The 113499-nt window shown below is 69.2% G+C and carries 105 protein-coding genes and 1 tRNA gene (2 of these 106 cut by a window edge); 73 read left to right on the top strand and 33 right to left on the bottom strand.

Annotated features, from left to right (window positions below):
• On the top strand, window positions 1-124 hold the 3' end of the coding sequence (locus tag BLT19_RS16640; RefSeq protein WP_091492620.1) for a methyltransferase family protein. Its footprint begins 392 nt before the window's first position; the window shows 124 of its 516 coding nt (coding positions 393-516); its start codon lies off the left edge, out of view; the stop codon is at window positions 122-124.
• Window positions 125-581: 457 nt separating this feature from the next.
• On the opposite strand, the gene BLT19_RS16635 is transcribed toward BLT19_RS16640, so the two are convergent.
• Window positions 582-1523 (bottom strand): diacylglycerol/lipid kinase family protein, encoded by a 942-nt coding sequence (locus BLT19_RS16635; protein WP_091492617.1) that lies wholly within the window; start codon window positions 1521-1523, stop codon window positions 582-584.
• A 179-nt stretch (window positions 1524-1702) separates the two neighbouring features.
• Here BLT19_RS16635 and BLT19_RS16630 point away from each other — a divergent pair, with 179 nt between their 5' ends.
• Window positions 1703-2506, top strand: coding sequence for a class I SAM-dependent methyltransferase (locus BLT19_RS16630; protein ID WP_091492614.1), 804 nt, complete (start codon window positions 1703-1705; stop codon window positions 2504-2506).
• A 35-nt stretch (window positions 2507-2541) separates the two neighbouring features.
• Window positions 2542-5286 carry a hypothetical protein gene (locus BLT19_RS16625; RefSeq protein WP_091492612.1) on the top strand — a complete coding sequence of 915 codons (2745 nt, stop codon included), beginning with the start codon at window positions 2542-2544 and terminating at the stop codon, window positions 5284-5286.
• 62 nt (window positions 5287-5348) lie between these two features.
• Here BLT19_RS16625 and BLT19_RS16620 read toward each other — a convergent pair whose 3' ends face one another.
• Window positions 5349-6014, bottom strand: a complete 666-nt coding sequence (locus BLT19_RS16620) for an arsenate reductase/protein-tyrosine-phosphatase family protein (protein WP_231917700.1) — start codon at window positions 6012-6014, stop codon at window positions 5349-5351.
• Window positions 6015-6129: 115 nt separating this feature from the next.
• Here BLT19_RS16620 and BLT19_RS16615 point away from each other — a divergent pair, with 115 nt between their 5' ends.
• From BLT19_RS16615 to BLT19_RS16590, 6 genes are all read left to right on the top strand, one after another.
• On the top strand, window positions 6130-6390 hold the full coding sequence (locus tag BLT19_RS16615; protein ID WP_091492608.1) for a DUF6458 family protein: 261 nt from the start codon (window positions 6130-6132) through the stop codon (window positions 6388-6390).
• Entirely contained in the window at window positions 6374-7534 is a 1161-nt protein-coding gene (locus BLT19_RS16610; protein ID WP_091492606.1) for a serine/threonine-protein kinase, read from the top strand. The genes BLT19_RS16615 and BLT19_RS16610 overlap by 17 nt, the downstream gene beginning before the upstream one ends.
• A complete protein-coding gene (locus tag BLT19_RS17815; RefSeq protein ID WP_091492604.1) occupies window positions 7531-8058 on the top strand; it encodes a hypothetical protein in 528 nt (175 codons plus the stop codon). Before BLT19_RS16610 ends, BLT19_RS17815 begins: the two co-directional genes overlap by 4 nt.
• Window positions 8051-8758, top strand: coding sequence for a phosphatase PAP2 family protein (locus BLT19_RS16600; protein ID WP_091492602.1), 708 nt, complete (start codon window positions 8051-8053; stop codon window positions 8756-8758). Before BLT19_RS17815 ends, BLT19_RS16600 begins: the two co-directional genes overlap by 8 nt.
• Before the next feature lie 17 nt (window positions 8759-8775).
• A complete protein-coding gene (locus BLT19_RS16595) occupies window positions 8776-9594 on the top strand; it encodes a DUF1206 domain-containing protein (RefSeq protein ID WP_091492600.1) in 819 nt (272 codons plus the stop codon).
• 67 nt (window positions 9595-9661) lie between these two features.
• Window positions 9662-10387 carry a Pr6Pr family membrane protein gene (locus tag BLT19_RS16590; RefSeq protein ID WP_231917699.1) on the top strand — a complete coding sequence of 242 codons (726 nt, stop codon included), beginning with the start codon at window positions 9662-9664 and terminating at the stop codon, window positions 10385-10387.
• A 6-nt stretch (window positions 10388-10393) separates the two neighbouring features.
• Here BLT19_RS16590 and BLT19_RS16585 read toward each other — a convergent pair whose 3' ends face one another.
• The 3 genes from BLT19_RS16585 to BLT19_RS16575 form a co-directional block, all read right to left on the bottom strand.
• Window positions 10394-10765, bottom strand: a complete 372-nt coding sequence (locus BLT19_RS16585; RefSeq protein ID WP_091492595.1) for a DUF7882 family protein — start codon at window positions 10763-10765, stop codon at window positions 10394-10396.
• Between the two features lie 109 nt (window positions 10766-10874).
• Window positions 10875-11594, bottom strand: coding sequence for a TetR/AcrR family transcriptional regulator C-terminal domain-containing protein (locus BLT19_RS16580; RefSeq protein WP_091492593.1), 720 nt, complete (start codon window positions 11592-11594; stop codon window positions 10875-10877).
• A gap of 105 nt (window positions 11595-11699) precedes the next feature.
• Window positions 11700-12539, bottom strand: coding sequence for an SDR family oxidoreductase (locus tag BLT19_RS16575; RefSeq protein WP_091492591.1), 840 nt, complete (start codon window positions 12537-12539; stop codon window positions 11700-11702).
• A gap of 159 nt (window positions 12540-12698) precedes the next feature.
• On the opposite strand from BLT19_RS16575, the gene BLT19_RS16570 reads away from it, so the two are divergent.
• Genes BLT19_RS16570 through BLT19_RS16560 form a run of 3 tightly spaced genes read left to right on the top strand, consistent with a single transcriptional unit; the run spans window position 12699 to window position 15071 of the window.
• A complete protein-coding gene (locus tag BLT19_RS16570) occupies window positions 12699-12938 on the top strand; it encodes a DUF3072 domain-containing protein (protein ID WP_091492588.1) in 240 nt (79 codons plus the stop codon).
• Window positions 12939-12960: 22 nt separating this feature from the next.
• Window positions 12961-13857: an ATP-grasp fold amidoligase family protein gene (locus BLT19_RS16565; protein ID WP_091492585.1), complete on the top strand. Its 897-nt coding sequence runs from the start codon at window positions 12961-12963 to the stop codon at window positions 13855-13857.
• The gene (locus BLT19_RS16560; RefSeq protein ID WP_172825659.1) at window positions 13854-15071 is read left to right on the top strand and encodes a glycosyltransferase family 4 protein; all 1218 of its coding nucleotides are present in this window, start codon (window positions 13854-13856) and stop codon (window positions 15069-15071) included. Before BLT19_RS16565 ends, BLT19_RS16560 begins: the two co-directional genes overlap by 4 nt.
• Here the strand turns inward: BLT19_RS16560 and BLT19_RS16555 are convergent.
• The 4 genes from BLT19_RS16555 to BLT19_RS16540 are packed head-to-tail and all read right to left on the bottom strand — an operon-like array spanning window position 15068 to window position 19189.
• A complete protein-coding gene (locus tag BLT19_RS16555; RefSeq protein WP_091494316.1) occupies window positions 15068-15919 on the bottom strand; it encodes a glycosyltransferase family 2 protein in 852 nt (283 codons plus the stop codon). The two genes, BLT19_RS16560 and BLT19_RS16555, sit on opposite strands and share 4 nt — an antisense overlap.
• On the bottom strand, window positions 15910-16935 hold the full coding sequence (locus BLT19_RS16550; RefSeq protein WP_091492579.1) for a glycosyltransferase: 1026 nt from the start codon (window positions 16933-16935) through the stop codon (window positions 15910-15912). Before BLT19_RS16550 ends, BLT19_RS16555 begins: the two co-directional genes overlap by 10 nt.
• Window positions 16932-18062 (bottom strand): glycosyltransferase, encoded by a 1131-nt coding sequence (locus BLT19_RS16545; RefSeq protein ID WP_231917698.1) that lies wholly within the window; start codon window positions 18060-18062, stop codon window positions 16932-16934. The genes BLT19_RS16550 and BLT19_RS16545 overlap by 4 nt, the downstream gene beginning before the upstream one ends.
• On the bottom strand, window positions 18059-19189 hold the full coding sequence (locus BLT19_RS16540; protein WP_091492576.1) for a glycosyltransferase: 1131 nt from the start codon (window positions 19187-19189) through the stop codon (window positions 18059-18061). Before BLT19_RS16540 ends, BLT19_RS16545 begins: the two co-directional genes overlap by 4 nt.
• 125 nt (window positions 19190-19314) lie before the next feature.
• Between BLT19_RS16540 and BLT19_RS16535 the strand changes: the two genes are divergently transcribed.
• From BLT19_RS16535 to BLT19_RS17810, 3 genes are all read left to right on the top strand, one after another.
• Window positions 19315-20370: a glycosyltransferase family protein gene (locus BLT19_RS16535; RefSeq protein ID WP_091492574.1), complete on the top strand. Its 1056-nt coding sequence runs from the start codon at window positions 19315-19317 to the stop codon at window positions 20368-20370.
• Window positions 20367-21629 (top strand): glycosyltransferase family 2 protein, encoded by a 1263-nt coding sequence (locus tag BLT19_RS16530; RefSeq protein WP_091494307.1) that lies wholly within the window; start codon window positions 20367-20369, stop codon window positions 21627-21629. The genes BLT19_RS16535 and BLT19_RS16530 overlap by 4 nt, the downstream gene beginning before the upstream one ends.
• Window positions 21630-21741: 112 nt before the next feature.
• On the top strand, window positions 21742-21906 hold the full coding sequence (locus BLT19_RS17810) for a hypothetical protein (protein WP_172825658.1): 165 nt from the start codon (window positions 21742-21744) through the stop codon (window positions 21904-21906).
• Between the two features lie 49 nt (window positions 21907-21955).
• Here BLT19_RS17810 and BLT19_RS16520 read toward each other — a convergent pair whose 3' ends face one another.
• Window positions 21956-23047: a fatty acid desaturase family protein gene (locus BLT19_RS16520; protein ID WP_091492568.1), complete on the bottom strand. Its 1092-nt coding sequence runs from the start codon at window positions 23045-23047 to the stop codon at window positions 21956-21958.
• Window positions 23048-23553: 506 nt separating this feature from the next.
• Here BLT19_RS16520 and glgX point away from each other — a divergent pair.
• The 5 genes from glgX (at window position 23554) to BLT19_RS16495 (ending at window position 27467) form a co-directional block, all read left to right on the top strand.
• On the top strand, window positions 23554-25635 hold the full coding sequence (gene glgX, locus BLT19_RS16515; RefSeq protein ID WP_231917697.1) for a glycogen debranching protein GlgX: 2082 nt from the start codon (window positions 23554-23556) through the stop codon (window positions 25633-25635).
• A 92-nt stretch (window positions 25636-25727) separates the two neighbouring features.
• On the top strand, window positions 25728-26054 hold the full coding sequence (locus BLT19_RS16510; protein WP_091492562.1) for an ArsR/SmtB family transcription factor: 327 nt from the start codon (window positions 25728-25730) through the stop codon (window positions 26052-26054).
• Window positions 26051-26545, top strand: coding sequence for an SRPBCC family protein (locus BLT19_RS16505; RefSeq protein ID WP_091492557.1), 495 nt, complete (start codon window positions 26051-26053; stop codon window positions 26543-26545). Before BLT19_RS16510 ends, BLT19_RS16505 begins: the two co-directional genes overlap by 4 nt.
• Window positions 26546-26553: 8 nt before the next feature.
• Complete coding sequence (locus BLT19_RS16500) at window positions 26554-26820, top strand: DUF1905 domain-containing protein (protein ID WP_091492554.1); 267 nt, start codon at window positions 26554-26556, stop codon at window positions 26818-26820.
• A 212-nt stretch (window positions 26821-27032) separates the two neighbouring features.
• On the top strand, window positions 27033-27467 hold the full coding sequence (locus BLT19_RS16495) for an Hsp20/alpha crystallin family protein (protein WP_091492551.1): 435 nt from the start codon (window positions 27033-27035) through the stop codon (window positions 27465-27467).
• Between the two features lie 991 nt (window positions 27468-28458).
• Here BLT19_RS16495 and BLT19_RS16485 read toward each other — a convergent pair.
• A complete protein-coding gene (locus BLT19_RS16485) occupies window positions 28459-28797 on the bottom strand; it encodes a hypothetical protein (RefSeq protein WP_157681887.1) in 339 nt (112 codons plus the stop codon).
• 104 nt (window positions 28798-28901) lie between these two features.
• Here BLT19_RS16485 and BLT19_RS16480 point away from each other — a divergent pair, with 104 nt between their 5' ends.
• From BLT19_RS16480 to BLT19_RS16470, 3 genes are all read left to right on the top strand, one after another.
• The gene (locus tag BLT19_RS16480) at window positions 28902-29903 is read left to right on the top strand and encodes an IS481 family transposase (RefSeq protein WP_091494303.1); all 1002 of its coding nucleotides are present in this window, start codon (window positions 28902-28904) and stop codon (window positions 29901-29903) included.
• A gap of 324 nt (window positions 29904-30227) precedes the next feature.
• Complete coding sequence (locus BLT19_RS16475; protein WP_091492543.1) at window positions 30228-30662, top strand: hypothetical protein; 435 nt, start codon at window positions 30228-30230, stop codon at window positions 30660-30662.
• On the top strand, window positions 30662-31252 hold the full coding sequence (locus BLT19_RS16470) for an RNA polymerase sigma factor (RefSeq protein ID WP_091492541.1): 591 nt from the start codon (window positions 30662-30664) through the stop codon (window positions 31250-31252). The genes BLT19_RS16475 and BLT19_RS16470 overlap by 1 nt, the downstream gene beginning before the upstream one ends.
• A gap of 385 nt (window positions 31253-31637) precedes the next feature.
• Here BLT19_RS16470 and BLT19_RS16465 read toward each other — a convergent pair whose 3' ends face one another.
• Window positions 31638-32261 (bottom strand): hypothetical protein, encoded by a 624-nt coding sequence (locus BLT19_RS16465; RefSeq protein WP_091492538.1) that lies wholly within the window; start codon window positions 32259-32261, stop codon window positions 31638-31640.
• A gap of 299 nt (window positions 32262-32560) precedes the next feature.
• Here BLT19_RS16465 and BLT19_RS16460 point away from each other — a divergent pair, with 299 nt between their 5' ends.
• Together BLT19_RS16460 and BLT19_RS16455 are read left to right on the top strand one after the other, a co-directional pair.
• Window positions 32561-33217, top strand: a complete 657-nt coding sequence (locus BLT19_RS16460) for a type IV toxin-antitoxin system AbiEi family antitoxin domain-containing protein (RefSeq protein WP_091492535.1) — start codon at window positions 32561-32563, stop codon at window positions 33215-33217.
• A complete protein-coding gene (locus tag BLT19_RS16455) occupies window positions 33201-33977 on the top strand; it encodes a nucleotidyl transferase AbiEii/AbiGii toxin family protein (RefSeq protein WP_091492532.1) in 777 nt (258 codons plus the stop codon). The genes BLT19_RS16460 and BLT19_RS16455 overlap by 17 nt, the downstream gene beginning before the upstream one ends.
• Before the next feature lie 167 nt (window positions 33978-34144).
• Here the strand turns inward: BLT19_RS16455 and BLT19_RS17715 are convergent.
• A tRNA-Met gene (locus BLT19_RS17715) sits at window positions 34145-34221 on the bottom strand.
• A gap of 75 nt (window positions 34222-34296) precedes the next feature.
• A complete protein-coding gene (locus tag BLT19_RS16450; RefSeq protein ID WP_091492529.1) occupies window positions 34297-35307 on the bottom strand; it encodes a helix-turn-helix transcriptional regulator in 1011 nt (336 codons plus the stop codon).
• Between the two features lie 61 nt (window positions 35308-35368).
• On the opposite strand from BLT19_RS16450, the gene BLT19_RS16445 reads away from it, so the two are divergent.
• The 11 genes from BLT19_RS16445 (at window position 35369) to ligD (ending at window position 50462) form a co-directional block, all read left to right on the top strand.
• Window positions 35369-36418 (top strand): ATP-binding cassette domain-containing protein, encoded by a 1050-nt coding sequence (locus BLT19_RS16445; protein WP_172825657.1) that lies wholly within the window; start codon window positions 35369-35371, stop codon window positions 36416-36418.
• Window positions 36415-37218 carry an ABC transporter permease gene (locus BLT19_RS16440; protein WP_091492526.1) on the top strand — a complete coding sequence of 268 codons (804 nt, stop codon included), beginning with the start codon at window positions 36415-36417 and terminating at the stop codon, window positions 37216-37218. Before BLT19_RS16445 ends, BLT19_RS16440 begins: the two co-directional genes overlap by 4 nt.
• A 71-nt stretch (window positions 37219-37289) precedes the next feature.
• Window positions 37290-39461, top strand: a complete 2172-nt coding sequence (locus BLT19_RS16435) for an adenylate/guanylate cyclase domain-containing protein (protein WP_172825656.1) — start codon at window positions 37290-37292, stop codon at window positions 39459-39461.
• Window positions 39462-39463: 2 nt separating this feature from the next.
• Complete coding sequence (locus BLT19_RS16430; protein WP_091492521.1) at window positions 39464-40885, top strand: mechanosensitive ion channel domain-containing protein; 1422 nt, start codon at window positions 39464-39466, stop codon at window positions 40883-40885.
• A 135-nt stretch (window positions 40886-41020) separates the two neighbouring features.
• Window positions 41021-44053 (top strand): hypothetical protein, encoded by a 3033-nt coding sequence (locus tag BLT19_RS16425; RefSeq protein WP_091492519.1) that lies wholly within the window; start codon window positions 41021-41023, stop codon window positions 44051-44053.
• Between the two features lie 12 nt (window positions 44054-44065).
• Complete coding sequence (locus tag BLT19_RS16420; protein WP_091492516.1) at window positions 44066-46558, top strand: ATP-dependent helicase; 2493 nt, start codon at window positions 44066-44068, stop codon at window positions 46556-46558.
• Between the two features lie 41 nt (window positions 46559-46599).
• The gene (locus BLT19_RS16415; protein WP_091492513.1) at window positions 46600-47712 is read left to right on the top strand and encodes an SseB family protein; all 1113 of its coding nucleotides are present in this window, start codon (window positions 46600-46602) and stop codon (window positions 47710-47712) included.
• A 78-nt stretch (window positions 47713-47790) separates the two neighbouring features.
• Window positions 47791-48138: an ArsR/SmtB family transcription factor gene (locus BLT19_RS16410; protein WP_091492510.1), complete on the top strand. Its 348-nt coding sequence runs from the start codon at window positions 47791-47793 to the stop codon at window positions 48136-48138.
• The gene (locus tag BLT19_RS16405) at window positions 48135-48623 is read left to right on the top strand and encodes an SRPBCC family protein (RefSeq protein WP_091492507.1); all 489 of its coding nucleotides are present in this window, start codon (window positions 48135-48137) and stop codon (window positions 48621-48623) included. The genes BLT19_RS16410 and BLT19_RS16405 overlap by 4 nt, the downstream gene beginning before the upstream one ends.
• A gap of 1 nt (window position 48624) precedes the next feature.
• Window positions 48625-49221: a dihydrofolate reductase family protein gene (locus tag BLT19_RS16400; RefSeq protein WP_091492504.1), complete on the top strand. Its 597-nt coding sequence runs from the start codon at window positions 48625-48627 to the stop codon at window positions 49219-49221.
• Between the two features lie 206 nt (window positions 49222-49427).
• On the top strand, window positions 49428-50462 hold the full coding sequence (ligD, locus tag BLT19_RS16395) for a non-homologous end-joining DNA ligase (protein WP_091492502.1): 1035 nt from the start codon (window positions 49428-49430) through the stop codon (window positions 50460-50462).
• 234 nt (window positions 50463-50696) lie between these two features.
• Here ligD and BLT19_RS16390 read toward each other — a convergent pair whose 3' ends face one another.
• Entirely contained in the window at window positions 50697-51743 is a 1047-nt protein-coding gene (locus BLT19_RS16390) for an ATP-dependent DNA ligase (RefSeq protein ID WP_091494293.1), read from the bottom strand.
• Window positions 51744-51866: 123 nt separating this feature from the next.
• On the opposite strand from BLT19_RS16390, the gene BLT19_RS16385 reads away from it, so the two are divergent.
• The 5 genes from BLT19_RS16385 to BLT19_RS16365 all read left to right on the top strand — a co-directional run bounded on the left by BLT19_RS16385 (window position 51867) and on the right by BLT19_RS16365 (window position 55580).
• Window positions 51867-52427 (top strand): hypothetical protein, encoded by a 561-nt coding sequence (locus tag BLT19_RS16385; protein ID WP_157681885.1) that lies wholly within the window; start codon window positions 51867-51869, stop codon window positions 52425-52427.
• Between the two features lie 62 nt (window positions 52428-52489).
• Window positions 52490-53245, top strand: coding sequence for an SDR family oxidoreductase (locus BLT19_RS16380; protein ID WP_091492495.1), 756 nt, complete (start codon window positions 52490-52492; stop codon window positions 53243-53245).
• Between the two features lie 28 nt (window positions 53246-53273).
• The gene (locus tag BLT19_RS16375) at window positions 53274-53864 is read left to right on the top strand and encodes a TetR/AcrR family transcriptional regulator (protein ID WP_091492492.1); all 591 of its coding nucleotides are present in this window, start codon (window positions 53274-53276) and stop codon (window positions 53862-53864) included.
• 4 nt (window positions 53865-53868) lie between these two features.
• Window positions 53869-54849, top strand: coding sequence for an NADPH:quinone oxidoreductase family protein (locus BLT19_RS16370; protein WP_091492489.1), 981 nt, complete (start codon window positions 53869-53871; stop codon window positions 54847-54849).
• Window positions 54846-55580, top strand: coding sequence for an SDR family NAD(P)-dependent oxidoreductase (locus tag BLT19_RS16365; protein WP_091492486.1), 735 nt, complete (start codon window positions 54846-54848; stop codon window positions 55578-55580). Before BLT19_RS16370 ends, BLT19_RS16365 begins: the two co-directional genes overlap by 4 nt.
• Window positions 55581-56174: 594 nt before the next feature.
• On the opposite strand, the gene BLT19_RS16360 is transcribed toward BLT19_RS16365, so the two are convergent.
• The 5 genes from BLT19_RS16360 to BLT19_RS16340 form a co-directional block, all read right to left on the bottom strand.
• Window positions 56175-57152 carry a hypothetical protein gene (locus BLT19_RS16360; protein WP_091492482.1) on the bottom strand — a complete coding sequence of 326 codons (978 nt, stop codon included), beginning with the start codon at window positions 57150-57152 and terminating at the stop codon, window positions 56175-56177.
• Between the two features lie 262 nt (window positions 57153-57414).
• The gene (locus BLT19_RS16355) at window positions 57415-58647 is read right to left on the bottom strand and encodes an acyl-CoA dehydrogenase family protein (protein WP_091492479.1); all 1233 of its coding nucleotides are present in this window, start codon (window positions 58645-58647) and stop codon (window positions 57415-57417) included.
• Window positions 58647-59684, bottom strand: a complete 1038-nt coding sequence (locus BLT19_RS16350; protein ID WP_091494288.1) for a phosphotransferase family protein — start codon at window positions 59682-59684, stop codon at window positions 58647-58649. Before BLT19_RS16350 ends, BLT19_RS16355 begins: the two co-directional genes overlap by 1 nt.
• A 70-nt stretch (window positions 59685-59754) precedes the next feature.
• Complete coding sequence (locus BLT19_RS16345; RefSeq protein WP_091492476.1) at window positions 59755-60171, bottom strand: acyl-CoA thioesterase; 417 nt, start codon at window positions 60169-60171, stop codon at window positions 59755-59757.
• A complete protein-coding gene (locus BLT19_RS16340) occupies window positions 60171-60902 on the bottom strand; it encodes a QsdR family transcriptional regulator (RefSeq protein ID WP_231917696.1) in 732 nt (243 codons plus the stop codon). The genes BLT19_RS16345 and BLT19_RS16340 overlap by 1 nt, the downstream gene beginning before the upstream one ends.
• Window positions 60903-60992: 90 nt before the next feature.
• Here BLT19_RS16340 and BLT19_RS16335 point away from each other — a divergent pair, with 90 nt between their 5' ends.
• Window positions 60993-62279, top strand: coding sequence for an acyl-CoA dehydrogenase family protein (locus BLT19_RS16335; protein ID WP_091492473.1), 1287 nt, complete (start codon window positions 60993-60995; stop codon window positions 62277-62279).
• Between the two features lie 15 nt (window positions 62280-62294).
• On the opposite strand, the gene BLT19_RS16330 is transcribed toward BLT19_RS16335, so the two are convergent.
• From BLT19_RS16330 to BLT19_RS16310, 5 genes are all read right to left on the bottom strand, one after another.
• Window positions 62295-62750, bottom strand: a complete 456-nt coding sequence (locus BLT19_RS16330) for a MaoC family dehydratase (RefSeq protein ID WP_091492470.1) — start codon at window positions 62748-62750, stop codon at window positions 62295-62297.
• Window positions 62747-63496, bottom strand: a complete 750-nt coding sequence (locus BLT19_RS16325) for an SDR family oxidoreductase (protein ID WP_091492467.1) — start codon at window positions 63494-63496, stop codon at window positions 62747-62749. The genes BLT19_RS16330 and BLT19_RS16325 overlap by 4 nt, the downstream gene beginning before the upstream one ends.
• The gene (locus tag BLT19_RS16320; protein ID WP_091492464.1) at window positions 63493-64620 is read right to left on the bottom strand and encodes an alcohol dehydrogenase catalytic domain-containing protein; all 1128 of its coding nucleotides are present in this window, start codon (window positions 64618-64620) and stop codon (window positions 63493-63495) included. The genes BLT19_RS16325 and BLT19_RS16320 overlap by 4 nt, the downstream gene beginning before the upstream one ends.
• Before the next feature lie 92 nt (window positions 64621-64712).
• On the bottom strand, window positions 64713-65867 hold the full coding sequence (locus tag BLT19_RS16315; RefSeq protein ID WP_091492461.1) for an AI-2E family transporter: 1155 nt from the start codon (window positions 65865-65867) through the stop codon (window positions 64713-64715).
• Window positions 65868-65955: 88 nt separating this feature from the next.
• Complete coding sequence (locus tag BLT19_RS16310) at window positions 65956-66621, bottom strand: TetR/AcrR family transcriptional regulator (RefSeq protein WP_091492458.1); 666 nt, start codon at window positions 66619-66621, stop codon at window positions 65956-65958.
• Between the two features lie 69 nt (window positions 66622-66690).
• On the opposite strand from BLT19_RS16310, the gene BLT19_RS16305 reads away from it, so the two are divergent.
• From BLT19_RS16305 to BLT19_RS16245, 13 genes are all read left to right on the top strand, one after another.
• Entirely contained in the window at window positions 66691-68238 is a 1548-nt protein-coding gene (locus BLT19_RS16305) for an FAD-dependent oxidoreductase (protein WP_091492455.1), read from the top strand.
• Between the two features lie 85 nt (window positions 68239-68323).
• Window positions 68324-69487 (top strand): ADP-forming succinate--CoA ligase subunit beta, encoded by a 1164-nt coding sequence (gene sucC / locus BLT19_RS16300; RefSeq protein WP_091492452.1) that lies wholly within the window; start codon window positions 68324-68326, stop codon window positions 69485-69487.
• A 22-nt stretch (window positions 69488-69509) separates the two neighbouring features.
• Complete coding sequence (sucD, locus tag BLT19_RS16295; protein WP_091492449.1) at window positions 69510-70412, top strand: succinate--CoA ligase subunit alpha; 903 nt, start codon at window positions 69510-69512, stop codon at window positions 70410-70412.
• 263 nt (window positions 70413-70675) lie between these two features.
• A complete protein-coding gene (locus tag BLT19_RS16290; protein ID WP_091492447.1) occupies window positions 70676-71116 on the top strand; it encodes a nitroreductase family deazaflavin-dependent oxidoreductase in 441 nt (146 codons plus the stop codon).
• Between the two features lie 94 nt (window positions 71117-71210).
• On the top strand, window positions 71211-72665 hold the full coding sequence (locus tag BLT19_RS16285) for a cell division protein PerM (protein ID WP_197672983.1): 1455 nt from the start codon (window positions 71211-71213) through the stop codon (window positions 72663-72665).
• A gap of 24 nt (window positions 72666-72689) precedes the next feature.
• The gene (purN, locus tag BLT19_RS16280) at window positions 72690-73283 is read left to right on the top strand and encodes a phosphoribosylglycinamide formyltransferase (protein ID WP_091492444.1); all 594 of its coding nucleotides are present in this window, start codon (window positions 72690-72692) and stop codon (window positions 73281-73283) included.
• A gap of 28 nt (window positions 73284-73311) precedes the next feature.
• On the top strand, window positions 73312-74919 hold the full coding sequence (gene purH / locus BLT19_RS16275; RefSeq protein ID WP_091492441.1) for a bifunctional phosphoribosylaminoimidazolecarboxamide formyltransferase/IMP cyclohydrolase: 1608 nt from the start codon (window positions 73312-73314) through the stop codon (window positions 74917-74919).
• Window positions 74920-75032: 113 nt separating this feature from the next.
• The gene (locus BLT19_RS16270) at window positions 75033-75326 is read left to right on the top strand and encodes a hypothetical protein (RefSeq protein ID WP_091492438.1); all 294 of its coding nucleotides are present in this window, start codon (window positions 75033-75035) and stop codon (window positions 75324-75326) included.
• Between the two features lie 289 nt (window positions 75327-75615).
• Entirely contained in the window at window positions 75616-75951 is a 336-nt protein-coding gene (locus BLT19_RS16265; RefSeq protein WP_091492435.1) for a hypothetical protein, read from the top strand.
• A gap of 296 nt (window positions 75952-76247) precedes the next feature.
• Window positions 76248-76643, top strand: a complete 396-nt coding sequence (locus BLT19_RS16260; protein ID WP_091492432.1) for a hypothetical protein — start codon at window positions 76248-76250, stop codon at window positions 76641-76643.
• A gap of 4 nt (window positions 76644-76647) precedes the next feature.
• Window positions 76648-77889 carry an RDD family protein gene (locus BLT19_RS16255; protein WP_091492429.1) on the top strand — a complete coding sequence of 414 codons (1242 nt, stop codon included), beginning with the start codon at window positions 76648-76650 and terminating at the stop codon, window positions 77887-77889.
• A 27-nt stretch (window positions 77890-77916) separates the two neighbouring features.
• Window positions 77917-82446 (top strand): FtsK/SpoIIIE domain-containing protein, encoded by a 4530-nt coding sequence (locus tag BLT19_RS16250; protein WP_091492427.1) that lies wholly within the window; start codon window positions 77917-77919, stop codon window positions 82444-82446.
• A gap of 115 nt (window positions 82447-82561) precedes the next feature.
• On the top strand, window positions 82562-82849 hold the full coding sequence (locus BLT19_RS16245) for a WXG100 family type VII secretion target (protein ID WP_091492425.1): 288 nt from the start codon (window positions 82562-82564) through the stop codon (window positions 82847-82849).
• A gap of 101 nt (window positions 82850-82950) precedes the next feature.
• On the opposite strand, the gene BLT19_RS16240 is transcribed toward BLT19_RS16245, so the two are convergent.
• A complete protein-coding gene (locus BLT19_RS16240) occupies window positions 82951-84372 on the bottom strand; it encodes a dihydrolipoyl dehydrogenase family protein (RefSeq protein WP_091492423.1) in 1422 nt (473 codons plus the stop codon).
• A 148-nt stretch (window positions 84373-84520) separates the two neighbouring features.
• Between BLT19_RS16240 and BLT19_RS16235 the strand changes: the two genes are divergently transcribed.
• The 10 genes from BLT19_RS16235 (at window position 84521) to BLT19_RS16190 (ending at window position 97963) form a co-directional block, all read left to right on the top strand.
• Window positions 84521-85543 carry a LacI family DNA-binding transcriptional regulator gene (locus BLT19_RS16235; RefSeq protein WP_091492420.1) on the top strand — a complete coding sequence of 341 codons (1023 nt, stop codon included), beginning with the start codon at window positions 84521-84523 and terminating at the stop codon, window positions 85541-85543.
• Window positions 85544-85592: 49 nt separating this feature from the next.
• A complete protein-coding gene (locus tag BLT19_RS16230; protein ID WP_091492418.1) occupies window positions 85593-86879 on the top strand; it encodes an extracellular solute-binding protein in 1287 nt (428 codons plus the stop codon).
• Window position 86880: 1 nt separating this feature from the next.
• Window positions 86881-87861, top strand: coding sequence for a carbohydrate ABC transporter permease (locus tag BLT19_RS16225; RefSeq protein WP_091492415.1), 981 nt, complete (start codon window positions 86881-86883; stop codon window positions 87859-87861).
• The gene (locus BLT19_RS16220) at window positions 87858-88697 is read left to right on the top strand and encodes a carbohydrate ABC transporter permease (protein WP_091492412.1); all 840 of its coding nucleotides are present in this window, start codon (window positions 87858-87860) and stop codon (window positions 88695-88697) included. The genes BLT19_RS16225 and BLT19_RS16220 overlap by 4 nt, the downstream gene beginning before the upstream one ends.
• Window positions 88698-88699: 2 nt before the next feature.
• On the top strand, window positions 88700-89770 hold the full coding sequence (locus BLT19_RS16215; RefSeq protein WP_197672981.1) for a glycoside hydrolase family 130 protein: 1071 nt from the start codon (window positions 88700-88702) through the stop codon (window positions 89768-89770).
• A gap of 14 nt (window positions 89771-89784) precedes the next feature.
• Entirely contained in the window at window positions 89785-91803 is a 2019-nt protein-coding gene (locus tag BLT19_RS16210) for a hypothetical protein (protein WP_091492406.1), read from the top strand.
• A gap of 66 nt (window positions 91804-91869) precedes the next feature.
• Window positions 91870-93480 carry an AlkA N-terminal domain-containing protein gene (locus tag BLT19_RS16205; RefSeq protein WP_091492404.1) on the top strand — a complete coding sequence of 537 codons (1611 nt, stop codon included), beginning with the start codon at window positions 91870-91872 and terminating at the stop codon, window positions 93478-93480.
• Window positions 93477-93974, top strand: coding sequence for a methylated-DNA--[protein]-cysteine S-methyltransferase (locus tag BLT19_RS16200; protein WP_091492401.1), 498 nt, complete (start codon window positions 93477-93479; stop codon window positions 93972-93974). The genes BLT19_RS16205 and BLT19_RS16200 overlap by 4 nt, the downstream gene beginning before the upstream one ends.
• Window positions 93975-94295: 321 nt before the next feature.
• Entirely contained in the window at window positions 94296-96149 is a 1854-nt protein-coding gene (locus BLT19_RS16195; RefSeq protein ID WP_091492398.1) for an ABC transporter ATP-binding protein, read from the top strand.
• On the top strand, window positions 96146-97963 hold the full coding sequence (locus tag BLT19_RS16190; protein WP_091492396.1) for an ABC transporter ATP-binding protein: 1818 nt from the start codon (window positions 96146-96148) through the stop codon (window positions 97961-97963). The genes BLT19_RS16195 and BLT19_RS16190 overlap by 4 nt, the downstream gene beginning before the upstream one ends.
• A gap of 193 nt (window positions 97964-98156) precedes the next feature.
• Here BLT19_RS16190 and BLT19_RS16185 read toward each other — a convergent pair whose 3' ends face one another.
• The gene (locus BLT19_RS16185; protein WP_091492393.1) at window positions 98157-98609 is read right to left on the bottom strand and encodes a GNAT family N-acetyltransferase; all 453 of its coding nucleotides are present in this window, start codon (window positions 98607-98609) and stop codon (window positions 98157-98159) included.
• Window positions 98610-98753: 144 nt separating this feature from the next.
• Between BLT19_RS16185 and BLT19_RS16180 the strand changes: the two genes are divergently transcribed.
• Window positions 98754-100973 (top strand): NADP-dependent isocitrate dehydrogenase, encoded by a 2220-nt coding sequence (locus BLT19_RS16180; protein ID WP_091494282.1) that lies wholly within the window; start codon window positions 98754-98756, stop codon window positions 100971-100973.
• A gap of 170 nt (window positions 100974-101143) precedes the next feature.
• Here BLT19_RS16180 and BLT19_RS16175 read toward each other — a convergent pair whose 3' ends face one another.
• On the bottom strand, window positions 101144-102631 hold the full coding sequence (locus BLT19_RS16175; RefSeq protein ID WP_091492390.1) for a L,D-transpeptidase family protein: 1488 nt from the start codon (window positions 102629-102631) through the stop codon (window positions 101144-101146).
• 102 nt (window positions 102632-102733) lie between these two features.
• Window positions 102734-103216: a hypothetical protein gene (locus tag BLT19_RS16170; protein WP_091492388.1), complete on the bottom strand. Its 483-nt coding sequence runs from the start codon at window positions 103214-103216 to the stop codon at window positions 102734-102736.
• 177 nt (window positions 103217-103393) lie between these two features.
• Here BLT19_RS16170 and BLT19_RS16165 point away from each other — a divergent pair, with 177 nt between their 5' ends.
• The 7 genes from BLT19_RS16165 (at window position 103394) to BLT19_RS16135 (ending at window position 110191) form a co-directional block, all read left to right on the top strand.
• Window positions 103394-104587, top strand: coding sequence for an ROK family transcriptional regulator (locus BLT19_RS16165; protein ID WP_091492385.1), 1194 nt, complete (start codon window positions 103394-103396; stop codon window positions 104585-104587).
• Window positions 104588-104650: 63 nt separating this feature from the next.
• Window positions 104651-105913 (top strand): extracellular solute-binding protein, encoded by a 1263-nt coding sequence (locus tag BLT19_RS16160; RefSeq protein ID WP_091492382.1) that lies wholly within the window; start codon window positions 104651-104653, stop codon window positions 105911-105913.
• 90 nt (window positions 105914-106003) lie between these two features.
• Window positions 106004-107008, top strand: a complete 1005-nt coding sequence (locus BLT19_RS16155; RefSeq protein WP_091492380.1) for a carbohydrate ABC transporter permease — start codon at window positions 106004-106006, stop codon at window positions 107006-107008.
• 95 nt (window positions 107009-107103) lie between these two features.
• Window positions 107104-107970, top strand: coding sequence for a carbohydrate ABC transporter permease (locus BLT19_RS16150; protein WP_407939835.1), 867 nt, complete (start codon window positions 107104-107106; stop codon window positions 107968-107970).
• A 43-nt stretch (window positions 107971-108013) separates the two neighbouring features.
• Window positions 108014-108955, top strand: a complete 942-nt coding sequence (locus tag BLT19_RS16145) for an ROK family protein (RefSeq protein ID WP_091492373.1) — start codon at window positions 108014-108016, stop codon at window positions 108953-108955.
• The gene (locus BLT19_RS16140; RefSeq protein ID WP_091492370.1) at window positions 108948-109727 is read left to right on the top strand and encodes a glucosamine-6-phosphate deaminase; all 780 of its coding nucleotides are present in this window, start codon (window positions 108948-108950) and stop codon (window positions 109725-109727) included. Before BLT19_RS16145 ends, BLT19_RS16140 begins: the two co-directional genes overlap by 8 nt.
• A 68-nt stretch (window positions 109728-109795) precedes the next feature.
• Window positions 109796-110191 carry a PPOX class F420-dependent oxidoreductase gene (locus BLT19_RS16135; RefSeq protein ID WP_091492367.1) on the top strand — a complete coding sequence of 132 codons (396 nt, stop codon included), beginning with the start codon at window positions 109796-109798 and terminating at the stop codon, window positions 110189-110191.
• Between the two features lie 3 nt (window positions 110192-110194).
• Here the strand turns inward: BLT19_RS16135 and BLT19_RS16130 are convergent, their stop codons facing one another.
• The 4 genes in view from BLT19_RS16130 to nagA are tightly spaced (at most 33 nt apart) and all read right to left on the bottom strand, a layout consistent with a single transcriptional unit that may run on beyond the window.
• Complete coding sequence (locus tag BLT19_RS16130; RefSeq protein WP_231917695.1) at window positions 110195-110596, bottom strand: NUDIX hydrolase; 402 nt, start codon at window positions 110594-110596, stop codon at window positions 110195-110197.
• Entirely contained in the window at window positions 110593-111984 is a 1392-nt protein-coding gene (locus BLT19_RS16125) for an FAD-binding oxidoreductase (protein WP_231917694.1), read from the bottom strand. Before BLT19_RS16125 ends, BLT19_RS16130 begins: the two co-directional genes overlap by 4 nt.
• Complete coding sequence (locus BLT19_RS16120; protein WP_091492362.1) at window positions 111981-112367, bottom strand: YrdB family protein; 387 nt, start codon at window positions 112365-112367, stop codon at window positions 111981-111983. The genes BLT19_RS16125 and BLT19_RS16120 overlap by 4 nt, the downstream gene beginning before the upstream one ends.
• A gap of 33 nt (window positions 112368-112400) precedes the next feature.
• A protein-coding gene (nagA, locus tag BLT19_RS16115; protein WP_091494273.1) for an N-acetylglucosamine-6-phosphate deacetylase crosses the window boundary here: on the bottom strand, window positions 112401-113499 show its 3' portion. Its footprint extends 92 nt past the window's final position; 1099 of the gene's 1191 nt are visible here — the last part of the coding sequence; the start codon falls outside the window, past its right edge — the gene reads right to left on this strand; its stop codon occupies window positions 112401-112403.

The following is a 113499-nucleotide window of genomic DNA, read 5'->3' as shown; positions in this document are numbered from 1 at the left end:
CGTGCGCTTCTACGAGGAGCCGACACTCGCAGCGACCTACGGCGACGAGTACCGGAGGTACCGGCGGCACGTCCGCGGATGGATGCCGCGCCTTCGGCCCTGGACCGACGCCGAGAAGGCGTGATCTCGAGGGGCGGGGGTCGTCCGCGTCACCTCAGGACACATTCGGGCGCCTCGTTGCACGCACTCGCTCGACCGGGTCGGCAGCAGGGGTGACTTGCCTGGTGGTGGCAGTTCGTGCGCACTCAGCCCGGCTGAACCAGCAGGAACTGCCACCTCGGCTTGGCGTGCCCGCGACGGGGTGGCAGCTCGTGCGGGGTGCGGCTCCTGGAGGCTGCAGGAACTGCCACCTCGGCTTGGCATGCCGGCGACGGGTGGCAGCTCGTGCGGCGTGCGGTTCTTCGATGCCGCAGAACCTGCCACCTCGGCTCGCGGCGCCCACAGTGGGGTGGCAGCTCGTGCGGCGTGCGGTTCTTCGAGGCCGCAGCAACTGCCACCTTCGCGCGATGCGATCACCACTCGATAACGTTCAGGGAGCGCTGCGTACCCCGCTTCTGCGTGCGCGGACTCCTCGTCGCGGGTCAGCGGACGCGGATCGCGGCGGGCTGGATCGACACCGTGAACGCGCGGGTGTCGCCGATCTCCTCGCCGTCGATCTCGAACGCGCGGACTTCGGGGAGTGTGACCTCGAGCTTCTTCGCGCGACCGTGGTTCACGGCATCCGTGCTCGTCGTGGAGTCGTCCTTCGACAGCATCCGCTTCAGTCCGTTGTCCCAGACCATGGTCTTCAGCGTCCCCGCCCACTCTCCGAAGCCCTCCGCGCTGAGCACGAGGTAGTCCAGCTCGCCGTCGGAGGGGTCGGCGTCCGGGAGGAGGGTCAGGCCGCCCTGCAGCGTGCCGCAGTTCGCGATCAGCAGCGTGTGGCCCTCCTCGTCGCGACCGGGCTCGTCATCCTTCGTGATGTGGAACGGGACGATTTCGCTCGCCGACAGCGCACGCCCGAGCGACTCGACGTATGCCAGCCAGCCCGCCTTGTCCTTCAGGTCGTCGTCGGTCTCGGCGATCATGTGCGCGTCGATGCCGAAGCCGACCATCACGACGAACCCGTGGCGCTCCCTGCCCGCGTCGAGGTCGACCTCGACCCAGCCGACATCGACCGGCCGAGCGTCACCCGACAGGGCGCGGGTGAGGGCGGCGGGCACGTCGTTGAGCGGGACATCGAGATTGCGTGCGAGCAGGTTGCCGGTGCCGAGCGGGACGATGCCCAACTCCGCGGTCGCCTCCGCATCGGCCAGGTGCTCGGCGACCGCGCGGACGGTGCCGTCGCCTCCTGCGACGATGACCAGATCGGCGCCGTCGGCCAAGGCATCCTTCGCGACGCCCTGCCCGGGGTCATCGGCGCTGGTCGCCCACCACCGCACGTCCAGGTCGGCATCGTCAGCGGAGGCCGTCGCGAGGCCGGACGCGAGGGTCTCCTTCCCGGTCTTGGTCGGGTTGTAGATGATCGCGATGCGCGTGGGCATGATACTCGTCTCGTCGAGGGGGTGGCATCCCATCCTGCTCGACAGGCACCCAGCGCGAGCCGGGGGTGCACGAGCGCGCGGGGTGTGCTAATCGATTGGGTGAACCGGCTGTGGCTCGAACACGGGCACAGAGCACGCACACCCTTTCGCGCGGGACCCCGCAGTCCTACGGTGTGGCCATGGGATTCGATGGCGCAGCGGTGGACTACGACCGCTTCATGGGTCGCTACTCCACAGGGCTGAGCGGACCGTTCGCCGACTTCGCCGACGTGCGCGCCGGCCAGCGCGTGCTGGACGTCGGCTGCGGGCCCGGTGCGCTGACTGCGGAACTGGTCACCCGCCTCGGTGCCTCATCGGTGGCGGCCGTCGACCCGTCCCTCTCGTATGCGACAGCGGCACAGGAGCGATTTCCCGACGCACGGATAGCGGTCGCGCGGGCGGGCGCGCTTCCGTTCCCGGACGCGGCGTTCGACGTGTCGCTGGCACAGCTGGTGGTGCACTTCCTCGCCGATCCGGTGCACGATCTGGGCGAGATGGCGCGGGTCACCCGTGACGGCGGCGTCGTCGCGGCATGCGTCTGGGATCACGGGGGAGGCGCGAGCCCGCTGAGCCCGTTCTGGGATGTGCTCTCTGCGACCGACCCGGACGCCCCGAACGAGGCCGATCTGCCCGGCACACGGGCCGGTCAGCTGAAGGACTACCTGATCGGCGCGGGTCTGCGGGAGGTGACCGAGACCGTGCTGACCGTTCGTGTCACGCATCCCACGTTCGAGGACTGGTGGGAGCCGTACCTCCGCGGCGCTGGGCCGGTCGGCGCCTACATCACCTCGCTGGATGACGCCGGCCGCGAGAGCCTGGAGCGCACGCTGCGAGAGCAGATGCCGCCCGCGCCGTTCGAGGTGGCGGGTTCGGCGTGGGCGGCGAGGGGCATCGTGCCGGCGCGACCGGATGTATCAGGGGCACGCGCCCGCCCTCAGGTCTAGCATCTGCGTCACGCGCGGATCGAAGGGGACAGCCCATGTTCGCCAAGCACCGACCGCCGGAGATCCTCGAGATCAGAGTGCACGGCGTGCTCAACACGCCGCCGGCCGAGATGCTGCAGACCACGCCCGACAAGATCTCCAGACGGACCGGAGACGAACTCGGCTCGTTCTGGGTGCGCACCGATGATGCCCCCGCGCAGGGCATCGCGACCACCGAGGCGTTCTCGTGGGGCGCGCAGGCTCGGACCGGGGGTGGCGCGCTGGCGGTCATCGGCCGCGTCCTGGTGCATCTCGGCTGGTTCCTCCTGCTGCCGTATGCCCTGGCGAATCTCGCCTACTGGACCCGCTCGATCGGGTCCCAGAAGAACGCCGGTGCGCAGACCTGGGACGGCGGACCGGGCGCGGCGACCGTGAGGGTGTTCGGGCTCGTGCTGACGCTGATCGCGGTCGCCGCGTTCAGCTCGGTCGCGATCGACCTGATCGCGATCCAATGCTTCCCGCAGGAAGTGCAGGTGTGCGCTGCCCTGCCGCCGGTCTTCGACGGGCTCCGCGAACTTTCGCGAGACGGCAGGGCGGCGCTGCTCGGCGTCGCTCCGATCGCCGCGGTGGTGATTCTCTACGTCATCGGGCGCCGTGGCCGCGTGCGGTTCGAGGAGCCCGTGAAGCGTTTCGGAGCGGGCCTGGGTGACACTCCGGATGAGGAGGGTCTGCCGCTGCTGGCGACGCGCGGCTTCTGGTCGGTGTCGCGGGTCGGCCAGACATCCGAGTGGCTGCACGTGGCGGCATCCATCGCCCTCGTCCTGTTCGTGCTGTGCCTGGATTCCGCGTACGTGCGTGTTCCGGGATGCTGGCGGGAATCGTCGGCGATCACCCTCGACTGCCTCGGTGCGGCGTTCCAGGAGCCGTTGCCGGCGTCCTTCGCACTGGGAGCGCTGGTGCTGCTGGTGGGGGCCGTCGTCCTCGTCGTCATCTCCTCGCACACCTCGACGGGAGCGGGCACCGCGGTCAAGCGCGGCCTGGCCATGGCGTGCCTCGTGCTGGCCGGTTCGGGCTACGTCGCGTGGCTGATCCTCGCGCTCACCCGGCACACGCCGCAATCCGACGCGCACCCGGGTTTCCTCGGTCTCGTGGCGACGCCCATCGCCCTCATCGTGCTCGCCTTCTTCCTCGCGCTCGCCGGCGTGATCTGGAAGGCGCGCGCGGGCATCGGTCGGCGCATCCTCAGCGCCGCTCTGCTCGTCGTCGGCGCGGCGGCGCTGCTCACCACGCATCTCGATCCTGCGATCTGGGGATCGACGGGGGCGGACTGGCGCCCCTGGCTGGTCGGCATCGCGGCCGCATGCGTGGTCGCTCATCTCGTGAACGGCTGGACGATCCGCGGCGACCGCCGGTTCGAAGCGTGGCGGGGTCAGGGCGCCACCGTCGCGATGATGCTCGCACTGTTCGCCTCGATGGCGCTGTCGAGCCTCCTCGTGCTGGGCGTGGCGGCGTTTCTCGGCACGCCCGCCGGTTCGGCGCCGATCGTGGACATCTGGCGCACGCCGCTGCCCCCGCCGCCGGCTGCCCTGTGGAACGTGCCGGACGCATACGAGCGTTTCGCCGTGGTCCTGGCCTGCATCGTCGGCGTGCTGATCGCCCTCATCGTCGCCGTGCTGGCCTTCAACCTGAGCCGCTTCGTCCGGTACTCGCTGCCGGCCCTCGATCAGAAGGACGGGGCGGCCGACACCGCAGAGAAGATCCGGCAACGCGGCGGCGTCCTCGTACCGGCACGCCGGGACTATGCACCGCGGTTGAGGATGCCGACCCCCGATGTCGCGCGACCGGTCGGCGTGCGCCGCAGCTCGCATCTGCTTCATCGCGGAGAGCCGCTCTTCGGCTGGCTGGCGGTCCTCGCCGCGATGGGATTCTTCAGCCTGTCATCGTCGTTCGTCTATGAGCAGGTCAAGGCGCTCGTCGTGAGCTGGAACATGGTCCCGGCATCGATACGAGGCGGGACGACCGCGATCCTGGTAGCGGTGGCTCTGGCCGCGGCGGGGGCCGTCGCCGCGCACGCAGCGTCCAGCAGCGAGCGACCCCTCGGCGTGTTCTGGGATGTCGTCGCCTTCTTCCCACGCGCGGGTCACCCCTTCGCGCCGCCCTGCTTCGGTGAGCGGGCGGTTCCCGAGCTGTCCGCGCGTATTCGCGCCTGGCTCGCGGACCCCGCAGCGAAGAGGTCGCGGTCGGTGATCCTCACCGCGCACTCGATGGGCTCCACGATCGCCGCGGCGACCGTGCTCTCGATGCGCGGCGAGATGATCGGCGAGGGCCGCGATCATGGCTCCCGCAGCGCCGACCACCTCGCGCTCCTCTCCTACGGCAGCCAGCTGCGCGCATACTTCAGCCGGTTCTTCCCATCGGTCTTCGGCCCAGAGATCCTCGGCGTGCCCGGAGTGCGCGGGCCGTCGCTCTGGCGACGCGACCCCTGGCGACAGCAGGTCCTCGCGGAGTTCGAGGCGTCGTCACTGCCCGCACCGGGCCAGGTCGACCAGCTCTCGCTCACCGCGATGCTCGGCGCGCACGCGCGATCCGTTCCTCGATGGCGCAATCTGTGGCGGCGCACCGACTACCTGGGGTTCCCGGTCTACGCCTATCGGTCGAACCCGGTCGACCGGGGCGCCACCGAATCCGTCCGGGACAGCTACCTCACGCAGATCGGGACGCACAGCGGCTACCTGGGCACGCCGCAGTTCCTGCTCGCGCGCGCCGAACTGGTCACCGCGATCGACGAGGGTGCACCGTGAGCGGTTCTGCGCGGCCGTGATCACGCGGCCGGAATCACGCGGCCGGAATCACGCGGCCGGAATCACGCGGCCGGAATCAAGCGGCCGGAGAGCGCCCGGATCCGGTGACTGATCATGTCGAAGACGGCGTCGAACGCGAGCGGCGTGCCCACGACTGCCGGGTCGGGGATCGACCAGTGCAGATCGTCACGGCCCTGCAGCTGTTCGTGTGCGGCATCGCAGACGGTGATCACCAGGTCGCCGTCTTGCCGCGCATCGTCGACGTGCCGGGGCCGACGCCGGTCGTCGATGCGGAGGCCGTGCCGCTGCGCTGCCGCGAGGGCTCCTGCGTTGACGGCGTCTGCGGGGCGGATGCCGGCTGAGGCGGACGGCACCGTGCTGGTGTCCTGCCAGATCGCCTCTGCGAGCTGAGAACGGGCGGAGTTGGCTGTGCACACGAAGAGCACTCTCGGCGGCAGGGGGATGGCTCGGGGCGCGAGTGTCTCGAACACCTCGGCGCGGAGCGACACGTAGTTTCGGCGCTTGTCGGCCTCGGACGGTGAGCGCACGATGATCCCGGCGGATTCGAGGACGTGCAGGTGATGGGCGACGAGATTCGTGCCGAGTCGCAGGTCCCGGCTGATCTCCGACGACGCCAGGTCGCCGAGCGTGAGCAGATCCACGATGCCCAGGCGCGTCCGATCGGCCAGAGCGGCGAAGACGGCGGCGCAGGAATCCAGATCAGTCATCGAGTCATCCATATCACGAGCTCGTCGGCAGATCAACGGCATTTGACTCAATCACGGTTGACCCTAATGTGGTGGCTTGATCGAGGCGAGGGCCGCCTCCGAAGGGAAGAGCACCATGGGCATCGGAAGTGGCATCGCGCTGGTCGTCATCGGAGCGATCCTCGTGTTCGCGGTCAACATCGACACCGGCGGCTTCGTCGATCTCGACCTCATCGGCTACATTCTGATGGGCGCCGGCGTGGTCGTGTTCCTGATCAGCCTGGTGCTGATGATGCGCCGTCGGCAGACCGAGTCGACGACCCGTTCTGCAGTGGACCCCGCGACGGGGGAGCGCGTCACGCGGAGAAGCGTCCGCGACAATGACCCCATCGTCTGACCCCGGATCGCCTCTGATCGCCGTCCGTCCGTCCGCAACTGCGGGCGGTGAGGTGCTGGGCGGCAGATACACGCTGGGTCCGCGACTCGGCGAGGGCGGAATGGGCGTGGTGTACCGCGCCCAAGACCGGATGCTCCGACGAACCGTCGCGGTGAAGGTCTTCCGCGGCGGCCCGGCGGAGTCGGCGAGGACGGCGACCGAAGTACATCTGCTCGCCGGGCTCAACCACCCGGCACTCGTCACGCTGTACGACGCGCACATGGGCGAGGTCGCCCCCCGCTACCTCGTCATGGAGTATGTCGACGGCCCGACTCTGGGCGAGCGGCTTGCACGAGGGCCACTGAGCGCCGACACTGTCGCCGGCATGGCACGAGACCTCGGCGATGCGCTGCACGCCGTGCATGCGGCGGGCATCGTGCACCGCGACATCAAACCGTCCAACGTCCTCCTGCGTCCTTCCACGGTTCGCGGAGAAGAGTTCCATGCGAAGCTGGCAGACTTCGGCATCGCCCACTTGATCGATTCCACTCGACTCACCACACCCGGGCTCGTCGTGGGATCGGCGGCATACCTCAGCCCCGAGCAGGTCTCCGGTGCCGGACCAGCGCCCGCGGCCGACATCTACGCCCTCGGACTGCTGCTCATCGAATGCCTCACCGGACGGCGCGCGTTCGCGCAGACAGGCCTCAACGAGGCCCTGATCGTTCGGTTGACGCAAGACCCGGTCATCCCCACCTCCGTCGGGAACGGCTGGGGTGCTCTGCTGACGAAGATGACCGATCGCGACCCGGCGAAGCGACCCACGGCGCGAGAAGTCGTCCGAGCGGTCGCCGACCTGCGATACGCCGACGCCGGCCCGGAAACGGTCGCGGTGGATCCCGGGGTGATCGAGCCCGAACCCTCGACGACGAGGGTGCTGAGGCCCATCGAACCGGCTGAGCCGGTCGTCGAGAACCCTCGACTCGGACCGCACATGCGCTGGCTGCTCGCCTTCATCGCCGCGACGGTGATCGCGATCGTCGCCGTCGTCGGCCTGATCGTCTGGAACGCAGCCGACCTGGGCGTCGTCGCGCCGTCCCTCCCGATGCTGCAGGAACCGATGCACTCCCACCTCCAGCAACTGCTCGATGCGGTCACGCCGTGACCGCGCGGCGCCCCACTGTCATCCCTGCGGTGCTGCTCGCGGTGGCGTTCTCTCTGACCGGCTGCACTGCACCGTCTGCGCTCCCACATCAGCTGAGCGAGAGCTGGCAGGCGCAGGTCGTCGCGGTGGCTGACAGTGCGGCAGCGGGGAACGCCGCCGAAGCGCTGCGGCAGCTGGATGCGTTGCAATCAGAAACCCAGCGCGCATTGCAGGACGGTGAGATCACGCCTGAACGTGCGGCGCAGATCCAGCAGTCCATCGATGTCGTACGCGCCGACCTGCAGGCTGCTCCTCCCGTCCCCGAGGCTCCGCCCGCACCTGCTCCCACAGAGTCGACTGTGCCGGAGGATTCGGTTCCGGAGACTGCAGTGCCGGAAGCTCCTGTGCCCGCGGAAGAGGTGACAGAACCTGCGTCGGACACAGAGGGGAACGGCAACGGGAACGGCAACGGGAACGGGAACGGCAACGGCAACGGGAACGGGAACGGGAACGGCAACGGAAAAGGCAAGGGCAACGGTGGCTGAAGATGCCGTCGCTTCCGTTGACCCCGCCGACGTCAGCGAAGATCTCGGAGGCGTCGAGCCCGACGGTCGCCGCGGCATCGTCCTGGCTGTCGCGATCGGAGCCGCGGTCGCATTCGTCACCCTGCGCCTCGTCGTCTCGCTCAGCGGTCGCGCCCCCTTGCCGATCGATGTCTGGTGGAACGACCTGATGGTCGCCACGATGAGCGACGCGTCGATTCTGGTCGCGTGGGTTCCGGCCATCGTCGGCGGAACGATCGGGATGGCGGTCATCGGTCTTCTCCTGGTCGGCGTGTTCTCCGTCCGACGCAGGTGGTGGGATGCCGCGACCATCGCCTCCGCCGTGATCGCGATCGTGGCCATCGGAGCGCCGATGGCCGCCGTCATCGCCCGCGTGCGCCCGGAGGATTCGCTCGCCGAGAGCGTCGCCACCTCCTTCCCCTCCGGCCACACCGCGGTGGCGACAGCCGTCGCCATGACCCTGGGGCTCCTGCTGCGTCGCTGGTACGTCTGGCTGCTCGGCGTCCTGTGGGTGCTGCTGATGATGTGGAGTCGCACCCACCTGCACGCACACTGGCTGAGCGACGTGGTCGCCGGAATGCTGGAGGGCATCGCCATCGCCTGCCTGGTCTGGTGCGCCATCGAAGCACTCCGCGATCGCAGAGCCGCGCGCGCCGCCGCCACCCCATCCCCATCATCCTGACGAAAGGCGTCCCCCTCATGTCCCCGAGCACCGCTTCCGGCTCTTCCGCCCGCGCCGCGCGCGCAGCGCAGGATTCGACGATCTTCCGCACACTGGCGCGGATCGGGTACGTCGTGCTCGGCATCCTGCACATCCTCATCGGCGTGATCTCGATCTCCATCGCGACCGGAGGCGGCGGAGATGCCGACCAGGGGGGTGCGCTGGCGCAGATCCAGCAGAGCCCTGCCGGGGTCGTCCTGCTCTGGATCATCGTGGTGGGGCTGTTCGCCTTGGCCGTCTGGCAGGTGGCTGAGGTGTTCCTCGAGCGGGATCCCGACACCAAGAAGAAGTGGGCTCACCGCGTCAAGTACCTCGGAACGGCCGGGGCCTATCTCGCGATCGCGGCGACGGCGGTCGTCTACGCGCTGGGCGGTCAGTCCGAATCGTCAGAGTCGTCTCAGACGTTCAGCGCGAAGCTGCTGGCGGCGCCGGCCGGGGTCGCCCTCCTCGTGCTGGTCGGGCTCATCGTCGCGGCGATCGGAGCGGCGTTCATCGTGCGCGGCATCACCCGAGCGTTCGAGAAGCACCTGGATCTGCCGACGGGCGTCGCAAGACGGGGCATCGTGACGTTCGGCGTGGTCGGGTACATCGCCAAGGGCATCGCCGTCGGCATCGCCGGCATCCTGTTCGTCGTCGCGGCGCTCACCCACGATCCGGAGGCCGCCGGCGGACTCGACGCCGCGCTGCACGCACTCGCGGGTCTGCCCTTCGGCGCGATCATCCTGTGGATCGTCGGGGCCGGCCTGGTCACCTACGGCCTCTTCTGCTTCGCTCGCGCGCGGTACGCCCGGATGTGACAGAAGGCGATTGAATCCACCACTATCCTGAACCCGCGGCACGACTGCCGCTCGGGGGGATGGGTTCGTGATTCAGGAAGCTCGCGTGCAAGAGCCGGCTGAGCGGGTGTCAGCCGGGCGCGCCCTGGCGGCGCGCGTATGGTACGGAAGCATCGCCGTGGTGGTCGGCATCGCGCTGATCATTCAGCTCGTGCTCGTGTTCACCGGGGGACAGGACGTGAACTCGTTCCAGCCCACGAATGATCAGAGCCTCGGTGAACGGCTGATCAACCTGTTCAGCTACTTCACGATCCAGAGCAATCTGTTCGTCCTCGGCACCTCCGCTGCGCTCGCCCTCAGCATCCACCGCGACGGTCGGCTCTGGCGCGTGCTGCGCCTGGACGCGATGCTCGGCATCATCATCACCGGATTGGTCTACGACTTCGTGCTCGCGCAGCTCGTGCACCCGACCGGATGGGCGCTGGCTGCGACCATCGGCTTCCACTACATCTCGCCCTGGGCCACGCTGCTCGGCTGGCTCATATTCGGGCCGCGTCCGCGGATGGGGTGGCCGGTGCTGGCATTCGCGTTCATCTGGCCGATCGCGTGGCTCGTGCTCACCTTCGTGCGCGGGGGCCTCACCGGCTGGTGGCCCTACCCGTTCCTCGACGTCAACCTCATCGGGCTGGGCGATTCCGTGCGCAACTCGGCGGTCATCCTGCTGATCGCCGTCGGCATCGCCGCGCTGCTCGTGATCCTCGACAAGCGGATGCCGGCACTCATCGCCGAGCGGCGGGAGAACGCGCCGCGCTGAAGCAGGTCACGCCGGCGCGTGCTGCATCGATCGAGCCGCGGGTGGAATCGGCGCTGACGGAGTTCCGGAAGGTTCGGGCAGCAACCGCAGCCCCTGATTGCCGTTCGCGGCGTTGACGAGCACCGACAGCCACTGGCCGTTGAGCGGGCGGTCCAGCGCGCTGCCGTAGCTGAAGTACAGCTGCGAGCTCTTCGACAGCCACAGCGTGCCGTGGCAACCGGGCTTCTCCAGGTCGCCGGCGACGCCCGGTTCCTCGTCCCAGTGAAACCGGAAGCTCTCGTCGCGACGCAGTTTCGTCAGCATGACCAGTTCCAGGTGGCGCAGTCCCCAGTCGTCGATCTCGATCGCGGGGCCGAACCCGTAGATCAGCTGACCCATTGCGGCTCCTCTTCTCGCGGCATCCTGAGGCGCGCGCGTCGATCGATGCGCGTCTCGGCGCACTTACACCGTAAGTCTGCCGTATCGGAGCCGTCAGGTCACGCCGGATCTACTGGCTGAGTTCCGCATCCAGCCGATCGATCAGCATCTCCAGGGAGGCCTCGAACTCCTCGTCTGCCCGGTCCTCGCTCAACAGCTGCCGGAGCCGGCGCACTTCGGGCGCGTCGTCCAGACTGACGCGGCCGTCTCGCGCAGGAATGTCGGCCCCGCCCTCGTCGATCGGCTCCTCCACCGGCGCGGTGTCAGCCCCGCGGGTGGCCGACTCCAGCAGCAGTTGTCCGAGGAGGAAGCTGCTGAACGAGCGATACGCGCTGACAGCCTGCTCGTCGGAGAATCCGTAGCCGATCAGGGACGTGAGGAAGGTGTCGACGACCTCGACGCTGCGCAGCGGGGGCCGGAGCCATGGGGCAGCGGGGTGGCGGGTCGCGATCAGCGGGAAGGCGCGAGGGTGGTCGACGGCGATCATGCGCATCTCGTGGGCGAGGCTCTGCAGGAAGCCCTGCCAGTGCTGCGTCAATTCGGGATCGAGTCTCGAATTCAGGCCGTCCATCAGCGAGGCGATCACCGCCTCCAGCAGGTCCTCTCTGCCGCGGACGTAGCGGTAGAGCGACATCGCCTCGACGCCCAGCTCCTGCGCCAGCGATCGCATCGACAGCGACTGCGCACCCACGCGATCGATCTGCGCGAGCGCCGTCTCCACGATCAGCTCCCGGCTCAGCCGACCCGACGCGGATTCAGCAGCGTTCCGCGCATCCACCTTCACGGTCATGTCGCCCCTTCGCTGATCCGGGTCCACCTCGGGACCGGGATCCAGCTCTCTGCACCCACGCTAGTCCTGCGATCAGGCGGATGGCGACGACCACCGTCAGCGAGATCAGAGGATTGGCTTGCCGCCTGTGACCGCGATGCGTGCGCCCGACACATAGCTGGCCTCGTCGGAGGCGAGCAGAACGTACACCGGAGCAAGTTCAGCGGGCTGGGCCGGTCGACCCAAGGGAACTTGATCTCCGAAGCTCGCCACCGCCTCCGGTGGCATCGTCGATGGGATCAAGGGAGTCCACACCGGTCCGGGCGCGACGCTGTTGGCGCGGATGCCGCGCTCGCCGAGCATCTGCGCCAGCGAAGCCGTGATGCTGGCGATAGCCGCTTTGGTGGCGGCGTAGGGCAGGAGCGACGGGGATGGCTGGTCGGATTGCACCGAGGATGAGCCGATGATGGACGCCCCCGGCTTCAGATGAGGAAGGGCCGCCTTCACGAGATGGAAGTAGGCATCGACGTTCGTCGCCCAGGTGAAGTCCCATTCTTCGTCGGGGACATCTGCAAGGTCGGACCGGTTCATCTGAAAGGCGGCGTTGCTCACGAGCACATCGAGGCGTCCGAATTCCGACACCGTCCGAGCGACCAGGTCGCGGCAGTGCGCGGCATCCGAGATGTCGCCTGGCAGCAGCAGCGCGCGTTGCCCGGCGTGCTCGACGAACCGCTTCGCCTCCTCGGCATCGCTGTGCTCGCTGAGGTAGCTGATGGCGACGTCAGCGCCTTCACGTGCATACGCGAGGGCGACGGCCTTGCCGATTCCGCTGTCTGCGCCCGTGATGAGCGCGACTTTGCCCTGCAGCCGCCCAGATCCGCGGTAGCTGCTCTCGCCGTAGTCCGGTCGAGGGTCCATCTCCTGATCGCTGCCCGGGAATTCCTGCTGCTGAGCGGGCTGGTTCATGCTTCCTCCTGCGTCGTCACTCGGAATGAGTCCACCGTGCGGAACCGGAGAACGCACGGGGTTGACAGCGGGAGTGGCTGCACGCTCGCCGCTCGCGCGCTTGCACGCAGCGATGTCAAGCCCGGAGCGGTGTCCGCGGAATGCCATACCGTGGCCTGCATGTCAGACACGAACAATTCCGATGACGTTCTCGCTGCAGTCCGGCCGGATGCCGATCCCGCGGTGAAGGACCCGTCGGATTGGGTCACCGGCGACGAGCCGATGACGGCGGCTCAGCGCAGCTATCTCGACACCCTCGCTCGCGAGGCGGGGGAGGAGATCTCCGCCGATCTGACGAAGGCGGAGGCGTCCGAGCACATCGAACGACTGCAGAGCGAGACCGGGCGTTCGTCGGACTGAGTCGACTGACGTCGTCGGGCTCATGACCGAAGCGCCGGTGCCGTGGCGTGAGCGCAGCCGCCTCGTGCGCGCGCTCCGGCTGTGGCGCACCAGGCATCCGCGCACCTTTCGCGAGAAGGTCCGCTACAAGATGCTGCGCGACCACCGTGCGCTGCTCGTCACCTTCGCCGACAAAGCAGCCGTTCGAGATCACGTCGCACAGCTGATCGGCTCCGAATACCTGCCGGAGGTGTACGCGATCGTCGATGATGCCGCCGACCTTCGCGATCTCGTTCTCCCAGACGCCTACGTCGTGAAGCCGACCCACGGCAGTGGCGCGGCCGTGATCGTCTCCAACACCGCCCCGCCGGACGCTCGCCTACCGCCGACATCGGCGAGTTGGACCTACCGTCACGTGCGCACAGACTCGGCGCCGCGCGAAGGACTCATCGCGCTCACCCAGAGCTGGCTCGATCAGCTGTACGGACAGGGGCCGAATCGCGAATGGGCCTACGGGTACGTACCACGTCGTGTGATCGTCGAAGCGATGCTCACCGGGGAGGACGGCGGCATCCCGGATGACTACAAGTTCTTCGTCTTCCACGGGACGTGCGCGTTCATCCAGGTGGACGCCGGACGCTTCGGCCTGCGCACGCAGGACTTCTTCGACGCGGAGTGGCGGCACCTGGCGTTGAGCGGTGGTCCGCCATGGGCCGACCCGCCACCCGCGAAGCCCGCGCGTCTCGACGAGATGCTGGAGCTCGCCGGTCGCTTGGGAACGGGAACGGACTTCGTCCGCGTCGACCTCTACGACGTCGGCGGCAGGATCGTGTTCGGCGAGCTCACCAGCTATCCGGCAGGAGGCGACAGTCCGTTCTTCCCGGAAAGCTTCAACGCGGTCTTCGGACGCCCCTGGACCGTGCCGCGGCGGTACCGGTGACCCGGAAACCGCGGAGCGGTGGTTCGCGGAAACGGTGGCTGGTCGCGACCACCGAATACGCGGGTCTCACGGCGTACACCGGCGGGATCGGCAGCCACTACGCAGCGTTGCTTCCGGCGCTCGTGCGGGGCGGCGTCGACGTGGATCTGATCGTCTTCTCGGACGCGCCGCCGCTGCCCGGTGCCGATCTGGACGGCGTCCGCCTGCTCGCATTCCATCGCACCGACGATCAGGCTCGCACGGTCGCCCTCTTCGACCGCTCGCGGCGCATCCGGGCCGCCTACCGGAAGGGGCGATACGACTGCGTCTTCCTGCCGGAGTGGTGTGCGCTCGGGGCCGGTCTGCCCGGGCGGGCACCGCTGCTGACCAATCTCGCCACCGGCGCACGACTGGCGAACGAGATCTCCGGGCTTGGACTGCGCGACCTGCCGCGCGGGAGCCGACTGCCGGTCGCGCTGCAGATCCGACGCGAGGCGCGCCAGATCCGGCGGTCGGCGGGGCTGATCCCGATCTCGACCGCGATGCTCGCGCGCACCGAATCCCTCATCGGCGACCTGCCTCCGGCGATCATCGTGCGCAACTGCATCGACGTCGATCGCGTGCAGTCGCTGTCGCGCAGCGCTGCGCTGCCGGCGGGATGGCCGGAAGGCAGCGATCCGATCGTGCTCTTCCTCGGCCGGTCCGAACGCCGCAAAGGCGTGGTGGAAGCCGTCGCGGCATTCGGCCGGCTTTCGGAACGGATGCCGCGTGCGCGGCTCGTCCTGGCAGGTGCCGGAGGAGATCAGCGGTTCGAGCCGTCGCGCGCCGAACTGCTCGACAGCGTGCCGCGGTCTGCGCGTGGGCGCGTGACGTGGCTCGGGCATGTGTCCGGGGGCGCGCTCTATCGCGCGATCCGAGAGGCGACGGTCGTCATGTGCCCGTCGCGCTGGGAGGGGTTCGGCAACGTAGCCGTCGAGGTGAAGGCCGTCGGCACACCGCTGATCGTGACCTCCGGCAGCGGGTTCGACGACTTCTGTGTCGGCGGTGTCGACTGCCTGATGGTGCCTCCGCACGATGCCGTCCATCTGGCCGCTGCGCTTGCTCGAGTGCTGGAATCGCCCGAACTGGGTGCCTCGCTCGCAGGACGAGCGCGAGCCGGGATCGTCGATTTCGCGCCGGACGCGGTCGCGGCGGACCTGCTCGGCGCAGCCGACACGCTCCTCCGCCGACGCTAGGCGGAGTGCGCGGCGTCGGGCGTCCGACGCCACTGTGCGCCATCCCAGTGCACGGCTCCCGCCTCTGCGAAGGCGTTCAGCCAGCCCGTCATCGGCCACCCTCCCCAGCGCGCGGCGAACAGCGAGCCGTTGCGAAGGATGTCATCGAGATGCTGCCAGGGCGGGGAGGTCGTCGGGTGGTGCTGATGGTAGGCGTGTGCGCCTCCCACCCACACCAGAGGCACCCCGTCACGCCGCAGTGAGAACGCGAAGTCGGTGTCCTCGGCGCCGTAGCCCTCGTAGCCGTCATGGAACCCACCGGTTCGCGTCCACGTCTCGGCGGTGAGCGCGAATGACAGAGACCAGAACAGCGGGTATTCGCTCGCACTCGCGATGAGCACTTCGCCGTCCGGCGGGTTCGGCCGCGCCGGATGCGGCGAGGTCAGCGCGGCCAGCGTGTCCTGGTCCGCGGCATCCGTCCCCGCGGGCAGGTATGTGACTGGCCCGCAGAGGACCGCATCGGGATGGGCCGCGGACGCGGCGCGGTATCGCCCGAGCATGTGCGCACCCGGGACGCAGTCCGCGTCGAGGAACACGAGCAGGTCGGCGCCGTCGGCGATGGCAACGGAAGCTCCAGCGTTGCGTGCGGCCGCCAGGCGCAGCCCATGCTCTCCGGGTGGCAGTCGGATGATCCGCTCGGCGTCGAGGTCGGCCGGCTCGTCGTCACCCATCCAGACCACGGTGCGGGTCGCCGGGTGACCGGCCGCGAGGCCGGCCAGTTGGTTGCGAACGTGCGACACTCGCGGTGCGGAGCAGAGCGTGACGACGGACACCGCCGCAGTGCTCCGGCGCTCGGTTCTCACCGGCATCCGCCGGCCGTTTCGCAGATCGCCCGAGCAGCGCGCGCCGCCGCGCCGCGCACCTCCCACCTGTCCCAGTCGGGCCGCAGGTTCGTCGCCCGCTCGATCAGGGAGGACCATGCAGAACGCTCCGGCCACTCCGGGATCACGATGGCAAGCCCCGCCTGTTCGAGTGCGCGGGCCGTCTCGCGTTGCTCGGCGAACGGCCGCTCCTGTGGAATGACGATGGCGGGCGTCTCGGCCGCAGCCAGGTCTGCAATCGCGTTCTGACCCGCCCACGAGACGACCGCGCCCGCAGTGGTGAGTTCGCCCCACGGGTCGGCTGACCAGGTCGCATCTGGTGTGGCCCCGAGATCGTGCCAGCGGCGGCCCGTCGCCTGCGCTGCGGAAGCGATGTCGCCGCCTGACACGGCGCTACCGCCGGCGCCGCCCAGGACCACGATGTCATCCCCGCGCGGGCTGGTCGGCGGTGGCGTGGCCAGTCTCGCCTCGTAGCGGCTGATGCCGCCCGTGTACACCGTCTTGTTGCCGAACGCCGCGAGGTGGGCGGGCTCGAGCAGCGACCGCGGCCACGGAGCGACGATGGTCGTCGCGGCCTGGAACGCGAGGTGGTGCGCCGAATCGTCACGCGCGCCGGGCTGCGCGATCAGCACGACCCGGAAGCCGAGGAGCCGGACCAGGAGGGTCACCTCGACGGAGACGTCGACGACGAACGCGTCGACGGGATCGTCGGCCAGCGACGCGACGATCGCCGACATCCGTCCGCGGTGCCCTCGGTGTCCGAGCGGCGCCCAATGCAGCAGCCCTCCAGCTGTGGGGTCCGCGTCCCGCGGATCGCCGCCGTCTCCGGCCACCTCGTCGTCCCGGTCCACCATCGTCCACGTGCAGTGAAACGGCAGCATGTCGGGTCGAGGGAGCGAGCTGAAACATCGTATGTCCGCGTCCACGTGCGGTGCGATGCTGAGCAGGCGCGTGAGGTGGCCGCGCCCATGATGATGGACGTACCAGCCGATGCTCTCCGTCACGCCGTCAGCCCGTCGGCATAGCCCGCAGAATCCACCATCTCGAAGAACCGGCTCTCGAGCGCCGCCATCCGCGTGTCCAGCGAGAAGCCTCGCGTCGCGCTGTGCCGGATGCGCGTCCGGAAGGACGGGTCGGCATCGCAGCGACGGATCAGCTCATCGGCACGTTCGGCCATCGAGTCCAGATCGCCCGGGGCGACGATCTCCATACCGACACTGCGTGCCGCGATCTCGGGAACCCCGCCGACCGCGAAGCTCACGACCGGTGTTCCGCACATGAGGGCCTCGGGTGCGACGAGACCGAAGGGCTCCGCCCAGGCGGGGGTGGAAAGCGTGGCGGCACCCGCTCCGACCAGCTCGGCCAGTTGCGCCGGGACAAGGGGTCCGGTGTAGGTCGCGCCGGTGCCGAGCCGCGGCAGCAGCATCTCATCCGCGTACTCCTGGTCGCCGATGCGACCGGCCAGGACGATCGGTCTGCCGAGGCGACGAGCCACCTCGACGGCGAGGTGCGGCGCCTTCTCCGGCACGATGCGACCGAACCACACCAGCGCGTCGCCACCGGGGCCTTGCGGCCACGCGGTCGAGTCGACTCCGTTGGGCAGCACCTCGGAGTGCAGACCCGCCCGGGCCCATTCCCGACGAGTGAACTCGCTGACGGACAGGAAGATGCTCCCCGCCGATCCGGCGCCGGCGTGGGCGGCGACGAATCCCGGATCCGGCGGGGTGTGCAGCGTCGTCACCATCGGTACACCCAGGGTCGGCGCGCGTCGGATCGGCAGAGGGTGCAGGCAGTGATTCGAGATGACATCGAAACGCTCGGGCCCTGCGGCGATCGTCTCGAGTGCGCGCTCCAGTGCCGGGACGGTGGTGGACTCGTAGCTGAGCGGATAGGCCACGTCGGACGTGGCGGAATCGCGCGGCCATTCCAGGTTGGGCAGCTCGAACGCGCCGCCCTCCGCAACGAAGTCCGATCCGCGTACCGCGACGAGGCGCACATCGTGCCCGCGGGCGCGCAGCGCGGTGACTTCGGACCACACCGCGGATTCGAGTCCGCCCGAGTGCGGCACGCGGATCGGGAAGCGCAGCGGGGCGATCACGACGATCCGCAGTCGCCGCGCCAGGATCGTCATCGCGGCCGCCCGTCCAGCAGCGACCGATACAACGCGGCGTGGGCCTCCGCGACCCGCGCGTCCGTTTCCTGGCGGATCCCGCGGCGAACGGTGATGAGTTCGCGTCGCTCGACGCTCCCCGCTCGCGTGGCTTGCGGGCCGGCGACGAGGGCATGGAGGGCATCGGCGAGCGCGGAGGAGTCGCCGGGCGGGTAGGCGGCCGAACCCTCGGCATGCTGCTCGGCGTAGAAGCCGACTGCGGGGGCAGCCACCGGGACGCCGAGGTCCCAGCACAGTTCCAGCCAACCCGAATGGGTGCCGTGCCGGTAGGGGAGCACATACGCGTCGAGCCGGCTGAGAGCGATGACGAGCTCCGCGTCGGACAGTCGCTCGTGTTCGATAAGCGTGGTGTGCTCGCCGTCGGCGCAGAGCGCCCGCACGGCGTCGCGGGCCCGCTCGTCGCGCACGCGATGCTGCAGACGCACCTCCGCCTCGGCGGGAACCCCGGCAGCGCGGAGACGGTCGACGGACCCGATCAGTGTGCGCACGGTGCCCGGCCCGTCGACATTCGGTCGTAGATCCTTCAGGTGCACGCCGACCCGGATCTCGTTCTGCGCCAGAACGCGAGGGCCTACGGCGTCGTATGGCAGGACGGATGGATGCGGCAGCACGACGGCCTCCCTGTTCCAGCGCTCGCGGATGACCGCCGCCGCACCGTCGGTGAGCGTGACGACGGCGTCGGCCCCTTGGAAGAGCTCGTCGAGCTGCAGGGCGTAGGCCGCTTGATCGCCGAGCTGCGGGTGCTCGAGATCGTGCGCGGTGAACACGACCGGCCATCCGGCGGCGTGCGCGGCATCGATGACCGCCGTGAGATGGCCGGGCGAGAACGACTCGGTCCCGAAATGGATGTGCAGAAGGTCTGCCGCGTGCCGGTGCTGATCGATCCAGACCGGGTCGAGGACGGCCGGCGGCCACCACACGTCGGCCGGGCGCCCGGCGATCGGCGGATCCGGCAGCACGGAAACGCCCGGGGCCGCGGCGACTCGAGCGACATACGGGTGGCCGGCGGGCGCAGATGCGACGGTGATGATCCGGGATGCCACGTCCTGGTGGTTCTCGAGATCTATCGCGCGCGCGTGCAGTGCCATCGTGCTCCGTCGGGGGGATCGGGTCAGCTGGCCGTCAAGCCACCTCTGTCCCTGACGATAAGTTCGTCCACCCGGAACCACCTGCGGCTTGACGTGGACGACATGTGCGTATAACCATGAGCCGGGTGACCGAAGCCCCCCCGCTGCAGTTGCTCGTGGGGCCGCCCGATCACGGCGTCGTCGGGTACGCCGCTGATGTCGCCGCAGCCCTGTATGAGCTCGACGAGCGAACGACGACGGTGGCGGTCCCGGCGATCGACGACGCGCTCGCCGCGGTCGCCGATGCTCCGCGGACGCACCTGCATGTCACGGATCGTCTGTTCGGCGCGTCGCCGGAGGAGGCCGCCGACAACCTCGAGCAGATCGGGGTTCGCACCGCGCTGACTCTCACGGTGCACGATCTGCCGCAGACCTCCGACGGCGCCATGTTCTCGCGGCGAACCGCGGCGTACACGCGTTTCTTCGCCGCCGCCCGGGCAGTCACAGTGAACAGCGAGCACGAGCAGCGGTTGACCGCGGAGTTCCTGCCGCAGGTGGGCGTACCGCACGTCATCCCGTTGGGCGCGCGGGTCGACCGGGTCCGCACGGGGAGACGGGAGCTCGAAGCCGAGGGCACTGACGCGCGAGACCTTCGCGTGCTGATCGCCGGGTACATCTATCCCGGGAAAGGCCACGCCAACGCCATCCGCGCCGTGGCCGACGCGGCCGAGATCCTGTCGGCACGCGGCGAGCGGGTCGGAGAGATCGTCGTTCGAGCGATCGGCGGCCCGTCGGCCGGTCACGGCGGGGATCTCGCCCTGCTCCGCGCCGAAGCCGAGCGAAGGCGGGTGCGTTTCGAAGTGACGGGCCTGCTCGAGGAGGAGTGCTTCGTTCGCCAGCTCGTTCAGGCTGGAATCCCGCTGGCCGCCCACGAGCACGTTTCCGCGTCACGTTCCATGCTCGACTGGGTGGAGGTCGGCCGACGGCCGCTCGTCGTCTCCTCGCGGTACGCGCAGGAGATGGCGGCGCTTCGTCCCGGCACCCTGGCACTGTACGACCCCGAGGATCTTCCCCGCCGAGTGGCTGAGGCGTGGCTGCGGCCGGAGCTGACATCCTTGGCCTCCGGCACTGGCCTCAGCCCCTCGCTCGTCGATGTGGCGGAGCGGTACCGGCTGTGGTGGGCCGGCCTGGTGCATCGATGACCGGAGCGCAGGGCCGAGCGCTGCCGGGCAACCGATGGGATCTGCTCGAGGGCGAGCTGCCCCCGGAGCCGCCGATGATCTCGGTCATCGTCGCGCACTACCGCCAGCCGGAGCAGCTCGCACGAACCCTGCGAGCGCTCTCGCGACAGGATCATCCCGCGAGCCGCACGGAGGTCATCGTCGCAGACGACGGCTCGCCGGAGCCTCCGACCGTTCCTCCCGGAGTGCGGCTCGTCCGACAGGATGACGCCGGGTTCCGACTCGCCGCGGTGCGCAATCTCGGCGCCGCAGCGGCCGTCGGCGACGTGCTCGTCTTCCTGGACGCAGACACCACGCCGGAGCCGAGCTTCCTCCGCGAACTCAGCCGCCTTCCGGCTCTCGCGCCGGATTGCGTCACTGTCGGGCTTCGTCGTCATGCCGACCTGTCGGGGGTGCCGATCCATGCCGCGATCGAACGGGCCGCGCCCGAGCATGAACTGCCCGCGCCGGACTGGCTGTCGCGTGCCTACCGCGATTCCCGAGACCTGCTGGAGGTGGACGCGAGGAGCTACCGGTTCGTCATCGGCGCCGTCCTGGCCTGCTCGAGCAGTCTGTTCGACGAGGTCGGCGGGTTCGACGAGTCGTTCACGTCGTACGGCGGCGAGGACTGGGAATGGGCGTACCGCGCCTGGGTCCGGGGAGCGCTGCTGGCGCACGTTCCGACGGCCGTCGCGTGGCACGACGGTCCGGACGCGGCCGGCAGAAAGACGGATGACGCTTCCAAGAACGACGAGGCGATCCGGCTGTCGGATCTGATTCCGGTGCCCGGCTCGCGTGGGATCGGAAGGCGCAGCGGCAAGGTGGATGTCGCAGTCATCGGGCCATCTCGGACGCACACCGCCGGCCAGGCGTTCGTCTGCGTCGACGGCGTTCTGGCAGCCCTGCCGGGCGCGGAGTTCGTCACGGACTCTTCTGAGCATTCCTGGGCCGGCCGCCTCGACCGTGTGCGCCTCCGGCTGGAGATCCTCCACCCGTTCGTGGTGGACAGAGGAGAACTGCGCGATCAGATCACCCGGGTCGAGAGGGAGGATCTGGGTGAACTGCTCCTCGTGGACACCGCCGGGACGGAACTGCTGCGCATCGTCGTGACGCGCGCCGCAGCACGCAATCGACGGTGGGGCTGCAGCGACCTCTTCCCGGGCGTGACAGTGACCGCGGGGCGGATGCACGCGATGTCCGGCGAGGTCGACGTGGAGGCCTACCTCGGCGGCTGGCCGTGACCCATGGGTCGGAGGCGGGTCGGACCCTGCTGCATGTGAGCTGTCAACCCCTCAGCCGGCACGTGCCTGCCGGGCGATGCTGAAGTTGATCACCGACGAAGGGTATGCAGACATGACCGATCCTCGACTGCCCCACGAGAAGCACTCGGATGATGCTGTCGCCGATGACGCGCCGCCGACGGATGCGGTGACCGACGACGTGCGCGAGGATGCGGCTCAGGCCGAGTCCGGGGACGGGGATGACTTCCCCGACCGGCCGGCGTTGACTCACCCCTGACGGCCCCGGAGCGGCCGCGAGGCCGTCGGACAGCGCGGCATCCGTTCGATCAGCCCGTCTGTCTCTGCTGCAGCAGCGGGCATTCGAACGGGTCGCGCTCACCGAGTCCGACCCGGTTGATGTAGCGGACGACGATGCCGTACGACTGCCACAACCCCGTCTCGGTGTACGTCACACCGCGCTCGCGACAGTAGGCCTCGATGATCGTGGACGCTGCTCGCAAGTGCGGCCGCGGCATCGACGGGAACAGATGGTGCTCGATCTGGTAGTTGAGGCCGCCCATGGCGGTGTCCAGCAGCCGGCTGCCGCGGATGTTGCGACTCATGAGCACCTGCCGGCGCAGGAAGTCGATCTTCACGTCCGCGGGAACGATGGGCATGCCCTTGTGGTTTGGCGCGAACGCCATGCCCATGTACACGCCGAAGAGGCCGAGCTGGACCCCGAGGAAAGCGAAGGCGATTCCGGGGGAGAGGACCAGGAACACCAGCACGAGGAAGCCCACGATCCGCACGGTGAGGAACGCGATCTCCGCCGGTCGGCGTCGCATCGGCTCGCGTGAGATCACACGGTGCACGCCGGATGCGTGGAGCGACAGGCCCTCCAGCAACAGGATGGGGAAGAAGAACAGCCCCTGATGCGCCATCAGCCACCCCAGTGGGCCGCTGCGTCGTCTCGCTGCCTGATCGGGCGTGAACGAGATCACCGGCAGCTCGATGTCGGGATCGGAGTCGATCTTGTTCGGGTTGGCATGGTGCCTGGTGTGCTTGTGCTGCCACCAGCCGTAGCTCATTCCGACCAGGAGATTGCCGATCACGAGTGAGGTCCAGTCGTTCCATCTGCCGGACCGGAAGATCTGGCGATGCGCTGCGTCGTGGCCGAGCATGGCGATCTGTGTGAACACGACCGCGAACACGGCGGCTGTGACCAGCTGCCACCACGAATCGCCGATCCAGATGAAGACGAGCACCATCCCCGCGAGCACGAGGGGGGCGGCGAGCAGCTTCGTCCAGTAGTAGCCGTAGCGCCGACGCATGAGCCCACTGGCGGTCACCGTCTGCGCCAACGCTGTGAAGTCGTTCGCGAGTTTCGGAGTGGTCGATCGGACGGGTCGAATCGCGGATCCGCGGAGTGTGTCGGCCATCGGTGACCCCTTCGTCGTTGGCGAGACGAATGTGTCTCGCGGGAACGACGGGGTCCCGGTCATCCATTGGTGACTCTACTCCGCACGGGAGCGTCGAGGGTTGGCGCGGGCGAAGTTGCACCCAGCGTGATGTCCCGCGCTCCTCATGCCCCCCAGCAGAGGAAACGCGGGACACCCCGAGCCTCACGTGAATGGGCTCGAGGGTCACGGCCCGCGTCGGAAACTGAACGTTGTCCGTCGCAGGATGCCGACATAGGATCGCCCCAACCCAACCCCGGTCCTGTCGGCCGGACCTTGCGTCGCCCCCTGGGGTGACTTCACATCGCGCTCCCTCTCACCTTCGGGTGGGAGGGAGCGTCACTTCGCGAGGACGGCCTGCCCCGCGCATACTCGCCCCGGTTTGGCAAGCGTCCCGAGAACTCATCTTCGGCCGGTAGAAAGTACACGCCCGTCCGTGGCCGCGCTCCGCAGATCTGTGCACGCGGCCGGCATTCGAAGGAGTTCCCTTGTCCGCTGCGCACCCCCGCCCGCTGCCGTATCCGCTCGGCGTCAGCTTCGTCGACGGTTCCGTCAACTTCGCGATCTACTCGGAGACGGCGGATGCCGTATACGTGTGCACGTTCGACGAAGCGGGCGCCGAGACCCGGATCCCGCTGACCGAACGGGCCGGGCACGTCTTCTACGGGTTCGTGCCGGACGCGGAAGTGGGCACCCGCTACGGCATTCGCGTGGACGGACCGTGGGAGCCTGAGCGCGGCCTGAGGCACAACGTCCACAAACTGCTCCTCGACCCGCATGCCACCGCGATCGAAGGCGAGTACTCATGGTCGCAAGCCGTCTTCGCGCACGACATGGGCAACCCGGAGCTGCGCAACGACGAAGACTCCGCGGCATCCGTCCCCCGCTGCGTGATCACCGACCCCGCCTTCGACTGGGGCGATGATGCGTCGCCATCGATCCCTCTGGCGGAGACCGTGATCTATGAGACGCATGTGAAGGGATTCACCAAGCTGCACCCGGACATCCCAGAGCACCTCCGCGGCACGTACGCGGGGTTGGCCGAGCCGGCATCGATCGAATACCTGAAGGACCTGGGCGTCACTGCGATCGAGCTGCTTCCGGTGCACCAGTTCGTGCAGGACAGCCACCTCGAGGAGAAGGGCCTGCGCAATTACTGGGGCTACAACTCCATCGGCTTCTTCGCTCCCCACGGCGACTACGCCGCTGCCGGCGACGGCGGCGGACAGGTCGCCGAGTTCAAGGGGCTCGTGAAGGCGCTGCACGCGGCCGGACTCGAGGTGATCCTCGATGTGGTCTACAACCACACAGCCGAGGGCAATCACATGGGCCCGACGCTGTCGTTCAAAGGCATCGACAATGAGGCCTACTACCGCCTCGTCGAGGGCGACGAGGCCAACTACTTCGACACGACCGGAACAGGGAACAGCCTCAATGTGGGGCACCCCGCCGCACTCGGGCTGATCATGGACTCCCTCCGGTACTGGGTGACAGAGATGCACGTCGACGGGTTCCGATTCGATCTCGCCACCACGCTGACGCGACAGGGCGGCGATGCCGAATTGCACAGCGCCTTCCTGACCCTGATCCAGCAGGACCCCGTGCTCGCCCCCGTCAAGATGATCGCCGAGCCGTGGGACACGGCCGGCTACCAGGTGGGCGGTTTCCCCGCCGACTGGTCCGAATGGAACGGGAAGTTCCGTGACGATGTCCGTGACTTCTGGAACGGGAAGGATGCCGTGCTCGGCACGGTCTCGCAGCGCATTCTGGGCTCCCCGGACGTCTACGAGGCGGATCGCCGCTCCCCGCTCTCGAGCGTGAACTTCATCACGGCGCACGACGGGTTCACGCTGGCCGACCTGACCTCGTACAACGACAAGCACAACGCCGCCAACGGAGAAGACAACAACGACGGGGAGAGCGACAACAAGTCCTCGAACGGGGGAGCGGAGGGCCCCACCGAGGACGAAGCGGTCAACGCACGACGGGACCGCAAACGCCGTAACCTCCTCGCAACCCTGCTGCTGTCAGCCGGTGTGCCGATGATCCTGGGTGGGGATGAGATGGGTCGTACGCAGGGCGGTAACAACAACGCCTACTGCCAGGACAACGAGATCTCATGGTTCGACTGGAAGCACGCCGATCAGAGCCTGCGCGACTTCACGAAGGCGCTGCTCGCGCTGCGCCGAGACAACCTGGCGCTCCGGCCGACCTGGTTCCGTCAGGCCGCGGACGCCGAGGACGCGCAGGACACCGTCAGCGTCGTTCGATCAGATGGAGAGGAGTTCGCTGCCGAGGATTGGGACAACCCCGACGCCCGGTCGATCGCGTTCCTCCTGCAGCATCCGGGGGCGGACTCCTTCGCGCTCCTGATCAACGCCGCCGAGAACGGCGTGGAGTTCAGCGTTCCCTCCGCTCCCGGTCAGGAGTGGGAGCTCGCCCTGTCCAGCGATGAGGCGCAGACGGTTTCCGGAGAAGTCTCGACGCTCACCGTGATGGAGGCATCGTTCACATTGCTCCGGTCGCGTCATGCGACCGCGCTGGGATCGCACGACGAATCCCAGGTGTGAAGTCTCCTTGAGGCGTGGGCGGACGCCCCACGACCTCCGCTGGGAGTGTATGTACCTTGACGTGTACGTACACTTTGCGGTACCCTTCAAGCATGGATGAACTCCTCGTCGCGATCGGCGATCCTCACCGCCGCACGTTCCTGGACGCGCTCAGTCGTCGGCCAGCAACGGTGAACGAACTGGCCGAACTCGTGCCCATAGCGCGGCCGGGTGTGTCTCGGCACCTTCGGATCCTTCGGGAGGCAGGACTCGTCGACGTCCTTGCGGACGGTCAACGGCGGATCTATTCGCTGCGTACCGATCCCCTCGTCGAGCTGGATGACTGGCTGGCGCCGTATCGAGAGGTGTGGATGCAGCGGATCGACGCCCTGCACACAGAAATCAGCAGGGGCAAGAAGAACGAAAGGTCGAAGAGATGAGTGCACAAGTGCTGCTCGGTCAGCTGCGTGAGGAGAACGGTCTGGGAGTGGTCCGCGTCGAAGACGTGTACGCGACCGGTATCGACGATCTGTGGGATGCGATCACGGATCCTGAACGACTTGCGCACTGGATCGCGGAGGTCGACGGTGACCTGCGTGTCGGCGGCGAGTTCCGTGCCACCTTCACCAGCGGGTGGACCGGCACCGGGGTGGTCGAAGTCTGCGCGGCGCCACGTCTCCTCCGTGTGCGCACGCAGCGGCCCGGGGAGCCCGCAACCGTGATGGAAGCGCAGCTCAGCCCGGACGGCGCCGGCACGAGGCTCATCATCGAGGAGCGAGGGCTGCCCCTCGCCGAGTACGCCGATCATGGCGCTGGGTGGCAGGCCCACGCAGAAGACCTGCACGCGCACGTCAACGGGACGGAACCGACGGACTGGGTGCAGCGCTGGCGTGAACTCAGCTCCGCCTACTTCGCGCTGGCGGGCCGCTGAGCGCTGACATGGAAGCTCTCGAGCACACCTTCTCGACCGTCCTCGTCGGTGACATGGGTCCGCACCGGTGGACCTGCGCGATCGTGGAGGGCTCCCCGGAGATCCTCGGGACCGGCAAAGCCGTGAGGGTCCGGGCAGACATCGACGGCGTCATCACGCTGACCTCACTGCTGCCCTATCGCGGTCGGCACATGCTTCCGGTCAAGCAGGCAATTCTGAATGAGATCGGCAAGACCGCGGGCGACACCGTGCGGGTCACGATCATCGGCGCGTGAGTCGCGCGCTCGGTTGCGGGGCCCGGCGCCGGGCGCCGACGCTTGACGTTGTCTCTGGCGTACTCCGGCATCGTCTGGTGCGCACACCACCGCCGGCTGTTTCCAGCGATTTCTCAGATTCAGGGACTTAGCACTCAAGTCATGTGAGTGCTAATCTTTCTGTAGTTGAGTCATGGGGACTCAACTCTGAGAGACTGGAAGGAATCATCATCATGGCAGTGACTCTTGACCCCTTCGCCGAGCTCGACCGACTCGCGTCTGGCCTGCTCGGAGCCCGCCCCGGACCGCGGGTGATGCCGGTTGATCTCTACCGGGACGCTGATCGCTATGTCCTGAACGCTGATCTGCCGGGCGTGGACCCGGGGACGGTTGATGTCGATGTCGACGGTCAACTGCTGACCATTCGTGCGCAGCGCACCGCAGACACCGGACACGTCGGGAAGTGGCTGGTTCAGGAACGCCCGGGCGGCAGCTACCTGCGCCAGTTCAGTATCGGGGAAGGCGTGGACATCACAGGCATCTCCGCCAGCTACGACAACGGTGTCCTCAGTGTGGTGCTCCCCGTGAGCGAGAAGGCCAAGCCGCGGAAGATCGAAGTACACGCCGCATCGGCGAGCACTGATTCCCAGAAGACGCTGACCAGCTGACGCGGCTGCGCGACTCAGGAAGATGGTGTCCGCACACCCGCGTCACCAGGAACCCCCGAACGGTCGCCTCGGTTGGCTGTCCTTTGTTCAGCGGACGCCCCTCCGTTGAACGGCAGAACCCCCGACCGCTGGGGAGGGTCGGGGGTTCTCTTCCACTACGCGCCACCGGGCGCTGGGGTCTCGGTGTTTTCGCTGCAGCGGGTTCTGCCACGCACAACTCTATGTTTTCGCTGTGCGCACGTCTGTCCCCCGAACGGTGGACAAGACCGTTCGCGGGAATCCGTTCCACACATGCCTCCGAACGACTCCTCAGTGTGCGGTCTCCTCCAGCGCGGAGGGGCGCTCTCGGGGGAACGGCGGGAGGCCGCACACTCATGAGAACCCTCGGTGGATGCGCTTATCCGAATGCGCGTAGATGCCACCGATGATCCGGTCTGCCATCCGGCGACAGATGATCTCATCGACGTGGCCCCGGTCGAAGCCAGTCGCGATCACCTGCCCGTTGTCCGCGCGAAGATCCCACTCCTGAGTGTGCGCCTCTTTGTGAAGTTGCCTGAAGGCCGGGCGCATTCCCAGCCCCGGCCCTGCGGAGAAGTGTTGCTGAATCTGAAAGAGCACTTGATCAGGAATGGAGAACCCGCGAAGAGTGGACGCGACGGCGGGAGTCGAACCGCGCTGAGGAGATCTGACTGAGCCACATAGCCGCGAAAACCGCGGAATTCCGCGGATCTCGAGGTCTCATCGATGCCGATGAGTCACGCCCAATCTCGAGAAGTGTGGGCAAAATGTGGGCAGAAAGTGGGCATTCGAGCGAACGTCTCATCAACGGTGTGGTTGGTGGAACGAAGTCTCGATGGTGTGCACGTGAAGCGGGTCGATGATCTTGGTGCGATTCGACGAGCACGCGGCTCATCTGCGACGCGTTCGTGCGCATCCTCGTCGGTAGGGCTCGGATATCGCATGGTCAGCGTGCGATAGACATTGACGATCGTTACGAGGTTCGCTTCTTTGCGGTATCGCGCCATGCCGCGATCAGGCCGCGCTGACTATTCGACTTTTGGGCTGCCTCAATAGCGTCGCGCAGCCTCTCGTCAGGCTCCAGAGCCTCGAGTTCGGCGTAGTACTGGTCGCGGTAGTGAACTTGTGTGTTCCGGTAAGCCGTCGCCGCTTCTGCCGCCCTAACGAGCTGCTCGGCGAGCGCGCGCTGGTGTTCTGCGATCTCCCGCTGCTTCGGAGAGGGCTTTCCGCCGGCCGGAGTAGTCGACCGAACGTGCCCGATCCGGCGCTGAGCGTTCGCCGCGATGGTAGAGGCAAGCGGCACCGGACGCACTCGCTAGCTGTATTTCCCCGTGACGTTGTGAACGGGTGAGGTAGGCGAAGACCTCCGGGAAGGATGTGGGTTACCACACTCGCATCCTGACCACGGAGGTCTTCGTGACTCACGCTAACGCGCCCTTGACGCCGATGGGGCGTCGTCGTTTGGTTGTTCTCGTCGTGGATCGGGGCTGGTCGTTGCGGCGGGCGGCGGAGCGGTTCCAGTGCTCGCCGGCGACGGCGAAGCGATGGGTGGACCGGTATCGGGCCGGTCTGCCGTTGACGGATCGCAGCTCGCGCCCCACGTCGTCGCCGAACCGGTTGCCGCGGAAGACGGAGCGGCGGATCGTGTCGTTACGGTTCACCCGCCGCTGGGGTCCGCACCGGATCGCGTATCACCTGCGACTGCACCGCTCGACGGTCGGCCGGGTGCTCGACCGGTATCGGATGCCGAAGCTCGTGACCGTCGACCAAGCCATCGGCCTCTCCGTCCGCAAGCCACCGCCGAAACGCTACGAGGTGGCAGCACCGGGCCAGCTGGTGCACGTGGACGTGAAGAAGCAGGGCCGGATCCCTGACGGCGGCGGGTGGCGGGCCCACGGGCGTGGATCAACGCAAGACCGCCACGCCGGGGTCGCGAGAGATCGTGCCGCTCGCCAAGGCGCTGCGGGCTCCCGCGGTTACCGATACTTGCACCACGCCGTCGACGACCACTCGAGGGTCGCGTACTCGGAGATCCTCGACGACGAACGCAAGGAGACCGCCGCCGCGTTCTGGATCCGTGCGAACGCGTTCTTCGCCGACCTCGGCGTGACCGTCACCGCCGTGATGACAGACAACGGCGCCTGCTACCGATCGCACGCGTTCGCGGCCGCGCTGGGCGCGAACGTGAAACATAAGTGGACCAAGCCCTATCGGCCGCAGACCAACGGGAAAGTCGAGCGCTTCAACCGCACCCTCGCCACCGAATGGGCCTACGCGAAGCCCTATACCGGCGAGACCGAACGAGAAGCCGCTTACGAGACCTGGCTGCATCACTACAATCACCACAGACCCCACACCGGCATCGGCGGAAAGACCCCCTCAGAACGCGTTCACAACGTCACGGGGAAATACAGCTAGCGAACAGTCGCCAGCGCCCGTAAGGCGGTTCCCATCTGACACAGCATCAGAGCCTCGCGATCGCACGACGTACTGCTTCTTTGAGACGCTTTCGTGCGCTCCCGTCATGTCCTGTTTGAAGATGATGAGGAGCCCATGATGAAGCATTCACTCCAGTCCGAGCTGGCGGCCGCCGACCCGATAGGTCACGGCGAAGACGCGAGACTTAGAGCTCTGGTGCGCAGCACGGCTGTGGGGGTGCAAGCCGAAGTCGCGAGTGACTCGCCTTCGTCCGCGCCATTGTGGAAACGTCGCCGTACGCTGATTCCCCTTAGCATCGCAGGGATGGTCGCTCTGACAGGAGCGGCCGTGGTGATCCCGCTCAACCAATTCGGAATTGACGGCATGCTGGTCGACGCCGACGCGCTGATCCCAATCACCTACACGACGGACACAGGCATTGAGGTGAGCTGCCGATACGGCGTCTACTACGGCGATCCGGCTGATCGCACGGAATCAGACAAGCAGCTCGCCACATTCGTGGCAAACCACGACTGGACTGATATCGGTCAGGGCGTCTACGAGCACGCGATCGCCAACCCGTTCGTTCCCGGTCGTGACGGCGGCCTGGACGTGGACACGCAACAGCGCCGCGACGAGATGTCCTTGAGCATCGCAATCGCCCATGAGATCGAGGAGGCGATACCGGATCATCTGCGAGACGATCGCGAAGGGCTTATCGAGAGCAGCGTCACCGACTGCCAGGGAAAGCTTCACTGATGGGCGGGCGGAACATCCCGCCGGCACTCCGCGATTGGGTGGAGCTCGTCGTGGAGGACAATGCCGACGACCTTCTCCGCTACTTCCGGCGACGCGTCACCCATCCAGAAGATGCCGCCGACATGCTGGGGCGCGTGCTGCTGGCCGTGTGGGAAAAAGCGAGCCGGCTTCCCACCACAGAACAGGACGCGAGAATGTGGTGCTTCGGTATCGCGCGCAACGTCCTCCGTGAGCACTACCGCTACGCCGCAAAACAACTCGCCCTAGCGGATGGACTGCGCGACCATCTCCGAGCGTCCGCACCGCCACAGAACGGGGCCGACACAGTAGTCGAGGAGGAGTTCAGGTCCGAAGCGATCCGACAAGCCGTACGTGCGCTCGATGATCGCTCTCGGGAGCTGCTGCTGCTCGTCCACTGGGACGGCTTCAGCATCGCAGGGGCCGCGCGGATCCTGTCCATCAACGCATCCACCGCGCGAACTCGCTACACCCGAGCACTCAGGCGCCTCGAAAAGCAGCTGGATCGCGACGATGATCCCGAAAGTCGACCTGCAACTTTCGCAAGCTCATTTCCCCTGATGGCTCCCTAGTCATACATCAGCGGAGTGCCGCGACGTTGAAGAGGTGACTCAGTTCGACGGTGAGGATCGATCTCGCACGTCGTGCCCGGAAGCCGGTCGCTGAGCGAACATCCTTCGACCAACGGCCGGTGGGTAGAGTCGGCGCCTGGTGGGTGATGCTCGCAAGACGTGGGTGATTGCGGGATTGGGGTTTGTCGCGGCGGTAGCCATTGTTATCGGATTTGGTCGCGTTCTCCTTGGTTGGTGGATTTGGGCAATCGGGACGTGGCGCCACCGACTAACGCACAGCGAGGGTGGCACATCGCACCTGATTCTTCGCAGCCGTGTCATTGTTGGCCGCTGGCTCCATGCGGCTTTTCGTCCTGATCGCAGACCGTTCGGGCGTGAAAATACGTCATCGAAGGAAGTCGGGACGTACCTCCGCGACTCCGTGCAGCGCGCTGCGCAGTTCGAGAACGAGTCGCTGTCCCTCGTCCTCCCAGCCGGGGGGAAGCGGGTCGTCTTCTTGTCGATTCAGCCACGCTTCGTTCCAGTTGAACAGGGCGTCGCTGAGCTCGGGTGACAGGCCCAGGCTCGGTCCGGTGAGCCGGTACTCGTCGGTGTGGTTCTCCCACAGCGGCCATCCACTGACCCATTCAGGGAACACGCGGATTAGCCGAAGCCCGTTCGGAAGGACGGGTGCCGGGCCACGTCGACTCTTCGCCATGAGGTACCGGTCCTGCATCTGTCGGCGCCGCTGCCACTCCCAGGCTGTGGTCGGCGGGTCGTTGTAGTCCATGCCCGACAACCAGATCAGTCCGCGCATGCCTCGGGCGTCAGTCTCGACAAGCGCCAGCGACCAGAGATACTCATCACCATTGGACATTGCCAGCGCAGACTCCAACGCCTGCTCGATCGTCGCCTCGACGATATCCGTCGTGGTCACGATGTTGTCGGAACCCGTGAACACGTAGAGGCGGTAACGGGCGTCGTCGCGTTCCCACGTCGAGTCACGTTCATCTACAGCGAAGCCACGCATGCCCCCAACCTACGTTCAAGGTCCGGGCCTCCGCTCGTCCAACTCCGCGCCCAGGCCGGTCAGCCCAGCGGCGCAATCCTCATGTCCTCGTGCGCGCGCCGCGCGTTCTATGACGAGGCCGTACCACGAGACTGATCCACACTCCCCGACCATGGCGGTCGGGACGGAAAGGAGACTCAATGGCCGAGACGCAAGCAGGCTGGTACGACGACGCGCTGCGATCGCGCGCTGACCCGAGTGAAGTACATAGAAATAGACATGAGGAGTATATTTCTGTGTACTGAGTGAGGAGTTGTGCAATGGCTGAGGACGTCGATCTCCTTCGGGCGGTCGAACGTGCCCCGTTGCGCACGGCACGGCTTCAGGACCTCGACGGTTTCACCGCGCAGCCCTGGCGCGTGGTGAACCAGCTCGTCGACCGCGGGGCGCTCACTCGACTCGCGCACGGTACCTACACTGCACCACCGGGCGGTCGCGACGGCCGCACCTGGAAGCCACCGTTGGAACCCGCCGGTCTTGCCGTCGCCACGGCGCGGTTCGGCCCTCGCAGCGTCGCACTCACCGGAATCGGGGCTGCGCGCCACTGGGCGGCGATCCCGCGCGCAATCGGTGTCACAACGATCGCTGTGCAAGGGCGCAACTATGCGCCGGTGACCCTCGACACCGGCGGCGTTGTGCAGTTCGTCGCGCGCGACCTCGAGCGCCTGGACATCATCCTGGAGCAGACCGCGCTCGGGCCAGCCCTCGTCACCACCCCGCCGCAGACGCTGTTCGACCTCCTGATGCGACCCGGCCAAGGACACATGCCAGACGAAGCAATCGCTGCCACCAAGAACCTGGCCGCACGCGTTCAGGCCGACGACCTCGCGCGCGTTGCCGGAACCGCAGGTCGCGCTAACGCGGCCGTGCGCGAGATGATCGAACATCTGAGGGAGCGCGATGCCCACGCGGGATGAGGACAGACCGATTCCCGGAGTGCTGTTCGACGACCAACGGTTGGCGATCGAGGCCCGTTTTGGGGTCGCTCCCGAGCAGGTCGTCCGCGACCATGTGATCTCTCACGCGCTCGCAGCCATCGCGAGTCTGGGTACCGACGACGTGGTCTTCTTCGGGGGCACTGCACTGTCGAGGACGCACCTCACAGACCTTCGCCTGTCGGAGGACATCGACCTCATTGCTCTCGGTGACCGCCGTGAGATCGGCGATCGGATCGAGTCAGCGATTACGCGGCAGTTTCAACGATCGTTCGGAGCGGTGAGCTTCACCCCACGCATCCGGGACACCCGGCAACCCGAACCATCTGTGCTGCAGGTGGGGAACACCCGGGTGCAGATTCAGCTCCTATCGTCCGAGGGATACCCGGCATGGCCGACCGAAGTGGTCCGCGTCGAGCAGCGCTACAGCGACGCTGCGGGCGCGCAGTTGAGGGTCCTCACCCGTGCCGCGTTCGTCGCTTCGAAACTCTCCTCGTGGAACGATCGCATGGCGCCGCGTGACCTCTACGACCTATGGGCGATGGCTGAGGCCGGGATGATCGACGGTGAGGCTGCGCAACTCTTCGGCCGGCTGGGCACGTACACCAGCGCGCTCCAAGTGCCCTTCACGCGCGTTCCATCCGACGCCGAGTGGGAAGCCGCCCTCGGGCACCAGGGCATCGTCCAAGTCGGGCCGCAGGATGCTGCGCGAAGAGTAAGCGACGTGCTCCGCGCACTCTAGACGAGGCGGCTTGGCCCGACTCCTCCTCGCGTCACCCAGCACATCACGCGTCTCGCCTCGCTGTAGAGCGCCAGAAAGTGTGGGCAAAGTGTGGGCAAAACCGCATCCGCCCGAAACATGAAGGGCGGCGATCCCTTGTGAATACTGGGATCACGGCCATTCAAGAGTGGACGCGACGGCGGGAGTCGAACCCGCAAACACTTTCGGGTATGAACCGAAGCCCGGGACCGCCCGGATCGCCGCGATGAGTTCACCGTAGCCCCGCAGACTGACAGACGGGCTGCGGATGAACCCTGGTTTCGCAATGCGACGAATCATGTCAGGCGGCGGAAGATGCGGACGGATGCCGCGGCGCGGCCGGCGGCGCGGCATCCAACGCCCGCAGCATCCGCTCGAGCGTTTCGCGCAGCTCCGCGCGCGACGGCTCGGCGAGGTCGGTCGTGTACTCGACCCCAGCGGGGATCCACGCCATGCCGTACATGGTCTCGCGGAAGTCCTGACCTCCCACGGGCCATCGCGTGCGATCCGGGTCTTCGACCGACGCGCCCTGCCCCCATTGCCCGAACGCCTCCTGCATCTGCTGGAACGGCAACTCCATCACGACGTCGGTCTCGACGGCGGTGCGCACCCATGACCGGGCGACGAGGATGAACTCCTCCACCTGCTCCGGTGTGAGCGGCTTCGGGTCGAACAGCACTCGGGTGTGCTCGACCTCCGCGAGCCGATCGACGCGGAATGTGCGCCAGTCGTCGCGCTCGAGATCCCAGCACAGCAGATACCAGTGTCTATCGGCCGGAGCGAGCGTGTACGGCTCGACGCGACGACAGGTGATCTCACCGGAGGCCGCTGTGTAGGTGAATCGGACGCGCTCGCGGTCCCGGCAGGCCAGAGCGAGCTCACCGAGGATCTCGGATGAGACGGCGGCGCCGGTGCGGATGCCGGTGGGCTGTACGGCATCCGCCAACGCGTTCACCCGGCGCCGCAAGGGAGCGGGAAGCACCTGCTCGAGCTTCGCGAGTGCGGTGAGCGTGGTCTCCGGTCCGCCGACGAGGCGCTGGGCCGCCGCGACGCGGAGCCCGATCGCCATCGCGACTGCCTCTTCGTCGGTCAACAGCAGGGGTGGCACTGCGCTGCCCGCCTCCAGTCGGTATCCGCCGGCGATTCCGGGGGAGGACTCGATTCGGTAGCCGAGATCCCGTAGCCGCTCGACGTCGCGCCGCACCGTGCGCTCGGTCACGCCAAGGCGTTCCGCCAGCTCGGTTCCCGGCCAGTGGCGGTGTGTCTGCAGCAGATTGAGCAGGGAGAGCGCTCGCGTCGTCGTATCGGACATGTGAAGAGAATTCCACAGATCGCGGACCGAATGTGTCCGCAATACTTTCTACGCTCGGCGCATGGCGAACCCACCGATCATCGAGTCCGAAGGCCTGACCAAGGTCTTCACCGTCAAGAAGAAGACTGTCGAGGCTGTCACCGATGTGTCCTTCTCCGTCCAGCGCGGCGAACTCGTCGCGTTCCTGGGGCCGAACGGCGCCGGCAAGTCGACCAGCCTCCGCATGCTGACCACCCTGATCCCGCCGACGGCCGGCACGGCCCGCGTCGTCGGCTTCGATATCCTCAAGCGGCCCGCGGATGTGCGCGCGCGAATCGGGTACGTCGGCCAGCTGACGAGCGGGAGCTTCTCCCAGCGGGCGCGCGACGAACTGCTCGCCCAGGGCGCGTTCTACGGAATGAGCAGGTCGGCGGCGACACGGCGCGCCGACGAACTCATCGAGTCGCTCGACCTGTCCGGCTTCGCGACCCGGTCTGTCCAGCAGCTGAGCGGCGGCCAGAAGAGGCGGCTCGACATCGCGCTCGGGCTCATGCACGCGCCGCCCCTGATCTTCCTCGATGAGCCGTCGACCGGCCTGGACCCGCAGAGCCGCGCGAATCTCTGGCAGCACATCCTCGATCTGCGCGCGCAGCACGGCACGACGGTCTTCTTGACCACGCATTACCTCGAGGAGGCGGATCGTTACGCCGAGCGCGTGATGGTGATGGACAGGGGACGCGTCATCGCCGACGACACGGCGTCGCACCTCAAGGCGAATCTGGCGGGAGACGTCCTGACCTTCGGATTCGCCGACGGCGTCGAGGCCGATCGCGCGCTCGCAGTCGTTCAGGGTCTGACCGAACGCGACGTGAGGCGTGAGGGAGCGGCATCCGTCGTCCTTTCCGTGCCTGACGGCGACGCGCTCCTGCCGGCGGCGGTACGCGCCATGGATGCTGCGGGCATCTCCGTCGCCAGAGCTACGGGAGTACCGCCGACACTCGATGACGTGTTCCTCGCGCTCACCGGCCGTACGCTGCGCGACGCGGGCGAAGGCGAGCAGGAGGGTTCGGATGCCGCAGCCCAGACCGACGGCCAGACGCGCGAATCGATCACGACAGGAGCAGGACGATGACCACGACGACCGCCGAGGGCCAGACGCGCCCGGACACCGCAGTCCGCGCGAACCCTGCCCGTGACACCTGGAACGTCCTGACGCGGGAGCTCAAGCCGGTGATCCGCGATCCGTTCACGCTGATCTTCAGCCTCGTGCAGCCGCTCGTCTTCCTCGGTCTGTTCGCGCCACTGCTGATCGGGTCTTCCGGCCAGCCGGTAGGGGAGACGCTGCAGTGGTTCGTCCCGGGCGTGCTGGTGATGATCGTGCTCTTCGGAACCGGTGCGACCGGGTCCAACCTGCAGTACGAGATGATGACCGGCTCGCACGAACGCACGTTGGTGGCGCCGCTCGCCCGTTCGTCGCTGCTCGTGGGACGCGCCCTCAAGGAGATCGCGCCGATCGTGGTGCAGGCGCTGATCATCGTGCTGATCGCGTGGCCGTTCGGCTTCACGATCAACGTGCCTGGCCTGATCATCGGGCTCGCTCTGCTCGCCGTTTTCGGCGTGGGACTCGGCTCGCTCTCGTACACGTTGGCGTTGAAGACCAAGGACCGCGAGTGGCTGTTCTGGGGAGTGCAGCAGACGCTGATCTTCCCGCTGCTGATCCTTTCCGGAATGCTCCTGCCACTGGACGACGGGCCGGCGTGGATGCGCGCGGTCGCGACCGTGAACCCGGTCAATTGGGTCGTGCAGGCAGAGCGTGCGCTGTTGACCGGCGACCTCGGCGCCATCACGGTGCTGTGGGGCTGGGTCGCCGCGCTCGTCCTGGCAGCGCTGGGGCTTTGGGCAGGTATCCGGGCGATGCGCAGGAGCAGCTGACCCACCACGTGACACGGACGTGCCCCCTGTGACTAGAGTGACGGATGAGGCGATCATCAGGGGGCACTCAGTTGAGTTCTGTCGACACCGCAGAACCGGTCCACACACCGGTTTCCAGCGCACTCGCGAAGAAGGAAAAGGCACCTCGACGCCGACGCGGGGGTCTGAGCATCCAGTCCAAGCTCCTGATCATGCTGCTCGCCGTGAGCCTTGTGTCCTCGGTCATCATCGGCGTGATCGGCTACATCAACGGCCGTGAGTCGCTGCGCGAGGCCGCGATCGACCAGTTGACGACGATCCGCGAGCTGCGGGTGGGTGAACTCGAGTCGGCGATGAAAGGCGTTCAGGACGGCGTCGCCCTCGATTCGCGCAACCTGAGCGCGCAGACGGCGTCGCGCGCGATCAACGCGGGTTGGGACGACCTGCAGAACCGCGAGCTCACTCCGGAGCAGCTGGCTGAGCTGGAGACGTACTACTCCGACACGTTCAACCCAGCCCTTGCGGCGAATTCCGGCGGCACCTACAGCGACGCCGCATTCATCCCCGACTCCAACGCAGGCAAGTGGGCGCAGTACCACTTCACCGCGCAGTTCGCCGACTTCGACGAGGCGCTCACGATCAACGACGGCTTCGACGGCACGCCCTATTCGGCGGCGACGGCGCAGTACGGCGACTACCTCACGCGGCTCGTGGGAACGGTCGGATACGAGGATCTGCTGCTGTTCAATGTAGACGGCGACGTCGTCTACACCGCGTACAAGGGCGTCGACCTGGGAACGAATGTGCTCGACGGTCCGTTCCGCGAGAGCGCGCTGGCGGACGCCTACCGCACCGTGATCGCGACCAACAGCGTCGCCACGGTCGAGACGACGGACTTCGAGCGCTGGATCCCCTCGCTGAACGCGCCGACGATGTGGGTGCTCTCTCCGGTGGGGAACGATTCCGAGATCACCGGCGTCCTGGCCGCGCAGGTCCCGATCGCGCAGATCAACGACGTGATGACCGGCGAGGAGCGCTGGAAGGAACAGGGTCTGGGGGACACGGGGGAGGTGTACCTCGTCGGACCCGACCACCTGATGCGCAGCGTCTCGCGCGTGCTCCTGGAAGGCCCGGAGGAGTACGCCGAGCGTGCGATCGCGATGGGCACGGATCCGGATACCGCGGCTCGCATCGTCGAGGTCGACGGCACCGTCCTGCTGCAGCCGGTGAACACGATCTCGGTCGAGAACGCCTTGAAGGGAGAGACCGGCAACTCCATCTCGACGGGGTATCTCGGCGGGGAGAACATCACCGCCTACAGTCCGGTCGAGGTCGACGGACTGAACTGGGTCGCCGTCGCGCGCATCGACACGTCGGAGGCGTTCGCGCCGGTCGTCGAGTTCACCCGCACCCTCATCCTTTGGCTTGTCGGCATCATGCTCGTCGTCAGCCTGCTGTCGCTGCTGCTGGCGCAGGTGTTCACCCGCCCGATCAAGAAGCTCGTCGATGCGGTGCGACGGGTGGCCGGCGGCGACCTCGCCGTGCAGGTGCCTGTCGGATCCCGGGATGAGATCGGTGATCTGGGTTCGGCGTTCAACGACATGGCCTCGAGTCTGCGGATCAAGCAGGAGCTGATCGACGAGCAGCAGGTCGAGAACGCCAAGCTCATGCACACCCTCATGCCCGAGAACGTGGCCCGCCGCTACAAGGAGGGCGAGGAGACGATCTCGGAGGAGCACGACAACGTCTCGGTCGTGTTCGCTGAGCTCGTCGGCTTCGAGGAGTACGCCGACGACCTGAGCGGCGATCGCGAGACCTCGCTGTTGAACTCGCTGATGCGCGGCTTCGACGAGGCGGCCACCAAGGCCGGCGTCGAGAAGGTGCGCTCGCTCCGCGGCGGGTATCTCGCCAGTTCCGGCCTCATCGTGCCGCGCGTGGACAACGTGCGCCGCGCCGTCGACTTCGCGAAGGAGATGCGCGCCGTCATCAAGCGCTTCAACTCGCAGAACGGCACCGAGATCGACATCCGCGCCGGCGTGGACACCGGCACGGTGACCAGTGGTCTGGTCGCGCGGACGAGTCTCGCCTACGACCTGTGGGGGGATGCCGTCAGCCTCGCGTACCGGGTGCGCAGCGTCACCGGCCAGCCCGGAATCTACGTGACGCAGGCGGTCCGGGACCGGCTGCAGGACAGCGTGACCTTCGCCCGGGCCGGGACTGTGGAGCTGCGCGGAACCGCGCAGAACGTCTGGAGGATCGAGTAGTCATGGATCTCTTCCAGGAGGGCTGGATCTGGTGGGCGATCGCGATCGCGGTGGGCGTGCCGATCATCCTCGTCATCCTGACCGAGGTGCTCGGCGCGCTGACCCGTCGGGGCAGTCCGGCCGCCAAGCCGGTCCGGCTGCTGCGCAACTGGGTGGTGCCGGTGGCGGCGCTGTTCGCGCTGCTCGTGTTCGCCTTCCGCGCCGACGTGGAGAACGCCTGGCCCCGGGTCGTGGCGACCGTCCTGGGCTTCCTGCTGATCCTCCTGGTGCTGTCGGCATTCAACGTCGCGCTGTTCTCGAACGCGAAGGAGGGCAGCTGGCAGGAGCGCATTCCGACGATCTTCGTCGAACTCGCCCGCCTCGTCCTGGTGGTCGTCGGGCTGGCGCTCCTCTTTCAGTGGGTCTGGAACGCCGACGTCGGCGGGCTCATCGCCGCCCTCGGCGTCACCTCGATCGTCATCGGCCTCGCCCTGCAGAACGCGGTCGGGGGCGTCATCTCCGGACTGCTGCTGCTCTTCGAGCAGCCGTTCAAGATCGGCGACTACCTGGACGCTGCGGGCGTGCAGGGCCGTGTCATCGAGGTCAACTGGCGGGCGTGCCACATCGACACCGGCTCCGGCATCCAGATCATCCCCAACTCGACGCTCTCCGGAGCGTCCTTCACGAACCTCAGCCAGCCCGTCGGGGCTGTGCACGTCGGCTCGACGGTGGCCTTCACGACCGATGACCCGCCGCATGAGGTGATCGCGCTGCTGATCGAGGTGGCCGACTCGCTGCCGATGCGCGCCGACGGCGAGCGGGCCAGCGCCGACTACCTCGGCGCCGGCAAGTACTCGGTGAGCCTGCCGATCAACGGGCCGCAGTTCGGCCAGCAGGCGTTGAGCCTCTACCTCGCCTGGCTCTGGTACGCCGCGCGCCGGCGCGGCCTCGCCCTGGACGGCGATGCGACGGATCCGATCGCCGAGCCCGGACGCCTCGAGAAGGCGCTCGAGGTCGTGGGCCCGACGCTGCATCTCGGTGCGGCCGAGCGTGAGCTCGTGCTGTCGACCTCGAGACTGGAGCGGTACGGCATGGGCGAGATCGTGCAGTCCGAAGGCGTGCTGCCGCACGACATCCGTTTCATCGTCGACGGCCATGTGCGCCTCGCGGTCGACGCGGGCGGGGGACGGATCGAGTTCGCGACCGCTGAGCCCGGCGACTACGTCGGCCAGACGGCCCTCACCCGCGAGAAGACGCTGACGACCGCGATCGCGGCCGACGTCCTCACGGTGCTCGTGGTGCCGCTGGAGACGCTGGACGAACTCGTGCGCACGAGGCCGCTCCTGGCGGACGAGATCGGGCAGTCGATCGAGTTGAAGCGGAAGCTTGCCGCGGAGGCGCTCGCCGAAGCCGGAATCGTTCGGGGCACGCTCGGCCTGTATTGACCCGCGGCTGACCCCTCGGGTGCACGGCCTGCCCCCGAGTGCACGGCTTCGCGACGGCGGTGAACCCGTGCAATCGTTGCCAAGTCGTGCGCTCGCTGGTCAGGACACGCCCGGGCGACCGGATAGCGTGAATCCATGAGAACGGCGACGCGGCGGGGGGTCCTCGCCGCGGTCACCGCACTGGTGCTGCTCGCCCTCGGCTTGGGCGTCGGCGTCGTCGTCGGAGACGCGCTGGGCATCCGCACCGAGGCATCCGAGCAGATGGAGTCGGCCGCCCCAGTCGTCCCGACGATCGCCGCCGCCGTCCCGCCGCCCGTGCTCGACGCGGTCACGGCGCCCGAGACCCTGCGCATCGACACGGCCGTCGTCGATCTGCGTGCCGCGATCGAGGAGGCATCCGAGCGCGCCGGCGAGGCATCCCTCTCCGTCGTCATCCGCGACGGCATCGACGGCGACGACGACACCTATCGTCTGGCCGGCACGCCAACGGCCCTGCGCATCGAGGCGGCCACCGAGACCGGCGCGGTGCGGGGTGTCTACGACCTCGCAGCGGGGGTGCGCGCCGGGCGCTCGATCGCCGAGCATCTCGGTGAGGAGGTCACCTCGCGGCTGCCGCTGCGGATGGTCGATCTCGGCGCGGTCGCGGTCGACCCCGACACGGCGCAGTGGAAGGCGGGGACCGACTACTCGCACGCGTCGAAGGCCTTCGCCGACGTGCTGCTGCCGGACGCGCCGTACATCGATCAGGCCGCGCTCGAAGCCGCGTACGCGGAGTTCGACGACTACCTGCAGCGCGTCGTCGCGGACGGCTACAACGCGGTTGCCTTCCCGGGATTCGTCGAGTTCGTCACGTTCGACGACGCCCCAGGCGGCCCGGTGTACGCCGAGGGCGATCATCACCGGGCGCTGGCGATGCGCGACGCGTTCGGGCCGTTCTGGGATCGGGCGCAGGACCTCGGAATGAAGGTCTTCCTGCGCACGGACATGCTCACCCTGACGACGCCGCTCGAGAACTCCCTCACCGATCGGTTCGGCTCGCTCGATACCGCGAATCCGCAGCTGTGGGATGTGTACGCGGCCGGTCTCGACGAGCTCTACGCCGCGGAGCCGGCGCTGGACGGCGTGCTGATCCGCATCGGCGAAGCCGGCCGTGTCTACGACGTCGACGGCTGGGACGTGTACTCCGCGCTGGCGGTGACCACCGTCGACTCGGTGCGGGCGATGCTCGACACGCTGACCGCGCAGGCCGAAGCATCCGATCGGAACGTCATCTTCCGTACGTGGAGTGTCGGGGTGGGCGCCGTCGGCGACATGCACACCGACGACGCCTCGTACGAGGAGGTGCTCAGCGGCATCGACTCGCCGGCTCTCATCGTGTCGACCAAGTACACGCTCGGCGACTTCTACAGCTGGCTGCCCCTGAACGCGACCCTCGAGCAGGGCGAGCAGCGGAGGATCATCGAGTTCCAGAGCCGCCGCGAGTTCGAGAACTTCGGAGCCTTTCCCAACGACCTCGGGCCGCAGTACCAGTTCGCGATCCAGCAGCTCCTGGCCGCGAACGACCGGATCGAGGGCATCTGGACCTGGACGCAGGACGGCGGCCCGTGGCGCGCCGGACCGATGACGCTGTACGGCAAGACCGGGTTCTGGCAGCTCTACGAACTGAACACACTCCTCGCGGTGAACCTCGCGCGGGATCCCGACACCGACGTGGGCGAGGTGACGGCGGGGTGGGCGCGGCAGTGGTTCTCGGACGACCCGGCGACGGTCGAGGCGATCGTGCAGGCGATGGCGCGCTCCCGGCCCGCGATCGAGCAGGGGCTGTACATCCAGCCGTTCGCCGAGCAGCGGGTGTTCGCCATCGGGCTCGAGCCGCCGCCGATGATGTGGATCTTCGAGTGGGACATCCTCACCGGCGACTCCGCCGTCCTCGACGTCCTCTACGCGATCTCGCGCGACGCGACCGACGGCGACATCGACGCCGCGATCGCGGGCGGCGAGCAGGCGGTCGCGGATGCCGAGCGCATGCGCGAGCTGATCTCCGGGACGGATGCCGCGACCTGGCGCGACCCGGAGCTGCGCGAGCTGTTCGCCGGGACGATGGACTACGAAGTCGACTCGCTGCGGATGCTGACCGCCTACCGGGCGATGATCCTGCACCAGGCGCAGTGGCACGACACCCTGTCCGCCGACGCGTATGCGGCGTGGGCGTCGGACCGCGACGCGTTTCAGGAGCTGGCCGCCGGGCATCTCGAGCACTATGCCGGGAACGTCGACTTCCCGGCGTTCAACCTGACGGCCGCGGAGCTGGGGGTGGAGCGCGCCGACCGCGATGCGGCCATGGCGTGGCTGGCCCGCGTGCTGCTCGTGCTCGCCGCGGCATGGGTGCTGATCGGCATCGTCGCCGCGCGCACCCGGCTGGTCCGCCGGCCGGGCGCCGCCGCCGCCCGCGCCGCTTGGCTCGGCGCGTCCCGGCCGTGGCGGGCGCGCGAGTCCACGCTCGGGTTGCTGAGCCTGGACCGCTGGCTGCTGCTGATCGTGCCCGGCGCGCTGCTGGTGGCCACCCGCGCCGTCCAGACCTCCTTCCTGTCGTGGACCCACCTCGCGGTGGTACTGGGGGCGTGGCTGGTGTTCATCCTGGCGGTGCGACTGTGCGTCGGGAGGCGCTCGCCGTGGCCGGTGATCGCCGCCGTAGGGGGCGTTGTGGTGCTGCGCTGCGCGCTCCCCCTGTTCGCGCTGTCCTTCAGCGGGCCCGGCGGTTACTGGTTCGCATTCTGGACGGATCCCGTGCTGCGCACGGTCTACATCACGATCGCATTCGCGCTGTTCCTCTGGGTCTTCGTCGCCGCAGGCTGGGCACTGGCGGCGCAGGTGGGCACGCGACGAGCGACCGGGTTCGTGCTCAGCGCGGTCGGCGCGGGCCTTGCCGTGCCCGCGTCCGTGGTCGCCCTGGTGGGACTCGAGGCCTCGCTCAGCGCCTGGAACGACGAGATCGGGCTGCTCCCGTGGGGGCTCTCAAGGATCCTCGGGATCACCGTGTACCTCGACATCCCCGACGAGACCGCGTGGGTCGTCGCGGCGCTGGGCGTGGTGATCGCGACGGCCGGCGTGCTGCTGGCTGTGCCATGGCGGCGGACCCATCGGGTCGGTGTCGGCACGCGCGCGTAGACTTGGAGGGACATGACCGACGCCTCCGCGTCCGCGCAGCGCGCGGCATCCGCCCCTCTGCTCATCGTCGGCGGCGACCGCACGACCGGGCCCTCCGACGGCACTGCGCGACCGGACGAAGACCTGCTGGCGGGTCTCAACCAGCCCCAGCGCGAAGCGGTCACCTATCGGGGGCCGGCACTGCTGATCGTCGCCGGGGCCGGTTCGGGCAAGACGAGCGTGCTCACCCGTCGTGTGGCCAGCCTGCTGCGCACGAAAGAGGCGTGGCCCAGCCAGATCCTCGCGATCACCTTCACCAACAAGGCCGCGGGCGAGATGCGCGAGCGCGTCGGGCAGCTGATCGGCGACCGGGCCCAGGGCATGTGGATCTCCACGTTCCACTCGGCGTGCGTGCGGATCCTCCGCCGCGAGGCCGAGCAGTTCGGCTTCACCAAGTCGTTCACGATCTACGATTCCGGCGACACCCGTGCGCTTCTGAAGCGGATCGTGAAGGAGCACGAAGCGGATGCGTACGGCCTGACGCCCGCTGCGGCGATGGGTCGCATCTCGAAGCTCAAGAACGAGCTCACCGACGCCGAGGGGTTCGCGCGCTCGGCGAACATGAGCGACCCTGCGGAGCGGAAGTTCGTCGACGTCTTCCAGGACTACCAGCGTGCGCTCCAGCGGGCCAACGCCTTCGACTTCGACGACCTCATCGGGCAGACCGTGTACCTGTTCCGCGCGTTCCCGCATGTCGCCGATGTGTACCGCCGGCGGTTCCGGCACATCCTGGTCGACGAGTATCAGGACACCAATCACGCGCAGTACGCGCTGATCCACGAGCTCACCCGTCCGGTCGGGTCGGACGCGCCGGGGTTCTCCTCCGGCGGGATGATGATCTTCGAGGCCGATCCGGCCGACGATCCGGAGAAGGCTCCCGCCTCGCTGACCGTGGTCGGCGACTCGGACCAGTCGATCTATGCGTTCCGCGGCGCTGACATCCGCAACATCACCGAGTTCGAGCGCGACTACCCCGGCGCGAAGGTCGTGCTCCTCGAGCAGAACTACCGCTCGACCCAGAACATTCTGGGGGCCGCCAACGCCGTCATCGGCCACAACTTCGACCGCAAGGACAAGAAGCTGTGGACCGACGTCGGTGCCGGCGAGCTGATCGTCGGGTTCACCGGCTACTCCCAGCACGACGAAGCGCAGTTCGTCGCCGACGAGATCGAGACCCTCCACCGCGGGGGATTGGACTACTCCCAGGTGGCTGTGTTCTACCGCACGAACTCGCAGTCCCGCGCGCTGGAGGAGATCTTCATCCGCGCCGCGCTGCCGTACAAGATCATGGGCGGCACGAAGTTCTACGAGCGCGCCGAGATCAAAGACGCGCTCGCGTACCTCATCGCCGTCTCCAACCCCGCGGACGAGATGGCGCTGCGGCGCATCATCAACCGTCCGCGGCGCGGCATCGGCGACGTCACGATCGAGTCGATCGCCCGGTACGCGGCGAACGAGCAGATCACCTTCCGAGATGCGCTGGCCAACTCGTCGGTGTTGGGCGTCGGACCCAAGATCCAGGCGGCGATCGCGCACCTCGATGCCGTGCTGGCCGAGGCATCCGAGCTCATGCTGCCCTCCACCGGTGAACTCGCCCCGCCGACCGCGGTCGCCGACGGCCTGCAGCTGCTGCTCGGCAAGACCGGGTACACCGACGCCCTGCGCGCGAGCCGCGACGCGCAGGACGAGGCGCGCGTCGAGAACCTCGATGAGCTCGTGGCGGTGGCACGAGAGTTCGCGCGGAACAACCCCGAGGGCACGGTGATCGACTTCCTCGCCGAGGTGCAGCTGGTCTCGGACGCCGACGACCTCGAGGACGCATCCGGCTCGGTGTCGCTCATGACGATGCATACGGCCAAGGGGCTCGAATACGACGCCGTGTTCGTCACCGGCGTCGAAGAAGACCTCATTCCGCATCGCATCTCGGCCGGCGAACCAGGTGGTCCGCAGGAGGAGCGCCGGTTGTTCTACGTCGGCATCACCCGCGCGCGCAAGCGGCTGTACCTGTCGCTCGCGATGACGCGCGCCCAGTTCGGCGAGATCTCCGTCGCCATGCCGAGCAGGTTCCTCCAGGAGATCCCGGCGGAGCTCATCAACTGGCGGCAGTCGCCGGGAGACGTGAATTCCCGCGGCGGCATGCAGTCGCGCGCCCTCAACGCCCGACGGCCGGGGGGCGGCGGCGGTTCGGGTGGTCCCGGGGGTGGCAGACGCTACGGCGACGACCTCGTGCCCAAGTCGACATCGATCGAGCGGTTCGCGAACCGTATCCCGGCGAAAGTCCGCGACAACGGCGACCTGGAGCTGTCGGCGGGCGACCGCATCCGCCATGACGACTTCGGCGAGGGGCGCGTGGACGCCGTGACCGGAGAGGGCGCGAAGCGCGTCGCGCACGTGCGGTTCGAGAAGGCCGGGCCGAAGAAGCTGCTGATCAAGATCGCTCCGATCGAGCGCATCGATACGCCGTAGGAGCGAGGCGCCCTGACGAGCGCCGCGGCTACGCTGGGGTCATGGGCTTCTTCTCGCGCCGTAAGAAGAACGCCGATACTCCCGACGTCGGGGCCGAGGTGCCGGCCGAGACGACGTCGCCGGACACCGTGCCGGCCGAGACGACGGCGCCGGACACCGTTCCGGCTGCGGCGGGGTCCGAGACCCGGGCCGAGGATCCGACGCCGCCCGATGTCCCCGCGACGATGAGCATCTCGGTCTCGTCCTATCAGGGGCTCGGCGCGCAGTCGCCGCCGGTCAGCGCCCCGCTGCCCGAGGCTGCCGCACCCGAATCCGCAGCATCCGCCCCCCGCGTATCCGGTCTGCCCGACGCCCGAATCGCCCCGCCGCCGGTGGAGACGGTCGCGGGCCTCCGCGACAATGTCGTCCTGCGCGACGCGCTGGCCGCGGTCTCGCGGCCGCCCCAGGCCGAGGAGATCATCAACGTGGCCCGCCAGCTGATGCAGGGGCACCTCTTCCTGCGCGTCAAGGGCGACGCGCGCGCCCTCCTCGCGGAGGGCAAGCCCGTGCCGCTGGGTGTCGCATCGCTGAACGACAAGCAGTACGTCCTGGCCTACAGCAGCGGCGCGGCGCTGCGCGCGAGCGTCGCGGCCGACAACGAATCGGACACGTCGGCGATGGGTCAGCCTGTGCTCTCCGTGCTCCGCTACGTCCTCGACGGGCCGTACGAGGGACTCATCCTGGACAATTCCTCAGCGCCGGCGCGCGCCGTGCTGCCACGCGATCTTCTGCAGAAGATGCTCGAGCAGGGCGATGACTCGTTCGAGCTGAAGACGCTGCTGGCGGCTGAGCGGACGGATGCCACGGCTCCCGAGGTCGCCGAGGTGCTGACGCGCACCAAGCTCTGGGTCGCGGTCAACCGCTCGCCGGAGGGGCGGTTCGGCGTCGCCGAGGCGCGTACCACCGACGGCGCACGGCTGATCGAACTGTATTCGCATCCGCTCGAAGTGTCGTCGATGCGCCGCAGCGATCAGCCGGCGCCGATGACCGCCGTTCAGGTCGCCGCTGCGCTGCGCGCCGACGATCAGCTCGCCGGGGTGATCGTCGACCCGGCAGGCCCGTGGATCCGGCTGTCGCGCGCAGACCTCGCGCCGCTGATCGCACTCGCGCCCTGACGTCGGTCGCCAGGGTTGCGCCGCGCTGTGCCACGTGCCATTATCAATTGCATGGTTGATCAAGGTATTGGTTGAGTAATGACCGACGCGGCGCTCGATCGAGCGTTCTCGGCCCTCGCCGATCCGGTGCGCCGCGCGATCGTGGCCCGGTTGAGCCGCGGTCCGTCGACGCTGGGCGAGCTGGCCGAGCCGTTCGAGATCTCGCTCCAGGCCGTCTCAAAGCACATCAGCGTGCTCGAGGACGCGGGCCTGGTGTGGCGTACCCGCGAGGCGCAGCGTCGTCCGGTGCATCTGGATGCCGCCGCGCTCGAGCGTCTCACCGCGTGGATCGACCGCTACCGCCTCGAGGCGGAGTCCGCCTACCGGCGGCTCGACGCAGTGCTCGCGGCATCCGAGAAGAAGACAGGCAAGGAGAAGCAGACATGAGCAACGAAGTGCACATCACCACGGAGCCCGGAACGCCCTTCATCGACATCGTCCGGGAATTCGACGCTCCGGTCGAGCGCGTGTACGCGGCCCACTCCGACCCGGAACTGTACGCGCAGTGGGTGGGTCCGCGGGGCTACGAGACGGACGTCGTCGAGCACGACATGCGCACCGGTGGGAGCTACCGATTCGTGCAGCGTGACCCGGCGCACCCCGAGCGCGGCGAGTTCGCCTTCCACGGCGTGTTCCATTCGGTGCGCGAGAACGAGTACAGCGTGCAGACCTTCGAGTTCGAGGGATGGCCGGACGTCGTGAGCCTCGACACGTATCGGTTCCAGTCGCTGCCCGATGGCCGCAGCCGCCTGTCGACGCACAGCATCTTCCCCTCCGTGGAGGCCCGCGACGGCATGGTCGACTCCGGCATGTCGACGGGTGTCGTCGAGGGCTACGAGCGCATCGACGAGCTGCTCGAGCGGGAGGCCTGAGATGGGCCGCGTGGTGTCGTCGGCATCCATGTCGCTCGACGGGTTCGTCGCCTCGCCGGACAACGATCCGGGAGCACTGTTCGACTGGTACGAGGCGGGCGATGTCGAGATCGTCAACGCCGGCGATCTGCCGCCCTTCCATCTCACCCGCGCCAGCGCGGACTACTGGCAGGGCTGGGTGCAGGAACTCGGATGCCTGGTGGTCGGCCGCCTGCTCTTCGACATCACCGACGGGTGGAAGGGCGAGCATCCGCTCGGCGTGCCGTTCGTCGTGCTCGCGCACGAGGTGCCGACCGACTGGGCGTGGGCCCACACCGGCAACGGGCACTTCGTCACCGACGGGATCGAGGCCGCGATCGCCCGCGCGCAGGAGCTCGCAGGCGATCGCTCCGTCGGGGTCGCCGCCGGGACGGTCGCGGGCCAGGCGCTGGCGGCGGGGCTGCTCGATGAGGTCGCGATCGACCTGGTGCCGATCGTCCTGGGCGAAGGTCACGCGTACTTCGCCGACGTCGACCCGGCCGCCGTGCGTCTGGGCGACCCCACGACGGTGATCCCGTCCGCGAGGGTGACGCACCTGCGATATCCCGTGCTGCGGTGACGCGTCGCGCCGCGCCGCGTCGCGCCGCGTCGCGTCGCGTTGCCGCGCCGCGTCGCGTTGCGTTGCGTTGCCGCGCCGCGCCGCGTCCCGGGACTGCTCCCTTGTCGCCGACCGTCCTTTCGAAGGCCTGTGGTGGACGGTTGGCGACGGGGGAGCGGTGCTGAAACGGATGCGGGGAGTCGGGCGTCCCGCGTAGGGTCTGAGGCATGGCGTCCGAGCGCATCACCCTGACCGTCCCCGGGCCGAGCGGCGACCGTGAGGTCGGGCTGTCGAGTCCGAACCGGGTCCTGTGGCCCGAGCTCGGGATCACCAAGCAGCAGCTCGCCGAGTACCTCATGGCGGTCTCCGGCCCGTTCCTTGCCGCCAACGGCGACCGGCCGGTCTCGCTGGAGCGCTTCCCCGAGGGGGTCGACGGCGAGCGCTTCTACTCGAAGAATCCGCCGAAGGGTGCGCCCGACTACCTGCAGACGGTCACCGTGTCGTACAACAGCGGCCGGCGGCATCCGCAGATCGTCCTCACCGAGCCCGCCACCGTCGTCTGGGCCGCGCAGATGAACACCGTCGTGTTCCACCCGTGGGCATCGCTCAGCGGGAACACCGACAATCCGGTCGAGCTGCGGATCGACCTCGACCCGCAACCGGGAACGGATTTCTCGGATGCCGCGGCCGTCGCACCAGCACTGCGCGAAGTCCTCGCCGAGGCGGGGCTGACGGCGTTCGTGAAGACGAGCGGCAACCGCGGGATCCACGTGTTCTGCCCGATCGAGCCGACGCACGAGTTCCTCGATGTGCGGCACGCGGTGATCGCCGCCAGCCGCGAGCTGGAGCGCCGGCTGCCCGACAAGGTGACGACGAACTGGTGGAAGGAGGAGCGCGGCGAGCGCATCTTCCTGGACTTCAACCAGGCCAACCGCGATCGCACGATGGCGGGGGCATACAGCCCGCGCGCGCTGCCCGGCGCCACGGTCTCGACGCCGGTGACCTGGGACGAGCTGCCGGAGGTCGACCCGGCGGCGTTCACCATCCAGACGGTCCCGGACCGCATCGCCTCGGTCGGCGACCCCTGGGCGGACCTGCTCGCCGACCCGGGGCGTATCGACACCCTCCTGGAGTGGTGGGAGCGCGACCTGTCGAACGGGCTCGGCGAACTGCCGTTCCCACCGGACTTCCCGAAGATGCCCGGCGAGCCGCCGCGTGTGCAGCCGAGCCGGATCAACCCGGAGAACTGGCCGAAGGACTAGGAGCCTGCGCTCGGCGGTGCGGGGATAGTCCCGCGCCGTGCGGTGTCAAGGGTGTGGTGCGTGACTGGCGCGCCAGTTTCCTGCATCCGCGCCGTCAATCGTCGGCGCTTGTGCAGGAAAGTGGCGCTCGACCGTGGTGCGGGTGCGGCGGTGGGGCGCTTGTGCAGGAAAGTGGCGCGCGACCGTGGTGCGGGTGCCGCGTCCCGTGGAACGCGGCCCCAGCGCCGCCGCGCCTCAATCCAGGACGTCGCCCAGGTCGTACGCCGAGACCGACTCCAGCTGGTCGAACCGGCACGATTCGGGGTCGCGGTCGGGCCGCCAGCGCTCGAACTGCACGGTGTGGCGGAATCGCCAGCCCTCCAGCTGGTCGTAGCGCACCTCGAGGACGCGCTCGGGGCGCAGCTTCACGAACGACGAGTCACGGTCGGCTGCGGAGAAGCGCGACTTCTCGCCCTCGCCCTTCTTCATCTCCCCCTCCTCGTCCCGCTGGACGAGCGGGGCGAGCTCGTCGACGAGCTCCAGCCGCCGCTGATTGCTCCAGGCCGAGACCGCCCCGACGTTGAACAGCTGCCCGTCCTCGTTGTGCAGCCCGACGAGGAGCGAGCCGACGCCGGCGCCGGACTTGTGGACGCGGTACCCGAGCGCGACGACGTCGGCGGTGCGGGCGTGCTTGATCTTGAACATCGTCCGCTTGTTCGGCGCGTAGGGCTGGGCGAGGGGCTTGGCGACGACGCCGTCGAGGCCGGCTCCCTCGAACTCAGCCAGCCACCGTTCAGCGAGGTCGGGGTCGTTGGTGGTCCGGGTGACGTGAATCGGATCGGGCAGCCCGTCCAGCAAATCGACGAGCTCGGCACGTCGCGTGGAGAACGGCTCTCCCTGCAGGTCGCGGTCGCCGCGCGCGAGCAGGTCGAACGCGATGAACATCGCGGGCGTGGTCTCGGCGAGCATGTTCACCCGGGATGCCGCGGGGTGGATGCGCTGCGTCAGCGATTCCCAGTCGAGCTTCTGGGATCCGGGCTCGCCCTTCGGCACGCCGATCTCGCCGTCGATCAGGCACGGCTCCGGCAGCAGGCGCGCGAACGCCTCGACGAGCTCGGGGAAGTACCTGGTCAGGGGCTTCGCGCCACGGCTGCCGATCTCGACATCGGTGCCGTCCCACGAGACGAGTGCACGGAATCCGTCCCATTTCGGCTCGTAGCTGAGCCCGCCGGGGGTTGCCGCAGGGTCGGGAACGGTCGGCACCGACTTGGCGAGCATGGGTGCGGGGATCTCGTACGGCATGGGTTCATCCTGCCCGGTGCCGCTGACGCCGGAAAGGGCTGCCGCCGATCGACGAAGGCGCGCGGATGCCGGCATCCGATCCATGCGCGTGTATCAGCACCCACCCGCTCGGCTCATCCAGACATGTCCACCGTGCCGCTCACTGCCGAGCTCGCTCCCACCTCTCTCGATACGGAGGACCGGCGGGACGTCACGGCGAAGCCCGCCAGAAGGACGCGGGTGTGGTTCTGGGTCCGGCGGTACGGTCCTGCCGAACTCGCCTGTCTGGTCACGATGCTGGCCGCCAGCGCTCTGGCCGCCACCCTCACCGACTCTCCGCCGCTGCTCGCGATCGCCGCGATCGCAGGCGCCACGGTCGGCTTCTACGGCGTGCTGATCATCACGGTGCTCCGCGAGCAGCTCGCGCTGCTGTGCCCGGGCCCGACGCGCGTGCCTCGCGCGCTGAGTCGCTCGTTCGCGCTCCTGGTCGCTGAGTTCGGGGTCGCGGAGGTCCTCGACACGTTCTGCTATCGCCCGCTGCTGATGATGGCGGGCGTGATGGTCCTTCGCGATCCCCTGTGGGGGCTGCTCGCCGGCAAGATCGCATCCGACGTGCTTTTCTACGTCATCTCAGCGGTCTGCTTCCGCATCACGGAGCGCACCGGCATCCGCCGCCCGCGTCGGCGCGCCGCGTCGCCCTCCTGACCGCGTGCTACAGTTTCGGTGTCAAAACCGACTGGACGGTATGCACGTGCGAGGAGGCGCCGATGCCCGAATTGGACGGGGCTCGCAGGTTCGACGGAACGGTATCGCTCATCACCGGCGCCAGCCGGGGGATCGGGCTGGCCATCGCGCATCGGCTGGTCGCCGAAGGCGGCTCCGTCGTCATCACCGGCCGTCGGCAGGAGGGCCTGGATGCCGCGATCGCTGAACTGGGCGACGCGGCGTCAGCCGTCGCGGGTCGATCCGACGATGCGCAGCACCGCGCCGCCGTCTTCGCCCACATCGCCGAGCGGCATGGCCGACTGGATCACCTCGTGAACAACGCCGGGATCAACCCGGTCTACGGCCCGATCGTCGACGTCGATGCGGACGCCGCCCGGAAGATCCTCGAAGTGAACGTCGTTGCCGCGCTGGATTGGACTCGCGCAGCCGTGGCCGCCGGACTTTCGCGCTCGGTCGTGAACATCGCTTCGGTCGCGGGGCTCGGCGCGAGCCCGGGGATCGCGTTCTACGGCATCTCCAAAGCGGCACTCATCAACCTCACGATGCAGCTCGCCTATGAACTCGCCCCCGCGCTCCGCGTCAATGCGGTCGCGCCGGCGGTGGTGAAGACCGCGTTCGCGCGCGCGCTCTACGAGGGGCATGAGGCCGAGGCATCCGCCGCGTACCCGCTGCAACGGCTGAGTGAGCCGGGTGACATCGCCGGTCCCGTCGCGTTCCTGCTCTCCGAAGACGCCGCGTGGATCACCGGTCACACCCTGCCGATCGACGGCGGCGCCGGCATCCGTCCGTTCCTGTGAGCCCGATCGAGTCCGCGAGGATGGCCTGATGAAGGATTCCCACGTCGCAGACGACGTCATGCGCGCCGCCGTCGAGCTGTTCGCAACGCAGGGCTACGCCAACACGAGCGTGCAGCAGGTGGTCGCAGCCGCCGGGGTCACCAAGGGCGCGATGTACCACTACTTCGAGTCCAAAGACGATCTGCTGTTCGGCATCTACGAGACCCTGCTGTCGTTGCAGAAGGCGCGCCTGGACGAGATCATCGCCCGCGGCGGTGCGACCGACGACGTGGTGCGCGCGGTGTGCGTCGACGTCCTGGAGACCTCGATCGATCACCTGCCCGAGGGCACCGTGTTCTTCCGCAGCATGCACATGCTGTCCGCCCCGCGCCAGCAGGAGGTCACACGCCGCCGCCGCGCCTATCACGACGAGTTCGCGGAGCTGATCGAGCGGGGGCGCGGCGAGGGGATCTACCGCACCGACATCCCGATCGCCATGCTCGTCGCGCACTTCTTCAGCGACGTGCACTACCTCTCGCACTGGTACTCGCCCGAGGGCCCGGAGGACCAGACGCTGGTCGCCGAGCAGCTGACCGACCTGTTCCTCACCAGTATCCGGAGGACGGATGCCGCAGCCTGAAACCATGCGCGCCTGGCGCGTCACCCGACTCGGCGAGCCCGCGGACGCGCTGGAGCTCGACGTCGTGCCGGTTCCCTCGGCCGGCGCCGGCGAGGTGCTGCTGCGCGTCGGCGCCGTCGCGGCGAACTTCCCGGACGTGCTGCTGGCCCGCGGTCAGTATCAGGTGAAGCCGGAACTCCCGTTCGTGCCGGGCATCGAGTGCTGCGGCACCGTCGTCGCCCTGGGTGTCGGCGTCGAGGGGCTCGCGGTCGGCGACCGCGTCGCGGCGGCGAAGATCGGGGTGCTGGCCGAATACGCCACTGTGCCGGCCACCGCCGTCCAGCCGATCCCCGATGCGATGAGCGACGTCGCCGCTGCGGGTCTCACGATCGCCTATCAGACGGCCTGGTTCGCCCTGCACCGGCGGGCTGGCATCCGGCCGGGGGAGTGGCTGCTCGTCCAGGCCGCCGCCGGCGGTGTCGGCGCCGCGGCCGTCCAGCTCGGGGTGGCCGCCGGTGCGCGTGTGATCGGCGTCGTCGGCTCGCCCGCGAAGGCCGAGGTCGCCCGGGCCGCGGGTGCCGAGTTCACCGTGATCCGCGGCGTCGATGACATCGCGGCGTCGGTGAAGGAGATCACCGCGGGCCACGGCGCCGACGTGGTCTTCGACCCGGTGGGCGGGGCCGCGTTCCAGGCATCCACCAAGTGCGTCGCGTTCGAGGGTCGGATCGTCGTGATCGGGTTCGCGAGCGGCGAGATCCCTTCGCTCGCCGTCAGTCACACCCTGGTGAAGAACTACGGCGTGCTCGGGCTGTACTGGGGTCTGTATCAGGAGCGGTACCCGGAGCTGGTCGCCGACGCGCACGCCGACCTGATGCGGCTCTTCGAAGCCGGGGCGATCGCGCCGGTCGTCGACTCGGTGGTGCCATTCGGCCGCGCACCAGACGCGCTGACCGCGCTCGCCTCCGGCGCCACGGTCGGCCGGGTCGTGGTCGAGGTCGGCGCGTGAGCGTCCTGGAGGGCCGCGTCTGCCTCGTGACCGGCGGCAGCCGCGGCATCGGCGAGGCGTACGTGCGAGCGCTCCACGATGCCGGCGCGCGCCTCGTGATCGCGGACATCCTCGACACCGACGGCGAGCAGCTGCGTGCCGAGCTCGGCGATCACGCGCGGTTCGTGCACCTGGATGTGACCGATGAAACGCAGTGGGATGCCGCGGTGCAGGCATCCGTCGCCGCCTTCGGCGGCATCGACGTCCTCGTCAACAACGCCGGCATCGCCAATGCGGCACCGATCGAGCACCTGACGACCGCCAAATGGGATGCCGTGATCGCCGTCAACCTGACCGGCACGTTCTTCGGCTGTCGCGCCGTCGTCCCCGTGATGAAGGCGCAGGGTCGCGGCTCGATCATCAACATCTCGTCGGTCGAGGGGATGCGCGGCAGCCCGGGACTGCACGGATACACCGCAGCGAAGTTCGGAGTACGCGGGCTCTCCCAGTCGCTGGCGGTCGAACTCGGCCCCTTCGGGATCCGGGTCAATTCGGTGCATCCGGGATTCATCCGCACCCAGATGACCACGCGGATCGACCCCGCGCGTCTGGAGATCCCGCTGGGGCGGCCGGGTGAGGCATCCGACGTCGCAGGAACCGTCGTGTTCCTGGCGAGCGACGCCTCGTCGTTCACCAGCGGCGCGGAATTCGTCGTCGACGGCGGGATGATCGCGGGAATCCCGCACAGGTAGCCCGCCCCGCCTGCAGCGATCGCCGAGCGGGCACGCTCGTCCCGAGCGGGCGACTTCTGCAACACGCGATGACGCCCGCTCGGGACAACCATGCCCGTTCGGGGTGCGCCGCGCCGGGGTGCGGCGCGCCGCGGCGTGTCGCCCCGCCCCGCCGCCCCCCGCCCCGCCGCGCCCGCCCCGCCGCGCCCCGCCGCGCCCCGCCGCGCCCCGCCGCCCCCCGCCGCGCCCCGCGCACCCCGCCGCGCCCCGCGCGCCGCGCCCCGCGCGCCCCGCCGATCGTCGAGCGGGCACCCTCGTCCCGAACGGGCCACCCCTGCAACGCGCAATGACGCCCGCTCGGGACAACCATGCCCGTTCTGGGCGGGAGAGGGCAGCAGCGCCGCGTGCAACAAGAACATACCGCGCGGTCGGTTTCTGAGGTATGGTGGGCGGGTTCCTGAGTCCCTTTCGCCCTGCACGCGAGCGGGCATTGTCGCCCCCAGGGGGCACCTCCGTCAACGCGACGAGGTGCCCGCTGGGGACGGAGGTGCCCGCTCGCGTCAGGCGCGGGGCGTGGCGGGGCGGCGGCGGGGCGGCGCGGCGGGGCGCAGGGCGTCAGTACGGAGGGCGGATGCCGTAGATCGCCAGGCGGCGCCGCAGCGCCGCGGCGGAGCCCAGGTCGGCGAACGACCATCGCGCGACCGGACGGTTCGTGGACGCACGGATCCAGTCTTCGCGCTCCTTCTCGGCCCGCACCACGTCGCGCGGCGACCGCCCGTCGGTCATCGACGGGTCGACGTATTTCGCCAGCCCGTCGAACTCGCCCCAGGCATCCGCCTCAGGGAGCCCGAAGTCGACGTGGTACCACCCGCCCCGGCCGTTGGGGATGCCAACCTGCAGGCGGATGTCGGTGAAGCCGAGCTCTGCGAGGAGCACTCTGCTGACGCTCTCGCCCGGAAGCTGCGCCCGTCCGTCGGCGAACTCGATGACATGCCGGGCGCGGCGCACGCCGCGTTTGCCGGCCATGCGCGCGACGCGGGCACGCAGTCCCTCCTTGAAGCGCTCGGCCTCAACCGCGCCGTACACCCAGGAGCGTTCGTTCCACGCGATTCGCCGAAGCGCAGCATCCGCCGCTGCAACACCCGTCGCGAGGGACGTCGTGCGTGCGACGTCGATCACCGTCCGCTGCAGCGACGTGCACCGGATGCCGCCGACCATCGTCACATCGGCCTCGGGCAGCTCGTCCCGATGCCGGAGGACGGGGTTGCTCGAGTGCGCCTCGAGGCCGTGCCGCATCGTGATGTGGACCTTCCGGGGAGCGACTCCGAACAGCGGCAGTTCCCACATCACTGCTGCGGAGACGTGCGAGATGACGGCGCTGTCGGTTCCCTGCGCGCGGACCGCCGCGAGCACCTCGAGTTGGTGCCGCTGTTCGATGTGCAGCGCTGCCAGCGCGGTCGCGTCGGCGAACGTGCCGCGACGGACCTGCACGAGATCCCCCGTCTCGACACGCCGCCGGACCTCTCGCCAGCTCGCCTCAACACGCAGCCGGCGCGAATCGATGAGGAGATCGGCGACGTCGTCGTGCGGCATCCCCCGATGATCCCCGCATCCCGCTGCCGCAACCCACGTCGCGCGGAACCCGTCGCACTCTCCGCCCCGCGAGGCTCCTGTGCAGGAATCGCCGAGCGGGCATGCCGGCCCCGAGCGGGCACCTCACCACGTTGCCGACCATGCCCGCTCGGGACGGACACGCCCGCACGACGATTTGGGGTGGGGAGGGGGGGGCGGGAAGGGAGGAGCGGGCGGGAAGGGGGCGGGGGAAGGGAGGGGGAGACGGGGAGCGCGGGATGCCTCAGCCGCGCAACTCGGCCCGGCCGAGGCTCGACAGGTGCACCTCGTCGGGCCCGTCGGCGATGCGCAGCGAGCGGATCCCCGCGTACAACTCGGCCAGCGGCGTATCGCCGGAGACGCCCGCGCCGCCGTACAGCTGGATCGCCCGGTCGAGGATCGTCTGCATCGCCCGCGGGACGGCGATCTTGATCGCCTGGATCTCGGTCATGGCCTTCCGGTTGCCGACGGTGTCCATCAGCCATGCCGTCTTCAGCACGAGCAGGCGCAGCGCCTCGAGCTGAATGCGAGCCTCGGCCGCCCACTCGCGGACGACCCCCTGGTCGGCAAGCGCCCGGCCGAAGGCGTGCCGCTGGTTCGCGCGCTCGCGGATGAGCCACAGCGCGCGCTCGCCCATCCCGATCGCGCGCATGCAGTGATGGATGCGCCCCGGGCCGAGCCGCGCCTGCGCGATCGCGAAGCCGGAGCCTTCCTCGCCGATCAGATTGCCCGCCGGAACCCGCACATCGTCGAACGCGATCTCGGCGTGACCGCCGTGATCGCGGTCGGTGTATCCGAACACGCTCAGCGGTCGGACCACCCGCACCCCGGGTGTGTCGCGGGGGACGAGGATCATCGACTGCTGCCGGTGCCGATCGGCGTCCGAGTCGGTCTTGCCCATGACGAGGAAGATCGCGGCATCCGGGTTCATCGCGCCGGTCGACCACCACTTGCGGCCGGAGATCACATACGAATCGCCGTCCCGGCGGATGCGGGTGCCGATGTTGGTCGCATCGGAGGAGGCCACGTCCGGCTCGGTCATGCAGAAGGACGAGCGGATCTCCGCGCGCAGCAGCGGCTCCAGCCACCGCGACTTCTGCTCCTCGGTGCCGAAGTCGTTCAGCACCTCCATGTTGCCGGTGTCCGGCGCGGCGCAGTTGAACGCCACGGGCGCCAGGCGCGGACTCCAGCCGGTGATCTCGGCGATCGGCGCGTACTGGAGGTTGGTCAGGCCCGCCCCGCCGTGCTCACCGGTCAGGCCCGCCCCGCCGTGCTCACCGGGCAGGAAGAGGTTCCAGAGACCCTGCGCTCGCGCCCGGCCCTGCAGATCTGCGATGACCGGCCAGCCACCCCAGCGGTCGGGATCCGCGGCCAGCTGCGCCTCGAGCACCGGCTCGGCGGGGAGGACATGCTCCTCGAGGAATGTCCGTGCCCGCGCGGTGAGTTCCCTCGTGCGTTCGTCGACGGCGAAATCCATCAGCGCACCTCTAGTCCTTTCCGGGCGAGCGGCTCGACGAGCGCGCCCATCCGCTCGAATCCTTCGCCGACGGTGTCGCCGGCCTGATAGCGGTAGTGGATCCCTTCCAGGATCACCGCGAGTTTGAACGCGGCGAACGCGCGGTACCACCGCAGGTCCGGAACCGCGATGCCGGCCCGCTCCGCGTACGCCTCCACGAGCTCGTCGAACGACGGGTACCCGGCCTCCGAATCCACCGCGCTCGGAACGGCGCCGGCGAACCCGCCGGGGATGCCGTCGATGTCCCAGTAGAGGGCGAAGATGCCGAGGTCGACGAACGGGTCGCCGAGGGTGGCCATCTCCCAATCGAGGATCGCGGAGACCCGCGGGTTCGCCGCGCCGCCGGTCACCAGGGCGTTGTCGAGGCGGTAGTCGCCGTGGACGATGGCGGTCCGAGACGACTCGGGCATGCCGTCGGCGACGGTGGCCTGCAGAGCGTCGAGCGCGGGCGTCTCGCGCGAGCGCGACGCGTCGAGCTGACGCTGCCACGTCGCGACCTGGCGCTGGAGGTAGCCGTCCGGGCGGCCGAAGTCGCCGAGCCCGACCGCTGCGGGGTCGACCGCGTGCAGATCCGCGAGGTGCCGGGCGAGTTCGATGCTCAACGACCGCAGCCCGGCCGCGGAGTAGTCGCGGTTCTGCCGGCGGTGCGCCAGGACGACGCCGGGTGAGCGCTCCATCACGAAGAAGACGGTTCCGGTCACCCGAGCGGCATCGGTGTCATCGACGACGTCGACGGCGGCGGGCACCGGCACCGCGCTGTCCGCCAGGGCGGAGATCACCCGGTGCTCGCGCCGCATGTCGTGCGCGCTCGAAAGGACGTGCCCGAGGGGAGGCCGTCTCACGATCAGCGGAACGCGGGCGCCGTCAACGGCGTACGTGAGGTTGCTGCGGCCGCCAGCGATGACGGCGGCCCGAAGTTCCTGCGCGGCGAGCTCCGGATGGTGCGCATTCAGCCACGCGGTGAGTCCGCCGACGTCGAGCCCGGGGACCTCGGTCATCGTCGACCACCTCTCTCCGGCGCGCCCGCGCGACCGTCCGGTCAGCATACCGGATGGTCGGTATGCAAGCTCATCCGGAGCCCAGCTGCCTTTCGATCGCCGATCGTACCGATGCCGGAACCGGTGTCGGTCGCCGGGTCGCCGCATCCACGAACACGTGCACGAAGCGTCCCGTCGCGATCTGATCGTCCGTGCCCGCCCGGAGGATTCCGAGGGCCCAGGTGACGCTCGTCGTGCCGATCCGCTCCACCCCGATCCCGACCTCGAGATCATCAGGGAAGCCGGCCGAGGCGTGGAATTCGCAGGAGGATGCCACGCACAGGGCGATCGCGTCGCCGCCGAGCGGCTCCAGTCCGCCGTCGCGGATCATCCATGTGTTCACGGCGGTGTCCATGGCCGCGTAGTAGACCGTGTTGTTCAGGTGCCCGTACTGGTCGTTGTCGTTCCACCGGGTGGCGAACGGGACCCGCACCCCGGAGCCGTCCATCAGCCGTCGACCCGCAGGAGGAGCCGGAAGGCGACGCCGGCGCGATCGGCGCTCGGCTGGTCTCCCGAGATGAGGTCGGCGTAGGTGAACGACTCCGACATCCGCACCAGCAGATAGGCCAGGCCCGCCGGATCGATGGCTCCGCCGAGGGGCTCGGTGCCGAGGTCGCGTCGGACGAGCCACTCGGCCGTGGCCACGTACCGGCGCTGGATCGGGCTCTCCTTGGTCGTCAGCAGCCGCAGGGCGCGCGCCGGCTCGCGGCGCAGGAACTGCCGGAAGTAGTCGGCGGTGATGAGGTCGTCGACGAAGTGCGTCAGGATGCCGGCGATCCGCTCGCCCCCGGACGCATCGTCGTATGCGTGCTCGGCCTGGACGAGCGTCGGGACGGCGAGCGACCAGAGCACTTCGCTCAGCAGGGCGTCGCGGTTGCCGACCCACCGGAACAGCGAGGTGCGATCGACGCCGAGGGAGGCCGCGAGGGCGCCCACGTCGATGCGGTGACCCCCGATGAAGGTCTCCCGAGCGCGCTCGAAGGCGCGTGTCGCGTCAGGGTGGACGCCGGGCTCGAGCCGCTCCGAGAGCCAGGACGGCGCGGACTCGATGCCGACGGTGCCGATGCGGCTGCGAATCGGCGGCGCCGCGGGGGACGCCGCCGGGCGCGGCGGCGCCGCGGGGGACGCCGCCGCGCCCTGCGGCGCAGCGGTCGACGTGGCGGGGGAGGACGACATCATGCCGGAACTCTATCGCCGCGGCATCCGCGCTGTGCAACATTTCCGAAAGTGATGCATACTCGACGGAGATCACCGACGATCGGAGACACGATGACGTTCACGCTTCCCTCCACCGAACCGGGTGCGGCGCCTGCGGCGGTCGCGGCCGAACCGGCCGAGCTCCTCGAGGCGGACTTCTACGAGTTCCAGCACCTGCTGACGGACCGCGAGCAGCAGGCGCTGCGCGAGATCCGGGTCTTCCTGGAGACCCAGGTGCGTCCGTTCGCGGACGACCAGTGGGAGCGGGCCGAGAGCCCGAGACATCTGGTTCCGCGCATCGCCGAACTGGGTCTGTTCGCCAACGCGTTCCCCGAAACGGCCCGCTTCCCCAACAGCAGCGTGTTCCGGGGCTGGGTCGCGATGGAGATCTCGCGTGCAGATCCGTCGACGGCGACGTTCATCGGCGTGCACTCGGGGCTCGCGATGACCTCGATCGCCGTCGGAGGCTCGCCGGAGCAGAAGGCCGAGTGGCTCCCGAGGCTGGCCGCCGGAGAGATGCTCGGCGCGTTCGGGCTGACCGAGCCGGGCCACGGCTCCGACACCGCGAAGGGCCTCGAGACCACCGCCGAGCGGCGCATCGGTGCGGACGGGGCGCCGGAGTGGGTGCTGCACGGCGCGAAGCGATGGATCGGGAACGGTGCATTCGCCGATCTGGTCGTGATCTGGGCCCGAGACGTGGCCGACGAGCAGGTGAAGGGCTTCCTCGTGCGCACTCCAGCTCCCGGCTTCTCTGCGACGAAGATCGAGCGCAAGCAGTCGCTGCGCGCCGTCGAGAACGCCGACATCGTCCTGGACGGCGTCGTCGTGCCGGAGACCGATCGTCTGCAGAACATCGCCGGCTTCCGCGATGTCGCAGTCGTCCTGCGCTTGACCCGGGCGGATGTCGCGTGGCAGGCGCTCGGGGTGGCCGTGGGCGCATACGAATGCGCGCTGGCGTACGCGAAGAACCGCCGTCAGTTCGGCAAGCCGATCGCGTCGTTCCAGCTCGTGCAGCAGAAGCTCGCGGTCGCCCTCGGCGACATCACCGCATCGATCGCCCTGTGCATGCGCGTCTCGCAGATGCAGGACGATGGGACCCAGCGCGACTCCCACTCGGCGATGGCGAAGGCGTTCGTGACCGCGCGGATGCGCGAGACCGTCGCCCTGTGCCGCGAGATCTGCGGTGGAAACGGCATCCAGCTCGGCAGTCAGGGCGAGGTGCCCGGTGACATCCCGCCCGGCTACAGCGTCGCCCGCTATTTCGCCGACGCCGAGGCGGTCTTCACGTTCGAGGGCACCTACGACATGAACTCGCTGATCGTCGGCCGGGCCATCACCGGGATCGCGGCGTTCGTCTAGCCCGGGCCGCACCCGTCAGCGCTCGGGGACGACCAGTGCGAGCGTCTGCGCCACCAGCGCCGGCCGCGACGAGCCCTCGAGCTCGACCGTCGTCGTGAGCGCGGCGCGGTAGCCCTGGGGGCTCTCCTCCAACCCGGTCAGCTCGGTGACCGCGCGCACCCGTGAGCCGACGAGGACCGGCTGCAGGAATCGCACACGGTCCAGGCCGTAGTTGACGACCATCGCGGTCCCGCCGATCGAGAGCAGTCCCGCGGTCAGTCGCGGCAGGAGCGACAGCGTGAGGTAGCCGTGCGCGATCGTCGCGCCGAACGGGCCGGATGCCGCGCGCTGCGCGTCCAGGTGGATCCACTGCCAGTCCTCGGTGGCATCGGCGAAGGCCTGGATGCGGGACTGGTCGATCTCGAACCATTCGCCGGTCGCACTCTCCCCGACGGCGCCGGCCAGAGCGGCCGGGGAGTCGGCCGCGATCATGCGCGCGGCCCGCCCGCGACGTAGAGGACCTGGCCCGAGACGAAGCCGGCCGCTTCGGAGCAGAAGAACGATGCGGCGGCGGCGATGTCGTCGGGATGCCCCGCCCGCCCGACCGGGATCTGCTCGGCGTTGAACGCGACGAACTCGTCGAAGCCGACGCCGAGCCGTTCGGCCGTGGCCTTGGTCATGTCGGTCACGATGAACCCCGGCGCGATCGCGTTCACGGTCACGTTGTACCGGCCCAATTCGATCGCGAGCGTCTTGGTGAAGCCCTGCATGCCTGCCTTGGCGGCGGCGTAGTTCGCCTGCCCGCGATTGCCGAGCGCCGACGTGCTGGACAGATTCACGATGCGCCCCCAGTTCTGGCTCACCTGGTGCGCCTGCACCGCCCGCGACATCAGGAACGCGCCGCGCAGATGCACCGACAGGACCGAATCCCAATCGTCCTCGGTCATCCTGAACAGCAGGTTGTCGCGAATGATCCCGGCGTTGTTCACCAGGATCGTCGGGGTGCCCAGCTCCGCGGCGATGCGGGCGACGGCGCCGGAGACCGCTTCGGCGTCGGCGACGTCCGCCCCGACCGCGATCGCCCGACCACCGGCATCGGTGATCGCCGCCACCGTGTCACCGCACTGCGCTTCGTCGAGGTCGAGGACGGCGACGGTGTGTCCGTCCGCGGCGAGGCGGCGGGCGGTGGCGGCGCCGATGCCGCGTGCCGCTCCGGTGACGATGGCGGTTCGAGTCATGAGGGGTTCCTTTCGAAGGTGAGAAGCTGGCGGAGCTCGCCGCCGGCGGCGAGGCGGTCCATCGCCTCATCGATGCGGTCGAGGGTGATCCGAGAGGAGACGAGGCGCTCCAGCGGCAGCCGCCCGGTGCGCCAGAGGTCGACGTAGATCGGGATGTCACGGGCCGGCACGGCGGAGCCCAGGTAGCTGCCGACGACGGTGCGCGCCTCGGCGGTGAGCTGCAGCGGCGACACGCTCGCCCTGGCGCCCGGTGCCGGCAGCCCCACCGTCACGGTGGTCCCGCCCGGTGCGGTGAGGGCGAGCGCGGTCTCGAAGGCGGGGACGGCGCCGGCTGACTCGATGACGAGCGGGGCGCGAATGCCGCCGGCCGATGCGTCGGCCGGCGAATACGCCCCGACGGCGCCCAGTTCGCGGGCGAGCGCGAGCTTCGCATCGACGGTGTCGACGCCGATGACCTCGTGACCGAGTGCCACGGCGACCAGCAGCGCCGCCATGCCGACGCCGCCGAGCCCGACCACGATCACGCGCGAGCCGGGCGCGGGTCGTCCGGCGTTGATCACCGCACCGCCGCCGGTGAGCACGGCGCACCCGAGGAGCGCTGCCACCTCGGGCGGCACATCGGCGTCCACGGGCACCACCGAGGATCGGCTCACGACGGCGTGCGTCGCGAACGCCGAGACGCCGAGGTGATGGTGGACGTGCTCGCGCGCCGCACCCTCGGTGCGGGAGAGGCGGATGCCGCCGCCGACGAGGGTGCCGGCGTTGTTGGCCGCAGTGCCGGGCTCGCAGGGCAGTCGGCCGTCGGTGCGGCATCCCGCGCAGTCGCCGCAGCGCGGCAGGAAGGTCATCACGACCCGCGTCCCGACGGCGATGTCGGCGACGCCGTCACCGACGCGCTCGACGATGCCCGCCGCTTCGTGGCCCAGCAGCATGGGTGTCGGGCGCACCCGGTTGCCGTCGACGACGCTCAGGTCGGAATGGCAGACGCCCGCCGCCTCGATGCGCACGAGCAGCTCGCCCGCAGCGGGCGGATCCAGCTCCAACGCGCCGACGGTGAACGGGCGGGACGCCGCGAACGGGGCATCCGCTCCCGACCGCTCCAGCACTGCGCCGGTGATGCGCATCCGACCTCCTCGTCGTCGCTTCGCCACCAGCATACCGACCACGCGGTATGCGCGCGATCACCGGCGGCGACCGGTGGTGGAGCGCGCGGCGCTCAGGACTCGATGGGGTGCTTCGGCCGCGCCCAGCGCGCAGGGAGGTTGACGCCGTCCCACACTTGCACCGCGCCCCAGACCGCGGCGGTGATCGGCACGGCCAGCACCGCGCCGACGATGCCGCCGACGACTGTGCCGACGGTCAGGGCGACCAGGATGACGAACGCGTGCAGCTTCATCGAGCGGCCCATGAGGACCGGCTGGAGGAAGTTGCCCTCCAGCTGATTGACGAGCACGACGACGCCGACCACGAGCAGGGCGACGAACCACCCGTTGGCGACGAGGGCGACCAGCGCTGCGAGGATGCCGGCCACCGTCGCACCCACGATCGGGATGAAGGCGAGCAGGAACACCAGCACCGCAAGCGGGATCGCCAGCGGCACCTGCAGGATGAGCAGGCCGATCAGGATGCCGACCGCGTCGACGAAGGCGACCGTCGCCGTTCCGCGGACGTACGAGCCGAGCACCGAGACCGTCTTGTCGCCGATGCGATGCGCGCGCAGGTAGTTCTCGCCGCGGAACGGGCGCAGCAGGAACTCCCACATCTGCGGACCGTCCTTGAGGAAGAAGAAAAGGATCGTGACCATGAGCACCAAGCCGGTCACGAAGTTCGCGATGGCGCCGACACCGGCGATCGCTCCGCTGCCGAACTGCGAACTGGTGAGGAAGTCGGTGATCGTCGACATGACGTCATCGAGCTGCTCCGCGGCGGCGTCGAAGAACGGGAGCGTCTGCACCCAGGCCACGACGTCGGTGATGCCGTCCTGCGCCTGCCCGTAGAGGTCGTCCCATTGGTCGCGGACCGCCCAGATGATCAGCCACGCGATCCCGGACAGGAGCAGGACGATCGCGAGCAGCGTGATGATCGTGGCCAGCAGCGAGGGGATGCCGCGATTGCGCATGAACCGCATGACCGGTGCGAACGCGCACGCCAGGATCAGGGCGATCACCAGCGGGATCGTCACGAGCGTGAGCGACTGGATCGCGAAGATGATGCCTGCCGCAACCGCGACGACGACGATGATCTGGATCGCCCGGATGCCGAGCTTGCCGAATCCGTCCGCCCACAGGCTCCACGGCGCCTGCGTGGCCTTCAGCTGCACCTCGGGCTGGTCCAGCTGGACGCGCTGCGGATCGTTTCGGAAGAGTCCCATGTCAGAGAGGCTAATCGGCGGCGGGATCGGCGCTCGGGGATTGTGCAGCGCGCCTCGCGTGTGCGAGGCCCCGCTCGTCGTCGGAACCTCAGGTGAGGCGCTCTCGCAGCCGGCGGGTGACCTCGGCGGCCGGCATCCGTCTCGGGAACACCGCGACGACGACGTCGTCCGCATTCCCGGCGTCGTCGGGGAGCACGCCGTAGCGGCGCCTGGCGTCATCCAGCGCTGCGCGCAGCACGCCGATCCGCACGCGCTCGCCGCGCAGGAGCCGGCGCAGCACGTGGTTGTGGACCGCGGTCACCAGGGCCGCGAACCCGACCGCCTCGAGGGGGTCAAGGCCTGGAATCGCCTCGCGGAGGTACTGGTCGAACAGGCGCTCGTAGCGGAACACCGTGACGATCTCCCGTTCGCGCAGCGCAGGCACCCGGCGAACCACGCTGTAGCGCCTTCGCGCGACATCGGGGTCGGCGGCGAAATGGCGGAAGACCCGCTCGGATGCCTCGCACACCGCGCGCCAGGGGTCGGCGTGACCTCGGGCGAGGTAGGCCCGCACGTCGTTCAGCAGCACCTCGTGGTCGGCGAAGACGACGTCCTCCTTGCCGCCGAACTGGCGGAAGAAGGTGCTGCGGGACACCCCGGCGGCCGAGGCGATCTGCTCCACTGACGTGGCCTCGAACCCCTGCTGTTCGAACAGCTCGAGCGCCGCGGCGACGACGTCGGTGCTCGCGGCGGACGGGGACGGGATCTCGCTCATGTCGACTCGAGCCTAGACCGGGGTTGTCAAGCGCTGGATCGGCCCGCTCGGCAGGCGTTCACTGGCGGAATGAACCGCGAGCCGAGCACGTCCCTGTGGAGAGCGTCCGGACGGACGGTGGCCGGAACGCCCTTCGAGCCGGGACGGCATCGAGACGTGATCGTGGTCGGCGCCGGCATCACCGGGCTCTGCACGGCGCTCATGCTCGCCCGCGGAGGGACGGACGTCGCGGTGGTCGAGGCGGGCGAGGTTGGAGAGCTTGCGACCGGGGCGAACACCGGCAAGGTCTCCCTGCTGCAGGGAAAGGTCCTCTCGACGCTCCGTCGCCATCATCCCGCAGCGCTGGTGCGCGCCTACGTCGAGGCGAACCGGGACGGCGCCGCGTGGCTCACCGCATTCGCCGACGAGGCCGGGGTGCCGTACACGCGACGCGTGGCCTACTCGTACGCGCAGTCCGGCGCGGGAGTCGAGGATCTCGAAGCCGAGGCCGCCGCAGCATCGGAGGCCGGCCTGCCCGTGCGGCGCGTGCTTCCCGACGGATCGACCCCGTTCCCGCTCGTGGATGCGGTCGCACTCGATGACCAGGCGGCCCTGGACCCGCAGGCCGTGGCGCTCGCCCTGGCGGACGCGTTCCTGGCGGCGGGCGGCACGCTGCACACACGGACCCGGGTCACCCACGTCGGCGTCGTCCCGCATGCGGTCGTGGAGACCGCCGCGGGCTTCGCGTTCGCCGATCACGTCGTGCTGGCCACCGGCGCGCCGATCCTCGACCGCGGTCTCTACTTCGCCAAGACCCGCGGCCTGCGCTCGTACTGCGTGGCCTTCGACCTCGACGGCGAGATCCCCGACGGCCTGTACCTGTCCGTGGACGGGCCGACCCGGTCGCTGCGCTCCGTGACGGCGGCCGACGGACCCGCGGGGCGGGCGCGGCTCGTCGTGGGCGGCAACGGTCACCCGGTCGGGCGGGTGCGCTCCGAGCGCGAACAGGTCGACGATCTCGTGGCGTGGACGCGCGAGCACTTCGCCGGCGCCGAACCGGTGAACTGGTGGTCGGCGCAGGACTACGAGTCGCACGACCTGATGCCGTTCGTCGGCGCGATGCCGCGGGGTCTCGGCCGCATCCGCTTCGCGACCGGCTTCGCCAAGTGGGGCCTGTCCAACGGCCCCGCCGCGGCGCTTCGGCTCACCGCCGAGATCACCCGCGTTGCGCGCAGCGACCGCCCGGACTGGATGAACACCATCTCGCGCCGCATGACGGTGCCGGCCGACCTCGGCCGCGGGGGCGTGGAGAACCTGCGGGTCGGGTGGGAGGCGGCATCCGGATGGATCGGCGCCCAGCGATCGGTCGTCCCGGTCGCCCAACCCGACGAGGGCGAGGGCGTGGTGGCATCCCGCGCCGGAAATCCCGTCGGCATCTCCACCGTCGGCGGGGTGACCCGGGCGGTGAGCGCGGTGTGCCCGCACCTCGGCGGGGTCCTGCACTGGAATGACGCCGAATGCACCTGGGACTGCCCGCTGCACGCGTCGCGGTTCGCCGCCGACGGCACGCGCATCGAGGGTCCCGCCTCGCGGGACCTTGCCCGGCTGTCGCGGTCAGGGCCCCCGATTTCCGGGTAGTAGGCTGGGGGATTGGTCGAGTTATCTCGACATCAAGACGTTTTCATGCGTCATCTCCCCTTTCGTCCTAGCGGAGGATTGCACTGTGGATCTGTACGAGTACCAGGCACGAGACCTTTTCGAGAAGTACGAGGTGCCGGTACTCGCCGGCATCGTCGCGGACACTCCCGAGGAGGTCCGCGCAGCTGCCGAGAAGATCGGCGGAGTCGTCGTCGTGAAGGCGCAGGTCAAGGCCGGGGGTCGAGGCAAAGCCGGCGGCGTCAAGGTCGCCAAGACCCCCGACGAGGCGTTCGAGGCGGCGAAGGCGATCTTCGGCCTGGACATCAAGGGCCACATCGTCAAGCGGGTCATGGTCGCCCAGGGCGCCCGCATCGACAAGGAGTACTACTTCTCGGTGCTGCTGGACCGTGCAAACCGCTCCTACCTGTCGCTGGCCAGCGTCGAGGGCGGCATGGAGATCGAAGAGCTCGCCGTCGAGCGTCCCGAGGCGCTCGCGCGCATCGAGGTCAACCCCGGTTCGGGGATCGACAAGGCAAAGGCCGTCGAGATCGCCGAGGCCGCCGGCTTCAGCGCCGACCTGGTCGACAAGGTGAGCGACGTCTTCGTCAAGCTCTACAGCGTCTACACCGGTGAGGACGCGACGCTCGTCGAGGTCAACCCGCTCGTGCTCACCGAGGAGGGCGACATCATCGCCCTCGACGGCAAGGTGTCCCTTGACGAGAACGCCGACTTCCGCCACTCCGGCCACGCGCTCCTGGAGGACAAGGACGCCGCCGACCCGCTTGAGGCCAAGGCCAAGGCCAACGACCTCAACTACGTCAAGCTCGACGGCGAGGTCGGAGTCATCGGCAACGGTGCCGGCCTCGTGATGTCGACGCTCGATGTCGTCGCCTACGCCGGCGAGAACCACGGTGGCGTCAAGCCCGCCAACTTCCTCGACATCGGCGGCGGCGCCTCGGCCGAGGTCATGGCCGCCGGTCTGGATGTCATCCTCGGCGACCCGCAGGTCAAGAGCGTCTTCGTGAACGTCTTCGGCGGCATCACCGCGTGCGACGCCGTCGCCAAGGGCATCGTCGGCGCACTCGCCGAGCTCGGCTCCACCGCGACCAAGCCGCTGGTCGTCCGCCTCGACGGCAACAAGGTCGAGGAGGGCCGCGCGATCCTGCGCGATGCCAACCACCCGCTCGTGACCCTGGCCTCCACGATGGACGAGGGCGCCGACAAGGCCGCCCAGCTCGCCAGCGCCTGACCCGGATAAGGAACCAGAGAATATGTCGATCTTCCTCAACAAGGACTCCAAGGTCATCGTCCAGGGCATCACCGGCGGCGAGGGCACCAAGCACACCGCGCTCATGCTCAAGGCCGGTACCCAGGTCGTCGGCGGCGTGAACGCCCGCAAGGCCGGCACCACGGTGCTGCACACCGACAAGGACGGCAACGCCGTCGAGCTGCCCGTCTTCGCCTCGGTCGCCGAGGCGATCGAGAAGACCGGCGCGGACGTGTCCATCGCGTTCGTGCCGCCCGCCTTCACGAAGGACGCCATGGTCGAGGCTATCGACGCCGAGATCCCGCTGCTGGTCGTCATCACCGAGGGCGTGCCCGTCGGCGACACCGCCGAAGCATGGGCCTACGCGCAGAGCAAGGGCAACACCACCCGGATCATCGGCCCGAACTGCCCCGGCATCATCACGCCCGGCGAATCGCTGGTCGGGATCACCCCGGCGAACATCGCCGGAAAGGGGCCGATCGGCCTCGTCTCGAAGTCGGGCACGCTGACGTACCAGATGATGTTCGAGCTCCGCGAGATCGGCTTCTCTACGGCCATCGGCATCGGCGGGGACCCCATCATCGGAACCACCCACATCGACGCGCTCGCGGCGTTCGAGGCCGACCCCGAGACCAAGGCGATCGTGATGATCGGCGAGATCGGCGGCGACGCCGAAGAGCGTGCCGCCGACTTCATCAAGGCGAACGTGACGAAGCCCGTCGTCGGCTACGTCGCCGGGTTCACCGCTCCCGAAGGCAAGACGATGGGCCACGCCGGCGCCATCGTCTCCGGTTCGGCGGGCACCGCCCAGGCCAAGAAGGAGGCCCTCGAGGCCGCCGGGGTCAAGGTCGGCAAGACGCCGTCCGAGACGGCCGACCTGATGCGCGAGGTCATCGCCGGACTCTAGTCCGCACAGCGAGAAGCGGATGCCGGGGCTGTACGCCCCCGCATCCGCTTTCGCGTTTCTCGGGCCCCGCGCCGCCCTCGGGCCCCGCGCCCCGCGCCCCGCGCCCCGCGCCCCGCGCCTCGCGCCTCGCGCCCCGCGCCCCGCCCCCCGCGCGCCCCGCGCCGAGCGCGAGACTTCGCAGATGTCCGTTCTCCCGCCCGAAAACGGGACGGATGTGAAGTCTCGCGGGCTGGAGGCGCCCGGGCACGCCATAACCTGGAGTCATGCCACTTACGGGAGAGTACAAGCCCAGCACGTCCGAATGGGCCCGCACGCAGGCCGAGAAGTTCGAGGCGTCCGGCGGGACCGAGGCCAACATGCTGCGCGGGGTGCCGATCATCGTCCTGACCACGGTCGGCGCGAGCTCGGGCGCGCTGCGCAAGACCGCACTGATGCGCGTCGAGCACGACGGCCGGTACGCCGTGGTCGCCTCCAAGGGCGGCGCGCCCGAGGAGCCGGCGTGGGGCAACAACATGCGCCGGCAGCCGCACGTCGAGCTGCAGGACGGTGCGGACAAGCGCGACTACACGGCGCGCGAGCTCAGCGGCGACGAGCGCACCGAATGGTGGGCGCGGGCGACCGAGGTGTGGCCCGACTACGACGAGTACCAGAAGAAGACCGATCGCCAGATCGCCATCTTCGTGCTGGAGCCCTTCGAGAGCTGACGGTCCCGATCAGCTGGAGAACTGCTGAGCGGATGCCGCGCAGCAGCGTGCCGGGCACGGTCGGATCGACCCCGCTGGATAGGCTCGATGGCGCATGCATCGCCTCATCGTCCTCATCCTCGCTGCCGTCGATGCCGCCGTCGCCGCGGCCGTCGGCCTTGCGGCGACCCTGGCTCCGCTGACCCTGCTGTGGGTCTTCGGCCTCGGCGGCACCGCACAGTGGAGCGCCCTGTGGCCGGCCTCGGCGACGCTCTGGCAATTCGGCAACCTGGTGCCCCTGCAGGTCGCGCTGCCCGGTGAGTACCTGGCGGCTGCGGGGATCGACACTGGCGCGGCATCCTTCGTCCTCTCCCTGGCTCCGCTCGCCTTCGCCGCCTTCGCGGCCGTCTTCGCCGCCCGCTCGGGAGTCCGGGCCTCCAAGGCCGACGCGTGGGTCACCGGTGCGGTGACCGGGACCCTCGTCTTCGCGGCGATCGCGACGCTGGTCGCGCTGACCTCGGCCACCGACATCGCCGGTGTGCAGCGGTGGCAGGCGATCCTCTTCCCCGCACTCGTGTTCGCGATCCCGTTGTGGGCCGGCGCCGTCGTCACCGAATGGCGCGAAGCCGGCGGGGGCGTGCTCGCCCGGTTCCGCGACCGCATCGAGGCCTCTCAGGGCGGATGGGGAGAGGTCGCCGGACTCGTGGTCCGCGGTGGCGCCATCGCCGTCGTCGGGCTCGTCGGTGCCGGGGCGGTGCTCGTGGCCGTATCGCTCCTCGTGCGCGGCGGCGAGGTGATCGCCCTCTTCGAGGCTGCCCACGTCGATGCGCTCGGTGCGATCGTCGTGACCCTCGCGCAGGCCGCGTATCTGCCGGTGCTGGTGATCTGGGGACTGTCGTTCGTGGCAGGTCCGGGCTTCGCCCTGGGCGTCGGCACGTCGGTCTCACCCGCCGGCACCCAGCTCGGCGTGATCCCCGGCATCCCGATCCTCGGTGTCGTGCCCGAATCGACGACCCCGTGGCTGCTCCTGCTGGCACTCGTGCCCATCGCGCTCGGCGCACTCGCCGGATGGGTCGCACGATCCCGGCTGGTGGCCGTCGCGAACCCCGCGAGCCCCGCAGGTGAGCGCGCCGACACGGATCCGGTCGGTCCTCGCGTGGTGATCGCTCTCGGGATCGCCGCCTTCGCCGGCGCGAGCGCGGCGCTGCTGGGCTTTGTCGCCTCCGGCGCGATCGGTCCCGGGCGCCTTGCGACGCTCGGTCCGCAGCCCGGCCCCCTGGCGCTGGCGGTCGGGCTCGAGGTGCTGCTGGGCGCGGCGATCCTGCTCCTCTCCCCGCGGAGACGCCGGTCCGAGGCCGAGGCGCCCATCGCGCTTGCGCAGGTGGAACCGGCGACCTCGGCTGTGGCCCTCGCAGCAGGCGGCGAGGACGGAGACGGCCGGCCGATGCCCGCTGACCACCAGGAGACCGCGCCCATCGTGCCGGTGCCGGTCCGCTACGATCCGGACCCGGATGACATCCCCACCGCAGAGTTCGGGCCCCGCCGCCCGACCCTCCCGCCGAGCGGCTGACCGACCCGCCGATAGACTTGCCGGGTGCTCACCGTTGCCGTCCTCATCTCCGGCGGCGGGTCGAATCTGCGGGCGCTGCTCGATGAGGCGGCCGAGGCGGACTACCCGGCCCGCGTCATCGTCGTCGGGGCCGACCGCGAGGCCGGTGGCTTCGCACACGCCGAGGAATACGGCATCCCGACGGTCCTGGTGCCGTGGCGCGAGTACGAGACGCGCGACGAGTGGGGCGCCGAACTCGGCGCCCAGCTGGACGTGTGGAAGCCCGATCTCATCGTCCTGAGCGGTCTCATGCGGCTGCTGCCCGGCTCGCTCGTGGACGCCTGGGCGCCGCGCATCATCAACACCCACCCGGCGTACCTGCCCGAGTTCCCGGGCGCGCACGGAGTCCGCGACGCGCTGGCCGCCGGAGTGACCCAGACCGGGGCGAGCGTCATCATCGTGGCCGGCGGCATCGACGACGGCCCGATCCTCGCGCAGGAGCGGGTGCCGGTGCTGCCGGGCGACGACGAGCACGCCCTCCACGAACGCATCAAGCCCGTCGAACGACGTCTGCTCATCGACGTCGTGCGCCGCATCGCCACCGGCGATCTCGATCTGGCCGCCGCGGCGGCACGCTGAACCCCGAAGCCGAACCCCGAGGAGAACCATGGCCGGCCCGAGCCACGACCCCGCCCTGTACCGCGAGCGCGATCTCGTCCGGATCCGCCGCGCGCTCATCTCGGTGAGCGACAAGACCGATCTTCTGAAGCTGGCCGAGGCGCTGGCGGCGAACGAGGTCGAGATCGTCTCCACCGGCGGCTCCGCCGCGCTGCTGCGCGACGCCGGCTACACGGTGACCGACGTGGCATCCGTCACCGGCTTCCCCGAATCGCTGGACGGTCGCGTGAAGACCCTGCACCCCGGCGTGCACGCCGGACTCCTGGCCGACCTGCGACTCGAGGATCACGAGCGTCAGCTCGCCGACCTCGACATCGCACCGTTCGAACTGGTCGTGGTGAACCTCTACCCGTTCGTCGAGACTGTCGCCTCGGGCGCCCAGGGAGATGACGTCGTCGAGCAGATCGACATCGGCGGCCCTGCGATGGTGCGCGCGTCGGCGAAGAACTTCGCGAATGTGGCGATCGTGGTCTCGCCGGAGTCGTACCCGGCGATCCTCGACGCACTTGGCGGAGGCGGGACGACGCTCGCGCAGCGTCGTCAGCTCGCGGCGCGCGCGTTCGCCCACACCTGCGAGTACGACCGCGCCGTGGCCACCTGGTTCGCCGAGGACATGCTCGGCGCGGACGCCGATCTTCCGCAGCACCTGACCCTGAAGGCCGAGCGCCTCGCGACGCTGCGCTACGGCGAGAACTCCCACCAGCGCGCCGCGATCTACACGCGCCTCGGCGGTCACGGCATCGCCCAGGCCACGCAGCTGCAGGGCAAGGAGATGTCCTACAACAACTATGTGGATGCGGATGCCGCGCTGCGCGCCGCGTTCGACATGGTCAAGCCGGCAGTGGCGATCATCAAGCACGCGAACCCGTGCGGCATCGCCGTTGCCGCCCCGAACGCCCTTGACCCCATCGCCAGCGCGCACCTGCGCGCACACGAATGCGACCCCGTGTCGGCATACGGCGGGGTCATCGCCGCCAACGGGACCGTGACGCTGAAGATGGCCGAGAACCTGAAGGACATCTTCACCGAGGTCATCGTCGCACCGTCGTTCGAGCCCGCGGCGCTCGAGGTGTTCAAGGCGAAGAAGAACCTGCGCCTGCTCGAGTTGCCGGCCGACTGGCAGCAGGAGCGCATGGATGTCCGCCTCGTCTCGGGCGGTCTGCTGCTGCAGGACGCCGACCGGTTCCCCGATGACATCGAATCGGTCGCGAAGGACTGGCAGCTCGTGTCGGGCGAGCTGCCCGCCGACGAGGACATGACGAACCTCATCTTCGCCTGGAAGGCGTGCCGCGCGGTCAAGTCGAATGCGATCGTCCTCGCCAAGCAGTCGGCGACCGTCGGCATCGGCATGGGGCAGGTCAACCGGGTGGACTCCTGCCGCCTCGCCGTCGAGCGGGCCGGTGACCGCGCCGCCGGGTCGGTGGCGGCATCCGACGCGTTCTTCCCCTTCGCGGACGGTGCGCAGATCCTGCTCGACGCGGGTGTCACCGCGATCATCCAGCCGGGCGGTTCGGTCCGCGACGACGAGGTGATCGCCGCGGCGCAGGCTGCGGGTGTGACGATGTTCTTCACCGGCGAGCGCCACTTCTTCCACTGATCGACCGCTTCCACTGATCGACCGCAGCATCTGGGCGGGGATGGGCAGTCCTCCCCATCGCCGTCGCGCGCAGATGCCGGTACGTTCGCGGGGACGATCAAGGAGACCGGCACATGGACGACGTAGAGGTCTTCTACGCCGAACTGCGCTCGGCATCGGCGACGCTGCAGACCTCCGTGACCGATCTGCTCACGGAGAACGCCGACGTCTTCGGCGAGGACACCGGCATCGAGAACCCCGCCATGCGGGCGGGCCTGCGCCTGGAGATGCATCGACGGCTGACGCAGCTGCATGACCGCGTCAGCGCGCGGGTGGAGGACGGGTCGGACGTGGCACGACGCCTGACCGTCATCGCCGATCACTACACCGATCTCGATCTCGAGCTGACCGGCCGGGAGCCGCAGTGAGCCTGCGCTCTCCGAATCGCGGGTACACGCTGGAACGGCTGGAGGGCTCCGCCGGATCGATGGCGTACTGGAACGGCCTGTTCACCCGGATGGCCGACCGGCTCGACGGCCTGCGGACCGCAGCATCCGCCGCGGGCGGTCTTCCGGGTGTCGGGCAGTCGATCGATGCCGCACGCGACCACGCGGACGACCTGGTGGCGGCGATCGCGCCGGACATCGCCGAGGCCGAGCTGCTGGCGGGCGTGCTGCAGCGGTACGCCGATGCCTTCTCGACCTCGGTCGAGCCGACATGTGGGCGCGCATCGGGCGCGACACCGCCCCGGAGCACGGGACGGTGCCGGAGACCCTGCCCGGCACTGTGGAATTCGGCAGCGACGGCGGGATCTCGCCGACCGGGGAGGACCTGGCGGGGACACCCGGCCACGCGACGCACGTCGGCGGCAACGCGCTGCCGTGGGAGGACGAGGACAACGGGTATCTGTCCAACGGCACGGAGTCCTTCTACGACATCCAGCAGATCATCCTGACCGGCGAGCCGGGCACGGCGACGGACGGTCCGGGCAGCGGCAGCGGGTTCTGGGACGTCCCGGACTGGCTCCCGTTCGTCAACCCGTATCGTTTCTGAGGAAGGAAGTGGTGCGATGCGACGACGGATGGCGGCGGCAGCTGCCGGATTGGTGCTGCTCATGGTGACCGGATGCAGCGGATCGTCGACGCCGGAAGGCGATGCGCTGTACGCCGCAGGCGCGGAGCGCTACGACGAATTCGCGAGCGGACTGCACACCGTCCTGATGGCTGTGCACGAGGACACCTGGGCGGTGCGCCAGAAGGACTTCGGCGCCGTCCCGATCGCATGCGAGGACGGCAAGGGCTATTCGTTCCACGCGATCCGCGAAGCGACCCTTGCGCGGGTGTCCGCAGATGAACTCCAGCAGCGCCGAACGGTCCCTGGAAGAGCTCGGACTCGAGGTGAGCACCGAGGTGTTCGGCTCCGGGGAGGACGAGCAGCGCGCGATCGTCGGCGTCGGCGGGATCTTCGACCAGGCCGCGGTGACCATCCGGCCGTCCACCGGCGTGGTCCTGGTCACCGCCGGCAGCACCTGCGGCGAGGGGAGCGCGGCCGAACTGGGCGATCTCGTCTTCGCCGAGTCCACCGCCCGCGACCAGTGGCGCTACCTTCCCGCGACCGAGGGACCGGCATCCGTCCCGCAGTTCTACTTCCCCTCCTATGGACCCGTCTACTACGACGAAGCGGGCGACCCCGTCGACCCGCAGCCGGTGCTCGCCGAGCTGCCGGTGGCGCCGTACGGGGGCTGACGCGGTGATCTGGGAGATCGACGACGGCGCGCGGTCGGTGGAGGGGCTGGATGCCGCCGGCCGACCGGACCCGGGATATGCCGCCGCGCTGGGCCTGCTGCCCGCGCCGTACGCGCGACGCGCGGTGGCGACGGGCATCGAGGTGCTCGTCTACCTGCTGCTGCAGCTGCCCGTGCTCCTGGTCGCGATGCCCGCATTGGTTTCCGTCATGGGTGAGCAGTCCCCGGCTGCATCGATGACCCAGCGGGACGATGCCGTGCTGGTGCTGGTGTGCGCGCTCGCCTCGAGTGTGCTGACGACGGCGTTCGTCCTCGTGCAGCTGATCCTGCACGGCCGCAAGGGCGTGACCCTCGGCAAGGGGCTGCTGGGCATCCGGTCGGTGAACGTGCGCACACTCGAGCGACCCGGGTTCTGGCGCGGAGCAGTGGTGCGCTACCTCGTGCTGTACGGGAGCTTCCTGGTTCCGCTGCTCGGCCCCCTGCTGGTGATCGCCCTCTCCCCGCTCTGGGACACGCAGCGTCGAGGCCGTGGCTGGCCCGACTTGGCCGGAGCGACCTGGTTCGTCGACATCAGGCGCGGACTGAACCCGTACGACGTCAAGCGGATGCGCATCGCCCGGAAGACCGTGGCCACCGACCTCCGCGACGAGCGTCCCGAGCTGCCGTCGCTGGCCACGTCGGAGATGGAACGCGGCCCCGCGCCCTTCATCCCGGCTACCCGCAGTCGCGGAGGGGTGCTCGGTGCCCATGGGGTGAAAGCGCCTGTCGCGCCGTCGGTCCCGCCTCCCGCGCCCGCCCCGTCGGCGTCGGCGACGTGGGCGCCGCCCGTGCTGCTGGACGCGCCACCGGCTTCTGCGCCGGCGGCCGCGGCTCGCGCGCTCGCCGTCGCGCCAGCCGCGGCATCCGCTTCCCCGCCTCCGGCGTACTCGCTCGTCCTGGACGCGGGCGACGTCATCGTCCTCGGCGGTGCCGGCGTCCTGCTCGGGCGCGCACCGGCGGCCGCCGCCGGCGACCTCGGCGTGGCGATGGTGGCTGTCGCGGACACCACGATGTCGATTTCGAAGACTCACCTCGCCGTCCTCCGCCGTGGCCGCGAGATCGTCGCGGTCGACCGGCACTCGACGAACGGCAGTGCGATCGTGCGCGGCGGAGCGGAGCACCGCCTCGTGCCCGGTCAGCCGGCGATCGTGCATCCAGGCGACACCCTCACGTTCGGCGATCGCTCCGCGACCGTGCGAGCCGATTGACATGCGACATCGCCGGAGAACAGGACCATGCGCCTCAAACTGACCCTGCAGCGCCGAGACGGCCGGAGCACCGACATCGTCGTCACGTCGGACACGACCGCGACCGTGGCCGACATCGCCCGTCGGATCGTCGAGGCCGACCCCGCTCGAGAGATCCTCGCCGCCCCCGAGGACACGCTCACCCTCTCGGTCGCGCCGCCGACGTCTGCGGAGTTCACCATGCTCGAGCCGGGGCTGCCCATCAGTGACGCCGCCGTCGGGTCGGGCTTCGTCGCGGCGGTCGTGAACCTCGGCGGCGACTATCAGCCTGCGCGGCGGGCGGGGGAGCCGGCCGCCGCGCTCCTGCTGGTCGTCGGCGGCCCGCTGGCCGGTCGCGAGATCTCCCTTCCGCGGGGCACCTTCACGATCGGCCGTGCTCCCGGCAATGACGTCGTGCTCGATGACCCGCTCATCTCCAAGCGCCACGCCAGGATCGAGGTCTCCAAGTCCGTCGAGCTCGTCGATCTGAATTCGGCCAACGGCATCATCGTGGACGGCGGGCTGGTCCAGCGACTCAAGGTGATCCCCGGGCAGCGCTTCCTCCTCGGCGACACCGAACTGATCGTCCGGATCGTCCAGGACTTCGCCCCGACCGATGAGGACCCGGTCCTCGAGCGCGGCGGCACGCTGCTGTTCAACCGGAGCCCCCGCGTCGAACCGCGCTATATCGGCGAGGAGCTCCCCGAGCCGCGCATGCCGAAGGACCCGGTCTCCCGACTGTTCCCCTGGCCGATGCTGGTCGCCCCGGTCATCCTCGGCATCGCGATCTTCACGCTGACCGGCCAGCCGCGCTCATTGCTCGTGATCGGGATGACGCCGCTGATGCTGCTCGGCAACTTCATCTCGCAGCGCACGCAGCTGGGTCAGCGGCAGCGCAAGGAGGTCGAGATCTTCGAGCGCACGTTCGAGGAGCTCGAAGAGCGACTCTTCCGCGAGCGTCCCACCGAGCGGACCATCCGCAACGCCGAAGCGCCGCCCGTCGCCGTCGTGTTCGAGGAGGCGATGCGGCTCGGACCGATGCTGTGGACGCGCCGGCCGGAGCACTGGAACTTCCTCGCCGTGCGCATGGGCACCTCCGTCGCCGCGTCGCGGACCTCCATCAAGAACTCCGAGAATCCGGACGCTCTGCAGGAATACGTCGAGCGCGTCGAGCGGCTTCGTGAGCGCTACCGCCTCATCGACGGTGTTCCCGTGCTCGAGTCGCTGCAGAGCGTCGGCGTCATCGGCGTCGCCGGTCCACCCCGGGACGCCGCGGATGCGCTGCGGGGCCTGTGCGTGCAGCTGTTCGGTCTGCACTCTCCCAACGAGCTGGTGGCCGTCGCGCTCACCGAGCCCGGATGGGCCACGCAGCTGGAGTGGCTGAAATGGCTGCCGCACACCTCCAGCGAGCGCAGCCCGTTCCGGGAGATGCCGCTGGCGGATTCGGCATCGACCGGCGCGATGCTCCTGTCCGGACTGGAGGAGCTCGTCACCCGCCGCTCCTCGGGGTCTTCCGCCACACGGCTGCCGTTCGACTCCGAGTGGGACCCGATGCGCTACGGCACCGACGTGCGACGCGCCGCGGAGGAGGCGACCTTCCCAGGGCAGACCGCCGTCGTCGTGATCGTGACCGCCGATGCGCCCGTCGACCGCGCCCGACTCACCCAGGTGCTCGAGCGGGGTGCCGACGTCGGCGTGTACGGGCTCTTCGTGGCTCCGGTGGTCGAGGCGCTCCCCGCCGTCTGCCGCACGTTCGTCGACGTGACAAACGGCCTGGCGGCAGCTCGCACCGGAACGGTCCGCAGCGGCGTCGATTACGCGGAGACCGCCGTCGAGGGCGTCTCCAACGAGCTGATGACGGTGCTCTCCAAGCGGCTGGCGACGGTCGCGGATTCCAGCACGGTGATCGAGGACGCCTCGGACATCCCGAACTCGGTGATGCTGCTCTCGCTGCTGGGCGCCGAGACCGGCGCCGACCCGTCGTTCGCGATCGATCGGTGGCGCGAGAACAACACGATCCTCGACCGGTCGGGGGCGCCCTTGCCGCGGCTCAAGAAGTCCGGCAGCCTGCGCGCCATCGTCGGACAGGGACCCAGCGACGCGATGGCCCTGGATCTTCGCGCGCAGGGTCCGCACGCACTGGTCGGCGGGACGACCGGCGCCGGCAAGTCGGAGTTCCTCCAGGCATGGGTGCTCGGGATGGCCGCGGCGCACAGCCCCGATCGCGTCACGTTCCTGTTCGTGGACTACAAGGGCGGGTCGGCGTTCGCGGACTGCGTGGATCTGCCGCACACCGTGGGGCTGGTGACCGACCTCAGCCCTCACCTCGTGCGACGGGCGCTGACGAGCCTGCGAGCCGAGCTGCATCACCGGGAGCACCTGTTCAACCGCAAGAAGGCGAAGGACCTGCTCGAGCTCGAGAAGCGGCGCGACCCGGAGACCCCGCCGGCACTGGTCCTGGTGATCGACGAATTCGCCGCCCTCGCCGGCGACGTGCCGGAGTTCGTGGACGGGGTCGTGGACATCGCCCAGCGCGGCCGATCGCTCGGCATCCACCTCATCATGGCCACCCAGCGCCCGGCGGGCGTGATCAAGGACAACCTGCGGGCCAACACGAACCTGCGCGTCGCACTTCGGATGGCCGACGAGTCCGACTCGAAGGACGTCGTCGACAGTCCTGTCGCGGCCGGCTTCGACCCCGGCATCCCGGGACGCGGCATCGCCAAGACCGGCCCCGGGCGCCTGGTGTCCTTCCAATCCGCGTACGCGGGCGGGTGGAGCAGCCAGACACCCCCTCCGGCCGATGTGACGGTGGCAGAGCTGCGGTTCGGCTCGACGCAGCGGTGGGAGCTGGACGAGCAGAGCGAGTCCGAGTCGCACCACGCTGATCCCGGACCCAACGATCAGAAGCGCATCGTGGCGACCCTCGTCGCCGCCGCCGCCCAGGCACGCATCCCCGCCCCGCGCAGGCCATGGCTGGACGACCTGGAGACGACCGTGGACATCCGCCACCTGGCATCGGGGCGCGGGGGGTCGATCCTGCTCGGCAAGCGCGACGTTCCCGAGCAGCAGAAGCAGGAGCCGGTGTACTTCGAGCCCGACCGCGACGGCTCGATGCTGGTATACGGCACCAGCGGATCGGGCAAGTCGACGGTCCTGCGCACGGTCGCGATCGCCGCGGCCCTCGGGCGACGTCCCGAGAACGTCGCCGTGTACGGCCTGGACTTCGGATCTGGGTCGCTGAAGAGCCTCGAAGCGCTGCCGCACGTCGGCTCCGTCATCTCCGGGGACGACGTCGAGCGCGTCCAGCGCATCCTGCGCTTCCTCGCGTCGGTCCTGGACGATCGGGGCAGACGGTTCAGCGCCGCCAACGCGTCGAGCGTCGGGGAGTACCGGGAGCTGACCGGGCGCGACGAACAGCGGATCGTGCTGCTGCTGGACGGTCTGCCGCAGTTCCGCGGCGAGTGGGAATCGACGACCGCGCGGATGCCGTTCTACCAGACCTTCATGCGCATTCTCGGCGAAGGCCGACCGCTCGGCGTGCACGTGGTGGCGACCGCGGACCGGTCCGGGTCGGTCCCCACCGCGGTCAGTTCGAACGTCTCGCGCCGCGTCATCCTGCGCCTGTCGGACGAGAACGCATACGCGCTGCTGAACGCGCCGAAGGACGTGCTGGACGAGCGCTCCGCCCCGGGTCGGGCGATCGTGGACGGCTTCGAGACGCAGATCGCGGTGCTCGGTGCGACGCCGAACGTGGCAGAGCAGACGAAGCTGCTGGGCGAGTTGGCGGCCTTCCTGCGCGGCAACGGCGCGCGGGAGGTTGCGGAGATCGGCTCGCTGCCGACCCGGCTGGAGCTGGGGGAGCTGCCCGACCGCATCGGCGAGTTCCCGGTGATCGGCATCGCCGAGGACACGCTGGAGCCTCGCGAGCTGGACCCGGTGGGCTCGTTCGTCGTGACCGGTCCGCCGAGGTCCGGCAAGACCAATGCGATGAAGGCGCTGGTCGCCTCGATGCTGCGCCTGGATCCTGCGGTTCGCCTGTTCCACATCGGCGGAAGGCGTTCGCAGCTGCGCGAGCTGGCGCCATGGACGCGGAGCGCGATCACCCCAGACGAGGCGAAGGAGCTCGCGACCGAGCTCGCCGAGCTCGTCGCGGACGAGAGCATGGGTGTCCGGCTGATGATCGTCGTCGAAGACCTGCCGCAGTTCGCGGACTCACCAGCCGAGCGTCCCCTCAAGGCGCTCCTGCAGGCGGTCAACCGCAGCGAGCATTTCCTGATCGGAGACGCCGATGTGAGCCAGGTGACCAGCGGATTCGGATTGGTCGGCGACTTCAAGGCGGGGCGCAAGGGCATCGTGCTCAAGCCGGATGCGTTCGACGGAGATGCGATCTTCAAGGTGCCGTTCCCGAAGGTCAAGCGATCCGATTTCCCCGAGGGTCGTGGGATCTTCGTGCAGGCCGGTCGCGGTGTGACCGTGCAGCTTCCTCTGGTCGACAGCGCGACGCTCGAGATCCCCGAGCCCGCCGTCCGGGCCTGACGGTGCGCAGTCGGACCATGGGGATTCCTCCCCATGGTCCGAGCGCCGGAAGCCGGGTTAGGTTGTTGGTATCGGCCCGGTTGGCGGCCGGATTCCCGGACTGAAGGAGTTGACGATGGCTGATTTCGGAGCATCGTATGCAGAGATGGAGCAGGTGGCGTCGTCGCTGTCGCAGGCTCGTGATGACATCCAGGGTCAGCTGGACACGCTCAAGGGCCAGGTCGACACCCTGCTGGGCGATGACTTCAAGACGCAGCACGCGTCGGGCAAGTTCGGCGAGGGCTACGGCGAGCTGACCACCGGCCTGAAGAACGCCGTCGACGGCATCAACGACATGTCCGAGTCGCTCCTGGGCATGATGCGCGCAATCCAGGACCTCGACCAGCAGCTCGCAGGCAGCTGAGACTCCTTACGCGCTCGCATGGGCGGTGCCGCAGAGGGCGGGTGCTCCATCGGGAGCACCCGCCCTCTGCCGATCCGGCGACGGCCGGCATCCGCTCGTTCTCAGTCGGGCCGGCCGTACGCCTCCAGCCAGCGCAGCCACACTTCGCTCACGGTTGGGTAGGACGGCACCGCGTGCCACAGACGCGTGATCGGCACCTCGCCCACGATCGCCACGGTCGCCGAGTGCAGCAGTTCCGCGACGTCGGGTCCGACGAAGGTGGCGCCGATCAGCACGCCCCTGTCCTCGTCGACGACGGCGCGCGCCGTGCCCTCGTAGTGGTCGGCGTACGTGGAGGCGCCCGCCACCCACGACAGGTCGTAATCCAGGACGCGGATGCTGCGCCCCGCCGCCCGGGCGGCAGCTTCCGTGAGCCCGATCGACGCCACTTCGGGATCGGTGAAGGTGACCTGAGGGACGTGCTCGTGGTCTGCGGTCGCGACGTGCGCGCCCCACGGGGCGTCGTCGACCGGCCGTCCCTTCGCGCGTGCCGCGATGACGTCGCCGGCCGCGCGGGCCTGATACTTGCCCTGGTGGGTCAGCAGCGCCCGGTGGTTGACGTCGCCGACGGCGTAGAGCCAGTCGAAACCCCGCACCAGCATCGTGTCGTCCACCTCGAGCCAATCGCCTGGTGTCAGCCCGATGCTCTCGAGCCCCAGGTCGCCGGTGCGCGGGGTTCGTCCGATGGCGACCAGCACCTGCTCCGCCACCACCCGGCTGTCGTCGGAGAGCGTGAGCACGGCGTTCTCGTCGGTGCGATGCGCGGCGGTCACATCGACACCGCGCCGGATCGTCACGCCGAGCTTCGCGAGGGACGCCTCGACGAGTTCTCCGGCGAACGGCTCCATGTTCTGCAGGAGCGTGGAGCGCACGATCAACGTCACCTTCGCGCCGAGCCCGGCGTACGCGGTGGCCATCTCTGCTCCGACGACACCGCCGCCGATGATCGCGAGCGATGCAGGGACCGCTTTGGCGCTGGTCGCATCGCGGCTGGTCCACGGCTCGATCTCGCGCAACCCCGGGATGTCCGGCAACAGGGCGGCAGAGCCGGTCGCCACGGCGATCGCGTGCCGGGCACTGAGGTCGGTCACCGTGCCGTCGCCAGCGGTGACGCGCAGCTTCTTGATACCGGTGAACTCGGCGTGACCGCGGACGAGGTCGATGTCCGCGCCCTCGAGCCACTTCACCTGTGACGCGTCGTCCCAGTCGTGGGTGATGCCATCGCGTCGGCGAAGCACCGCGGCGGCGTCCACCTGTCCGGTCACCGCCTCGGCTGCTCCCGCCACATCCTGCGCTGCCCGCACCGCTGCGGCGCTGCGCAGGAGCGCCTTGGACGGCATGCACGCCCAGTACGAGCACTCACCGCCGACCAGTTCGGCCTCGACGATCACCGTCGACATGCCGCCCTGCACGGCACGATCGGCGACATTCTCGCCCACCGCCCCGGCTCCGATCACGATGACGTCGTATTCGCGTTCGCTCATGGCTCCACGCTAGCCCCCGGCTGTGTGCCCGCGGGGGGCTTGCGCACGTTCACGTGATACACCCGCGCCGTAGATGGTTCAAGGGGTTGGCTCGCGCGGCCTGAACCGGTTTCGTGGGCTGAACCGGTTTAGAAGCAATGGAGCCCGCATGCCCGCCGACCCGCGCCCGACGATCGCGGATGTCGCGCGCCATGCGGGTGTGAGCAAGGGCCTCGTCTCCTTCGCCCTCAACGACCGGCCGGGGGTCTCGCGCGAGAGCCGCGAGCGCATCCTCCACGTCGCCGAGGAACTCGGCTGGACGCCCAGCCTCCGGGCGCGTGCCCTGAGCACCGGCCGCTCCTTCGCGTGCGGCCTGGTGATCGGGCGAAGCGCGGATGTCATCGCCGCCGACCCCTTCTTCCCCGCGTTCATCGCCGGAATGGAGGACGTCTTCTCGGTGTCCGGTCAGGTGCTGGTGCTGGCCGTCGCGACACCGGGTCGACACGAGGCAGAGACGTATCGCGGGCTCGCGAAGGACCGGCGCGTGGACGGCGTGATCCTCACCGATCTGCGGGCAGGCGACGAAAGGGTGGCGCTCGTGGCCGAGCTCGGGCTCGACGCGGTCACGCTCGGTGTTCCCGATCAGCCGAGTCCCTTCTCCTCCATCTCCGTCGACGACGGCGCGGGCATCCGGCGTGCGGTCGACCACCTCGTAACGTTGGGCCATCGGCGGATCGCCCATGTCGCCGGCCCGGAGGAGATGCTGCACTCCCGTCGTCGCGCGATCGCGTTCCAGGATGCCGCGGATGCCGCGGGCATCGGATCCCAGACGATTCCCACCGACTTCAGCGCCGCCGAAGGAGCCGCCGCGACGCGCCGCCTGTTGGAGCAGAGCGAGCGACCCACCGCCATCGTCTACTCCAACGACCTCATGGCGGTCGCGGGACTGGGTGTCGCGCAGCGGACGGGTCTGCGCGTCCCCGAGGACCTCTCGCTCACCGGGTTCGATGACGCCGAGCTCGGCCGGCACCTGCACCCCTCGCTCACCACCGTCGCCACGGAGGCCAGACAGTGGGGCTCGGCGGCGGCGCGCACACTGCTGGCCGCGCTCGAAGGTGCCGACCCGCAGCATCTGACCCTTCCCGACCCCACCCTGATCATCCGCGAGTCGACCGGACCCGCCTTCCCCTGAGAGAAACCCTCGCGCGGCCCCCCGCCGCGCCCGAAACAAGGAGCAGCACATGCGACGACGCATCCTTCTCACCGCCGGAGCAGTAGCCGGCGTCCTGACCCTCACCGCCTGCGGCGGCGGCGGGGGCGGGGGTGATGCCGGCTTGGACAGCCACGGCGACATCACGATCTGGTACTCCAACAACGAGCAGGAGATCGCCTGGGGCAAGCAGATGGTCGAGGCGTGGAACGCCGACCACCCCGACGAGCAGATCAAAGCGCAGGAGATCCCGGCCGGCGCATCCAGCGAAGAGACGATCGGCGCGGCGATCACCGCCGGAAACGCGCCGTGCCTGATTTTCAACACCTCGCCGGCAGCGGTGCCGCTGTTCCAGAAGCAGGGCGGGCTGGTCGACCTCTCCGATTTCGAGGACGGCGATGACTACATCACCGCCCGCAGCGGTGAGATCGCGGATCAGTACCGTTCCGAGGACGGCGACTTCTACCAGATGCCGTGGAAGTCCAACCCGGTCATGATCTTCTACAACAAGACGATGTTCGCAGCGGCCGGGCTCGATCCGGAGAACCCCGCGCTGTCGACCTACGACGAGTTCCTTGCGACGTCCAAGACGCTCAAGGATGCCGGGGTCGCGCAGTACGCGATCAACCCGGCGCCCACCAGCGAATTCTTCCAGTCGTGGTTCGACTTCTACCCGCTCTACGCGGCGCAGACCGGCGGGACCCAACTGGTCGAGGACGCGAAGGCGACCTTCGACAGCGATGACGGCAAGGCCGTCGCCGACTTCTGGGCGACGTTGTACGAGGATCAGCTGGCCGGGCAGGAGCAGTACCAGGGTGACGCCTTCGCGGACGGCTACTCCGCGATGGCCATCGTCGGCCCCTGGGCCATCTCGGTCTACGGCGACGACGTGGACTGGGGCGCGGTCCCCGTGCCCACCCAGGACGGCACCGCTCCCGAGGACACCTGGACCTTCAGCGACGCCAAGAACGTCGGCATGTTCACCGCCTGCGAGAACAAGGGCACCGCGTGGGACGTGCTGAAGTTCGCCACCAGCGAGGAGCAGGACGGGGCGTGGCTCGAAGAGACGGGCCAGATGCCGCTGCGCCAGAACCTGACCGAGACCTACCCCGACTACTTCTCGGCGAACCCGGCCTATGAGCAGTTCGGCGACCAGGCCTCGCGCACGGTGGAGGTGCCCAACGTGCAGAACTCGGTCGAGATCTGGCAGGCGTTCCGCGACGGCTACTCGGAGTCCGTCATCTTCGGCGACACGGACGTGGACACGTTCCTCTCCGACACGGCGACCGAGGTCGACGATCTCGCGGCGGGGAACTGAGATGAGCACGACGCTCCAGCCGGCCGGACGGACGGGGGATGACCCCCGGCCGGCCGGCCGGGCGGCCGGTGCGCCGGATGACCACAGCACGCCGCGAAGGCGCCGGAAGCTCCTGGGCGCCAACCCACTCGGCATCCTGTTCGCCGCGCCGTACCTGATCTTCGTCCTGGTGATCTTCGCGTGGCCGATCGTCTTCGCGGTGTGGATGTCCTTCCAGGACTACTTCTTCGCAGCACCCGGCGCCGTCGTGGATCGACCGTTCGTCGGCTTCGACAACTACGTCGCGGTGCTCACCGATCCGGCGGTCTGGCAGTCGTTCGGCAACGTCGGGATCTTCCTCGTCATCAACGTGCCGCTGACCGTCGTGCTCTCGATCGTGCTCGCATCGGCGCTCGACCGCGTCGTGCACGCCCGCACGTTCTTCCGGGTGAGCTACTACGTCCCGTACGTGTCCGCGTCCGTCGCCGTCGTGGCCGTCTGGCTGTTCCTGTTCTCCAGCGGCGGACTTGTCAACAACATCCTGGGGCCGCTCGCGCCAGACCCGTCGTGGCTGGTCAACTCGAGCCTCGCGATGCCCACGATCGCGCTGTTCGTGACGTGGAAGGGACTCGGGTTCTACATCCTCCTCTACCTCGCGGCGCTGCAGAACGTGCCGAAGGAGCTGTACGAATCCGCCGCGATGGACGGCGGCGGCCGCATCCGGCAGTTCTTCTCGGTCACCGTGCCCGGCGTCCGCTCAGCGACCTTCCTGGTCCTGCTGCTGGCGACCATCACCGGGGCGAACCTGTTCACCGAGCCCTACCTGCTGACCGGCGGTGGCGGGCCCAACGGAGCCTCGACCTCCCCGGTCCTGCTGATGTACCAGAAGGGCATCGAGCAGGGCAATCCTGACGTGGCCTCGGCGATCGGCGTCATCCTCATCCTGCTCGTCCTGCTCATCGCGTGGGTCCAGCGCAAGCTCGTGGGAAGTGACGAGTCATGAAACGCGCACTCGGAAGCAAGATCGCGCTGTACATCGTGCTCAGCCTCGGCGCCCTGGCCTTCCTGTTCCCGTTCTATTACATGGTGGTCGGGTCGTTCCAGACTGACGTGGATGCCACCGTCGGCGGTGCCTTCCCCAACCCGGCGAACCTCACCGGCGAGAACTACGTGAACATCAACGAGCGGATCAACCTGTTCCAGGGCCTGGTCAACTCGGGGATCTTCACCGGCGGGGTGCTTCTTGGCACCGTGGTGTTCGGCGTGCTCGCCGGCTACGCGCTCGCCGTACTGGAATGGCGTGGGCGCGGAGCGACGTTCGCGCTGCTGATCCTGGTCCAGGTGGTCCCGTTCCAGATGCTGATGATCCCGCTGTACGTGATGATCGCCCGCGACTTCGGACTCTCCGACAACTATCTGGGCATGATCCTGCCGTTCCTGATCAACTCCACCGCGGTGATCATCTTCCGGCAGTACTTCCTGCAGCTGCCGAAAGATCTGTTCTCGGCCGCGCGCATCGACGGTGCGGGGGAGTTCCGCGTGCTGTGGAGCGTCGCACTTCCGCTCGTGCGTCCGGCATTGGTGACCGCCCTGCTGCTGACCTTCATCGGCCCGTGGAACGAATTCCTGTGGCCGTTCCTGATCACGAAGGAAGCCTCGATGCAGCCGCTGGCCGTGTCGCTGGCCAACTTCATCTCCAACATCGCGGCGTCCACCGCGAACCCCTTCGGCGCCATGATGGCCGGCGCCGTCGTGCTGGCGGTGCCCGCGGTGACCCTGTTCATCGTCTTCCAGCGGTACTTCACGACGAACGACCTCGGATCCGGGGTGAAAGGATGACCATGACTTCGATTCCCTATCGACTCACCCGCGTCGGCATCGTGATGACGCCGCGCGACGGCGACCCGCTCGAGGCGGAAGGCGTCCTCAACCCCGGCTCCGGGCGCGGGCCGGACGGCGAGTTGTACCTGCTGCCGCGCCTGGTCGCCGAGGGCAACGTCTCGCGCGTCGGCCTGGCCCGCGTCGTCGTCGAGAACGGCGTCCCGGTGTCGGTCGAACGCGAGGGCATCGTGCTCGAGCCCGATCGCGGGTGGGAGCGCGGGGTCGGCAACGCCGGCGTCGAGGATCCGCGCACGACCTGGATCGACGTGCTCGGCCTGCACGTCATGACCTACGTGGCTTACGGGCCGCTGGGTCCGCGGACGGCGATCGCGGTCTCGGAGGACCTCCGCGAGTGGCGGCGGCTGGGCCCGGCACTCTTCCGCTACGACGACGCGCTGGATATGGATCTGAACCTCTTCCACAACAAGGACACCGTGTTCTTCCCCGAGCCGGTGACCGCACCGGACGGCACCGCGTCGCTCGCCGTGCTGCACCGGCCGATGTGGAACCTCGACGAGACGAAGCCCGGTCAGGGCGTGCGCGTCCCCGCCGGAGTGAGCGACGAGCGTCAGTCGATCTGGATCAGCTACATCCCGCTGGCGGACGTGCAGCAGGATCTCGCCAACCTGGCTTTGTGGGGACAGCATCGGTTCGTCGCCGGTCCTGAGTACCCGTTCGAGGAGCTCAAGATCGGCGGAGGGCCACCCCCGCTGCGCGTGCCGGAGGGCTGGCTGGTGATCCATCACGGCGTCACCGGCGTGATCGACAGCGCGTTCTCGCAGCAGCAGAAGGTCAACTACGCCGCAGGCGCGCTGCTGCTGAGCGCCGACGATCCGTCCACCGTCATCGCGCGTACGGCCGAGCCGCTGCTGGCGCCCGAGACCGACGACGAGCGCAGCGGCATCGTGCCCAACGTCGTCTTCCCCACCGCGATCGAGGAGATCGACGGGCGGCTGTTCGTCTTCTACGGCATGGCCGATTCCAAGATCGGCGTCGCGCTCCTGGAGCGCACCGACGCCGCATCAACCTGAAACGAAGGAACGACATGACGACGCAAGCACGACGAGGTGCGCGCGTATCGGCTCTGGCCGGCGCAGCGGTCCTCGCTCTGACCATCTCACTCGCGGGACCCGCCGCGGCGCACGCCGACCAGCCGCCGCTGACGAACCTCGCGCACCTGGACTTCCTGCTGGACGAAGTCACACCGCCTGCGGACGTCGCCGGTCACACGACCTACCGCCTCGAGGAGGAACCGGCGCTCGTGATGCCGTGGACCTATGCCGATGCGCGCGACGGCGGCACATTCGAGCGGGTCGGCGGCGGCACGCTGGATCCTGCGACGGGGGACTGGGGCCAGGGCGCCTACAACGCCGACGACGTCGCACGCACCGCCGTGGTGTACCTGCGCCATTGGCAGCAGAGCGGGCAGGACTCGAGTCGGCAGAAGGCCTACGAGCTGCTCCGGTCCGTCGCCTACCTGCAGACGACGGACGGCGCGAATGCGGGCAACGTCGTGCTGTGGATGCAGCCCGATGGCGCTCTGAACCCGTCGGCGGAGCCGGTGGAGCTGCCGGATCCGTCCGACTCCGGCCCGAGCTACTGGCTCGCGCGCACCATCTGGGCGCTCGGCGAGGGATACGCCGCGTTCCAGGACGTCGATCCCGACTTCGCGGCCTTCCTCGAGGAGCGCCTGGCGCTGTCGGTCGGTGCACTTGATCGGCAGGTGCTCTCCCGCTACGGCGAGTGGACCGAGTCTGACGGCATGCGCGTGCCGGCATGGTTGATCGTCGACGGGGCGGATGCCTCGGCTGAGGCGGTGCTCGGACTCGCGGCGCGCGTGAGCGCCGAGCCCGACGACGTGGCATCGAGGGACGCCCTGCGGCAACTCGCCGAGGGGATCGCGGCGATGTCTGCGGGATCCGTGCGGTCATGGCCCTACGGTGCGATCCTGCCGTGGGCGCAGTCGCGCAGCATGTGGCACGCATGGGGCTCGCAGATGCCGGCGGCGCTGGCCGAGGCATCCGTCGTCCTGGGCGATCCGGCCCTGGGGGCGCCCGCCGTCACCGACGCGTCCTCGTTCTTCACCACTCTCCTGACCGCAGGCGGGCCGGACAACGGATGGTTCCCAAGTCCGACCGATCGGGTGCAGATCGCCTACGGTGCCGACTCACGGGTGCAGTCGCTGCTCGCGGTCGCCGACGCCACCGGTTCCGCCGGCTTCGAGGCGCTGGCCGGCATGCAGGCGGCCTGGTTCTTCGGGGCGAACGCCGCCGGGGCGAAGATGTACGACCCCGCCACCGGCGTCACCTTCGACGGTCTTCAGCCTGACGGCACGGTCAACCGCAACAGCGGCGCCGAGAGCACGATCCACGGCCTGCTGACGATGATCGCCCTCGACGAGCGTCCCGACCTCGCGGTGCGTGCCGCTTCGGTCGCCACGATCGCCGACCGTGACGGGCTCGAACTGATCGAGGCCGAGAGCGCCGCCGAGACCGACGGGACGATCACCACACCCGAGTCGTGGACCGGCGAGTCCAGCTGGTCGGGCGATTCGCTCACCCTCACCCGAGGTCAGCACGCCGTGGTCGACATCGGGACGGATTCGACGCGACGGTGGGTCGAGCCCGTGGTGTGGTCCGCGCCCGGGAACGCGAGCACGTCGGTGTGGACGGCGAATCGGGTTCCGCTCGGCCTTCTGCGCGAGTCCGCCCCGCCGCAGGGCATCTCGCCGACGGACGGGGTGCTGCTGCCGCGTCAACTCCAGCTGCCTGCGCTCGCCGACCGCGGCGCGGTCCGCGTGGACGTCCTGTCCGGATCCCTGCAGCTGGACGCGTTGATCGTGCGTCCGATCGCATCGCGTCTGCTGCTGACCGGCGCTGGCGGCTCGACGCAGCTCGTGCACTCCAGCGCTGCCGTGCCGCAGCGGGTGTCGGTCGGGTGGGACGGCGCAGCCGCCACTGCGGTGGTGTACGACTCAGCCGGTGGAGTGGTGCGCAGCTACGACGTTCAGGGCACGAGGACGGTGAGCGTTCCGAGCGGAGGATTCGCGATCATCAGCGGGTGAGGTTCGTCCGACAGCCGTGTCCGATTTCCGCTAGTGGATGTCGGGCGCGGCTGTCAGGATGAAGGCATGAGCCCGATCACGCCGACCGCTGCGAGGATGACGGGAGCGCCGGGGAACGCGTCCATGTCGTTCGACGAGCGCTACCGGGTGATCGACTCCCGCGACTCCCGGTTCGACGGGCAGTTCGTCACCGCGGTCCGATCCACCGGGATCTACTGCCGCCCGAGCTGCCCCGCCCGCACGCCGAAACCATCGAACGTCAGCTTCTTCGCCACCTCAGCAGCGGCGCATGAGGCGGGGTATCGCGCGTGCAAGCGCTGCCTTCCCGAGGCGGCGCCGGGATCGCCGGAGTGGAACCTGCGCGGCGACGCCGCGGGCCGTGCGATGCGCCTGATCGCCGACGGCGTCGTCGAGCGTGAAGGCGTTCCCGGCCTGGCGGCGAGGCTGGGCTACTCGTCGAGGCACCTGACGCGCATGCTCACCACCGAACTCGGCGCAGGGCCTCTGGCCCTCAGCAGGGCGCACCGCGCGCACACCGCGCGCATGCTGCTGGTGGGCACCGATCTGCCGGTGTCCGACGTCGCCTTCTCCGCGGGCTTCACCAGCATCCGCCAGTTCAACGACACGATCCAAGAGGTGTTCGAAATGACGCCCCTGCAGTTGCGCGCACGCCGCCGTCGGGCGCTGACGGCTGCGCCCGGCACGATCGACCTGGTGCTGCCGCATCGCGGTGCGCTGGATGCGGCCGGACTCTTCGGATGGATGGCCGCCCACGCCGTTGCCGGTGTCGAGACGGCGACCGCCGAGACGTTCGCGCGCACGATCGCCCTGCCCGGCGGACCGGCGTGGTTCGAGATGCGCGTCGATGAGACGGGCCGCGTGCGCCTGCGGGCCCGCCTGACCAGCCTCGCCGACCTCTCCTCGCTCGTCGCGCGGGCCCGGAGGCTCTTCGATCTGGACGCCGATCCGCTCGCCGTCGACGAGGCGCTGTCGCAGCAGCCGCAGCTGGCGCCCCTGGTGGCGCGGATCCCCGGCGTCCGGGTACCCGGCGCGGTCGACCCGCACGAGATGCTCATCCGCGCGATGATCGGTCAGCAGATCTCGGTGGCCGCGGCGCGCACCGCGATGAGCTGGCTCGCCGCAGCGCTCGGAGAGCGCACGGATGTCGCCGGGAGCCCAGCGATCCTCTTCCCGACGATGGCGGCGCTGGCCGAGCACGGCCCCGAGGTGCTGCGCGGTCCTGCCGCCCGCGTGCGGTCGATCACGAACGCCGCGACCGCGCTGACCTCCGGCGAACTCGACCTCGGACCCGGCGACGACGGTGCGCACCAGCGCGCCGCGCTGCTGGCGATGCCCGGCATCGGCCCGTGGACCGCCGATTACGTGCGGATGCGCGTGCTCGGCGATCCGGATGTGCTGCTGCCCGGCGATGTCGCCGCCCGTGCCGGCGCGGCGTCGGCGGGTATCCCCGCCGACGCCGCGGGCCTGACCGCCTGGGCCGCACGGGCCGCGCCCTGGCGCAGCTATCTGATGGCGCACCTTTGGTACGCGGCGCCGGTGACGAGTTCGTGGCGTGCGCCTGTCGTCGGGGGACCCGATCCGGCGCGGGTCGCAGGCGCCCGCCGACCCACGCCCGACATCCCTGACCCTGCAACCGGTACGGAGAATCCCTCATGAGCACCGCCGTCATCCAGACCCTCGACACACCCGATGGACCCTTCACCCTCGTCGCCGACGACCGGGGGCGGGTCCTCGCGTCCGGGTGGAGCGCCGACCACGACGAGATCCTGCACCGCATCGGCCCGTCCGCGCGCCCGCAGTCGGTCGTGGCGGGGGAGACGGATGCCGCGGACGCAGTCCTCGCCTACTACGAGGGCGACCTCTCGGCGATCGACGACGTCGAGGTCGTCCAGTCGGGCACCGCCATGCAGCTGGCCGGCTGGTCGGCGTTGCGGGGCATCGAGCCGGGGCATCCGCTCTCCTACAGCGAATTCGCCGCCGAACTCGGATCGCCCGCAGCCGTGCGGGCTGCAGCATCCATCTGCGCCCGCAACGCCCCCGCGCTGTTCGTGCCCTGCCATCGCGTCCTGCGTTCGGACGGATCCCTCGGCGGCTTCGCCTGGGGGCTGGACGTGAAGCGCAGCCTGCTGGCGCGCGAAGCGCGCGGCTGAAGATCGGGGTTGCGGCTTCCGCCGCGCAGGAATACTCTGGAGGGCTGTCGCCCGCCGCCCGCGGGCCCGTCGAAGGAGGATGCCATGAACACGATCGCCGTCGCCGTCACGCCGGTCGCCGCCGTCCTCCGCATTCGCGCGGCGCGCCGCGGCCCGAACGGAACCGCCGTACTGCTCGGCTGAGCCGGGTCGGCTCGCCCGCGAGGGCATAGAGCCGGCACCATACGCGTTCTCGTTCGTCAGTCGTTGCCGGCGTCGCTGTTCCCGGACGCCTCGACGACTCCTTCTGCCTCTCCACCTGCGCGACATCCTCCAAGGATCATGATCTCCACCCCTCCTGCACACGACGGCCGCCTCTCCACGCCGAGGGCGCTCCTGCGCCTGCTGCCCTTCGCGAAGCCCGTTCTCGGGCGCCTCATCCTGGGCGCCGTCAGCGCGCTCATCGCCAGCCTGCTCGCCCTGACGATCCCGCTCGTCCTGGAGGTCATCGTCCAGGGGCCGATCGCGTCGGGCGACTTCGGGCAGATCGCGTGGGGCGCGACCGCGATCCTCGTCCTCGGCCTCTTCGAGGCGGTCATGGTGTGGCTGCGGCGCTGGTTCGTGCTCGGACCCGCGACGATGGTCGAGTACGAGATCCGCGAGAGCTTCTACGCGCGGCTGCAGCGGCTGCCCGTCTCGTTCCACGACAAGTGGCAGTCCGGTCAGCTGCTCAGCCGCATGATGCAGGACATCAGCATGCTGCGGCGATGGCTCGCCTTCGGCCTGGTGCTCCTGGTCGTCAACGTCCTGACGATCGCGGTCGGCACGGTGCTGCTGTTCCGCTGGCACTGGCTGCTCGGCACGACCTTCCTCGTGGTCTCGGCACCCCTCTGGTACGCCGGCTACCGGTTCGAGAAGACCTATGGCACCCTTGCCCGGCAGAGCCAGGACCAGGCGGGAGACCTTGCGACCTCGGTCGAGGAGAGCGTGCACGGCATCCGCGTGCTGAAGGCGTTCGGCCGCGGCAAGCACGCGCTGCGCAAGTTCACCCGCCAGGCCGAGACGCTGCGCGAGACCGAGCTCAGCAAGGCCATGGCGGTCGGTGGCATCTGGTTCTGGCTCGTCCTGCTCCCCGACATCGCCTTCGCGCTGTGTCTCGGGGTCGGGATCTACCTGACCGCCCTCGGGCAGCTCCAGAGCGCCGAGCTCGTCGCCTTCTTCGTGATGGCCACGGTGCTGCGCTGGCCGATGGAGTCGATCGGCTTCCTGTTCTCGTTCCTCCTGGACGCGCGGACGGCGACCGACCGCATCTTCGAGGTCTTCGACGAGCAGAACGCGATCACCGATCCCCGATCGCCCGTCACCATCGAGCATGCTCGCGGAGAGCTCGCGTTCGAGAACGTGCACTTCCGGTATCAGGATGCCGCGGCATCCGAACGCGACCTCATCGACGGTGTCGACCTGGTGCTGCGTCCGGGCGAGACGATGGCGCTGGTGGGTCTGACCGGATCGGGCAAGACCACCCTGACCACGCTCCCGACGCGCCTGTACGACGTGACCGGCGGGCGCGTCACCCTGGACGGCGTCGATGTGCGGGATCTGAGCCTGCGCGAGCTGCGCACCCACATCGGCATGGCCTTCGAGGATGCAACCCTGTTCTCGCAGACCGTGCGCGACAACGTGCTCCTCGGTCGCGAAGACCTCGAGCCCGGCAGCCCCGAGGCCGAGCGGGTCCTGCGCGAGGCCCTCGGCGTCGCACAGGCGGGCTTCATCGACGACCTCCCCGACGGCGTCGACACGATCATCGGCGAAGAGGGCCTCAGCCTCTCCGGCGGTCAGCGACAGCGGCTCGCGCTCGCGCGCGCCGTCGCCGCGCGGCCCTCGGTGCTGGTGCTGGACGACCCGCTGTCGGCGCTCGACGTCGACACCGAGGCGCTCGTCGAGGACGCCCTGCGGGAGGTCCTGCACAGCACGACCGCCCTGGTCGTCGCCCACCGGCCGTCCACGGTCATGCTCGCCGACCGGGTCGCGCTGCTGGAGGCCGGACGCGTCACTGCGGTCGGGACGCACTCGGAGCTGCTGCGCGACAGCGAGCACTACCGGCACGTCATCACGAGCCTGGAGACGGATGAGGCGCTCCGACAGGCGCAGGCACAGGAACCGGATCTGGATCAGGCGATGGAGGTGAAGCGATGAGCACGGTCACCGTGACGGGAACCGCGGGCGAGGACCGCTCGGACTACACGCGCGACGAGAGCCGCTCGATCCGCCGCCGGTCGCTGCGCCTCCTCGGATCCCTGATCTCGCCGCTGCGCTGGCAGCTGGTGCTGGCCGGCGTCGTGCTGGTCGTCTCGACCGCGCTGCGCGTGATCGGACCCCTGCTGCTGGCGTACGGCTTCGACACGGCCCTGCCCGCCGCGGTGGAGCAGATGAACTGGCTCCCCACGATCGGCGTGGTCGTGGTGTACCTGCTCTCCGGCATCGGCGGCGCCGCCCTCATCGGCTGGTACGTCGTGGTCGCGGCGCGCCTGACGCAGGCAGTCATGCTGGAGCTGCGGAAGCGGATCTTCCTGCACACGCAGCGCCTGAGCCTCGAATTCCACGAGTCGTACACCTCGGGCCGGATCATCTCGCGCCAGACGAGCGACCTCGACACGATCCGCGAGCTGTTGGACGGCGGGCTGAACGAGCTGGTCTCCGGCGTGCTGTACGGCGTGTTCACGCTCGTCGCGCTCTACTTCCTGGACTGGCAGTCCGGCGTGATCCTGACGGTAGCCGGCATCCCGCTGTTCCTGCTCATGCGCTGGTTCTACCTCCGCTCGCAGGCGGTGTACCGCGAGTCGCGAGTGGTCAGCGCGCAGGTCATCGTGAAGTTCGTCGAGACGATGACGGGCATCCGCGCCGTCAAGGCGTTCCGCAAGGAGCAGCGCAACGACGACGAGTTCGGCGAGCTGGCCCTCAAGTACCGCGACGTCAACATCCGCTCGATCCGCCTGTTCGGAACCTTCGAGCCGGGACTCATGGCGATCGCCTCGGTCGCGCTCGCGCTGATCGTGCTCTGGGGCGGCATCCGTGTCGCGGACGGCTCGATCCTGGTCGGAACGCTGCTGGGCTCGGTCGTCTTCGTCCGCAACTTCTTCTCGCCGATGCAGGAGGTGGCGTTCTTCCTGAACTCCTACCAGTCCGCCACCGCCGCGCTGGAGAAGGTCTCGGGAGTGCTGGAGGAACAGCCCACCGTGCCTGATCCCGAGAAGCCGGTCGACCTGTGGAACGCGCGCGGGCACATCCGGTTCCAGGACGTGCACTTCGGCTACTCCGACGATCGGGTGATCCTGCCGGACTTCACGCTCGACATCCCCGCCGGGCAGACCGTTGCACTCGTGGGCACCACCGGTGCCGGCAAGTCGACGCTCGCGAAGCTCGTCTCGCGCTTCTACGACCCGTCCTCCGGCAGCGTCAGCCTGGACGGCGTGGACCTGCGCCGACTGCACCCCAAGGACCTCCGGCGCGCGATCGTCATGGTCACGCAGGAGGCGTACCTGTTCAGCGGGACCGTCGCCGACAACATCGCGTTCGGCAAGCCCGACGCGACGATGGACGAGATCCGCGCGGCTGCGCGGGCGGTGGGGGCGGATGCCTTCATCGAGGCACTCCCGGACGGCTACGGCACCGACGTGAACAAGCGCGGCGGTCGCGTCTCTGCGGGGCAGCGCCAGCTGATCTCGTTCGCCCGGGCGTTCCTGGCGGACCCGGCGGTGCTGATCCTGGACGAGGCGACGGCCTCGCTCGACATGCCGTCGGAGCGCCAGATCCAGGAGGCCCTGCAAACCCTGCTGGCCGACCGGACCGCGATCATCATCGCCCATCGGCTCTCGACCGTCGCCATCGCCGACCGGGTGCTCGTGATGGAGCACGGCGAGATCATCGAGGACGACACCCCCGAGGAGCTCATCGCCGGCACTGGCAAGTTCGCGCAGCTGCACGCCGCGTGGCGGGAGTCGCTGGTCTGAGCCGGTGCCCGCGGGTGTCGACCGGCGCTCTCGGCGCTTTGCGTCGGAGGACGTGACGAACGTCGGAGGATTCACGCGAATCCTCCGACGGAAGGCACATCCTCCGACGCGCGGAAAGCACATCCTCCGACGCGCGGAAGGCACATCCTCAGACGGAAGGACCGAGCGGATGCCGCGCAGCGCCCGCCCCGCGCTACAGGCGGATCTCGGCGATGACCTCGCCGTACTCGGTCTCACCCACCGGTGTGAACCCGACGCGCTCGAAGAACGCTTGCGGGCCGCCCTCGCCCGCTTCGTAGATCACGTCGACGCGGTCGACGCCGCGGTCGCGCGCCTCTTCGAGGAGCTTCTGCACCGCGAAGCGGCCGACGCCGCGACCCTGATCGTCGGCGTCGACGTTGATTCGCCACAGCACCGACTGGAAATGCTCCTCGGGCGCCTCGGGATCGAAGTTCGCGCTGACGAAGCCCACGACCTCGTTCGCATCGAGCACGACCCGCTGCCACGATGTCTGCGGATTGATCACGGTGGCCGCGATCCCATAGCTCACCGGGGCCAGATACTGCTCCTGCCCGGGCTTGAGGGACATGTTGTTGACCGCCACGATCGTCGCAGCGGACAGTTCGACCAGACGCAGCTCAGCCATAGCCACAGGCTAGTGGTCGGATCGCCGAATCGCGAAGGCGAGGAACGCGGGTTCATTCGGCTCTCACACACAGAAGTATCTCGATGTCGAGATACTTCGGCGTTGAGATAGTCTGGAAACGACGACCGAATGGAGACCACGACGGTGACCGACTCGACCATCATCTACACCCACACCGATGAGGCGCCGGCGCTCGCGACCGCATCCTTCCTGCCGATCGTGAAGGCCATCACAGGTCAGGCGGGAGTCGACGTCGAAACGCGCGACATCTCGCTCGGCGGTCGTATCCTCGCGGCGTTCCCGCAGAAGCTGACTCCCGAGCAGCAGGTCGGCGACGCGCTGGCCGAGCTCGGCGGACTCGCCACGCTGCCCGAGGCCAACATCATCAAGCTGCCCAACATCTCGGCGTCCATCCCGCAGCTGAAGGCCGCCGTCGCCGAGCTCCAGGCCCAGGGTTACGACATCCCCGACTATCCCGACGAGGCCGACACCCTCGAGGCCAAGGACGTCCGCGCACGGTACGACCGCATCAAGGGCTCGGCCGTGAACCCGGTGCTGCGCGAGGGCAACAGCGACCGCCGCGCGCCGCTGTCCGTGAAGAACTACGCGCGCAAGCATCCGCACCGCAACAAGGCCTTCGCGACCGGCTCCAAGACACGTGTCGCCACGCTCGGCCACGACGACTTCAAGTCCAACGAGAAGACCGTGGTCATCCCGAGCGACGACGTCCTGACGATCCAGCACGTCGCCGAGGACGGCACGGTGACCCAGCTCAAGACCGGCATCAAGGTGCTCCCGGGCGAGATCATCGACGCGACCTTCCTGTCCGCGTCGGCGCTCGACGCCTTCCTGGCGCAGACGCTGGCGGATGCCGCGGACGACGACGTGCTCTACTCGGTGCACCTCAAGGCGACGATGATGAAGGTCAGCGATCCGATCATCTTCGGGCACGTCGTGAAGGCCTACTTCGCGGACGTCTTCGACCGGTACGGCGATCGCATCGCCGAGGCGGGGCTGACCCCCAACGACGGTCTGGGTGCGATCCTCGCCGGGCTCCCGTCGGTGGACATCGGCGATGACATCGCCGCGGCGATCACCGCAGACCTCGAGCGCGGACCGAGACTGTCGTACACGAACTCCGACAAGGGCATCACCAACCTGCACGTGCCGTCGGATGTCATCGTGGACGCCTCGATGCCGGCCCTCATCCGCAACGGCGGAAAGCTCTGGGGTGTCGACGGCGGCGAGGACGACACCCTCGCCGTCATCCCCGACTCCTCCTACGCCGGCGTCTTCCAGACCGTGATCGACGACGTGATCGCCCACGGGCCGCTCGACCCCGCGACGATCGGTTCCGTGCCGAACGTGGGCCTCATGGCCCAGGCCGCCGAGGAGTACGGCAGCCACGACAAGACGTTCGAGATCGCCGCCCCGGGCGTGGTCCAGGTGCTCGACCAGGCGGGCGACGTGCTGATCGAGCACACCGTGCAGACCGGCGACATCTGGCGCGCCACGCAGACCAAGGACATCCCGATCCGCGACTGGGTGAAGCTCGCCGTCTCACGCGCCCGCGCGTCCGCGACTCCGGCGGTGTTCTGGCTGGACAAGACGCGCTCGCATGACGCCGCGCTGATCGAGAAGGTCGCGACCTATCTGAAGGATCACGACACCGAGGGCCTCACGATCGAGATCCTGCCGCCCGCCGAGGCGACGCAGTACTCGCTGGACCGGCTGCGCCAGGGCAAGGACACCATCTCGGTGACCGGCAACGTGCTGCGCGACTATCTCACCGACCTGTTCCCGATCCTCGAGGTCGGCACGTCGGCCAAGATGCTCAGCATCGTGCCGCTGCTCGCCGGCGGCGGACTGTTCGAGACGGGCGCCGGCGGGTCGGCCCCCAAGCACGTGCAGCAGCTCGTCGAGGAGAACTACCTCCGGTGGGACTCGCTGGGCGAGTTCTTCGCCCTCGCGGCATCGCTGGAGCACCTGGCGACGACCACGGGCAACGTGCGGGCGCAGGTCCTGGCCGACACACTGGATGCCGCCACGGGAACCTTCCTGGAGAACGACAAGTCGCCCGGGCGCGCACTCGGGACGATCGACAACCGGGGGAGCCACTTCTACCTCGCCCTGTACTGGGTGCAGGAGCTCGCCGCCCAGCAGGCGGATCCCGAGCTGGCGGCGATCTTCGCGCCGGTCGCCGAGGTGCTTTCGACGCACGAGCAGCGGATCGTCGACGAGCTGCTTGCCGTGCAGGGCTCGCCGGCCGAGATCGGCGGGTACTACCGCCCCGACGAGGAGCTGGTCGAGGCGATCATGCGGCCGTCGGACACGTTGAACGGGATCATCGATTCGATCGGCTGAGCGCCGGGACGAACCGGTCGAGGAGCCGGATGCTGCGGCATCCGGCCCCTCGCCGCGTGCAGGGGAGACCAGCGGTGCGGGAGGTCTCGATACGCTCGATGGCGCTCGCTACTCGACCTTGACACGCTGACGCATTCACGCGGGCTTCGCTCGCATCGACCCGTCACGTGTCAGTAGTGCACAGAGACCTCGGTGCCGATCGGCGCCCAGTCGAACACGTACTCGGCGGCACTCACGGGCATGTTGATGCAGCCGTGGCTCATCTGGTTGCCGAAGTTGTCGTGCCAGTAGGTCCCGTGGAGGGCCTCGTCGCCGTTGTAGTACATGACGTACGGCACGTCCGGCGTGAAGTAGTACGGCGCCTTCGTCAGATCGCGGTTTCCCATGTTCTGCGAGGTGAGCTTCGAATTGATCCGGAAGTTGCCGGTTCCCGAGTTGAAGCCGTCCTTGCCCGACGAGATGTACCAGGACTGGACCACCGCGTTGTTCTCGTAAAGGACCGCCTGCTGGTCGCTGAGGTTCACCTCGATGCGACGGGCGAGCGTCGTGATGACCGGCGCGACCTCGGTGACCGGGAGCGTGAACGCGGCGTTGCCGGTCGACAGCTGGGTGGCGTAATCCGATGCGACGCTCGACGTGTCGCCGAGGGCGCGGCCGGAGATGCCGGCAGCCTCCTCGCGGAGCACGTCGCCGCTGGAGTCTGTGATGACCTTGCCGTTCTCGGCCGCCCGGTTCACGAGCGGGGCCAGAGAATCGACCATCGGCTGGATCGCCGCCGCGTCGGCGCTGATGTCGAAGGTTCCGTCATCGGTCGGCTGGACGGTGATCCAGGATGCCGCGACCGCGCGATCGATCGGCACCGTGCGCTCGGTCCCGACGTAGAAGCCGGCGGTGTCGAGCATGCTGTTCAGCGTCGCCGTCGACGCTTCGGCGGTCGCCGTCGAGGTGATGGCCGCGACTTCAGCCGGCGTCGCGTCGAGCTCGACGCGGGACTCGCCGTCGGCGAGCGCGGTCTGCAGGGCGAGGCGGACGGATTCGACGTCCACACCGGTTCCGGGCTCGGCGGGAGTCGTCATGAAGCTGGCGGTGGCGGCATCGAAGGCGATCGTCGCATCGACGGGGTCGGTGTACAGCGCCGGTGCTGCTTCGCGCAGCGCCGTTGTCGCGGCCTCCTCGTCGATGCTGACAGCGGCCGTCGAGGGGTCTGCGAACCAGGTCGTCGGGTTCCACATCGGGTGCAGGGCGAACGCCCGGTCGGCGAGCGCCCGCGAGTCGACGGAGGCGCCGAGCTCGGCGGCGGTGACCTCGGCGTCGCCACCGTCACCCGTGAGCACGACGGTCGTGGTGGCCAACTGCGCCGCCACGGCGTCGGCCGCGGCACCGGGGGTGGAAAAGCCCACCGGGACGCCGGCGATCGAGGTGCCGGGGGCGATGAGGACGAGGGAGGAGGCGACGAGCGCGATGACTGCGGCTCCGGCCGGAACGCCGATCCACCAGCCGAGGTGCTTGCTGCGCTTCGGGGGCTCGGCGGGAGCCCATGCGTATTCGCCGGTCGTCGCGTCGCCAGGAGGCGCTGCGGCGTCGCCGACCGGCCCGTCGACGATCGCATCGTCGTCCGGCGCACTGTCAGCGTTCGGTCTGGTGACCACATCCGTCACGCGATCACCCCCGTGTCGTGCGAATACGTCCCTTTATGGTACGCGACGCCGCACCGCCGGCAGGCAACGGTGTGGTCACGACCCGGTCGGGGAGATCCGAGGTCAGGGAGTGCAGATCTCCTGGAACGACTCGCTGGTCTCCTGGAACTTCGTGCCGAGTTCGGTGAGGTCCTCGACCTTGGAGACATCGCCCTGCGTGACGGCCGTCATGACCTCCCCCGCTTGCGCGAACATGTCGCGCAGCGCAGGCAGGAGTGCGGCCACCTCGTCGTTCGTCACCTGTAACGCCGCGCCCGCGAGCTTCTCCGCCGCGGCGTTCATCGCCTCGGCGACGGCGGCGGGGTCCTCGGCGCCGGACGTCTCGAACTCCGCGGTCGCGTCCGAGATCGTCTCCTGGACGAGCGCACACGCGTCCTGCGTCGACTGGCCGCCATCACCTGGGGCATCCTCGTTCTGCGAGGAGCCGCCGCCGGTGCCCGACGGGGCGGGAGCGCCCGTGCAGCCGGCGAGGCCGAGAAGTGCGACCGCACTCAGCGTCGTGATGACGACGAGCCGGGGGGCGGAACGTGCGATCCTGCGGGGCATGGTGTCCTCCTCGTGGGCTTTCCACTGTAAGCGACTCGCCGGTCCGTGTCCCAGGCATCCGTCCGCCGCCGCAGCGTCGTTGCCGGCCGATCACGGAATGTAACGCTTTTGTAAACACCCCGTTCAAATCAGTCCGAACGCTTGCGGCATGTTTGTTCGTAAGGTCTACTAACAAACATGACCGCATCAGAGCGCAGCAGCTCGATCACGCTCGAGCAGCCGACCACGGCACCCGCGGGCGCTCGCTCGTTCGGTGCCGGCCGGGCATTGCGCCAGGGGTCGAAAGTCCTGCCCGAGCACGCGCGAGGACACAACCGTTCGCTGCTGCTGCAGACGCTCTTCCACCAGGGGGCGATGAGCCGCGCCGATCTCTCACGCGAGACCGGACTGACCCGCGTGACCATCTCCGACCTCATCAGCGATCTCATCGCCGACGGCTTCGTCGCCGAGATGGGCGTGCGCGAGGCATCCGGACCGGGAAAACCCGCCATCCTGGTCGATCTCGATCGCGCGGGTCACCGCATCGTGGGAATCGACCTGTCCGGCAGCGACGCCTTCATCGGGGCCGTCCTCACCCTCGACGGGAACATCGTGGTCCGCCGCGAAGTGCCGGTTCCGACCGAGGGCGATGTGATCGAGACGGTCGTCGCGCTGGCGCGCGACCTCGTGGCCCAATCCCACGCGCCGGTCCTCGGCGTCGGCGTGGGCACGCCGGGTGTCGTCGGCGATGACGGCGTGATCCTCACCGCACCCAACCTGCGCTGGGCGGGCTTCGACCTCGAGGGTGCGCTGGAGCGCGCGCTCGGCCTGCCGGTCCTGGTGGCCAACGACGCGAACGCCGCAGTGCTGGCCGAATACACCTTCGGCGGCGCGGGAGACGACGTCCTGCTGGTGAAGGTCGGCCGAGGAGTCGGCTCAGGACTCCTGGCATCCGGTCGTCCGATGCGCGGCGCACACTTCGCCGCAGGCGAGATCGGCCACGTCACCGTCGGCACCGACGGTGGACCGCTGTGCGTGTGCGGGAAGGTCGGATGCCTCGAAGCCTGGCTGGCCGTGCCGGCCCTGACCGCGCGCCTGGCCGCCGCCGCGGACGACGCGGCGCGCATCGGCATTCTGAGCGACGCGGGGGAGCGGCTCGGCATCGCCCTGGCACCCATCGTCGGCGTGCTCGACGTCTCGGAGATCGTGCTCTCCGGACCCCCTGAACTTCTCGACGGACCCCTCGCAGCTGCGACCGTCGAGACCCTCCGCGCACGGACGCTCGCCGAGTTCCACGACGGCGTGCGGGTGCGGATGACGGAGCAAGGCCAGGACATCGTCCTGCGCGGAGCTGCCGTCATGGTCCTCTCCGGACAGCTCGGGGTGTCGTAGGCACCCGAAATCCCCCGGATGGGTCACCCGGCCCAGCCGAACACCAAGAAAAAGGAAGACACCATGAACAAGAAGCTCGGAGCACTCGCGCTCGTCGGCGCTTCGGCTGTCGCGCTCGCCGGTTGCGCGGGCGGCAGCGGTGCCGCGCCCAGCGATGCCGCCGGTGGCGAGATCACCGTGTGGCTCGTCGGCACCGACACCCCGGACACCGCGCGCGACTACCTCAAGAAGACGTTCGAGTCCGAGAACGAGGGCTGGACGCTCAAGGTCGAGGAGAAGACCTGGGCGGACACGAACGAGACCTATGTCGCCGCGCTGTCGTCGAACGACTCGCCGGATGTCGTCGAGGTCGGCAACACGCAGGCGCTCGGCTTCATCGACCAGGGCCTGTTCGCCGACATCACCGACATCAAGGAAGATCTCGGCGGCGATGACCTGCTCCCCGGCCTCGTGGACGCGGGGACCTACGACGACGCGTTCTACGCAGCGCCCTACTACGCCGGTGGACGCATCGTCTTCTACTCGCCGCAGCTGGTGACCGCGCCGGTCCCCGCGACCCTGGACGACTACGTCGCCCAGGGGATCGCGATGGAGACGCCCACGATGTCGGGCATCTACGCGCCGGGCAAGGACTGGTACAACGCGCTTCCCTACGTCTGGGCGCACGGCGGAGAGATCGCCGTCCAGGATGGCGACGAGTGGGACGCGCAGTTCTCCAGCGACGACAGCGTCGCAGGGCTCGAACAGCTCCAGGAGGTCTACCTCAACGCCACCAACGCTCCCGCCGACGGCGACGAGGCCAACCCCCAGGTGCCCTTCTGCGCCGGCGAGGTCGGCTATCTGTCGGCTCCCGGCTGGGTGAAGTGGTCGATCCTGGCGGAAGCGGACGCCGAGAACCCGGGGTGCCCCGACACCTACGGCACCGACCTCGCAGCGTTCCCGCTACCCGGTATGACGGCGGGCGAGACCGCGCCCATCTTCGCCGGCGGCTCGAACATCGCCGTCGCGCAGAAGAGCGCGAACCCCGAGATGGCCAAGGCCGCGCTGAAGGTCCTCCTCTCCGAGGGCTACCAGCAGCTGCTGGCCGAGGGCGGGCTCACCCCTGGCCTCATCTCCGCAGCATCCTCGCTGCCGGACGACGCAATCACCCAGGCTCAGGCCACGGCGCTCGCGAACTCGAAGTTCACCCCGATGAGCCCGAACTGGACCGAGGTCGAGTCGGCGCTGATCATCCCGGACGCCCTCGTCAAGATCGCGCAGGGCGGCGACGTCAAGGCGATCGCCACCGATCTCGACTCGCAGATCGAGGCGATCCTCAACAAGTAGTGCACACGGCGGGGGTCCCGGCCACGGGGCCCCCGCCGCTCTGCGCAGCACCCCCCTGCGCAGCACCCCGACACACAGAGAGGAGACCCCATGAGCGACACCTCTACCGACACCGCCACCGACACCGCCACTGCGGTCCGCGCAGCCCGTCCGGGCTCCGGTGCAGCCGCGTCCCGCGTGCGCGGTCCCCGCGAGAAGGCACGCGCCCGGCGCGAAGCGCGCGGCGGCTGGAGCCTGCTGGGTCCGTCCGTGATCATCCTGGGCGTCATGGTCGGCTACCCGGCCGTGCTGATGGTCATCCAGTCCTTCACGGACTACAGCGTCAAGAACAAGGTGCAGGGCACCCTCCCCGACTTCGTCGGCTTCGACAACTACCTCGAGGTCTTCACGCAATCCGACTTCCCGGCCGTGCTCGTGCGCAGCCTCGCGCTGATGGTCGCCATGACGGTGCTGATCATCGGCCTCGGCGTCCTGGTGGCGGTGCTGATGACCCGTCTCGGTCGCGGCTGGCGCATCACCGTGTCGGTCGGCCTCCTGCTCGCCTGGGCGATGCCGCCCCTGGCCGCCACCACCGTCTGGGGCTGGATCTTCGACACCCAGTACGGCCTGGTCAACTGGGCGCTGAACACCCTGACCGGCACCGACGACTGGACGAATCACTCCTGGCTCATCGACCCGATGTCGTTCTTCTTCGTGCTGATCATCATCGTCGTCTGGCAGGGCGTGCCCTTCGTCGCGTTCACCACCTACGCCGCGCTCGGCCAGGTCCCCGGTGAAGTGCTCGAGGCGGCATCCCTCGACGGAGCCACCGGCATCAAGCGCTTCCGCTTCGTCGTCTTCCCGTACCTGCGCAGCGTCCTCATCGTCGTCCTGGTCCTCCAGGTCATCTGGAACCTGCGCATCTTCACCCAGGTCTACGCGCTGCAGTCCCGCGGAGGGCTCGCGTCCGAGACCAACGTGCTCGGCACTTACATGTTCCGGCAAGGCCCCGGCGACTTCGGCTTCACGAGCGCGATCGGCGTGATCATGGTCGCGCTGCTGCTGATCCTGTCGTGGCGCTACGTGCGCTCGACCCTCAAGGAGGAGGAGCTGTGAGCACTCAGATCAACGCCGGCACGCAGCTCGGCACGATCGGCGTCGACGAGATCCTCGAGGACGGCGGGAAGCCGCTGGCGCCAAAGCGCCGTTCGATCGAGGCGCGTCGACCCTCCAGCAAGCGCATCGTGACGCGCACCCTCCTGAACATCGCCGCCTTCATCGTCTTCATCTGCTCGGTGTTCCCGGTGTACTGGATGATCAACATGTCGCTCACGCCGAGCAACAAGATCATCAGCCGCACGCCGAGCCTGCTGCCGCTCGAGATGACGTTCAAGAACTACGTCACAGCCTGGACGCGCGAAGCGGCTCCCGGTCAGACCGATTTCCCGCACGGGCTCATGACCTCGACCATCGTCACGGTCGGCGTCCTGATCGCCACCCTCCTGTTCGCGTTCCTCGCCTCCGTCGCCCTGGCCCGGTTCGCGTTCCGCGGGCGACGCCTGTTCATCGTCTCGGTGCTGGTCATCCAGATGATCCCGGGCGAGGCGATGATGTTCACGATCTACGGCATGATCGACGACTGGCGTCTGATGAACACGATGCTGGGGCTGGGGATCGTCTACCTCGCCTCGGTGATCCCGTTCACGATCTGGACGCTGCGCGGATTCGTGGCGGGTGTCCCCGCCGACCTCGAAGAAGCCGCCATGATCGATGGGTGCACCAAGTCGCAGGCGTTCTGGAAGGTCACCTTCCCGCTGCTGGCTCCGGGACTCGTCGCGACCGGCATCTTCGCGTTCATCCAGGCATGGAACGAGTTCACCATGGCGCTGCTGCTCATGAAGGGCTACAACCTGACGCTGCCGACCTGGCTGAATTCGTTCCAGTCGGCCACCGAGGCCACCAACTGGGGTGCGGTGATGGCCGGCGCGACGCTGATCTCGATTCCGGTCGTGATCTTCTTCCTCATCGTGCAGGGGCGCATGACCGGCGGCCTGGTCGCGGGGGCGGTCAAGGGCTGATGCGCGCGCACAACACTGCCGTCGCCCATCGGGGAGCCGGCCGATGAGGGTCGGGCTGGACGTCGGAGGAACCAAGACCGACGCGGTCGCCGTCGATGAGGGCGGGTCGATCGTCGGACGCGTCCGGCTGGCGACCGGATGGGGAGCGGATGCCGTCGTCGGCACGGTCTTGGAGGCTGTCGCCGCCCTCGGCATGCAGAGCGCCGTGACCGGCCGCCCGATCGAGTCGGTCGGTATCGGCATCCCGGGTCAGATCGAGCCGGGAAGCGCGCGCGTGGTGCATGCCGTGAACCTCGGTGTCGCGGAGCTGGATCTCGCGGCCGTCGTCGGCCCGCGTCTGGGCGCACCGATCCACGTCGAGAACGACGTCAAGGCGGCGGCCTACGGCGCGTACGTCCTGCACGGCGGGTCGGGATCCATGGCGTATCTGAACCTCGGCACGGGCATCGCAGCGGGCATCGTCTCGGACGGCAGCCTCTGGCGAGGCGCCCGAGGCACCGCCGGCGAGGTCGGCCACATCTCGGTCGACCCGAGCGGTCCGCTCTGCCGCTGCGGCCAGCGGGGCTGCATCGAAGCGCTCGCCGGCGGCGGCGCGATCGCCGAGCGGTGGGCGCATCCCGGCGCGCTTCCGGTGCGCGATGTCTACGACGCCGCCGATGCCGGGGACGGGAACGCGCGGAATCTGCGGGCGGGCCTGGCCCGCGGAGTCGCCGCAGCCGTTCGGGTGCTCGTGCTGACCGCGGACGTCGACGCCGTCGTGCTCGGCGGTGGGGTGACCGCCCTGGGGGCGCGATTGATGGGCGACGTGTCCGCCGAGCTGGCCGCCAGCGCCGAGGCATCCCCGTTCATGCGCTCGCTGCACCTCGAACAGCGCGTCGAACTCCTGCCGGCCGGCTCGCCCGCCGCCGCCCTCGGCGCCGCCCTGGTGGGTGCATCGACGGGTGGCCCGGTCCGGGGAGCAGCGGAGGCGCTGACCCGTGGCTGAGATCGTCATCGTCCCCGACGCGGCGGCCGGCGGCGCGATCGTCGCCGACGAGATCGCACGGCTGATCCGCGGGAACCCCGCAGCGGTGCTCGGGCTGGCGACCGGGTCGACCCCGCTGCCGGTCTACGACGCGCTTCCCGCGCGCCTGAGCGGGGTGGATCTTTCGCGCGTGCGCGGATTCGCCCTCGACGAGTACGTCGGCATCGACCCGTCGCACCCGGAGAGCTACCGCTCGGTCATCGCCCGCGAGGTGGTCCAGCCGCTGGGACTGGACCCTGCCCGCATCCGCGTGCCCGACGGCTCGCTCGAGGGCATCGAGCATGCCGGCGACGACTACGAGCGGGCGATCGGCGAGGCCGGCGGCGTCGATCTGCAGATCCTCGGCATCGGCACCGACGGACACATCGGGTTCAACGAGCCGGGATCGTCGTTCGCCTCCCTCACGCGCGTGAAGACGCTCACCGAGCAGACGCGGCAGGACAACGCGCGGTTCTTCGATTCGATCGACGATGTGCCGCGGCACTGCATCACCCAGGGCCTGGGCACCATCCTGCGCGCGCGGCACCTGGTGCTCCTCGCCTTCGGCGCCGGAAAGGCCGCGGCGGTCGCCAGTGCGGTGGAAGGGCCGTTGACCGCCTCGCTCCCGGGATCGGCGATCCAGCTGCATCCGCACGCCACGGTGGTCATCGACGAGGCCGCGGCATCCGATCTGGCCCGTGCGGACTACTACCGGTACGCCTTCGCGAACAAACCCGCCTGGCAGGGCCTGTAGCCCCTCTCGCCGAGTGCGAACCGCGGGAGGCGGAGCCGGCCGAGGCGCAGCGGACGTAGGGTCGAGCAATGACACTCCCCGACGAACTGCTCGCCCTCCTGCGCGGCAAGAGCACCTGCTACATCTCGACGCTGATGCGCGACGGCTCGCCGCAGCTCACGCAGGTCTGGGTCGACACCGACGGCGAGCACGTGGTCGTCAACAGCGTGGACACGCACCTGAAGGTCCGCAACCTCCGGCGCGACCCGCGGGTCGCGCTCACCATCAGCGACCCGTCGCACCCGAGCGGCTACTACCAGGTGCGCGGCCGCGCGATCGAGATCACCGAGCAGCGCGGCGCCGAGCACATCGACGAGCTGTCGCAGAAGTATTCCGGCAAGCCCTACCCCTGGTACGGCGGCCGCGATCAGGTGCGCGTCGTCATCACGATCGAGGCCGACAAAATCAGCAGCGTCGGGGTCTGAGACTCAGGACCAGAGGCGGGGGAGCAGGAAGTCCAGGCTGAGCGGAGCGAGCGCGACGGCGGATGCCTCGTCCCGGGCGATCCATCGCAGCTCCTCGATCTCCGCGCGCGGCGACACGTCACCCGGCTCGGCGCGCACCGCGAAGACCTCCGCCACCACGCGGTGGCCCGGCTCGTTCGCGGCATCCGCTTCGAACGTCCCCCACGGTTCGAGCGCCGACGGGTCCACGATCAGCCCGACCTCCTCCTCGAGTTCCCGTGCCAGCGCTTCGGCGGCGTCCTCACCCGGCTCCGGCTTGCCGCCGGGCTGCATGAACACCGTCGTGCCGCGTTTGCGCACGAACAGCACTCGCCCATCGGCGTCGGTGATCACGGCCGCGCTCACGAGGATGCGCCGCGAGGTCACCGGGCGAAGACCTTGCCGGGGTTGAGGATTCCCTGCGGATCGAAGACACCGGTGATCTGCCGCTGCAGCTCCCACTGGTCATCGCCGAGCTCGTCGGCCAGCCACCGTCGCTTGAGGACCCCGACGCCGTGCTCGCCGGTCAGGGTTCCGCCCAGCCGGAGGGCGGCGCGGAACATGTCGTCGGCGGCATCCCAGATCGCATCGGGGACCTCGACGATGCCGGCCTCGTTCGGGACGGCGTCGAAGATGAAGTTCGGGTGCAGGTTGCCGTCGCCGGCGTGCGCCACGGTCGGGATGACGATGCCGTGCTCCCGCTCGACCCGCGCGATCTCGTCGAACATCGCAGGCAGGGCGCTGCGCGGCACCGAGACGTCCTCGATCAGGGTCGTGCCGAGCGTCTCCATCGCGGGATGCATCGACCGTCGGATCGCCAGGAGCCGCTCGCCCTCTTCGCGGTCCGCCGACACGGTGACGGTTCCGCCCACGGCGCGCAGCGTGGACGCGATCAGTTCGGCCTCCGCCGCGGCAGCCGGGCCGTCGGTCTGGATCGTGAGCTGCGCGGCGCCCGGCGTCGGCGGCGCGAGGTCCAGGAGCGCGTGCACAGCGGCCAGGCATGCGGCATCCATCAGTTCCATGATCGCGGGCTGGGCGCCGGAGGCGGTCACGGCTGCGGATGCCTCGGCCGCCGTCCGTACCGTCGGGAACGTCGCCGCAAGCGTGCATACCTCGCCGGGAATGAGTCGACGGAGCTTGAGCGTGGCGCCCACGACCACCCCGAGCGTCCCCTCGGAGCCGATGACGAGCGATGTGAGGTCGAGCCCCGTAACACCCTTGACGGTGCGATGACCCAGGCGCAGCAATCGGCCGTCGGCGAGCACCAGGTCGACGCCGAGCACCGCGTCGCGGACGACGCCGTACTTGGCGCAGAGGAGTCCGCCGGCGCCGGTCGCGATGTTGCCGCCGACCGTCGAGATCGCCCGGCTGGCCGGGTCCGGAGCCCACCAGAGGCCGTGTTCGGCCAGCGCGTCGTTCAGATCCGCGTTCAGGATGCCGGGCTCGACGACGGCGAGCAGGTCGTCGGGGCGCACCTCGAGGATCCGCTGCATCCCGCGCACCGAGAGCGCGATCTCGCCGGCGCCCGCATTCGCCCCGCCCGCCAGGCCGGTCCCGGCGCCGCGGGTGACGACCGGCGTTCCGGTCGATGTCGCGATGCGGAGGGTGTGCTGCACATCCTCGACGGATGCCGCGTGCACGACGGCGAGCGGGGTTCCGGCGGCCGCGTGGCCCGACTTGTCGGCGCGCGCATCCTGCAGCGCGCGCTCGGAGGTGTCGACGCGATCGACCAGTGCCGCCCGAAGGAGGCCGACGACGTCGGAGCCCGCGCTCACGCGAGACGCCGGCGACCGGCGAGCACGCCGGCGGTGACGGCGACGATGCCGAAGATCAGCCCGACCCACACCAGCCCCATGCTCCACCATGCGATCGTGGCCGCCACGTAGACGAAGAGCTCGACGACGGCGCGAACGAAGGGGTGCACCGCGATCACCGCGCGGGGGGAGACGAACAGCGCCCACACCAGGATCGCGAGCACCGGTGCGCCGATGCCGGCGACGATGTTCCACGGGAACGGCCACAGCGCGAAGCCCCAGATCGCGAGGCTCGCGAAGGCGAACAGCTCGCACAGGAACGCGAGCAGATCGATCGGCGAGATCGGCGCGCGGGTGCCCGGCGGCAGCGGCGCGGGCGTGCTCGCGGAGGACGATTCGGACATGGCCCTATTCTACGGCGGCCGAGATGCCCGGCCTCAGTCCACTGGCGTGCCGTCCGCCCAGACGGACCGCACGACCAGATCGCTGCCCAGCAGCACCGCATCGGCGGCGCGCCCGACGCTCAGCGTCCCGTAGTCGCGGTCGACGCCGATCACCCGTGCCGGGACGACGGTCAGCGCCGCGACCGCATCTGCCAGATCGACTCCGGCCGCGACGGCCGTGCGCAGCGCGGCATCCTGGGTCAGCGTCGAGCCGGCGATCGGCCCCTCGCGTGCCGGATACCCGTCCACGAGGCGGGCAACGCGGTCCTGCACCTGCACGCGCAGCGACCCGAGACGGTAGTCGCCGTCCGGGCTGCCGGCGGCGGCCATCGCGTCGGTCACCAGCGCGATCCGCCCCGGCGCCATCGCGAACGCGGCACGGACGATGTCCGGGTGCAGGTGCACCCCGTCGGCGATGAGCTCCAGCGTGATGCGCGGGTCGGATGCCGCGGCGCCGACCGGCCCCGGATCCCTGTGGTGGAGTCCGGGCATGGCGTTGAAGGCGTGGGTGAGGATGGTCGCCCCCGCCTCGAACGCCTGCCGGCAGGTCGCGTCGTCGGCGCCGGTGTGCCCGATCGCAGCGGCTGCCCCGGCCCGGACGGTCTCCCGGATGGCCGCGAGTGCGCCGATGCGCTCGGGCGCGAACGTGATCTGGCGGATTGTGCCGCGCCCCGCATCCAGGAGCTGCTCGACGAGCCCCGGTTCCGGTGCGCGCAGGAGGTCCTCGTCGTGCGCGCCACGGTGGTCGGCCTCGAGGAACGGCCCCTCCAGATGCGAGCCGAGCACGTCGTGGTCTGAAGCGACCAGGTCGGCGACTGCACCGGCCCGCCGCGCCAGCTCGTCCACGGGAGCGGTCACCAGCGAGATCACCGCCCGGGTGGTGCCGTGGCTGCGGTGCAACGTGCGGGCGGTGCGGATCGCGTCCGCACCGTCGTCGTAGGCCGCGCCGCCGCCGCCATGCCCGTGGATGTCGATGAAGCCCGGAGTCAGGACGGCCCCCGCGCCGGCGGTCGCTGCGCCGTCCACGACGGTGCCGGCATCCGGTTCGCTCCGCCACCCGCCGCCGATGCCGCTCGCGGCGACCCGTCCACCC

It is taken from the genome of Microbacterium pygmaeum, from assembly GCF_900100885.1.
Classification (GTDB): domain Bacteria; phylum Actinomycetota; class Actinomycetes; order Actinomycetales; family Microbacteriaceae; genus Microbacterium; species Microbacterium pygmaeum.
Note: the sequence above shows the minus strand (reverse complement) of the source record. Positions and strands in the feature narration are given on the sequence as shown.

Bases quoted from the DNA above. Each gene is read 5' to 3' on its own strand.
- BLT19_RS16240 (WP_091492423.1), bottom strand. From the start codon at position 84,372: ATGAGCGAACGCGAATACGACGTCATCGTGATCGGAGCCGGGGCGGTG.
- BLT19_RS16530 (WP_091494307.1), top strand. From the start codon at position 20,367: ATGACCGGAGCGCAGGGCCGAGCGCTGCCGGGCAACCGATGGGATCTG.
- BLT19_RS16235 (WP_091492420.1), top strand. From the start codon at position 84,521: ATGCCCGCCGACCCGCGCCCGACGATCGCGGATGTCGCGCGCCATGCG.
- BLT19_RS16360 (WP_091492482.1), bottom strand. From the start codon at position 57,152: ATGCCGCACGACGACGTCGCCGATCTCCTCATCGATTCGCGCCGGCTG.
- BLT19_RS16540 (WP_091492576.1), bottom strand. From the start codon at position 19,189: ATGGCACTGCACGCGCGCGCGATAGATCTCGAGAACCACCAGGACGTG.
- BLT19_RS16585 (WP_091492595.1), bottom strand. From the start codon at position 10,765: ATGGGTCAGCTGATCTACGGGTTCGGCCCCGCGATCGAGATCGACGAC.
- BLT19_RS17810 (WP_172825658.1), top strand. From the start codon at position 21,742: ATGACCGATCCTCGACTGCCCCACGAGAAGCACTCGGATGATGCTGTC.
- BLT19_RS16615 (WP_091492608.1), top strand. From the start codon at position 6,130: ATGGGCATCGGAAGTGGCATCGCGCTGGTCGTCATCGGAGCGATCCTC.
- BLT19_RS16520 (WP_091492568.1), bottom strand. From the start codon at position 23,047: ATGGCCGACACACTCCGCGGATCCGCGATTCGACCCGTCCGATCGACC.
- BLT19_RS16205 (WP_091492404.1), top strand. From the start codon at position 91,870: ATGAGCCCGATCACGCCGACCGCTGCGAGGATGACGGGAGCGCCGGGG.
- BLT19_RS16250 (WP_091492427.1), top strand. From the start codon at position 77,917: ATGCGCCTCAAACTGACCCTGCAGCGCCGAGACGGCCGGAGCACCGAC.
- BLT19_RS16355 (WP_091492479.1), bottom strand. From the start codon at position 58,647: ATGGATTTCGCCGTCGACGAACGCACGAGGGAACTCACCGCGCGGGCA.
- BLT19_RS16565 (WP_091492585.1), top strand. From the start codon at position 12,961: ATGACCGAAGCGCCGGTGCCGTGGCGTGAGCGCAGCCGCCTCGTGCGC.
- BLT19_RS16445 (WP_172825657.1), top strand. From the start codon at position 35,369: ATGGCGAACCCACCGATCATCGAGTCCGAAGGCCTGACCAAGGTCTTC.
- BLT19_RS16400 (WP_091492504.1), top strand. From the start codon at position 48,625: ATGGGCCGCGTGGTGTCGTCGGCATCCATGTCGCTCGACGGGTTCGTC.
- BLT19_RS16160 (WP_091492382.1), top strand. From the start codon at position 104,651: ATGAACAAGAAGCTCGGAGCACTCGCGCTCGTCGGCGCTTCGGCTGTC.
- BLT19_RS16220 (WP_091492412.1), top strand. From the start codon at position 87,858: ATGAAACGCGCACTCGGAAGCAAGATCGCGCTGTACATCGTGCTCAGC.
- BLT19_RS16120 (WP_091492362.1), bottom strand. From the start codon at position 112,367: ATGTCCGAATCGTCCTCCGCGAGCACGCCCGCGCCGCTGCCGCCGGGC.
- BLT19_RS16345 (WP_091492476.1), bottom strand. From the start codon at position 60,171: ATGGACGGCTCCGGGGTGCGGGTCCCGTTCGCCACCCGGTGGAACGAC.
- BLT19_RS16325 (WP_091492467.1), bottom strand. From the start codon at position 63,496: ATGACTCGAACCGCCATCGTCACCGGAGCGGCACGCGGCATCGGCGCC.
- BLT19_RS16380 (WP_091492495.1), top strand. From the start codon at position 52,490: ATGCCCGAATTGGACGGGGCTCGCAGGTTCGACGGAACGGTATCGCTC.
- BLT19_RS16200 (WP_091492401.1), top strand. From the start codon at position 93,477: ATGAGCACCGCCGTCATCCAGACCCTCGACACACCCGATGGACCCTTC.
- BLT19_RS16390 (WP_091494293.1), bottom strand. From the start codon at position 51,743: ATGCCGTACGAGATCCCCGCACCCATGCTCGCCAAGTCGGTGCCGACC.
- BLT19_RS16460 (WP_091492535.1), top strand. From the start codon at position 32,561: ATGGCTGAGGACGTCGATCTCCTTCGGGCGGTCGAACGTGCCCCGTTG.
- BLT19_RS16570 (WP_091492588.1), top strand. From the start codon at position 12,699: ATGTCAGACACGAACAATTCCGATGACGTTCTCGCTGCAGTCCGGCCG.
- BLT19_RS16425 (WP_091492519.1), top strand. From the start codon at position 41,021: ATGAGAACGGCGACGCGGCGGGGGGTCCTCGCCGCGGTCACCGCACTG.
- BLT19_RS16215 (WP_197672981.1), top strand. From the start codon at position 88,700: ATGACTTCGATTCCCTATCGACTCACCCGCGTCGGCATCGTGATGACG.
- BLT19_RS16620 (WP_231917700.1), bottom strand. From the start codon at position 6,014: ATGACTGATCTGGATTCCTGCGCCGCCGTCTTCGCCGCTCTGGCCGAT.
- BLT19_RS16260 (WP_091492432.1), top strand. From the start codon at position 76,248: ATGAACTCCAGCAGCGCCGAACGGTCCCTGGAAGAGCTCGGACTCGAG.
- BLT19_RS16510 (WP_091492562.1), top strand. From the start codon at position 25,728: ATGGATGAACTCCTCGTCGCGATCGGCGATCCTCACCGCCGCACGTTC.
- BLT19_RS16475 (WP_091492543.1), top strand. From the start codon at position 30,228: ATGGTCGCTCTGACAGGAGCGGCCGTGGTGATCCCGCTCAACCAATTC.
- BLT19_RS16440 (WP_091492526.1), top strand. From the start codon at position 36,415: ATGACCACGACGACCGCCGAGGGCCAGACGCGCCCGGACACCGCAGTC.
- BLT19_RS16450 (WP_091492529.1), bottom strand. From the start codon at position 35,307: ATGTCCGATACGACGACGCGAGCGCTCTCCCTGCTCAATCTGCTGCAG.
- BLT19_RS16185 (WP_091492393.1), bottom strand. From the start codon at position 98,609: ATGGCTGAGCTGCGTCTGGTCGAACTGTCCGCTGCGACGATCGTGGCG.
- BLT19_RS16265 (WP_091492435.1), top strand. From the start codon at position 75,616: ATGTGGGCGCGCATCGGGCGCGACACCGCCCCGGAGCACGGGACGGTG.
- BLT19_RS16245 (WP_091492425.1), top strand. From the start codon at position 82,562: ATGGCTGATTTCGGAGCATCGTATGCAGAGATGGAGCAGGTGGCGTCG.
- BLT19_RS16635 (WP_091492617.1), bottom strand. From the start codon at position 1,523: ATGCCCACGCGCATCGCGATCATCTACAACCCGACCAAGACCGGGAAG.
- purH (WP_091492441.1), top strand. From the start codon at position 73,312: ATGGCCGGCCCGAGCCACGACCCCGCCCTGTACCGCGAGCGCGATCTC.
- BLT19_RS16145 (WP_091492373.1), top strand. From the start codon at position 108,014: ATGAGGGTCGGGCTGGACGTCGGAGGAACCAAGACCGACGCGGTCGCC.
- BLT19_RS16575 (WP_091492591.1), bottom strand. From the start codon at position 12,539: ATGAACCAGCCCGCTCAGCAGCAGGAATTCCCGGGCAGCGATCAGGAG.
- BLT19_RS16415 (WP_091492513.1), top strand. From the start codon at position 46,600: ATGGGCTTCTTCTCGCGCCGTAAGAAGAACGCCGATACTCCCGACGTC.
- BLT19_RS16500 (WP_091492554.1), top strand. From the start codon at position 26,554: ATGGAAGCTCTCGAGCACACCTTCTCGACCGTCCTCGTCGGTGACATG.
- BLT19_RS16420 (WP_091492516.1), top strand. From the start codon at position 44,066: ATGACCGACGCCTCCGCGTCCGCGCAGCGCGCGGCATCCGCCCCTCTG.
- BLT19_RS16305 (WP_091492455.1), top strand. From the start codon at position 66,691: ATGAACCGCGAGCCGAGCACGTCCCTGTGGAGAGCGTCCGGACGGACG.
- BLT19_RS16225 (WP_091492415.1), top strand. From the start codon at position 86,881: ATGAGCACGACGCTCCAGCCGGCCGGACGGACGGGGGATGACCCCCGG.
- BLT19_RS16455 (WP_091492532.1), top strand. From the start codon at position 33,201: ATGCCCACGCGGGATGAGGACAGACCGATTCCCGGAGTGCTGTTCGAC.
- BLT19_RS16505 (WP_091492557.1), top strand. From the start codon at position 26,051: ATGAGTGCACAAGTGCTGCTCGGTCAGCTGCGTGAGGAGAACGGTCTG.
- BLT19_RS16545 (WP_231917698.1), bottom strand. From the start codon at position 18,062: ATGACGATCCTGGCGCGGCGACTGCGGATCGTCGTGATCGCCCCGCTG.
- BLT19_RS16610 (WP_091492606.1), top strand. From the start codon at position 6,374: ATGACCCCATCGTCTGACCCCGGATCGCCTCTGATCGCCGTCCGTCCG.
- BLT19_RS16375 (WP_091492492.1), top strand. From the start codon at position 53,274: ATGAAGGATTCCCACGTCGCAGACGACGTCATGCGCGCCGCCGTCGAG.
- BLT19_RS16410 (WP_091492510.1), top strand. From the start codon at position 47,791: ATGACCGACGCGGCGCTCGATCGAGCGTTCTCGGCCCTCGCCGATCCG.
- BLT19_RS16320 (WP_091492464.1), bottom strand. From the start codon at position 64,620: ATGCGCATCACCGGCGCAGTGCTGGAGCGGTCGGGAGCGGATGCCCCG.
- BLT19_RS16310 (WP_091492458.1), bottom strand. From the start codon at position 66,621: ATGAGCGAGATCCCGTCCCCGTCCGCCGCGAGCACCGACGTCGTCGCC.
- BLT19_RS16155 (WP_091492380.1), top strand. From the start codon at position 106,004: ATGAGCGACACCTCTACCGACACCGCCACCGACACCGCCACTGCGGTC.
- BLT19_RS16625 (WP_091492612.1), top strand. From the start codon at position 2,542: ATGTTCGCCAAGCACCGACCGCCGGAGATCCTCGAGATCAGAGTGCAC.
- BLT19_RS16190 (WP_091492396.1), top strand. From the start codon at position 96,146: ATGAGCACGGTCACCGTGACGGGAACCGCGGGCGAGGACCGCTCGGAC.
- BLT19_RS16135 (WP_091492367.1), top strand. From the start codon at position 109,796: ATGACACTCCCCGACGAACTGCTCGCCCTCCTGCGCGGCAAGAGCACC.
- BLT19_RS16465 (WP_091492538.1), bottom strand. From the start codon at position 32,261: ATGCGTGGCTTCGCTGTAGATGAACGTGACTCGACGTGGGAACGCGAC.
- BLT19_RS16470 (WP_091492541.1), top strand. From the start codon at position 30,662: ATGGGCGGGCGGAACATCCCGCCGGCACTCCGCGATTGGGTGGAGCTC.
- BLT19_RS16230 (WP_091492418.1), top strand. From the start codon at position 85,593: ATGCGACGACGCATCCTTCTCACCGCCGGAGCAGTAGCCGGCGTCCTG.
- BLT19_RS16315 (WP_091492461.1), bottom strand. From the start codon at position 65,867: ATGGGACTCTTCCGAAACGATCCGCAGCGCGTCCAGCTGGACCAGCCC.
- BLT19_RS16165 (WP_091492385.1), top strand. From the start codon at position 103,394: ATGACCGCATCAGAGCGCAGCAGCTCGATCACGCTCGAGCAGCCGACC.
- BLT19_RS16335 (WP_091492473.1), top strand. From the start codon at position 60,993: ATGACGTTCACGCTTCCCTCCACCGAACCGGGTGCGGCGCCTGCGGCG.
- BLT19_RS16350 (WP_091494288.1), bottom strand. From the start codon at position 59,684: ATGACCGAGGTCCCCGGGCTCGACGTCGGCGGACTCACCGCGTGGCTG.
- BLT19_RS16630 (WP_091492614.1), top strand. From the start codon at position 1,703: ATGGGATTCGATGGCGCAGCGGTGGACTACGACCGCTTCATGGGTCGC.
- BLT19_RS16210 (WP_091492406.1), top strand. From the start codon at position 89,785: ATGACGACGCAAGCACGACGAGGTGCGCGCGTATCGGCTCTGGCCGGC.
- BLT19_RS16495 (WP_091492551.1), top strand. From the start codon at position 27,033: ATGGCAGTGACTCTTGACCCCTTCGCCGAGCTCGACCGACTCGCGTCT.
- BLT19_RS16330 (WP_091492470.1), bottom strand. From the start codon at position 62,750: ATGATCGCGGCCGACTCCCCGGCCGCTCTGGCCGGCGCCGTCGGGGAG.
- BLT19_RS16405 (WP_091492507.1), top strand. From the start codon at position 48,135: ATGAGCAACGAAGTGCACATCACCACGGAGCCCGGAACGCCCTTCATC.
- BLT19_RS16580 (WP_091492593.1), bottom strand. From the start codon at position 11,594: ATGACCGTGAAGGTGGATGCGCGGAACGCTGCTGAATCCGCGTCGGGT.
- BLT19_RS16385 (WP_157681885.1), top strand. From the start codon at position 51,867: ATGTCCACCGTGCCGCTCACTGCCGAGCTCGCTCCCACCTCTCTCGAT.
- BLT19_RS16595 (WP_091492600.1), top strand. From the start codon at position 8,776: ATGTCCCCGAGCACCGCTTCCGGCTCTTCCGCCCGCGCCGCGCGCGCA.
- BLT19_RS16290 (WP_091492447.1), top strand. From the start codon at position 70,676: ATGCCACTTACGGGAGAGTACAAGCCCAGCACGTCCGAATGGGCCCGC.
- sucD (WP_091492449.1), top strand. From the start codon at position 69,510: ATGTCGATCTTCCTCAACAAGGACTCCAAGGTCATCGTCCAGGGCATC.
- BLT19_RS16195 (WP_091492398.1), top strand. From the start codon at position 94,296: ATGATCTCCACCCCTCCTGCACACGACGGCCGCCTCTCCACGCCGAGG.
- BLT19_RS16170 (WP_091492388.1), bottom strand. From the start codon at position 103,216: ATGCCCCGCAGGATCGCACGTTCCGCCCCCCGGCTCGTCGTCATCACG.
- BLT19_RS16340 (WP_231917696.1), bottom strand. From the start codon at position 60,902: ATGATGTCGTCCTCCCCCGCCACGTCGACCGCTGCGCCGCAGGGCGCG.
- BLT19_RS16370 (WP_091492489.1), top strand. From the start codon at position 53,869: ATGCGCGCCTGGCGCGTCACCCGACTCGGCGAGCCCGCGGACGCGCTG.
- BLT19_RS16555 (WP_091494316.1), bottom strand. From the start codon at position 15,919: ATGCCGGTGAGAACCGAGCGCCGGAGCACTGCGGCGGTGTCCGTCGTC.
- BLT19_RS16270 (WP_091492438.1), top strand. From the start codon at position 75,033: ATGGACGACGTAGAGGTCTTCTACGCCGAACTGCGCTCGGCATCGGCG.
- BLT19_RS16430 (WP_091492521.1), top strand. From the start codon at position 39,464: ATGGATCTCTTCCAGGAGGGCTGGATCTGGTGGGCGATCGCGATCGCG.
- BLT19_RS16285 (WP_197672983.1), top strand. From the start codon at position 71,211: ATGCATCGCCTCATCGTCCTCATCCTCGCTGCCGTCGATGCCGCCGTC.
- ligD (WP_091492502.1), top strand. From the start codon at position 49,428: ATGGCGTCCGAGCGCATCACCCTGACCGTCCCCGGGCCGAGCGGCGAC.